This is a genomic window from Pseudomonas sp. RC3H12 (assembly GCF_018596375.1).
GTDB lineage: Bacteria > Pseudomonadota > Gammaproteobacteria > Pseudomonadales > Pseudomonadaceae > Aquipseudomonas.
The window spans coordinates 5080172-5195514 of record NZ_CP075595.1 but is presented as its reverse complement, the minus strand read 5'-3'; the positions used below and the strand labels follow the sequence as shown (position 1 = coordinate 5195514).

Annotated in this window: 99 protein-coding genes and 1 pseudogene (2 of these 100 running past the window's edge); 53 read left to right on the top strand and 47 right to left on the bottom strand. The window is 64.7% G+C overall.

The genetic code is table 11. The annotated features are described in order from the left end of the window. Nucleotides 1-1048 carry the 3' portion of a DUF2868 domain-containing protein gene (locus tag KHO27_RS23670; protein ID WP_214500867.1) on the top strand. It extends 344 nt beyond the left edge of the window, so 1048 of the gene's 1392 nt are visible here — the last part of the coding sequence; the start codon falls outside the window, past its left edge; its stop codon occupies nucleotides 1046-1048. Further along, nucleotides 1041-2405: a GTPase/DUF3482 domain-containing protein gene (locus tag KHO27_RS23665; protein WP_110700254.1), complete on the top strand. Its 1365-nt coding sequence runs from the start codon at nucleotides 1041-1043 to the stop codon at nucleotides 2403-2405. Before KHO27_RS23670 ends, KHO27_RS23665 begins: the two co-directional genes overlap by 8 nt. Nucleotides 2406-2436: 31 nt before the next feature. On the opposite strand, the gene KHO27_RS23660 is transcribed toward KHO27_RS23665, so the two are convergent. The 15 genes from KHO27_RS23660 to tagH form a co-directional block, all read right to left on the bottom strand. Next, entirely contained in the window at nucleotides 2437-2850 is a 414-nt protein-coding gene (locus KHO27_RS23660) for a hypothetical protein (protein ID WP_110700253.1), read from the bottom strand. A 4-nt stretch (nucleotides 2851-2854) separates the two neighbouring features. After that, nucleotides 2855-3271 carry a hypothetical protein gene (locus tag KHO27_RS23655; protein WP_110700251.1) on the bottom strand — a complete coding sequence of 139 codons (417 nt, stop codon included), beginning with the start codon at nucleotides 3269-3271 and terminating at the stop codon, nucleotides 2855-2857. Then, nucleotides 3271-4173, bottom strand: a complete 903-nt coding sequence (gene ssp4 / locus KHO27_RS23650) for an Ssp4 family T6SS effector (protein WP_046857471.1) — start codon at nucleotides 4171-4173, stop codon at nucleotides 3271-3273. Before ssp4 ends, KHO27_RS23655 begins: the two co-directional genes overlap by 1 nt. 95 nt (nucleotides 4174-4268) lie before the next feature. Then, entirely contained in the window at nucleotides 4269-5195 is a 927-nt protein-coding gene (gene tagQ / locus KHO27_RS23645) for a type VI secretion system-associated lipoprotein TagQ (RefSeq protein WP_102681842.1), read from the bottom strand. 78 nt (nucleotides 5196-5273) lie between these two features. After that, nucleotides 5274-7040 (bottom strand): formylglycine-generating enzyme family protein, encoded by a 1767-nt coding sequence (locus KHO27_RS23640; RefSeq protein WP_214500866.1) that lies wholly within the window; start codon nucleotides 7038-7040, stop codon nucleotides 5274-5276. Further along, nucleotides 7033-8235 carry an FtsX-like permease family protein gene (locus tag KHO27_RS23635; RefSeq protein WP_110700246.1) on the bottom strand — a complete coding sequence of 401 codons (1203 nt, stop codon included), beginning with the start codon at nucleotides 8233-8235 and terminating at the stop codon, nucleotides 7033-7035. The genes KHO27_RS23640 and KHO27_RS23635 overlap by 8 nt, the downstream gene beginning before the upstream one ends. Beyond that, nucleotides 8235-8939: an ABC transporter ATP-binding protein gene (locus tag KHO27_RS23630; RefSeq protein WP_214500865.1), complete on the bottom strand. Its 705-nt coding sequence runs from the start codon at nucleotides 8937-8939 to the stop codon at nucleotides 8235-8237. Before KHO27_RS23630 ends, KHO27_RS23635 begins: the two co-directional genes overlap by 1 nt. Beyond that, the gene (locus KHO27_RS23625; protein WP_214500864.1) at nucleotides 8939-11935 is read right to left on the bottom strand and encodes a serine/threonine-protein kinase; all 2997 of its coding nucleotides are present in this window, start codon (nucleotides 11933-11935) and stop codon (nucleotides 8939-8941) included. Before KHO27_RS23625 ends, KHO27_RS23630 begins: the two co-directional genes overlap by 1 nt. Before the next feature lie 7 nt (nucleotides 11936-11942). Continuing rightward, nucleotides 11943-12662 carry a PP2C family protein-serine/threonine phosphatase gene (locus tag KHO27_RS23620; protein WP_110700240.1) on the bottom strand — a complete coding sequence of 240 codons (720 nt, stop codon included), beginning with the start codon at nucleotides 12660-12662 and terminating at the stop codon, nucleotides 11943-11945. Next, on the bottom strand, nucleotides 12659-13315 hold the full coding sequence (gene tagF, locus KHO27_RS23615; RefSeq protein WP_214500863.1) for a type VI secretion system-associated protein TagF: 657 nt from the start codon (nucleotides 13313-13315) through the stop codon (nucleotides 12659-12661). Before tagF ends, KHO27_RS23620 begins: the two co-directional genes overlap by 4 nt. Next, entirely contained in the window at nucleotides 13312-16818 is a 3507-nt protein-coding gene (gene tssM, locus KHO27_RS23610; RefSeq protein WP_214500862.1) for a type VI secretion system membrane subunit TssM, read from the bottom strand. Before tssM ends, tagF begins: the two co-directional genes overlap by 4 nt. Beyond that, complete coding sequence (locus tag KHO27_RS23605; protein ID WP_038707182.1) at nucleotides 16815-18131, bottom strand: DotU family type VI secretion system protein; 1317 nt, start codon at nucleotides 18129-18131, stop codon at nucleotides 16815-16817. The genes tssM and KHO27_RS23605 overlap by 4 nt, the downstream gene beginning before the upstream one ends. A gap of 6 nt (nucleotides 18132-18137) precedes the next feature. Further along, nucleotides 18138-19472, bottom strand: coding sequence for a type VI secretion system baseplate subunit TssK (gene tssK, locus KHO27_RS23600; protein ID WP_102683421.1), 1335 nt, complete (start codon nucleotides 19470-19472; stop codon nucleotides 18138-18140). A gap of 15 nt (nucleotides 19473-19487) precedes the next feature. After that, nucleotides 19488-19982, bottom strand: a complete 495-nt coding sequence (tssJ, locus tag KHO27_RS23595; RefSeq protein ID WP_214500861.1) for a type VI secretion system lipoprotein TssJ — start codon at nucleotides 19980-19982, stop codon at nucleotides 19488-19490. A 49-nt stretch (nucleotides 19983-20031) separates the two neighbouring features. Continuing rightward, on the bottom strand, nucleotides 20032-21399 hold the full coding sequence (tagH, locus tag KHO27_RS23590) for a type VI secretion system-associated FHA domain protein TagH (protein WP_214502015.1): 1368 nt from the start codon (nucleotides 21397-21399) through the stop codon (nucleotides 20032-20034). Nucleotides 21400-21795: 396 nt separating this feature from the next. Here tagH and tssA point away from each other — a divergent pair, with 396 nt between their 5' ends. From tssA to KHO27_RS23500, 18 genes are all read left to right on the top strand, one after another. After that, nucleotides 21796-22833: a type VI secretion system protein TssA gene (gene tssA / locus KHO27_RS23585; protein WP_111532505.1), complete on the top strand. Its 1038-nt coding sequence runs from the start codon at nucleotides 21796-21798 to the stop codon at nucleotides 22831-22833. 72 nt (nucleotides 22834-22905) lie between these two features. After that, nucleotides 22906-23421 (top strand): type VI secretion system contractile sheath small subunit, encoded by a 516-nt coding sequence (gene tssB / locus KHO27_RS23580; protein WP_214500860.1) that lies wholly within the window; start codon nucleotides 22906-22908, stop codon nucleotides 23419-23421. Between the two features lie 11 nt (nucleotides 23422-23432). Next, the gene (gene tssC, locus KHO27_RS23575) at nucleotides 23433-24926 is read left to right on the top strand and encodes a type VI secretion system contractile sheath large subunit (RefSeq protein ID WP_023632507.1); all 1494 of its coding nucleotides are present in this window, start codon (nucleotides 23433-23435) and stop codon (nucleotides 24924-24926) included. Nucleotides 24927-25015: 89 nt separating this feature from the next. Beyond that, nucleotides 25016-25504, top strand: coding sequence for an Hcp family type VI secretion system effector (locus tag KHO27_RS23570; protein WP_023632508.1), 489 nt, complete (start codon nucleotides 25016-25018; stop codon nucleotides 25502-25504). A 75-nt stretch (nucleotides 25505-25579) separates the two neighbouring features. Further along, entirely contained in the window at nucleotides 25580-26014 is a 435-nt protein-coding gene (locus tag KHO27_RS23565; protein ID WP_214500859.1) for a type VI secretion system amidase effector protein Tae4, read from the top strand. Further along, nucleotides 26011-26421, top strand: coding sequence for a hypothetical protein (locus KHO27_RS23560; RefSeq protein ID WP_110700227.1), 411 nt, complete (start codon nucleotides 26011-26013; stop codon nucleotides 26419-26421). The genes KHO27_RS23565 and KHO27_RS23560 overlap by 4 nt, the downstream gene beginning before the upstream one ends. Further along, the gene (tssE, locus tag KHO27_RS23555) at nucleotides 26415-26930 is read left to right on the top strand and encodes a type VI secretion system baseplate subunit TssE (protein WP_038707176.1); all 516 of its coding nucleotides are present in this window, start codon (nucleotides 26415-26417) and stop codon (nucleotides 26928-26930) included. The genes KHO27_RS23560 and tssE overlap by 7 nt, the downstream gene beginning before the upstream one ends. Beyond that, complete coding sequence (gene tssF, locus KHO27_RS23550) at nucleotides 26927-28789, top strand: type VI secretion system baseplate subunit TssF (protein ID WP_110700225.1); 1863 nt, start codon at nucleotides 26927-26929, stop codon at nucleotides 28787-28789. Before tssE ends, tssF begins: the two co-directional genes overlap by 4 nt. Continuing rightward, entirely contained in the window at nucleotides 28753-29802 is a 1050-nt protein-coding gene (tssG, locus tag KHO27_RS23545) for a type VI secretion system baseplate subunit TssG (RefSeq protein WP_214502014.1), read from the top strand. The genes tssF and tssG overlap by 37 nt, the downstream gene beginning before the upstream one ends. Beyond that, nucleotides 29795-32470 (top strand): type VI secretion system ATPase TssH, encoded by a 2676-nt coding sequence (gene tssH / locus KHO27_RS23540; protein ID WP_214500858.1) that lies wholly within the window; start codon nucleotides 29795-29797, stop codon nucleotides 32468-32470. The genes tssG and tssH overlap by 8 nt, the downstream gene beginning before the upstream one ends. A gap of 11 nt (nucleotides 32471-32481) precedes the next feature. Beyond that, nucleotides 32482-34419: a type VI secretion system Vgr family protein gene (locus KHO27_RS23535; RefSeq protein ID WP_198753753.1), complete on the top strand. Its 1938-nt coding sequence runs from the start codon at nucleotides 32482-32484 to the stop codon at nucleotides 34417-34419. Nucleotides 34420-34431: 12 nt separating this feature from the next. Further along, complete coding sequence (locus KHO27_RS23530) at nucleotides 34432-34866, top strand: DcrB-related protein (RefSeq protein ID WP_111532501.1); 435 nt, start codon at nucleotides 34432-34434, stop codon at nucleotides 34864-34866. 9 nt (nucleotides 34867-34875) lie between these two features. After that, complete coding sequence (locus KHO27_RS23525) at nucleotides 34876-39282, top strand: RHS repeat-associated core domain-containing protein (protein WP_214500857.1); 4407 nt, start codon at nucleotides 34876-34878, stop codon at nucleotides 39280-39282. A gap of 2 nt (nucleotides 39283-39284) precedes the next feature. Beyond that, entirely contained in the window at nucleotides 39285-40070 is a 786-nt protein-coding gene (locus KHO27_RS23520) for a hypothetical protein (protein ID WP_110700215.1), read from the top strand. A 124-nt stretch (nucleotides 40071-40194) separates the two neighbouring features. Continuing rightward, the gene (locus KHO27_RS23515; RefSeq protein ID WP_178082019.1) at nucleotides 40195-40797 is read left to right on the top strand and encodes a hypothetical protein; all 603 of its coding nucleotides are present in this window, start codon (nucleotides 40195-40197) and stop codon (nucleotides 40795-40797) included. A 69-nt stretch (nucleotides 40798-40866) separates the two neighbouring features. After that, nucleotides 40867-42009: an ankyrin repeat domain-containing protein gene (locus tag KHO27_RS23510; RefSeq protein ID WP_214500856.1), complete on the top strand. Its 1143-nt coding sequence runs from the start codon at nucleotides 40867-40869 to the stop codon at nucleotides 42007-42009. Between the two features lie 155 nt (nucleotides 42010-42164). Beyond that, the gene (locus KHO27_RS23505; RefSeq protein ID WP_214500855.1) at nucleotides 42165-42950 is read left to right on the top strand and encodes a hypothetical protein; all 786 of its coding nucleotides are present in this window, start codon (nucleotides 42165-42167) and stop codon (nucleotides 42948-42950) included. Nucleotides 42951-43194: 244 nt separating this feature from the next. Next, nucleotides 43195-44865, top strand: a complete 1671-nt coding sequence (locus tag KHO27_RS23500; protein ID WP_214500854.1) for an FMN-binding glutamate synthase family protein — start codon at nucleotides 43195-43197, stop codon at nucleotides 44863-44865. Nucleotides 44866-44895: 30 nt separating this feature from the next. Here KHO27_RS23500 and KHO27_RS23495 read toward each other — a convergent pair whose 3' ends face one another. After that, nucleotides 44896-46215: an OprD family porin gene (locus KHO27_RS23495; protein ID WP_110700207.1), complete on the bottom strand. Its 1320-nt coding sequence runs from the start codon at nucleotides 46213-46215 to the stop codon at nucleotides 44896-44898. A 609-nt stretch (nucleotides 46216-46824) separates the two neighbouring features. Between KHO27_RS23495 and KHO27_RS23490 the strand changes: the two genes are divergently transcribed. After that, nucleotides 46825-48915: a TonB-dependent receptor gene (locus KHO27_RS23490; protein WP_110700206.1), complete on the top strand. Its 2091-nt coding sequence runs from the start codon at nucleotides 46825-46827 to the stop codon at nucleotides 48913-48915. Nucleotides 48916-49393: 478 nt separating this feature from the next. Here KHO27_RS23490 and aguA read toward each other — a convergent pair whose 3' ends face one another. Further along, on the bottom strand, nucleotides 49394-50500 hold the full coding sequence (aguA, locus tag KHO27_RS23485; protein ID WP_023630147.1) for an agmatine deiminase: 1107 nt from the start codon (nucleotides 50498-50500) through the stop codon (nucleotides 49394-49396). A gap of 204 nt (nucleotides 50501-50704) precedes the next feature. Then, entirely contained in the window at nucleotides 50705-53605 is a 2901-nt protein-coding gene (locus KHO27_RS23480; RefSeq protein ID WP_214500853.1) for an aminotransferase, read from the bottom strand. Between the two features lie 169 nt (nucleotides 53606-53774). Here KHO27_RS23480 and rfbB point away from each other — a divergent pair, with 169 nt between their 5' ends. From rfbB to KHO27_RS23445, 7 genes are read left to right on the top strand one after another with little or no spacing between them, the layout of a single operon-like run. Then, nucleotides 53775-54857 (top strand): dTDP-glucose 4,6-dehydratase, encoded by a 1083-nt coding sequence (rfbB, locus tag KHO27_RS23475; protein WP_214500852.1) that lies wholly within the window; start codon nucleotides 53775-53777, stop codon nucleotides 54855-54857. Continuing rightward, nucleotides 54854-55729, top strand: coding sequence for a glucose-1-phosphate thymidylyltransferase RfbA (rfbA, locus tag KHO27_RS23470; RefSeq protein WP_110700200.1), 876 nt, complete (start codon nucleotides 54854-54856; stop codon nucleotides 55727-55729). Before rfbB ends, rfbA begins: the two co-directional genes overlap by 4 nt. Next, nucleotides 55726-56274, top strand: a complete 549-nt coding sequence (gene rfbC, locus KHO27_RS23465) for a dTDP-4-dehydrorhamnose 3,5-epimerase (protein WP_214500851.1) — start codon at nucleotides 55726-55728, stop codon at nucleotides 56272-56274. The genes rfbA and rfbC overlap by 4 nt, the downstream gene beginning before the upstream one ends. Further along, complete coding sequence (gene rfbD, locus KHO27_RS23460) at nucleotides 56271-57131, top strand: dTDP-4-dehydrorhamnose reductase (RefSeq protein ID WP_111532488.1); 861 nt, start codon at nucleotides 56271-56273, stop codon at nucleotides 57129-57131. Before rfbC ends, rfbD begins: the two co-directional genes overlap by 4 nt. 40 nt (nucleotides 57132-57171) lie before the next feature. Beyond that, complete coding sequence (locus KHO27_RS23455; protein WP_110700193.1) at nucleotides 57172-58986, top strand: sensor histidine kinase; 1815 nt, start codon at nucleotides 57172-57174, stop codon at nucleotides 58984-58986. Beyond that, on the top strand, nucleotides 58983-60383 hold the full coding sequence (locus tag KHO27_RS23450; RefSeq protein WP_102683446.1) for a sigma-54-dependent transcriptional regulator: 1401 nt from the start codon (nucleotides 58983-58985) through the stop codon (nucleotides 60381-60383). The genes KHO27_RS23455 and KHO27_RS23450 overlap by 4 nt, the downstream gene beginning before the upstream one ends. Further along, nucleotides 60380-60835, top strand: coding sequence for a thioesterase domain-containing protein (locus tag KHO27_RS23445; protein ID WP_110700188.1), 456 nt, complete (start codon nucleotides 60380-60382; stop codon nucleotides 60833-60835). The genes KHO27_RS23450 and KHO27_RS23445 overlap by 4 nt, the downstream gene beginning before the upstream one ends. A 125-nt stretch (nucleotides 60836-60960) precedes the next feature. On the opposite strand, the gene cysQ is transcribed toward KHO27_RS23445, so the two are convergent. Next, the gene (gene cysQ, locus KHO27_RS23440) at nucleotides 60961-61794 is read right to left on the bottom strand and encodes a 3'(2'),5'-bisphosphate nucleotidase CysQ (RefSeq protein ID WP_214500850.1); all 834 of its coding nucleotides are present in this window, start codon (nucleotides 61792-61794) and stop codon (nucleotides 60961-60963) included. Further along, nucleotides 61791-62357, bottom strand: coding sequence for an ADP compounds hydrolase NudE (gene nudE / locus KHO27_RS23435; RefSeq protein ID WP_023630347.1), 567 nt, complete (start codon nucleotides 62355-62357; stop codon nucleotides 61791-61793). Before nudE ends, cysQ begins: the two co-directional genes overlap by 4 nt. Nucleotides 62358-62421: 64 nt before the next feature. Here nudE and yrfG point away from each other — a divergent pair, with 64 nt between their 5' ends. Beyond that, complete coding sequence (gene yrfG / locus KHO27_RS23430; RefSeq protein WP_111532486.1) at nucleotides 62422-63084, top strand: GMP/IMP nucleotidase; 663 nt, start codon at nucleotides 62422-62424, stop codon at nucleotides 63082-63084. Between the two features lie 95 nt (nucleotides 63085-63179). On the opposite strand, the gene lysM is transcribed toward yrfG, so the two are convergent. Then, a complete protein-coding gene (gene lysM, locus KHO27_RS23425) occupies nucleotides 63180-63620 on the bottom strand; it encodes a peptidoglycan-binding protein LysM (RefSeq protein WP_111532485.1) in 441 nt (146 codons plus the stop codon). A 175-nt stretch (nucleotides 63621-63795) separates the two neighbouring features. On the opposite strand from lysM, the gene fdhD reads away from it, so the two are divergent. From fdhD to KHO27_RS23400, 5 genes are all read left to right on the top strand, one after another. Next, nucleotides 63796-64623 (top strand): formate dehydrogenase accessory sulfurtransferase FdhD, encoded by an 828-nt coding sequence (gene fdhD, locus KHO27_RS23420; RefSeq protein WP_102683452.1) that lies wholly within the window; start codon nucleotides 63796-63798, stop codon nucleotides 64621-64623. A gap of 8 nt (nucleotides 64624-64631) precedes the next feature. After that, on the top strand, nucleotides 64632-66977 hold the full coding sequence (locus KHO27_RS23415) for an FdhF/YdeP family oxidoreductase (RefSeq protein WP_214500849.1): 2346 nt from the start codon (nucleotides 64632-64634) through the stop codon (nucleotides 66975-66977). A gap of 223 nt (nucleotides 66978-67200) precedes the next feature. Beyond that, entirely contained in the window at nucleotides 67201-67683 is a 483-nt protein-coding gene (locus tag KHO27_RS23410; protein WP_046857505.1) for a glycine zipper domain-containing protein, read from the top strand. A gap of 209 nt (nucleotides 67684-67892) precedes the next feature. Then, nucleotides 67893-68702 carry a CheR family methyltransferase gene (locus KHO27_RS23405; protein ID WP_214500848.1) on the top strand — a complete coding sequence of 270 codons (810 nt, stop codon included), beginning with the start codon at nucleotides 67893-67895 and terminating at the stop codon, nucleotides 68700-68702. 117 nt (nucleotides 68703-68819) lie between these two features. Continuing rightward, complete coding sequence (locus tag KHO27_RS23400) at nucleotides 68820-69476, top strand: response regulator (RefSeq protein ID WP_102683455.1); 657 nt, start codon at nucleotides 68820-68822, stop codon at nucleotides 69474-69476. Here the strand turns inward: KHO27_RS23400 and KHO27_RS23395 are convergent. Next, nucleotides 69466-69900: an acyl-CoA thioesterase gene (locus tag KHO27_RS23395; protein WP_110700176.1), complete on the bottom strand. Its 435-nt coding sequence runs from the start codon at nucleotides 69898-69900 to the stop codon at nucleotides 69466-69468. The genes KHO27_RS23400 and KHO27_RS23395 overlap by 11 nt on opposite strands. A 126-nt stretch (nucleotides 69901-70026) precedes the next feature. Here KHO27_RS23395 and KHO27_RS23390 point away from each other — a divergent pair, with 126 nt between their 5' ends. Both KHO27_RS23390 and KHO27_RS23385 read left to right on the top strand, forming a co-directional pair. Beyond that, on the top strand, nucleotides 70027-70470 hold the full coding sequence (locus tag KHO27_RS23390) for a ParC-related protein (protein WP_214500847.1): 444 nt from the start codon (nucleotides 70027-70029) through the stop codon (nucleotides 70468-70470). Further along, the gene (locus tag KHO27_RS23385) at nucleotides 70470-70742 is read left to right on the top strand and encodes a type II toxin-antitoxin system RelE/ParE family toxin (RefSeq protein WP_214500846.1); all 273 of its coding nucleotides are present in this window, start codon (nucleotides 70470-70472) and stop codon (nucleotides 70740-70742) included. The genes KHO27_RS23390 and KHO27_RS23385 overlap by 1 nt, the downstream gene beginning before the upstream one ends. Nucleotides 70743-70800: 58 nt before the next feature. Here the strand turns inward: KHO27_RS23385 and KHO27_RS23380 are convergent, their stop codons facing one another. Both KHO27_RS23380 and hslO read right to left on the bottom strand, forming a co-directional pair. Continuing rightward, nucleotides 70801-72342 (bottom strand): phosphoenolpyruvate carboxykinase, encoded by a 1542-nt coding sequence (locus KHO27_RS23380; protein ID WP_102683456.1) that lies wholly within the window; start codon nucleotides 72340-72342, stop codon nucleotides 70801-70803. A 179-nt stretch (nucleotides 72343-72521) separates the two neighbouring features. Next, entirely contained in the window at nucleotides 72522-73424 is a 903-nt protein-coding gene (gene hslO, locus KHO27_RS23375; protein ID WP_110700172.1) for an Hsp33 family molecular chaperone HslO, read from the bottom strand. Nucleotides 73425-73532: 108 nt separating this feature from the next. Between hslO and KHO27_RS23370 the strand changes: the two genes are divergently transcribed. Then, a complete protein-coding gene (locus KHO27_RS23370; RefSeq protein ID WP_214500845.1) occupies nucleotides 73533-74333 on the top strand; it encodes a phosphatase PAP2 family protein in 801 nt (266 codons plus the stop codon). A 29-nt stretch (nucleotides 74334-74362) separates the two neighbouring features. On the opposite strand, the gene KHO27_RS23365 is transcribed toward KHO27_RS23370, so the two are convergent. Continuing rightward, on the bottom strand, nucleotides 74363-74764 hold the full coding sequence (locus KHO27_RS23365) for an RNA-binding S4 domain-containing protein (protein ID WP_214500844.1): 402 nt from the start codon (nucleotides 74762-74764) through the stop codon (nucleotides 74363-74365). 109 nt (nucleotides 74765-74873) lie between these two features. On the opposite strand from KHO27_RS23365, the gene rimB reads away from it, so the two are divergent. Together rimB and rimK are read left to right on the top strand one after the other, a co-directional pair. Further along, nucleotides 74874-75356, top strand: a complete 483-nt coding sequence (rimB, locus tag KHO27_RS23360; RefSeq protein WP_110700168.1) for a retropepsin-like aspartic endopeptidase RimB — start codon at nucleotides 74874-74876, stop codon at nucleotides 75354-75356. Then, nucleotides 75353-76258, top strand: coding sequence for a 30S ribosomal protein S6--L-glutamate ligase (gene rimK, locus KHO27_RS23355; RefSeq protein ID WP_046857513.1), 906 nt, complete (start codon nucleotides 75353-75355; stop codon nucleotides 76256-76258). The genes rimB and rimK overlap by 4 nt, the downstream gene beginning before the upstream one ends. Before the next feature lie 30 nt (nucleotides 76259-76288). Here the strand turns inward: rimK and KHO27_RS23350 are convergent, their stop codons facing one another. Both KHO27_RS23350 and ompR read right to left on the bottom strand, forming a co-directional pair. Continuing rightward, a complete protein-coding gene (locus KHO27_RS23350; RefSeq protein ID WP_214500843.1) occupies nucleotides 76289-77602 on the bottom strand; it encodes an ATP-binding protein in 1314 nt (437 codons plus the stop codon). A 94-nt stretch (nucleotides 77603-77696) separates the two neighbouring features. Further along, the gene (gene ompR, locus KHO27_RS23345; RefSeq protein WP_102683460.1) at nucleotides 77697-78437 is read right to left on the bottom strand and encodes an osmolarity response regulator transcription factor OmpR; all 741 of its coding nucleotides are present in this window, start codon (nucleotides 78435-78437) and stop codon (nucleotides 77697-77699) included. Nucleotides 78438-78666: 229 nt separating this feature from the next. Here ompR and KHO27_RS23340 point away from each other — a divergent pair, with 229 nt between their 5' ends. The 4 genes from KHO27_RS23340 (at nucleotide 78667) to KHO27_RS23325 (ending at nucleotide 83819) form a co-directional block, all read left to right on the top strand. Beyond that, the gene (locus KHO27_RS23340) at nucleotides 78667-80991 is read left to right on the top strand and encodes a Tex family protein (RefSeq protein WP_214500842.1); all 2325 of its coding nucleotides are present in this window, start codon (nucleotides 78667-78669) and stop codon (nucleotides 80989-80991) included. Continuing rightward, nucleotides 80991-81374 (top strand): PaaI family thioesterase, encoded by a 384-nt coding sequence (locus KHO27_RS23335; protein WP_214500841.1) that lies wholly within the window; start codon nucleotides 80991-80993, stop codon nucleotides 81372-81374. The genes KHO27_RS23340 and KHO27_RS23335 overlap by 1 nt, the downstream gene beginning before the upstream one ends. A gap of 241 nt (nucleotides 81375-81615) precedes the next feature. After that, a complete protein-coding gene (gene gshA, locus KHO27_RS23330) occupies nucleotides 81616-83193 on the top strand; it encodes a glutamate--cysteine ligase (protein ID WP_502937579.1) in 1578 nt (525 codons plus the stop codon). Next, the gene (locus KHO27_RS23325; protein ID WP_110700160.1) at nucleotides 83193-83819 is read left to right on the top strand and encodes a TetR/AcrR family transcriptional regulator; all 627 of its coding nucleotides are present in this window, start codon (nucleotides 83193-83195) and stop codon (nucleotides 83817-83819) included. The genes gshA and KHO27_RS23325 overlap by 1 nt, the downstream gene beginning before the upstream one ends. Nucleotides 83820-83947: 128 nt before the next feature. On the opposite strand, the gene KHO27_RS23320 is transcribed toward KHO27_RS23325, so the two are convergent. The 8 genes from KHO27_RS23320 to KHO27_RS23285 form a co-directional block, all read right to left on the bottom strand. After that, entirely contained in the window at nucleotides 83948-84163 is a 216-nt protein-coding gene (locus tag KHO27_RS23320) for a TOBE domain-containing protein (RefSeq protein WP_008095172.1), read from the bottom strand. 30 nt (nucleotides 84164-84193) lie between these two features. Then, on the bottom strand, nucleotides 84194-85006 hold the full coding sequence (gene ssuB / locus KHO27_RS23315; protein WP_038707158.1) for an aliphatic sulfonates ABC transporter ATP-binding protein: 813 nt from the start codon (nucleotides 85004-85006) through the stop codon (nucleotides 84194-84196). Further along, a complete protein-coding gene (gene ssuC / locus KHO27_RS23310; RefSeq protein ID WP_046857519.1) occupies nucleotides 85006-85803 on the bottom strand; it encodes an aliphatic sulfonate ABC transporter permease SsuC in 798 nt (265 codons plus the stop codon). Before ssuC ends, ssuB begins: the two co-directional genes overlap by 1 nt. Nucleotides 85804-85814: 11 nt before the next feature. Beyond that, entirely contained in the window at nucleotides 85815-86963 is a 1149-nt protein-coding gene (gene ssuD, locus KHO27_RS23305; protein WP_038707156.1) for an FMNH2-dependent alkanesulfonate monooxygenase, read from the bottom strand. 60 nt (nucleotides 86964-87023) lie between these two features. Beyond that, entirely contained in the window at nucleotides 87024-87989 is a 966-nt protein-coding gene (locus tag KHO27_RS23300) for a sulfonate ABC transporter substrate-binding protein (protein WP_102683466.1), read from the bottom strand. 95 nt (nucleotides 87990-88084) lie between these two features. Further along, nucleotides 88085-88678, bottom strand: a complete 594-nt coding sequence (ssuE, locus tag KHO27_RS23295) for an NADPH-dependent FMN reductase (protein ID WP_104444633.1) — start codon at nucleotides 88676-88678, stop codon at nucleotides 88085-88087. Nucleotides 88679-88897: 219 nt separating this feature from the next. Then, nucleotides 88898-89536, bottom strand: coding sequence for a peroxiredoxin (locus KHO27_RS23290; RefSeq protein WP_110700156.1), 639 nt, complete (start codon nucleotides 89534-89536; stop codon nucleotides 88898-88900). A gap of 165 nt (nucleotides 89537-89701) precedes the next feature. Further along, entirely contained in the window at nucleotides 89702-91042 is a 1341-nt protein-coding gene (locus KHO27_RS23285; protein ID WP_214500839.1) for an OprD family porin, read from the bottom strand. Between the two features lie 502 nt (nucleotides 91043-91544). Between KHO27_RS23285 and tauA the strand changes: the two genes are divergently transcribed. From tauA to tauD, 4 genes are read left to right on the top strand one after another with little or no spacing between them, the layout of a single operon-like run. Beyond that, nucleotides 91545-92516, top strand: coding sequence for a taurine ABC transporter substrate-binding protein (gene tauA / locus KHO27_RS23280; RefSeq protein WP_139667833.1), 972 nt, complete (start codon nucleotides 91545-91547; stop codon nucleotides 92514-92516). 13 nt (nucleotides 92517-92529) lie between these two features. Then, a complete protein-coding gene (tauB, locus tag KHO27_RS23275; protein WP_214500838.1) occupies nucleotides 92530-93309 on the top strand; it encodes a taurine ABC transporter ATP-binding subunit in 780 nt (259 codons plus the stop codon). Next, on the top strand, nucleotides 93306-94145 hold the full coding sequence (gene tauC, locus KHO27_RS23270; protein ID WP_214500837.1) for a taurine ABC transporter permease TauC: 840 nt from the start codon (nucleotides 93306-93308) through the stop codon (nucleotides 94143-94145). The genes tauB and tauC overlap by 4 nt, the downstream gene beginning before the upstream one ends. Before the next feature lie 48 nt (nucleotides 94146-94193). Further along, complete coding sequence (gene tauD / locus KHO27_RS23265) at nucleotides 94194-95027, top strand: taurine dioxygenase (protein WP_214500836.1); 834 nt, start codon at nucleotides 94194-94196, stop codon at nucleotides 95025-95027. Nucleotides 95028-95115: 88 nt separating this feature from the next. Here tauD and betT read toward each other — a convergent pair whose 3' ends face one another. Together betT and epsC are read right to left on the bottom strand one after the other, a co-directional pair. After that, nucleotides 95116-97077, bottom strand: a complete 1962-nt coding sequence (gene betT, locus KHO27_RS23260; RefSeq protein ID WP_173862440.1) for a choline transporter BetT — start codon at nucleotides 97075-97077, stop codon at nucleotides 95116-95118. 256 nt (nucleotides 97078-97333) lie between these two features. Next, the gene (gene epsC / locus KHO27_RS23255) at nucleotides 97334-98272 is read right to left on the bottom strand and encodes a serine O-acetyltransferase EpsC (RefSeq protein WP_046857529.1); all 939 of its coding nucleotides are present in this window, start codon (nucleotides 98270-98272) and stop codon (nucleotides 97334-97336) included. 246 nt (nucleotides 98273-98518) lie between these two features. Between epsC and tcyJ the strand changes: the two genes are divergently transcribed. The 3 genes from tcyJ to tcyN are packed head-to-tail and all read left to right on the top strand — an operon-like array spanning nucleotide 98519 to nucleotide 100753. After that, nucleotides 98519-99325, top strand: coding sequence for a cystine ABC transporter substrate-binding protein (gene tcyJ / locus KHO27_RS23250; RefSeq protein ID WP_023630289.1), 807 nt, complete (start codon nucleotides 98519-98521; stop codon nucleotides 99323-99325). Next, nucleotides 99322-99990 (top strand): cystine ABC transporter permease, encoded by a 669-nt coding sequence (gene tcyL, locus KHO27_RS23245; protein WP_046857530.1) that lies wholly within the window; start codon nucleotides 99322-99324, stop codon nucleotides 99988-99990. The genes tcyJ and tcyL overlap by 4 nt, the downstream gene beginning before the upstream one ends. A 1-nt stretch (nucleotide 99991) precedes the next feature. Further along, nucleotides 99992-100753 (top strand): L-cystine ABC transporter ATP-binding protein TcyN, encoded by a 762-nt coding sequence (gene tcyN, locus KHO27_RS23240; protein WP_214500835.1) that lies wholly within the window; start codon nucleotides 99992-99994, stop codon nucleotides 100751-100753. Between the two features lie 16 nt (nucleotides 100754-100769). Here the strand turns inward: tcyN and KHO27_RS23235 are convergent, their stop codons facing one another. The 5 genes from KHO27_RS23235 to trxA form a co-directional block, all read right to left on the bottom strand. Further along, nucleotides 100770-101420, bottom strand: a complete 651-nt coding sequence (locus KHO27_RS23235) for a gamma-glutamylcyclotransferase (protein ID WP_046857532.1) — start codon at nucleotides 101418-101420, stop codon at nucleotides 100770-100772. 336 nt (nucleotides 101421-101756) lie between these two features. Next, nucleotides 101757-102725: a CDP-6-deoxy-delta-3,4-glucoseen reductase gene (locus KHO27_RS23230; RefSeq protein WP_214500834.1), complete on the bottom strand. Its 969-nt coding sequence runs from the start codon at nucleotides 102723-102725 to the stop codon at nucleotides 101757-101759. After that, nucleotides 102725-104191 carry a 4-hydroxy-3-polyprenylbenzoate decarboxylase gene (ubiD, locus tag KHO27_RS23225; RefSeq protein WP_046857534.1) on the bottom strand — a complete coding sequence of 489 codons (1467 nt, stop codon included), beginning with the start codon at nucleotides 104189-104191 and terminating at the stop codon, nucleotides 102725-102727. The genes KHO27_RS23230 and ubiD overlap by 1 nt, the downstream gene beginning before the upstream one ends. Before the next feature lie 196 nt (nucleotides 104192-104387). After that, nucleotides 104388-105647, bottom strand: a complete 1260-nt coding sequence (rho, locus tag KHO27_RS23220) for a transcription termination factor Rho (protein ID WP_011536308.1) — start codon at nucleotides 105645-105647, stop codon at nucleotides 104388-104390. Nucleotides 105648-105957: 310 nt separating this feature from the next. Continuing rightward, on the bottom strand, nucleotides 105958-106287 hold the full coding sequence (trxA, locus tag KHO27_RS23215) for a thioredoxin TrxA (RefSeq protein ID WP_110700138.1): 330 nt from the start codon (nucleotides 106285-106287) through the stop codon (nucleotides 105958-105960). 244 nt (nucleotides 106288-106531) lie between these two features. On the opposite strand from trxA, the gene ppx reads away from it, so the two are divergent. Continuing rightward, on the top strand, nucleotides 106532-108034 hold the full coding sequence (gene ppx, locus KHO27_RS23210) for an exopolyphosphatase (protein WP_102684972.1): 1503 nt from the start codon (nucleotides 106532-106534) through the stop codon (nucleotides 108032-108034). Here the strand turns inward: ppx and ppk1 are convergent. Further along, nucleotides 108021-110201, bottom strand: a complete 2181-nt coding sequence (gene ppk1, locus KHO27_RS23205; protein WP_371918078.1) for a polyphosphate kinase 1 — start codon at nucleotides 110199-110201, stop codon at nucleotides 108021-108023. The two genes, ppx and ppk1, sit on opposite strands and share 14 nt — an antisense overlap. A gap of 79 nt (nucleotides 110202-110280) precedes the next feature. Further along, nucleotides 110281-111291: a porphobilinogen synthase gene (hemB, locus tag KHO27_RS23200; protein ID WP_023631873.1), complete on the bottom strand. Its 1011-nt coding sequence runs from the start codon at nucleotides 111289-111291 to the stop codon at nucleotides 110281-110283. A gap of 208 nt (nucleotides 111292-111499) precedes the next feature. Between hemB and KHO27_RS23195 the strand changes: the two genes are divergently transcribed. Then, nucleotides 111500-112144 (top strand): DedA family protein, encoded by a 645-nt coding sequence (locus tag KHO27_RS23195; protein WP_214500833.1) that lies wholly within the window; start codon nucleotides 111500-111502, stop codon nucleotides 112142-112144. A 501-nt stretch (nucleotides 112145-112645) separates the two neighbouring features. On the opposite strand, the pseudogene KHO27_RS26290 reads toward KHO27_RS23195, so the two are convergent. Continuing rightward, nucleotides 112646-113272: pseudogene (locus KHO27_RS26290) on the bottom strand (sterol desaturase family protein); the annotation flags it as partial. A gap of 113 nt (nucleotides 113273-113385) precedes the next feature. On the opposite strand from KHO27_RS26290, the gene elbB reads away from it, so the two are divergent. Further along, nucleotides 113386-114051, top strand: coding sequence for an isoprenoid biosynthesis glyoxalase ElbB (gene elbB / locus KHO27_RS23185; protein WP_214500832.1), 666 nt, complete (start codon nucleotides 113386-113388; stop codon nucleotides 114049-114051). 12 nt (nucleotides 114052-114063) lie between these two features. Here elbB and KHO27_RS23180 read toward each other — a convergent pair whose 3' ends face one another. Next, nucleotides 114064-114516: a YaiI/YqxD family protein gene (locus KHO27_RS23180; RefSeq protein WP_102684976.1), complete on the bottom strand. Its 453-nt coding sequence runs from the start codon at nucleotides 114514-114516 to the stop codon at nucleotides 114064-114066. A 137-nt stretch (nucleotides 114517-114653) separates the two neighbouring features. Beyond that, nucleotides 114654-115343 carry the 3' end of an FTR1 family protein gene (locus KHO27_RS23175; protein ID WP_214500831.1) on the bottom strand. Its footprint extends 1254 nt past the window's final position, so 690 of the gene's 1944 nt are visible here — the last part of the coding sequence; its start codon lies off the right edge, out of view; the stop codon is at nucleotides 114654-114656.

Sequence of the window (115343 nt, the reverse complement as noted above, 5' to 3'; positions counted from 1 at the left end):
GCTGAATCTCGTGCTGCTGCTTGGCTGGGCCGTGGGTTTCTTCTTCGCCGGTGAGCATGGCGCGGCGCTGGGCCGCCTGTGGCTGTGGCTAAGCGAGCGTTTTGCCCGTGACGCCAAGGCCGCGCAATTGGCTCCCGCGCTGCTGGTGCTGTTGCAGCGCCAGCGCCTGAACCGCTGGCTGCTCGGCCTGCTGGTGCATGGCCTGTGGTCGCTGGCAATGCTCGCGGCGCTGGGCATGCTCCTGGCGCTGCTGGCGACGCGACGCTACGGCTTCGTCTGGGAAACCACGCTGCTTGCCGCCGAACCTTTCATCACGCTGACCCAGGCCCTTGGCGCCCTGCCCTCGCTGCTCGGTTTCGCCGTCCCCGACGAGGCGATGATTCGCGCCAGCGGCGACACCCTGCCTGCACTCGATCTGGCGCGCCAGGCCTGGGCCAGCTGGCTGCTCGGCGTGGTGCTGGTCTATGGCCTGCTGCCCCGCATGCTGCTGGCCGCGCTGTGCCTGTGGCGCTGGCGCCAGGGCCGCGAGCGCCTGGCGCTGGACCTCAATCTGCCAGGCTACGCGCAACTGCGCGAAGCCCTGATGCCGCGCAGCGAACGCCTCGGCGTGCAGGATGCAGCCCCCGACACCCTGCCCCGCTTCGAGGCCAGCCAACTGGAACGCGACGGTGGCGGTGCCCTGCTGGTCGGCCTGGAGCTGGACGACCAGCGCCCCTGGCCACCCGCACTGCCTCGTTCGGTCACCCATGCGGGCGTGCTCGACAGCCGCGAGTCGCGCAACAAACTGCTCGAGCAACTCAGCCGTTTCCCCCCGGCGCGCCTGGCCATTGCCTGCGATCCTCGCCGCTCACCCGACCGTGGCAGCCTGGCCTTGCTCGCTGAGCTGGCGCGCAACGCCGGCGCCACGCGTATCTGGCTGCTGCAGGCGCAGCCCGGCCAGGCACTGGACGCCGCACGCCTGGGCGATTGGCACGAGGCCCTCGACCGCCTGGGCCTGCCCCATGCCGACACCTCGCCCCTGACCTGGCTGGAGCATGGCCATGACTGAGCCGCTGAAACTGGCCGTGGTCGGCCACACCAACGTCGGCAAGACCTCGCTGCTGCGCACCCTCACCCGCGACGTCGGCTTCGGCGAGGTCTCGCACCGCCCCAGCACCACCCGCCATGTCGAAGGCGCCCGCCTGTCGGTGGACGGCGAACCGTTGCTCGAGCTCTACGACACCCCCGGCCTGGAGGACGCCATTGCCCTGCTCGACTACCTGGAGCGCCTCGAACGCCCGGGCGAGCGCCTGGACGGCCCCGCTCGCCTTGAGCGTTTCCTCCAGGGCAGCGAGGCGCGCCAGCGTTTCGAGCAGGAAGCCAAGGTGCTGCGCCAGCTGCTGGCGAGCCATGCCGGTCTGTATGTGATCGACGCCCGCGAACCGGTGCTGGCCAAGTACCGCGACGAGCTTGAGGTGCTGGCCAGCTGCGGCAAACCGCTGTTGCCGGTGCTCAACTTCGTTGCCAGCAACCAGCACCGCGAGCCCGAATGGCGCGAGGCCTTGGCGCGCCTGGGCCTGCATGCGCTGGTGCGTTTCGACAGCGTGGCCCCGCCCGAGGATGGCGAGCGCCGCCTCTACGAAAGCCTGGCGCTGCTGCTGGAAGAGGCCCGCCCTGCCCTGCAACGGCTGATCGATGACCAGCAGGCCCAGCGCGAAGCCCGTCGCCACAGCGGCAAGCGTTTGGTCGCCGAGCTGCTGCTCGACTGCGCTGCCTGCCGGCGCAGCGTAGAGGCCGAGCCCGCCGCCGAGGCGCAGGCCATCGAAGCGCTACGCCAGGCGGTGCGTCAGCGCGAGCAACGCTGTGTCGAGGCGCTGCTCAAGCTGTATGCGTTCCGTCGCGAGGACGCCAATGCCGGCGACTTGCCGCTGCTCGATGGGCGCTGGGGCGACGACCTGTTCAATCCGGAGACCCTGAAGCTGCTCGGTGTGCGCCTGGGCAGCGGCGTGGCGGCGGGCGCGGCGGCAGGTGCCGGCGTCGACCTGCTGGTTGGCGGCCTGACCCTGGGCGCCGCCGCGCTTGCCGGGGCCATTGCTGGCGGCGCGCTGCAGACCGCGCGCAACTATGGCTCGCGCCTGATGGGCAAGCTCAAGGGCCAGCGCGAGCTGACGGTGGATGACGCCGTGCTGCGCCTGCTGGCGCTGCGTCAGCAACAGTTGATACTGGCCCTGGAGGCACGCGGGCACGCGGCGCAGGACAGCATCCGCCTCGCGGCGCCGGAGGACAAAGGCTGGCGCGAAGGCAAGCTGCCCGAGGCCTTGCGCAAGGCGCGGGCGCATCCACAGTGGTCGACGCTCAATCCCGGGGCACGGGTCAACCAGGCCGAGCGGCAGGAGCAACTGGAAGCCCTGGTGGCGGAACTGTAGCTCCGTGCGCGGCGCCAACCCGCGATGATGGCTAGGGCTTTGCCTTGCGCCTTTGCTCCCGGTACTGCGCCAGGAGAACGCGCATTTCTCTGTACCTGTTGCTATTGATCAACAGCAACGCTACCAGCGCTGCCAGCAGGCAGCTCGCGTAGATGAACATGTTGGGACGATATCCATAGGCCGGCAACGCGATCACCATGCTGGCCAGGCACATCCCGGCCACGAGCCAGGCCCCCCACGTCCGCCCTCGAACCACAGCGCCATGGCCCAACATGAAGACTGCCAACGTCAGGAGCAGACTCGAAGCAAAGGCGCCATCCTTCAGGCAGTTCCGGCAATACGTGCTCCACACCAGCGCAAATGTCCAGGACACGGCAATGATCGACGAGAAGTAGGCGCCGATGAATACGCCGAAGTAACGCTTCAGAAAAGGCTTGAGCGTCATTGCGCTAGCGCCGCACCTTGCGCAGCTCCACCAACCGCCGCCGCATCTCTCGATGCCGCTGGCTGTTGAATACCAGCAGCGCGAGCAATGGCAGCGCCAGCAGGATTGCCAGCAACACGGCATTCACTCCACTACCGAGCAGGCTCAACGCCATCAGCAAGGCCACAGTCGGTACAGGGAGCACCACCCATACTGCCCATGTGAAGCCTCGGACCATCGCGAAATGCCCGGAACACAGCAGCAAGACCAGCACCGCGCTGGACATCATGGTGAACAAGGGGTTATCCGGGTGATTGCGCCAGTGACTGTCGATCCACAGAGTCGCTGACAACGCCGCCGACAGGAGGCAAATGAAAAACCCCAGCAAGAACGTCGGGAAGTAACGGCGCATGAAAGTCTGGAATTGCGCAGGCTTCATCATCACTCGATCTCTTCGTATAGCCCTACGGCTATGCTCTGCACCGTGGCACTCCCGGCCAACCCGAAGGTGGCGCCGAGCGAGTCGCGCATCAGGGTCTGCGTGGCGTGGCTTATCTCGGTCGGGGTGTAGCGCTTGGTCATGGTCCCTGCCGCCTGCTGCAACTTGATCTGCCTGGCCGTCAGGCTCGGGTGCTTGATCGACAGCAGCTCGTCGGTCAGCGCCTTGCGCTGCTGGCGGCTGAGGCTCTTGGACAACTCCAGCCAGCTGCGACCCGTGGCGGCCTTGTGTACTTGCAGGTACTTCAACGTGCTCAGGCCCGACGCGCCGACACCCAGCAACGAGACGCCATCGAGCACCATCGAGGCGGCCTGGTACCACTGGTTCTCATCGAGGGCATCGTTAGCCGCTGGGTTGGTCACTTCACGCACCGTGCGCATTACACCGATGCCGCACTGGATGCTGCTGGCGGTGGCGGCGGCGCCACCGACATAGGTCAGTACCAGGCTGGTACCACCGGAAAAGGGCGCGGCAATGGTGCCACTGAACACCACGAACCAGCCGATCACAGCGCCCGCACAGGAAAGGGTCGTGTTGACCGCCTCCTTGACCACCCGCGACTCGCGCGGATTGTGCTGCAACTGCTGGGTGTACTGGTCAGGTGTCTGGTACTTCTTGATCTCGCGCAGGATCACGCGCTTGGGGCGGATGCTGCAGATCGGCTGAAACTCACGCAGGGTGACAATGTTGTATTCGGCGTCGATGTAAACCACACCGGCACCGACGATACGCGGGTCGGCGTCGATGGCGGCGAACATCTGCGGCAGGTTGATCCGCGCCTGGATACGCTGACGGGCAAGAAACTGGGAGTTGTTGGCCAGGGAATTGACCAGAAGATCTGTCACGAATAGGTTTCCTTGCACAAAGCCTGGCCAAGTCGCATGACCTGCAGGCGTGGGCTTGCCCCGCGCCTACAGGTCATGCAAGCAGCCTCAACGGATCACACGTTCGGGCACGGCACCGGCGCCCAATCACCCATGTCCGGGTTGCGGCACATGGCGTTGACCTGGTCGGCGCCCGCCTTGGCCACCTGCTGGGCCTCGGCTTTCTTGCCGTTGGCGTTCTGCAGGGTCTTCTCGGTGGCCACCGCTTCCTGTGGCACCTTGGTGTTGGTCTTGGCCGGCTGGACCTTCTTCACATCCTTCTTCTTGCCGGTGGTCGCCACCTTCGGCGGCTCGGCCACGGCGACCACTTCGGTGCGCTGCACGCCCACCTGCTTGAGGTCCTGCTCGTAGGCCTGGGTGTAGTTGTTCAGGTTCTCACCCAAACGCCCGTTCACGGTGGTCAGCAGGTTGTTCGACTCCTGCAGGCCGGCGACGATCTCGGCCAGGCGCTTGCGGCCCTCGGTGTCGTTGATGCGGCCAGCCTTGCGGTTCTGGATCAGGCTGGCGAACTCGCGCTGGTAGCAGCTCTGCGACGACTTGGCGTAGGCCGTGGTGCGGTCCATGTCGGCCGCGCTCTTGTCGATGTCGGTGGCGTACGAGGCGATGCGCTGCTTGTCGTCGCTGATCTGTTTCTGGCGCTCGGTGTAGTAACCGGCCGCGCCGCCAACCAACGCGCCGCCAGCGGCACCGATGGCGGCATTGCGGCCGCGGTTTTCCTTGTCGACCAGGGCACCGGTGAGGGCACCGCCGACCGCGCCGAGCAGCGCGCCGGTGGCGACCGAGCGGGTCATGTCACCGTCGGTGGAGCGCAAGTGCTGCACCGGCTCGTAGCAGTTGGGGTAGTACTCGACCTTGGTCGTGGCGCCAACCTTGGACGCCGGCGAGCTGGCGCAACCGCTCAACAGCACGGTGCTGAAACCGGCTGCCAGCAGCAGTGCGGTACGGGCCTGGGATGCGGTGATCAGGGGTTTGCGGGTGAACATGGTCTGGTTTCTCTTCTTGGGTTTCTGGGTGACCGGGGGCTTCGTGCCACCCGGGAGTCCTTTCTATGGGAACTGTCCTTAGGGTCGCGGGGCGGCCGATGCCAGCAGCTCCTTGAGGATCGTCGCCGGATCGGCCCGCCGGTTCTGGCGGTACTCCCCGACGTGGCGGACGAACAGGGTGGCGCGGGTGACCAGGCTGTTGCCCAGCACCGGCTTGCGATTGAGCTCTTCCTTGACCCGCTGGAACTGCGCCTGGATCACCGCGTCGGTGTAGCGCGTGCCACTGGCCAGGTTGTCGATGTAGATCGCCACGGCGCCGTCGAGGGCGGCGCGGCCATTGGCGATGGCGGCGCCGTACATGCGCGCGCTGGTCTGGTCGCCGGCAGCCTCGGCCTTGGCCTGGGTGTTCTGCAGGTTGGTCAGGCGGATGTTGTAGTTGTTGACGGTCTCGGCCACCAGGGCGGCGGACTGGATCAGGTTGCCGGCCGCTTCCTCGCGCTGGCGGGCGATCAACGACACGTTGCGCTTGAGCTCTTCGTTGACCAGCCCCAGCTCGGCCTGCTGGCGCGGGTCGGTGGCGGCGGCGATGATGCTGTCCAGGCGCTTGGTCGGGTCCTGGGCGGCGTCGATGTCGTCGGTCAGGCCGGCCAGGCGCCCCTCCTTCTGCCACTGCTCGAACAGTTCCTGGTAGCGCGAGCGCGGCGCCGACAAGGCGCCGATGGCCACGCGGAAACCGGTGGTCTCGTTGCGTTGCTCGGTACCGTCGGCGCCGAACAGCGGATACTCGCGGCGCATGCCGGTGAACAAGGTGCCCTCGCCTTCGAGGTAGTTGCCGCCCTTGACCACGAAGCCGCCGTAGGCACCCTGCAGGCGCCCGGCGTTGACCAGCTGGAACGACTCCTGGACCATCTCGGCGGCGTTGCCGATCACGTCGAACAAGCCCAGCGGGTTAGGCTGTTTGCTGCCGATCGGCATCAGCCGCGCCGCCTGCCCGGTGCCACCGGCGACCTGGTTGAATACCGCGAAGTCAGCCAGCGGCCCCTCGCTGTCGGCGCCTTCGACCTTGCGCGGGAACAACCGCCCTTCCAGCTCCTGGCGGCTGACCGCCGAACCGCCACGGGCGGCAAACTCCCATTCCACCTCGGTGGGCAGGCGCACGAAGCCCACGCCACCCTCCTCGGCCTTGCTGCCTCGGCCGCTGACCGGCAGCAGGTCGCGGTGGTGCTTCATCAGCCAGGCGCTGTAGACGGCGGCGAAGCGTTCGGCCTCGAAGCGCGACAGTTTTACCTTGGGCAGGCGCCCCGCCGCGTCGTTGTTCGCCTCGCAGGCCGGTGCCGCGTCGCCGCCGGCCAGCGACGGCGCCTGGGCCATCACCTGGGCGTATTGGCGGGCGGTCACTTCGTACTTGCCGATGAAGTACATCATCGGCGTGAGCGGGCTGCCTTTCTCGACCTTGGGCAGGCTCGGGCCGACGGCCTTCTGCCACTGTGGCGCCAGGTCCTGCAGGCTGAACTGGCCGTTGATGAAGTCGCGCCGGTAACCGGAGATGAACGACTGCTTGTAGCCGGCCTCGCCTTCGCTGAACGGGTAGCCGAGGTTGACCTCGCGGTCGTCGAGGCTGCCCTGGGCCAGCACATAGACACTGCGCAGCACCAGCTCACCGCCACAGGGCAGCGGCAGGCTGACATCGCCCGGCAACGGTTTGGGGTTGTCGAACTTGCTTTCAGTCCCCGGCTGCGCCTGGGCAACTGGCTTGGCCTTGTCGTCGCCATCGGCCGGGGAACAGGCGCCCAGGCTCAAAGCGGTCAGGAGCAGGGCGGCAGCCCCGAGGCGGCGATCAGACATCACGTATTCCTTGGCAAGCCTCGATGCGCGCCACCCGCCAGCCGCCCAGGGCGGCGGCGGCGGTGCTGGCCAGCAGCACGGCACACAACGCAACGAGGTAGTGCATGGGCAGCAGGTGGCTGGCGAACTCGCCGGGCACCTGCATGAAAAGTCGGTTCAGGCCGTGTTCGGCGAGCAGGTACAACAGACCTGCCACGGCGGCGGCCAGCAGCCCGCTGTAGAGTGCCTGGAGCACCACGAACAACAGCAGCGCAGCAGTGCCGAAGCCCAGCAGACGCAGCACTGCCAGCTCACGCTGCTTGCGCTCGACCGCCGCCACTGCGCCTGCGGCGATGGCCGCTACGGCGCCGGCCACAGCCAGGCTGGCGATGATCCAGAACACCAGGTCAAGATTGCGGCTGAGCGATTGCACCTGGGCGATCTGCGCGGCCTGGGTCGAGACCAGCAGCTTGCGTTCGGCGAAAAACTGGCGCAGCGGCTCGACATCGCTCAGTTCGCGGGCATACAGGCGGAAGGCCGGGTACACCCGCTGTGCCCCGCTGCCTTGCGCCTCCCCCTGCCAGCCCAGCGCAGCCACGGCGCGGCCATCGCGGTAATCCTCGACGGCTTCGAGCAGTTGCAGCGAGGCAAACAGGCCATCGCGCTCGAACGCTGCCAAGGGCAGCACGCTGCTGACCTGCAGGCTTGTGCGTCGCCATTGCATCTGCCCGGCCTGCTGGCGACTGAAGCTGGCCTGCAGTTCGTCCCCGGCCTTGGCACCGAGTTTTTCCGCAGCGGTAAAGCTCAGCACCACCTGTTGCAGACCGTCCGGGGGAGCGACCTGCGCCAGCAAGGGATCGCCCTCGGCAGTGGGCAGCATCTCGACCGTCAGGCCACGTCCATGAGCCGGCAGCAACAGCTCGGCGGTGGCAGCGATCTGCCGGGTCCGCGGGATGGCGAAGGCCACTCGTGGGTGCTGGGCCAGTTCCGCGATGAATTCGGCACGCAAGCGCCCACCGCCCAGCGGGATGATCTCGCGCACACCAGGATCGCGCTGCAGGCGCTCGGTCAGGCTGCCGACCAGGCCGAACTTGAGGCCGAACAGCACCAGCAGCGGCGCGATCACCGCCACCAGCGCGAGCACGGCGCACGCCGACAGCCGCGCATCGTTGCGGTAGTCCTGCCAGGCCAGCCCGGCGATCAGCAGCGGGCGCATCAGGCCGCCCGCTCCAGGCACGCCGTGACGCCGCCATCGGCTTCGCGCCGGCAGGCCATGCGCAGCACTGTCAACCCGGCGTGGCGGGCCAGGGCCTCGTCGTGGGTGGCGACCACACAGGTCACCTGCCGCGCTTCGGCCTCGCACAGCAACAGCTGCATCACCCGCTCGGCGTTGACCGGGTCGAGCGAGGCAGTCGGTTCATCAGCCAGAAGCAGCGTCGGGGCATGGGCCAGGGCACGGGCACAGCTGACCCGCTGGCGCTGGCCGAGAGACAGGGTGGCGGGTTTCTTGCCCAGCTGGTCGTGTACATCCAGCGCTTCGGCCAGGCGCTCGACACTGCCGTCATCGCCGAGCCCCAGCAACTGGCGCGGCAGAGAGATATTGCCGCGCACATCGAGAAAACCCAGCAGCCCACCCGCCTGCAGCACGTAGCCGAGGTGGTGGCTGCGCCAGTTGGCCAAACGGTCGAGCTGCCGGCCGCGCCACAGCCCGGCGACATCCTCGCCGCCGAGGACGAAGCCCTCTGCCGCATCCGGCGCCAGCACCAGCGCCAGAAGGTCGAGCAAGGTGCTCTTGCCGCAGCCGCTGGGGCCGACCAGCGCCACCCGCTCGCCCACGGCCAGGTGCAGCCGGTCGATCTGCAGGCTGTAGCGCTGGGCACCCTGCCCGCGTGTCTTGCGCACTCCGTCCAGGCGGATCATCACGGCAGCGTCGACAGCGGGACACGGTACAGGGCGTCGCCTGGTTCGGCCTTGCCGAAGCGCACCCAGTTGGCCATGTCGTTGTGGAAGGTCTCGTACAGGCGGATCTTCGAGTCCAGTTCGTCGATGAAGTCTTCCTGCTCGGCCACCGACAGCGACAGCCACAGGTCCTGGGTCATGCTCAGGGACTTGCTGCGGTACGGCAGGCCGTCGAGGTATTCGCCGAGCACACCGCCCTGGGCCAGGTTGGCGCCCTTGCGCAACGCGCCGGGGTCGCGGCTCATGTAGGCACTGGCGCTGGCGATCTCGTTGAAGAAGTCGCCTGGCGAGCTGCGGGTCTTGCGCGCGGCATCGACGATCAGCTTGAGCGACTGCTGCAAGTCGTTGAGCTGCAGCTTGGTCAGCATCACGCACACCTGCAGGGTCGGCAGCATCGGGTTGGTCAGGTCGCGGTCGGCGGTCCAGGCGCTGACCAGTTGCGGCGCCTGGCTGGCGCCGTGGCGGCCAAGGAAGTCCATGTGCATGGCGTAGCCGATGGCCTGCGACTTGGCCGCCAGGCTCGAGGCCGAGGTCAGCAGCGGCACGGGTTGCGGTTGCTGGTTGCGCACCTGGTGCACCAGGTCGGCAAAGGTCGAGCCGATCTCGCGCACGCGGTCGCCGAAGGCACCGACTTCACCGCCCGGCACGCTGACGTAGAGGTCGCCGATCTGCGGGTTGCTGTCGGCGGTGAGCACACGGTACTGGGTCTCGGCCGCGCCGTGGTTCTTGAGCCCGGCGGGGGTGCGCAGGTGCAGGGCGTAGATCTTGATCTGCTTGCTCAGGGCGGCCTGGCGCACTTCGGCTTCGTTCATCTGGGTGCTGCTGAACGGGTCGTTCTTGCGCAGCGCGCCGGCATCGCTGACCAGCAGGATCAGGCGCCCGCCGTAGCCGGACCAGTCCATGCCCTCGACCGCCTGCATCACGCCGGCGAAGGCGTCCTCGTTGAACGAGTGGCTGGAGACGCTGGTGGCCTTGACCTGCGAGGCGGCCTTGAGGAAACGCGCCGGATCGCGGCCCTGCTCGAGGCTGACCAGGGTTTTGCTCAGGTACTCCAGGCCCGGGGTACGCTTGACACTGTTGCGAAAGCCGACCAAGCCGAAGCTGACGCTGTCCAGCTCGCCACGGGCCGCCAGTTGCTGCTGCAGCTCGCTGACCACCTGGCGCACCCGATCGATGTACGGCTGCATGGACACCGAAGTGTCCACCACCAGGACGATGCCGGTACGGAAGCTGTTGTCGCCGACCGCCGCGACGCCGGCCGCCTTGGGCGCGCTGTCGCGGGCGCTGGCACCGGGGTCGATGGAGGCGATGTTGAGCAATTGCACCGGCTGGCCGCCGGCGTCGAAGCTTTCGCGGTAGTCGAAGATCGGCATCAGGTAGAACTGGTTCTGCGGCACGGCGCTGGCCGCCGGTTCCAGGGCCATGACCTGGGGCACCTGGTCGGGGTTGTTCTGCGCCTTGAGCAGGCTGTCGCGGGCTTGGGCGGTGTCGTCGAGCAGATGCTGCACATCGTCCACCTGGCGCATGAACATCACCGGCGAGCGCCCCGAGCGTTCGGTGAACTTGAGCACCAGGCTCTGTTTCCAGTCACTGGTCTGCGCCGCCGGCAGCCAACCCTCGCGCTGGCCGTCGCTGGCGGCACCGACCTGGACCCAGGCCTGGCCGCCGACGTCCTTGCGCTGGTAGACATAGAGCACGGAGAAAGCTGGCAGTGCCTCGCCCGCGGCATCGCCAGGCTGAGCCACCAGCTGGGCGTTGGGCTTGGTCAGCACACGCTGGAACAGGGTCTTCTTGCCGGGCATCAGCAGTGGACGGCCGTCGTCCGAGGCGGCCACCGGCGTGACTTTGGGTTCGGTGGGGGCCACGCTGTCGGCGGGCGCCTGCACCACCGGCGTTTCAGGCGCGGGCGCGTCACTGCCGCCGAGCAACCAGAAGAACGCGCCCCCCAGACCCAGCGCCGCCGCGATCGCCACCGCCAGCACGGCCTTGGCCGGCTTGTTCGAGGCAGGCTTCACAGCGGGCGCTGGCTTGGGTTCGGACCGCCGGGCAGGCTCGGCCACAGGGCGGGCCTGCGGAATGTCGATGGACACCGGTTGCGGGGTGGCTGGTGGCGGGATCGGCAGCGGACGGACCAGGGTGCTGTCGTTTTCCTCGACCGGCGCCTGGACCGTCAAGCGATCCAGCGCGGCCAGCAACGCCGCCGCGTCGGCGAAGCGCTCGCTGGGATCCTTGGCCAGCAGACCGCGCAGGATGTCCTGGTAGCGGCCATGTTCGATGGGCAGTTCCGGCAGCGGCTCGGTCAGGTGCGCCAGCGCCGTGGACAGCGCATCGGTGCCGTTGTACGGCAGCTTGCCGACGAGGATTTCGTACAGCACCACACCCAGTGCATACAGGTCGGCGCGCCCGTCGATGTCCATGCCGCGCGCCTGTTCCGGGCTCATGTAGCTCGGCGTGCCGACGGCGAAACCGGCCTGGGTGAACTGGGTGCGGTCATCCAGCGACTTGGCGATGCCGAAGTCCGATAGCACCGCGGTGCCATCGGCGCGGAACAGGATGTTGGCGGGCTTGACGTCGCGGTGCACCAGGCCCTGGGCGTGGGCATAACCCAACGCCTGGGCGATCTGGCGCACGTAGACGAGGCCCTGCTCGGGCGTCAGCCCCTCGGCTATCCGCTCCTTCAGCGTGCCGCTGGGCAGGTACTCCATGGCCATGTAGTACAACTCGCCGACATTGCCGATGTCATGGATGGTGGCGATGTTCGGGTGCGCCAGCCGCGCCAGGGTGCGACCCTCGCGCAGGAAGCGCTCGCAGAAGGTCGGGTCGGCGGCCAGGCTCGCCGCCATGATCTTCAGCGCCACCTTGCGCTCCAGGGAGCGCTGGGTGGCGAGGTACACGCTGGCCATGGCGCCTTGGCCAAGCTCGCTGTCGATGTCGAATCCGGGAATCTGCATGTCCATGGTGTCTTCAGCTGGCCTTCACGACGACGGCGGTGATGTTGTCGGGGGCGCCGCGGGTCAGCCCCAGGTGTACGAGGCTGCGCACCACCTCATAAGGATCGGCATGGCCGAGCACCTCGGCGATCTCGTGGTCGTCGGCGGTCTTGTTCAGGCCGTCGCTGCACAGCAGGTAGGTGTCGCCGGGCTGCACCTGCAAGGCGACGGCCTGCAGCTCGAGGTGGTCCTCGACGCCGATGGCGCGGGTGACGATGTTGCCGCGAGGATGCACACGGGCTTCGGCTTCGTTGAGCAGGCCACTGTCCTGCAGCTCCTGGACGTAGCTGTGGTCGTGGCTCAGGCGCTCGATACGGCCGTCGCGCAGGCGGTACAGGCGGCTGTCGCCGGCCCACAGGCCGATGGCCTGGTCGCCTCGGGCGGCCAGCACCACCACGGTACTGCCCATCATCGCCACGCCCCGGCGCGCGGTTTCCTCGCGCACGATGCCATTGACCCAGGCGAGGCCGTCGCGCACTTCGCCGGCAAAATCGTCCAGTGAATCGAGCATCGGCAGGCTGCGCAGGCTATCGACCGCCAGGCTGCTGACATAATCGCCGGCCGCATGGCCGCCCATGCCGTCGGCCACCGCCCACAGGCCTGCCCAGGTCAATTCCAGGCAGGCGTCCTCGTTGATCTTGCGCACCATGCCGACATGGCTGTAGCTGGCCGCTGTGTACTGCATGCCGGTCATCCGATCCGCGCCTCGCTACCCAATAGAAAACCGGCGAAATCCTCGCTGCGCGGCAAGCCCGCGCAGCGCATCAACCCCGGGGCGATCCGTTCGGAACCCCTGCCCCACCAAAGGCTCATGCCTTCGCAGGCGCATTCGGCCAAGGCCAGTGCGCGCCCCTGCGGCGTGGTCGCATCCAACCGCTGCAGCCCGCCCACCGTCGCACGCGGCTCTTGCACAAGTGGCCTCGCGCCGCGAAATGGCTGCAAGGCAGCCTCGAAATCCTCAAAGGCAGCACCTGGCTCAAGCGTCGCCAGCAAGGTCTCCTCGACCACCTCGAACCATTCCTCGGCCCCGGCCACCACAGGCGCCAGCGGCTCCCCCGGCTCCAGCACCTGGGCCACGGTCAGCGGGAAGTACCGCCCCACCCGGTCGATGCTCGGCATCATCACCCCGACCACCGCCTCGGGCCCGCAAAGCCCCGGCGCCAGGGCGAAACGCCACAAGGGGCTCACCAGATAGGCTTCGAGCCAGTGCTCGCCCAGGGCCTGCTGGCTCGCCTGGATCCCCGCCGCCAGCCACTGGTCCCAGGGCTGGATGAAACCGTGCGGCAGGCCGCGGCTGACAAAGTCGCCGCGGCAGGCCAGCTTTCCGTAGAAACCCACGTCGTTCACAGATGCTCCGGCAGGCTGAAACCGCTGAGCACTCGGCTGCGGAACGGGTTGAAGGCGCTGCTGGCACGCAGCTCGTAGGACACGCTGGCGCCGTCGACGCGCAGGCGCAGGTTGAAGCGCTCCGGCGAGCCGCCGGCCACCAGGTCGGACTGGTCAAGCAGGCGGAACCAGGCCCACGGCCCTTCCACGGTCAGCCCCGAACGGCCGGAGGCCGACGGTGGCGAGATCGACAGGCGCACCACGCCGATGCTGTTGGGGTTCGGCCACTGCAACGCCACCGGCCGGCTCGGGCCGTGGTCGTAGCTCACCTGCTGGCCGTCGAGGTCGAGCAGGAACTGGGTGATGGTCGCGTCCATCGCCACCGGCTTGAGCTCGAAGCGCACCCCCGGCTGCACGCCGTTGCTGTTGCGGAAGAAGGCGTCGCGGATGCTCGCCGCGCGCTGGAAGGTGTACAGCACGTTGCTGTTGATTCCCAGCTTCTGCGCCGCGCCGGGCTGCCAGCTCCAGGGCGTGCTCGACGTGTTGACGTAGGGTTGCAGGTACTTGCGGAAGTAGTTGTCCATGACCCCGCCGACGCCGAAGAACAGGCCGAAGTCTTCCAGGGTCGCATCCCGCGAACTGCCGGCCACCAACGGATAGCGACCGCTGAGGGACTGGCGATAGATGTTCACCACCTCGCTGGTCCAGGCGGCGTTGAGCTGGTTGCGCACCCCGCCCATGACCAGGTTGTGCGTCGAGCCGAGCACCGAGCTCACCAGGTTCTGCACCACCTTCGGCTGACGCGCGGCCCCCAGGGCAACCCGCTGCGCCGCGGCCTGGGCCTGGTTCTTGGCCTCGCCCAGCAGCGCGTCGCCGCTGGCGCCGACCATGGCGCTGACCTGCACGTACAGGGCGTTGAGGTCGGTAAGCAGGCCATCGATGGCCGCAGGCTGGCCTTCGCCGGTTTCCACCAGGCCGGCCAGCTCGGCGAAGTGCGCGGTGACCGGGTCCACCTCGCGGGCAGCCGGGTTGTCACTGGGCAACGGGGCATCGCCGAGCAGGCCGCCCAGGCGTTGTCGCAACTGATCGACGCCGGCCTGCTCGGCCTTGGCCTGGACCTTGTCGAGGGTGGTCGGCTGAGCCAGGTTGGTCTCCTTGGCGACCGCCTGCAGCAGCTTCTTCATCGGCGATGTCGGCCCGGACAGTACCCGCAGCACATCGGCGGCCTGGCCGACACTGGTGATCGGCACGAAGTCCAGGTCGGCCAGCAAGGCATCCCAATGGCGGATGTAGTCCTGGTAGTACAGCTGCAGCACATCGTCGGCCAGGCGCTTGGCATCGGCCGACTCGCTGGCCTCGCGGCCCAGCACCCAGCGCTCCTCGGCCAGGGTCTCGCTGTGGGCCAGGCTGGCGGCGAGGAAGGCCTTGCGGTAACCCTCGACGGTGAAGATACCCGGCAGCGGCTCGCTCAATGGCTTGCCGTCCTTGAAGCGGAACACCAGCGCGGCGTCACGCCCGGCGGCATCGCTGACCCGGAAATCGCTGACCCCGGCGGGCAGCTTCTGGCGCTTGACCCGGTCGTAGACCCGTTGGGCCACCGGCAGTTGCTGCAGCTGGCGACGGGTGTCGTCGATCAGGCGCTGGTCCAGGCGGGCGTTCGGCGGACGCTTGTCGAACAGCGCCGCCAGGTGCTGCTCCAGGACCTGGCGCAGGTCCGGCGCCAGGTCGCGCGGCAGGCTGCGCTCCCAGTCCAGGGTGACCCAGGCCTTGATGAACTCGGCATCGTAGTGTTCGCCGTCGGCCAGCATCAGGTAGGCCTTGAGCCCCTCGTAGAGGTAGTCGGACGGACCACCGCCGTACAGCTGCTCCTCGATGCGGGTGACCAGGCGCGGGGCGAAGATGGCGATCAGCAGCTTGCGGTAGACGCTGTCCGACTCGCCTTCGAGCATGTCGCCCTGGTACAACCCCAGGCCCTCGGCCCAGCCGGGCGGATCTTCGGCCAGGCGGCGCACGCCATTGAGCAGCGGCAGCACCTCGACCAGATTGCGCTGCGCCGGGCTCAGCTCCTGCACGCTCTTGCCCAGTGGTTTGAGGCGGCTGTCGACCTCGGCGATGTATTGCTGGTTGGCGCGGTAGCTCAGGGTCCACAGGGTACCGACCACCAGCACCAGGGCCACGCTCAGGGCCAGGGCGCCACGGGCGATCCACTTGCGCCGCTGCTCGACCTTCGGGTTGCTGCCGACCAGGCCGCGCTCGGCGAAGGCCACGGCGCTGAACAGCTTCTCGATGAAGTAGCTGCGCCCGGTGCCGTTCTGTCGCGCCAGGTGGGCACGGTCCAGGCCCATGCTCTGGGCCATGCTGCCGATCAGGCGGTCGATGGGGCTGCCTTCCTGGGTACCGCTGGTGAAGTACACACCGCGCAGCAGGGCGCGCTCTTCGAAGGCGTTGGGTTTGAAGATGCCGTCGAGGAAGGTTTTCAGGTTGCCGCGCAAGGCGGCGAACTGCTGGACGAAGCCGTAGACCAGGTCGCGCCGCGCCGGATCGCGCTCCTGCTGCAGGCGCTCGACCAGGCGTTGGTTCAGGCGCTGCTCCAGCAAGGCGAATTCATTGCCGAACTGCGCCAGCGGTCCGTCGCCCTGCTGGCCATCGTCGAGCGGGAAGGTCATGCCCCACACCTGGGCGCGCTCCTCCTTGCTAAGGGTGTCGAAGAACTCCATGAACCCCGGCACCAGGTCGAGCTTGGTCAGCATCAGGTAGATCGGGAAGCGCACGCCCAGCTGGCTGTACAGTTCCTGGATGCGGGTACGGATCGCCGCCGCATGGGCGGCGCGCTCGGCGTCGCTGCCCAGCAGCAGGTCGGACAGGCTGATGGCGATGAACGCGCCGTCGATGGGGCGGCGTGAGCGTTGGCTCTTGAGCAGGTCGAGGAAGCCCAGCCAGGCCGCCTTGTCCACCTGGGCATGGCTGTCCTGGGTGGTGTAGCGGCCGGCGGTGTCCAGCAGCACGGCCTGGTCGGTGAACCACCAGTCGCAGTTGCGCGTCCCGCCAACACCACGGATGGCGCCTTCGCCCAGCTGCGCCGCCAGCGGGAAGTGCAGGCCGGAATTGACCAACGCAGTGGTCTTGCCCGAGCCGGGCGGGCCGATGATCACGTACCACGGCAGTTCATACAGGTTGCGTCGCTCGTCGCCGCCCAGGCGTGCCCTCTTCAGCAGCACCAGGGCTTCGTCCATGCGCTGGCGCAGGGTCGCCAGTTCTTCGGCGGTGGCCACGCTGGCGGGGTCCGGCGCGGTCTCCGCAGCCAGGCTCTGCATGACCTTGGCCGCCTGACGGCGGGCCTGGACGATGCGCCACACGCGGTAGGCGATCCACACCGTGAACAACAGGCCGATCAGCACCAGGCGCGGAGCGGCCGGCACCAGCATGTCCAGCAACGGGCCGAGGAACCAGATGATCAGGCTCAGGGCCAGCAGGCCCAGCAGCGGAATCACCCAGCGAATGACAAAACTGAAAAACGCCTTCACTCGACGCCCTCCGCCAGAACGGTGATTTCAACCCGGCGATTCTTCGCCCGGCCTTGCGCGCTGTCGTTCGACGCCAGCGGTTCGGTGTCGCTCAGGCCCTGCGCGGTAAAGCGCTCGGGCTGGCCGGTGCGGGCGGCGAGGAGGTTCTTCACCTCTTCGGCGCGGGCCTGGGACAACGCCCAGTTGGACGGGAAGCGCAGCGTGGCGATGCGCTGGTTGTCGCTGTGGCCGGTGACTTTCACGTTGCCTTTCACTTTCGCCACGGCTTCGGCGATGCGCAGCATCAACGGCTCGAAGTCGCCCTTGATGCTGGCGCTGGCCGAGGCGAACAGTTCGTCGCCACGGATGGTCACCACCGAACGGTCCACCGCGTCCTGCACGGCGACCCGCCCGGCCTTGATGTCTTCGGCAAGGAAACCGGCCAGGCGCGGACGCTCCACGGGCTTGGGCTGCACCACCGGACGATCCATGGCCTGCACCGGGATCTCGCCCAGGGCATGAATGCCGCGGAACACCGGCTCGGCGTCGGCCGCCAGCTTCAGGCGCAGGCCGAACAGCACCAGCAGCAACAACGCCAGGGCCACTGCCAGGCCGACCCAGGGCGGCACGAACTGCGCCAGGCGATCGCGGGCCACGGTGACACCGCGCCAGTGCGGTGACAGCTCGCGCTCGAACTCGCCACGGGCGCTGCGGATAGTCGCGGCGGTGCGCTCGCGCAAGGCTTCGAGCTGGGCGCGGCCACCGTTCATCACCCGGTAACGGCCTTCGAAGCCGAGGCTGGTGCACAGGTACAGCAACTCCAGCAGATGCAGGCGTTCACGCGGGCTCTGCAGGCAATGCTCCATCAGCTGGAACACCTTCTCGCCGCCCCAGGCCTCGTTGTGCACGGTGATCAGCAGGCTCTGCTTGCCCCAGTCACTGGCGCTGCCCCAGGGCGTGCTCAGTACCGCCTCGTCGAGCGCGGTGCACAAGGCATAGCGCGCCAGCAGCACCTCGTTGCGCGGCACCCCGGCGGCCTCGGCGCGCTCTTCGAACTGGCGCAGGTAGGCCAGCAGTTGCGCACGCAGGCTGGCCGGGGCCGGATGGGCGATGGTGTTGCGCAGGCGCGTGAGCAGCGCCAGCAATGGACCGGCCGCTTGCTCCAGCGGGTTCAGGCCCGCCGCCTGCCCAGGCGCCAGTGGTTCGGCCGGCACGTTCAGGGGTGGCGGCGGCGCAGCTTGCGCAGGCCCCGGCGCGGCCGGTTGCGGGCCACGGCCACCGGGGCGCGGCATGAACTGGGTGCGGTCGTTGGCGAGCGGATCGTCCGATTGCATCGCGGCTTATCCTCGAATGGCCCAGAAGGCCAGGTTCAGGCCGGGGAACTCGCCGGCGACGTAGAAGGCAAAACCACCGGAATGCTGCAGCTGCTTCCAGTGTTCGCTGCCCCGGTCGAGCTCGAAGTAGGTGGAACCGGCATGGAACGGAATCTGCCGTGGCGCCACCGGCAGCGGCAGCAGGCCGATGCCCGGCAGTTGCAGGTTGACCAGGTCGCGGATGTGCTCCACCGCGCCGATCTTGCTCTGTTGGCCAAAGCGGCTGCGCAGGGTTTCGCTGGGCACGTCGGCCCGCACCACCAGGATGAAGCTGGCGCTGTCGAGCAGGCTGCGGTCGGCGAGCATGCCGACGTGGATGCCGTAGGCCTTCTCGACCAGTGGGATGGCCACGGCCTTGCTGTCGATCAGCATCGACAGCGCCTCGCGCAGCGCGGCCATTACCGGGGCAAAGGTCGCCGCCAGGTCGTCGTGCTGGTACACCGGGTAGCTGTCCGGACGGCGGCCATCGCGGGTGAAGGTGGCGAACTCGCCGGCCAAAGCCACCAGCTCGCTGTACAGCCGCTCGGGGTGCAGCGGCGTCAGCTGGTTGAGGTGCTCGACCAGTGGCTGGGCGCGGTTGACCAATTGCAGCAGCATGAAGTCGGCGATCTCCGAGGCGCCGCCATTGGCCGAGGCGACCACGCGCCCGGCCAGGGCTTCGCCGCGCTGGTGCAGCAAGCCCAGCAGCTCACCACGAAAACCTGAGAGCGGGTTGCTGGCGGCCACGTCAAGCAGTGGCGGGATGTAGCTGTCATCCAGCACCAGTGCGCGGTCGGCACGTTTCTCGCGGATACGCACCACGCCCAGCGCGGCATAGTCGCTCAAGCCATCTTCGGCGCGCAGCAGGCGCAATGCACGGCTGCCCAGGGCAAGCGGCGCGCGGTTCTCGAACGGGGCGTTGTCGTCGCGCACTTCGCTGACACGGCTGACGTAGCGCGCGCCGTCAGGCACCTCGCCGTCGTCGACGGTATCGCGGGCGCCGGCACGCTTGAGCGGCAGGCCGAGGTGGATCACACCGTTGCGCAGGTCGTCGGGAATCTCCAGCGGTGCGGGCGGCAGGTCGTCACGGGGAATATCGAACGGTGTGCCATCCGGCAGCAGGCCACGGGCGCTGAGGATCGCCAGCTTGCCCTGGGCCAGCAGGCCCTGATCGATCAGCAGTTCGGAAAACCCCCAGGCGGCGGCGCTGAGCGGCCGGCTGCGGGCATCGACGAAGTTTTCCAGGTAGCGGTCGTGCTGCTGGAAGTGCTGGGTGGTGATGAACATCCCTTCCGACCAGACCACGCGATTGTTCCAGGACATGCTTTCTCCGATTGCCTAGCGGGCAGGCTCAGGTTGTGGGGCGGCCACGGCGCTGCGCACGGCGCGCACATCGAGGCTGATCTGATAGTCACGGGGCGGTACCGGCAGCACGCTGCGCCACTGGGCGCGGTCGACCTCGCGGTAACCGACCACCAGGCCGATCTGGCGCGTGGCCGGGTCGAGCGGGCGCTCCAGGCGCAGCTGCTCGCCGGGCTGGAGCAGGACTTCGTCCTGGTCGATCAGGTCGGCGCCCAAGGTGGCCTGGGCGCGTTCGGCCAGGGCGAAATAGTCGGCGCGGGCGAAGGCGGCGCTGTTCTTCAGCTCGTAGATGCGCACCCGTACCGGCGCGGGCATGCCGCTGGCACCGGGGTTGAGCCCGGCGGCGGCGCTGAAGTACAGGGTGACCCCCGTGGCGGGCGCCGCCTCGGGGGCTGGCTCGCTCGGCGTGTCCTTGCTGCAGGCACTGAGCAGCACCATGGCCAGGGCTGCGATCAGTCTTGTTGCACTCATCCTCGTCCTCATGACGTCTTGTGTTCTTCCTGTGTCCCGGGCATTGGCCTCAGGAACGTTGAATGCGTTGGCTGTGGGCCTCGTAGGCGCGGCTGAACTCGCGGCCGAACAGGTCCTGGAAGTCGTCTTCGGCTTCCCGGGAAATCTGGCTGTAGAGCTCGGTGAATTGCTGCCAGCAATGGGCCTGGCGTGAACCGCCGAACAGCTTGGCCAGCCCGGCCGCTGGCGCCAGGCGTTCCTCCAGGCGGGCGGGTTCGAAGCGTTTGAGCAGGTGCTTGAGCGCCGCCTCGATACCCGCCATCACCGCCAGTTGGTGGGCGCGCAGGTCGTCGAAACTGTCGCGTACCGCCTGGTCGGGGGCCATGAACGCCTGGTTGCCCTCGCGCAGCAGCAACAACAGCGCTTCGTCGGCATTGGGGGCGAACTTCAGCGGGTTGTTCTGTACCGGGGCGATGGTGGTCTGCTGCATGCGGAACTCGCCTTTGAGGCTGCTGCGCGCGCGCAACACATCGATCAGGCCCTCGACCATGAGCCGGTAGCTGCGGCCAATGGCCTCCATCTGCGCGGCGGCATCGACGGCGTCGATGCGCAGGTGCTCGATGCCTGCGCCACGCAGGAAAGCCTGGAGCAGCGCATCGCTGTCAGCAGGCGCGGCAACCGTCACGACGGGTTGCGGCCGAACAACAGGCTCGCTCGGGGTCAGTGGCTCCGGCAGCGGCGGTGGCGGTGCTGGCGCCAGTACAGGGGCGGGCTGGATAACAGGTGCCGGGGTTTCATCGAACAGGTTCCAGTCATCCGGGATCACGCCCGGCGCGCCGGGCATGGCTACCGGTAAAGGCGCGGGCGGCGGCGCCACCGGAGCGGGCGGTCGAAAATCATGCTGCTGCGCAGGGACATGATCCGGCTGGCTGACAGGCGGCACGCTGGAAGGGCCGAGAAAATCGAACAGATCCGGCAAGGTGTCGTGGCTCGACGCCCCCTGCAGGAAGGCGGCGGGTGCACCGGCGATGGGCGCGCTCGGAGTGGCCACCTGGTTGGCCATCAAGGCCTCGAAACTATGGGCCTCGGACTGCCCGGCAATCGGGATCGACAAGCCGGAATCAATACGTGCCTGGATCTCGTAATCGCCAATTCGAATAACTTCGCCGTCCATCAACGGCTCACTGTTACCGCGACGCAGGCGAATGCCAGCATGCACCAATTCCACGCCATTGGTGCTGTTATCGGTCAAATAGTAGCGACCATCCTTGAACTGGATCACACAATGTTTCGAAGAAACAAGGCGTTCCGGATCGGGAAGTACCCAATCATTATCCGCGGCCCGACCGACGCTGATGGCACCGTTTTCCAGCAACTTCTCCGGGCACTGCCCCGGGGTGATCTTGTGATAACTGGTAATGGTCAGGCAAAGTGCCATCATGCCTCCTTGCATATATATGAAACACTCATCCATCCATTTGAGTGGATAAACGAGCCCGACCTGGCATTTCGACCAAGCCCTTTGAAATCAAGGGCTGGATGCCAAAACACGCTTCCCGGAAGGCCGTATTAAACCCTATCGGCAAGGCACTTTGATGGCACCTGACCAATGGACGCCAAGGGTTGCCAACTGGTTCACAGTCGCCTTGCGCGGCGCGTAGCTTACCTTGACAGCAATTTGGAAATAAACCATAAATGCGCAACTTAAGAGTGCCAAAGTGATATCACCTTGATATCAAGTTCGCATTCTTTGACAAGTTTGTGCGCCAATTCACATTTGCAACTTGGCGCATACGAAGCCCTCGCCAAGGGCCGATATGGAGATCGATTTCTGGTGAACTCACCGCAGCTGCTCGCCGCTGTTTCCGCAGACTTCCCGTGCGGCGACGACCTCGAATACGACGCCGATTTCCTGCAACTGGAACGCGATGCCCAGGGCCGCCCCGAGCGCGTGATGGGCGATGCCGTGCAAGCAGCCGAACCGCCGCAGTGGCGCGCCATCGAACAGTCCTGCACCGACCTGCTGCAACGCAGCAAGGACCTGCGCATCACCCACTTTTTGGTCCAGGCCAACCTGGCCCTGCACGGCCTGCCGGGCCTGGCCGCCAGTCTCGAGCTGATCCGCGACTTGCTCGGCGAATACTGGCTGCACCTGCACCCGCAGCTGGATGCCGCCGACGACAACGACCCTACCGTACGCATCAACGCCCTGGCCGGCCTTACCTGCGACACCAACATCGGCCTGCTGCGCGACGCCGTGCTGGTGCGCTCCCGGGCGTTCGGCCCGGTGACCCTGCGCGCCGCCCTGCATGCAGCTGGTGTGCAGCACTTCGCCAGCGAGCAGCTGAGCGCAGAGGAACTGGCCGCCGCCCTGCGCGATGCCGACCCCGAGCAGCTCGAACAGTGCCGCCAGGCGCTGCATCTGGCCCGCGACGCCCTTGACGTCATCGAGAGCCGGGTCAATGACCAGGTCGGCTCGTCCAGCGGCGTCGATCTGTCCGCGTTGCGCCAGCCGCTGCGCCAGGTCCAGCAGGTGCTGGCCGACTACAGCCCGGAAGGCGCAGCGCCGCCTTCGAGCAGCAGCGAAGACCAACCCGCCAGCAGCAGCCATGACGACCGGCAACCCGTTGCCAGCGCCGCCGCGCCACGCCCGACGGCGCGGCCCGGCGAAGTGAACAGCCGCGACGACGTGCTGCAGAGCCTTGAACGCCTGCTGCAGTACTACGCCCGCCACGAGCCCTCGAGCCCGTTGCCGGTGCTGCTGCGCCGGGCGAAGAACCTGGTCAACGCCGATTTCGCGACCATCGTCCGCGACCTGATCCCCGAGGGTCTGTCGCAATTCGAGAACCTGCGCGGCCCCGAAGGCGACTGACGCCTCGACACCGCATCAACACCGACGCCTGCAACAAGCAACGCCGCCTTACCGGCGACCAGGAGGAACAACGTGGCGAAAGACAGCTCCCAGAAGTTCATCGCGCGCAACCGTGCGCCGCGGGTGCAGATCGAATATGACGTCGAGCTGTACGGCGCCGAGAAGAAGGTCCAGCTGCCCTTCGTCATGGGCGTGCTCTCGGACCTCGCCGGCAAGCCCGCCGAACCACTGCCGGCGGTGGCCGACCGCAAGTTCCTGGAGATCGACGTCGACAATTTCGACTCGCGCCTCAAGGCCATGAAGCCCCGCGTGGCGTTCAACGTGCCCAACGAGCTGACCGGTGAAGGCAACCTGAGCCTGGACATCACCTTCGAGAGCATGGACGACTTCAGCCCAGCCGCCGTGGCACGCAAGGTCGACGCGCTGAACCAGCTGCTCGAGGCCCGCACCCAGCTGGCCAACCTGCTGACCTACATGGACGGCAAGACCGGTGCCGAGGACATCATCCTCAAGGCCATCCAGGACCCGGCCCTGCTGCAGGCCCTGGCCAGCGCGCCGAAACCCGCCGACACCGAGCCGAAGGCCTGAGGAGACCGACCATGAACGATCCGTTGCGCGACAGCCAGGCCCCGCAGGCGGCCACCCAGGACCCGAGCGAGTTCGCCAGCCTCCTGCTGCAGGAATTCAAGCCCAAGACCGAGCGGGCCAAGGAAGCCGTCGAGAGCGCCGTGCGCACCCTCGCCGAGCAGGCCCTGGCGCAGACCAGCCTGGTGTCCAACGATGCCATCGGCTCGATCGAGCAGATCATCGCCGCCATCGACGCCAAGCTCACCGCCCAGGTCAACCAGATCATCCACCACGATGACTTCCAGAAACTGGAAAGCGCCTGGCGTGGCCTGCACTACCTGGTCAACAACACCGAGAGCGACGAGCAGCTGAAGATCCGCGTGCTCAACATCTCGAAGACCGACCTGCACAAGACCCTGAAGAAGTTCAAGGGCACCGCCTGGGACCAGAGCCCGGTGTTCAAGAAGCTCTACGAAGAGGAATACGGCCAGTTCGGCGGCGAGCCGTACGGCTGCCTGGTGGGCGACTACTACTTTGACCAGTCGCCGCCCGACGTCGAGCTGCTCGGCGAGGTGTCGAAGGTTTGCGCCTCTATGCACGCGCCGTTCATCTCCGCCGCCTCGCCGACGGTGATGGGCATGGGCTCGTGGCAGGAGCTGAGCAACCCCCGTGACCTGACCAAGATCTTCACCACTCCGGAATACGCCGGCTGGCGCTCGCTGCGCGAATCGGAAGACTCGCGCTACATCGGCCTGACCATGCCGCGCTTCCTGGCGCGCCTGCCCTACGGCGCCAAGACCGATCCGGTGGAGGCCTTCGCCTTCGAGGAAGACACCGACGGCGCCGACAGCAGCAAGTACACCTGGGCCAACGCCGCCTACGCCATGGCGGTGAACATCAACCGCTCGTTCAAGCACTACGGCTGGTGCTCGCGCATCCGCGGCGTGGAGTCGGGTGGCGAAGTCGAAGGCCTGCCAGCGCACACCTTCCCCACCGACGACGGTGGCGTGGACATGAAGTGCCCGACCGAGATCGCCATTTCCGACCGCCGCGAAGCGGAGCTGGCCAAGAACGGCTTCATGCCGCTGCTGCACAAGAAGAACACCGACTTCGCCGCCTTCATCGGCGCCCAGTCGCTGCAGAAACCGGCCGAGTACGACGACCCGGACGCCACCGCCAACGCCAACCTGGCCGCGCGTCTGCCGTACCTGTTCGCCACCTGCCGCTTCGCCCACTACCTGAAGTGCATCGTTCGCGACAAGATCGGCTCGTTCAAGGAAAAGGACGAGATGCAGCGCTGGCTGCAGGACTGGATCCTCAACTACGTCGACGGCGACCCGGCGCACTCCACCGAGACCACCAAGGCCCAGCACCCGCTGGCGGCCGCCGAAGTGGTGGTCGAGGAAGTCGAAGGCAACCCGGGTTACTACAACTCGCGCTTCTACCTGCGCCCGCACTACCAGCTCGAAGGGCTGACCGTGTCGCTGCGCCTGGTGTCGAAGCTGCCTTCGGCCAAAGGGGCCTGATCATCGCGGGCCAGCCCGCTCCCACGCTGGGGGCGGGCTGCCCGCGATTAGCCACTCAACGCTAACCGACGCGAAATCCCGAGGACATCATGGCTGTAGATATTTTCATCAAGATCGGCGACATCAAGGGCGAGTCCCATGACAAGGCCCACAAGGACGAAATCGACGTGCTGAACTGGAGCTGGGGCATGTCCCAGTCCGGCAACATGCACCTGGGCAGCGGTGGCGGCTCGGGCAAGGTCAACATCCAGGACCTGTCCATCACCAAGTACATCGACAAGTCCAGCCCCAACCTGATGGCCCACTGCTCCAGCGGCAAGCACATCGACAAGGTCAAGCTGACGGTGCGCAAGGCCGGCGGTGAAAGCCAGGTCGAGTACCTGATCATCAACCTCGAAGAGGTGATCATCAGCTCGCTGAGCACCGGCGGTTCGGGCAGCGACGACCGCCTGACCGAGAACGTGACCCTGAACTTCGCCAAGGTCACCGTCGACTACCAGCCGCAGAAAGCCGACGGCACCAAGGAAGGCGGCCCTATCAAGTACGGCTGGAACATCCGCTCGAACGTCAAGATCTGATCGACCGCGCCCGTGCCGCGCCACCGTGCGGCGCGGGTGCACCTCCCCACGCGTCACCCGCTCACGGTGAACATCATGGCCAAGCCTTCTTTCATCAACCTGTGGAATGCCTACCCCAGCGTGTCATCGCCCTGCGACGGCGGGTGGGACAACCAGTGCGCCATCCGCATGAGCATCGCGCTCAACGGCGAGATGAGCCTCAAGGTCAACAAATCGACCTATACCGAACCCAAGTGCGCCCACGACCATGCCCGTGGCGCCGAATCCCTGGCCAACTGGCTGGAGACACGATTGTTCTACCCGCTGAAGATTGCCGGTACCGCCAAGGCCCGCGACGCGCTCAAGGCCAAGACCGGGATCATCTTCTACAAGGACTGCTTCGCCCGCAACGGACAAAGCCAGGAGAACCGCACGGGCGACCATATCGACCTGTGGAACCGCGGCCTGACCAAAGGTTTCTCCGACCACAACTACCAGTCGAAGCAAGTCTGGTTCTGGGAGCTCACATGACCCGCGCTGTCCTGGCCGGCGCCCTGCTGCTGGCCCTGAGCGCCTGCGCCGACGCCGAACTGCTGAACCAGGCCAACCTGGATGGGCAGACCGTGACGTTGAGCGAGAATGCCGGCCAGTGTGTGCTCGATCGCGGCGAACAGCGCCTGGCGCTGGGCATGCAATGGCCCTGCGGCCTGAGCCCGGACCACGCCGGCAAGGCGCGGGTCGAGCAGTTCAATGGCACGCCGATCGTGCTGGTGACCCATGTGCAGCCGCACCCGACGCTCAAGGGTGAATGCCTGAAGACCTCGCGCGCCGTGCGCCTGACCCAGGCCGGCCTGGAAGCCTCCACGCCCGCGCCGAGCGCCTCGTGCGACACCGGCTTCGAAGACCAGAAAATGTTCACAGGGATGTTCCAGTGGTAGCCGAAATCGCCACCCGCGACCGCCTGCAGCCTTCGCTGCTGGATCGCCTGACCGACGATGACCCGGGCAACCCGCAGGAGGCCCCCGACAAGCGCGTGCTCAGCCTGCAGCAGCTCAAGGCCTCGGTACTGCGCGACCTGGCCTGGCTGCTCAACACCACGTCGCTGCTCGACACCGGCGCCACGCTGAACTCCCCGGCCGGCGCCTCGGTGATCAACTACGGGTTGCCGGCATTGGCCGGCAACAGCGCGTCGAACATCGACCTCAACGCGCTCGAACGCATCATCCACCAGGCCATCGCCACCTACGAGCCGCGCATCCTCGCCCATACCCTGAAAGTACGCGCCCAGGCCGCGCCCGGCGAGATGAACGCCAACGCCCTGAGCTTCGAGATCGAAGGCGACCTGTGGGCCCAGCCGGCGGCCCTGCCGCTGCTGCTGCAGACCGACGTCGACCTGGAATCCGGGCACGTGCGTGTGGCCCCCGCCGACCGCCGGAGGCGCGCATGAACCCGCGCCTGCTCGAGCTGTACAACCAGGAACTGCAGCACATCCGCGAGGGTGCCGCGGAGTTCGCCAAGGAATACCCGAAGATCGCCGGGCGCCTGACGCTGTCCGGGATCGAGTGCGCCGACCCTTACGTCGAGCGCCTGCTCGAAGGTTTCGCCTACCTCACCGCGCGGGTGCAGCTCAAGCTCGACGCCGAATACCCGACCTTCACCCACAACCTGCTGGAAATCGCCTACCCGCACTACCTGGCGCCGACGCCGTCGATGACCGTGGTGCAACTGCAGACCGATCCCGACGAAGGCTCGCTGGCCGCCGGGTTCCAGCTACCCCGCGACAGCGTCCTGCGCGCCAATCTCGGGCGCAATTCGCAGACGCCCTGCGAATTTCGCAGCACCCAGGACGTCACCCTGTGGCCGTTGCAGGTGGCCCGGGCCGAGTACTTCGGCAACCCCGGCGCCGTGCTCGGGCGCCTGGCCGCCAGCGAACCGAAAGCCCGCGCCGGGTTGCGCCTGACCCTGCGCAGCGGCGCCGAGATTCCGTTCTCCAGCCTGCCGCTGACGCACTTGCCGCTGTACCTCAACGGTGCCGACGAAGCCCCGTTCCGCCTGTACGAACAACTGCTGGGCAGCGCCTGCGCGGTGTTCGCGCGCCAGCCGGGCGCCGACTGGGTCGAACGCATCCCGGTCGAGGACGCCTTGCTGCCCTGTGGCTTCGATGACCGCGAAGCGGCGTTGCCGGTGGTGCCGCAGGCCTTCCAGGGCTACCGCCTGCTGCAGGAGTACTTCGCCCTGCCCCAGCGCTACCTGTTCGTCGACTTCGCCGGGCTCGAGCGCGCGGTCAAGCGCTGCGACGGCCAGGAGCTGGAGCTGCTGGTGCTGTTCGACCGCATCGACGCCGCGCTGGAAAGCAGCGTGGGACCTGCCCAGTTCGTGCCGTTCTGCACCCCGGCGATCAACCTGTTCCCGCGCCGGGTGGATCGCATCCACCTGACCGACCGGGTCCACGAGCACCATGTGATCGCCGACCGTACCCGGCCCACCGATTTCGAGATCCACTCATTGCAGCGGGTCACCGGCCACGGTACCGGGCCGGACCAGGAGTTCCTGCCGTTCTACGCGGTGCGCGACCCGTCGCGCTATGGCCGTGACCAGGCGTACTACCTGGTGCGCCGCGAACCGCGCGTGCTCTCCAGCGAGCAGCGGCGCAACGGCACGCGCTCCAGCTACATGGGCAGCGAGACCTTCGTCAGCCTGGTCGATGGCAACCAGGCGCCGTACCGTCATGACCTGCGCCAGCTGGGCATCAGCGCGCTGTGCAGCAACCGCGACCTGCCGCTGTTCATGAATGTCGGCGACGGGCGCAGCGACTTCAGCCTGGCCGACAGCGCACCGGTATCCGCCGTGCGCTGCCTGGCCGGCCCCAGTCGACCGAAGGCCAGCCATGCCCACGACAACAGGGCCTGGCGCCTGATCAGCCAACTGTCGCTGAACTACCTTTCGCTGGCCGAACAGGGCCAGGGCGCCGCCGCCCTGCGCGAACTGCTGCGCCTGTACGGTGACCAGCAGGACAGCGCCCTGCAGCTGCAGATCGACGGCCTGCGCGAAGTCAGCTGCAAACCCTGCACGCGGCGCCTGCCGATGCCCGGGCCGATCGTCTTCGGCCGTGGCCTGGAGATCACCCTGACGTTCGACGAGAACGCCTTCCGCGGTACCGGCGTGTTCCTGCTGGGCGCGGTGTTCGAGCGCTTCCTGACCCGTTACGTGTCGATCAACAGCTTCACCGAAACCGTGCTGCGCACCAGCGAACGAGGCGAGATCATGCGCTGGAAAGCCAAGCCCGGGCGCAGGCCGAACCTGTGAACACGCTACAGGCCATGCAGGCTGAGCCCTGGGAGTACGACTTCTTCCAGGCGCTGCGCCGTCTCGAGGCGGAGAACCCCGAGCTGCCCCGCTTCGGCCACTCGCTGCGCCTGGCTGACGAACCGGTGCGCCTAGGCCAGCGCCTGGACTGCGGCTTCGCCCCGGCGACGCTGGCCTCGGTCACGGCCAACGACGACCAGCCAGCGCGCCTGGAGCAGTTTTTCTTCGGCCTCGGCGGCCCCAACGGCCCCCTGCCGCTGCACCTGACCGAGTACATGCGCGAGCGCCAGCGCAACCACGCCGACCCAACCAGCAAGCGCTTTCTCGATGTCTTCCACCACCGCTTGCTGAGCCTGTTTTATCGCGCCTGGGCCGAGGCCCGTCCAACCGTCAGCCATGACCGCCCGGGCGACGATTACTGGGCCGCGCGCTTGGCGGCCCTCAGCGGTCGTGGTCAACCGGAGCTGCAAGGCCAGGGGCCGCTGGCCGATACCGCCAAGCTGCACTGGTCCGGTCACCTGGCCGCGCAGACCCGCTACCCGGATGGCCTGTGCAGCATCCTGGCCAACTACTTCGGCGTGCCGGTGAAGCTGGAGGAATACGTCGGCCAGTGGCTGGAGCTGCCTGAACGCAGCCAGCTCGGCGTGCGCGCCAACCGCCTGGGCGTCGACCTGTGCCTGGGCCGCTACGTCTGGGACCGCCAGCACAAGTTCCGCCTGTGCCTGGGCCCGCTCACCCTTGACCAGTACCACGCCCTGCTCCCCGGCGGTCAGGCGTTCGTCGAGCTGGCTGCGTGGGTCGCCGAGTACCTGGGCCAGGAGCTGGACTGGGACCTCAACCTCATCCTCGTGCAGGGCCAGGTGCCCGCGCTGCAACTCAATGCCGACCAACGCCTGGGGTTCGACACCTGGCTCGGCCGGCCGTCGCACGATGCCAACGACCTGAAGCTCGCCCGGTACTACGCCGAGCGGCCGGTCAACGCCCCGCCAACAAGGAGTCAGGACCATGGGTGAAATCAGCCGCGCCGCGCTGTTCGGCAAACTCAACAGCGTCGCCTACAAGGCCATCGAGGCCGCCACGGTGTTCTGCAAGCTGCGGGGCAACCCCTATGTCGAGCTGGCGCACTGGCTGCACCAGTTGCTTCAGCTGCAGGACAGCGACCTGCATCGCATCATCCGTCAGTTCAACATCGAGCCGGCGCGCCTGGCCCGCGACCTGACGGACGCCCTGGACCGCCTGCCGCGGGGCTCGACGTCGATCACCGACCTATCCTCCCAGGTCGAGGAAGCCGTTGAGCGCGGCTGGGTGTACGGCAGCCTGATGTTCGGTGAAAGCCAAGTGCGCACCGGCTACCTGCTGGTTGGCATCCTCAAGACCCCGAGCCTGCGCAACGCCCTGCTGGGGCTGTCCAGCGAGTTCGCCAAGCTGAAGGTCGAGGCCCTGAGCGAACGCTTCGACGAGTACGTGGGCGATTCGCCGGAAAACAACCTGGCCGCCAGCGATGGTTTCAGCGCCGCCGCCCCCGGCGAGGCCAGCGGCGCGGTGGCGCCGGCGGCGATGGGCAAGCAGGAGGCGCTCAAGCGCTTCACCGTCGATCTCACCGAGCAGGCGCGCAGCGGCAAGCTCGACCCCATCGTCGGCCGTGACGAGGAAATCCGCCAGCTGGTGGACATCCTCATGCGCCGCCGCCAGAACAACCCGATCCTTACCGGCGAGGCCGGCGTCGGCAAGACCGCCGTGGTCGAAGGCTTCGCCCTGCGCATCGTCGCCGGCGACGTGCCGCCGGCCCTGAAAAACGTCGAACTGCGCAGCCTGGACGTCGGCCTGCTGCAGGCCGGCGCCAGCATGAAGGGCGAGTTCGAGCAGCGCCTGCGCCAGGTCATCGAAGACGTGCAGGCCTCGCCCAAGCCGATCATCCTGTTCATCGACGAAGCCCACACCCTGGTCGGCGCCGGTGGCGCGGCCGGCACGGGCGATGCCGCCAACCTGCTAAAACCGGCCCTTGCCCGTGGCAGCCTGCGCACCGTGGCGGCGACTACCTGGGCCGAGTACAAGAAGCACATCGAGAAGGACCCGGCGCTGACCCGGCGCTTCCAAGTGGTCCAAGTGGACGAGCCGAGCGAGGCCAAGGCGCTGCTGATGATGCGCGGCGTAGCCTCGACCATGGAGAAGCACCACAAGGTGCAGATCCTCGACGAAGCGCTGGAAGCCGCCGTGAAGCTGTCGCACCGCTACATTCCGGCGCGCCAGTTGCCCGACAAGTCGGTGAGCCTGCTCGACACCGCCTGCGCCCGCGTGGCCATCAGCCTGCACGCGGTGCCGGCCGAGGTGGACGACAGCCGTCGGCGCATCGAGGCGCTGGGAGTCGAGCTGCAGATCATCGCCCGCGAGGCCGCCATCGGTGTGAACACCGGGCAACGTCAGCCCCAGGCCGACAGCCTGCTGGCCGAAGAGCGCGAGCGCCTGGCCGCCCTGGAAAGCCGTTGGGCCGAGGAGAAAGCCCTGGTCGACGAGCTGCTGGCCACCCGCGCGCAACTGCGTGAACAGGTCGGTGTGGTAGATCAGGAAGTGGACGTGCAGGGCAGCCATGAGCTGCGCGAAAAACTCATCGACCTGCAGCAGCGCCTGAGCCAGCTGCAAGGCGAGAGCCCGCTGATCCTGCCAACCGTGGATTACCAGGCGGTGGCCTCGGTGGTCGCCGACTGGACCGGTATCCCGGTGGGGCGCATGGCGCGCAACGAGATCGAGACCGTGCTCAACCTCGACTCGCATTTGGCCAAGCGCATCATCGGCCAGGATCACGCGCTGAAGATGATCGCCAAGCGCATCCAGACCTCCCGCGCAGGCCTCGACAACCCGAACAAGCCGATCGGCGTGTTCATGCTCGCCGGCACCTCCGGCGTGGGCAAGACCGAGACCGCCCTGGCCCTGGCCGAGGCCATGTATGGCGGTGAACAGAACCTGATCACCATCAACATGAGCGAATTCCAGGAAGCCCATACCGTCTCGACCCTCAAGGGCGCGCCACCCGGCTACGTCGGCTACGGCGAAGGCGGCGTGCTGACCGAGGCCGTGCGCCGTCGCCCGTACAGCGTGGTGTTGCTGGACGAGGTGGAAAAAGCCCACCCCGACGTGCACGAAATTTTCTTCCAGGTGTTCGACAAGGGCGTGATGGAAGACGGCGAAGGCCGCCAGATCGACTTCCGCAATACCCTGATCCTGCTCACCACCAACGCCGGTACCGAGCTGATCGCCAACACCTGCAAGGACCCGCAGGCCCTGCCCGACCCCGAGGCCGTGGCCACTTCGCTGCGCAAGCCGCTGCTGGAGATCTTCCCACCAGCGCTGCTTGGCCGCCTGGTGACCATCCCCTACTACCCGCTCAGCGACACCATGCTCAAGGCCATCACCCGCCTGCAGCTGGAGCGCATTCGCAAGCGTGTGGAAGGTACCCACAAGGTCGGCTTCGCCTACGACGACGACGTGGTCGAGCTGATTGTCTCGCGCTGCACCGAGACCGAAAGCGGTGGCCGCATGATCGACGCCATCCTCACCAACGGCCTGCTGCCGGACATGAGCCGCGAGTTCCTGACCCGCCTGCTCGAGGGCAAGCCGCTGGCCAGCGTCAGCATCAGCCGTCGCGACAGCGACTTGCACTATGACTTCGGCGCCGCCGACTGACAGGACCGACCATGCTGTTCAAGCAGTTCACGCGCCTGGCGCAAATCAACAGCCCCCTGGGGCCGGACAAGCTGATCCTTGCCGAGATGGGCGGCAGCGAGGAGCTTGGCCGCCTGTTCGACTATGAGCTGCAGCTGACCAGCGACGACCCGGCCATCGACCTCAACCAGCTGCTGGGCAAGCCCATGAGCCTGAGCGTGCAGCAGAGCGTCGGCACATCGCGGCACTTCCACGGCATCGTCGCCCGCTGCAGCCAGTCGGTGGATCAGGGCCAGTTCGCCAGCTACCGCGTCACCCTGCGCCCCTGGCTTTGGTTGCTGACGCGCACCAGCGACTGCCGGATCTTCCAGCACCTGAGCGCGCCGCAGATCATCAAGCAAGTGTTCCGCGACCTGGGTTTCTCGGATTTCGAGGACCTGCTCAGCCGCAACTACCGCGAGCGCGAGTACTGCGTGCAGTACCGCGAGACCAGCTTCGACTTCGTCAGCCGCCTGATGGAGGAAGAAGGCATCTACTACTTCTTCCGCCACGAGCAGGAGCGCCACGTGCTGGTGCTCGCCGACGCCTACGGCGCGCACCAGAAAGCCCCCGGCTACGAGACCGTGCCCTACTACCCGCCGGACGGCCAGCACCGCGAGCGCGACCATATCAACGACTGGCACCTGGCCCAGGAAGTCCAGCCGGGCTCGCTGGAGCTCAACGACTACGACTTCCAGCGCCCCAGCGCGCGCATCGACGTGCGCTCGGCCATGCCCCGGCCGCACCAGGCCGGCGACTACCCGCTGTACGACTACCCCGGTGCCTATGAGCAGACCCAAGATGGCGAGCACTACGCCCGCACCCGCCTGGAATCGCTGCAAAGCCTGCACGAGCGCGTCGAGCTGCGCGGCAACGCCCGGGGCCTGGGCAGCGGCCATCTGTTCAGCCTGAGCAACTTCAGCCGCCAGGACCAGAACCGCGAGTACCTGATCGTCGCCGCCCGCTACTACGTGCACCAGGAACGCCTGGAAAGCGGTGGCGGCAGCGGCGCGGCGCAGTTCGAGAGCAACCTGAGCTGCATCGACGCGCAGCAGAGCTACCGCCCGGTGAGCAGTTCGCTGCGCCCGATCGTCAAGGGGCCGCAGACCGCCGTGGTGGTCGGCCCGGCTGGCGAGGAGATCTGGACCGACCAGTATGGCCGGGTGAAGGTGCACTTCCACTGGGACCGCCACGACCAGTCCAACGAGAACAGCTCGTGCTGGATCCGCGTATCCCAGGCCACGGCCGGCAAGAACTGGGGCTCGATCCAGGTCCCGCGCATCGGCCAGGAAGTCATCGTCAGCTTCCTCGAAGGCGACCCCGATCGGCCGATCATCACCGGACGGGTGTACAACGCCGAACAGACCGTGCCCTACGACCTGCCCGGCGGCGCCACCCAGAGCGGCATGAAGAGCCGTTCCAGCAAGGGCGGCAGCCCGGCCAACTTCAATGAAATCCGCATGGAGGACAAGAAGGGCGCCGAGCAGCTGTACATGCATGCCGAACGCAACATGGACACCGTGGTCGAGCAGAGCGAGACCCTGTCGGTGGGCGTCAACCGCACCCAGACCGTCGGCATGCTCGAGACCATCACCATCGGCCAGGACCGCATCCGCGCCGTGCGCCGCGACGACATGCTGCTGGTCGGCGCGAGCAAGACCGACAGTGTCAGCACCAGCTACCTGATCGAAGTCGGCGAGAACCTGCGCCTGGTCTGCGGCAAGAGCGTGATCGAGCTCAACGCCAGCGGGCAGATCAACATCAGCTGCGAGCAGTTCAGCTTCCACGCCAACGCCGACGCCGAGATCAACACCGGCGGCACCCTTGACCTGAACGTGGGCAGCGGCGCGCAGACCGACCCGAACAACCAGGGCGTGAAAACGGCCATCGACGGCGCGGTGAAGGCCCTCTTCCCCGGCGCCGGCAAGTAACGAGACCAAACCATGAGCTACCGCGTCAACGAATTCCGCTTCGCCCTGCCCGATGCGCAGGTGCGCGACACCAGCATCAACATCCTGCGCTTCGAAGCCCTGGGCACCTCGCTGATCGTCAGCCGCAGCCTGCTCGAAGAGGGCGAGACCCTGCAGAGCAACTTCGACGGCCAGTTGCAGCGCCTGCAGCAGCAGGTCAAGGACCTGCAGTTCCAGCCGGCCCGCGCCACCCAGGTGGGCGCGGCGCAGCCGATCCAGGCGATCGAGCTGAGCAGCCAGTTCAGCAAGGGCCAGGAAAAGGTCTACCAGTACCAGCTGGCGCTGGTGCTGCCGGGCACGCGCAAGATGTTCGCCCTGAGCTACGTCAAACCCACCCCCCTGGGTGAGGCCGAGGCGACGCACTGGGCGGCGCTCAAGCAGTCCCTCGACTTCGACAACCTGGGCTGACCCCGCACCATGTCCGACGCACTCTGGGCCGCACGCGAAGGCGATGCGCTGCTGCACACCTCGGTGATGGCCGACATCATCGGCGGCGTGCTGGAAGTGGCCGCCAACGTCGCCATCGGCGCCCTGGCCACCGCCGCGGTGGCCGCGGCATTGGGCATTACCGTGGTCACCGGCGGCCTGGGCTGCTTCGTGCTGGGCGCGGTGGTGGGCCTGGTGGTCGGTGTGGTCATGGCCAAGACCGGCGCGGACACCGGGCTCAGTCGATTATGCGAGGGCATCGGCAACGCCCTGTTCCCGCCGACCGTGCAGGCCACCATCGTCAGTGGCTCGCCCAACACCAAGACCAACGGCAAGCGCGCCGCGCGCGCGGCCGGCGTGGTGACCGCTCCCTCCGCCCCGGCCAGTGGCGGGGGCGGTGGCGCGCAGGCCGAGGAACAGGAAGAGACCTTCCTCGACATGGCCAAGGGCTTCTTCTCACAGATGTGGCGGCCGACCGTCGCCAGCCCTGCGGCCAACACCCAGGAAGCCCCCGACGACAAGGTGCTGTGCACCAAGCACCCGCCGATGCCACCGCAGTACCTGGCCGAGGGTTCGAGCAAGGTGCTGATCAACGGCCACCCGGCCTGCCGCAGCGGCGATCGCAGCACCTGCGAGGCGGTGATCGTCGATGGCGGGCTGGTGTCGGACAACGTGCGCATCGGCGGCGGGCCGATCGTGGTGCGCGAGATCCGCAGCGGCAAGACACCGGGGATCGGCCTGGCGATCACGGCGTTGATGATGTTGCGGGGGCGGGGGGGGAAGTTTTATAGCAAGTTTGGGTGCATGCTCGTCGGAGGCGTGGTCAGTTTTGCCAGCAGTCAGGTGACCGCCGCCCTGACTTCGGCCATCGTCGGCTCGCCAAACCCTGTCCACGCGCCTACTGGTGCGAAGATTCTGAGCGACGAACACGACCTCGACTTCACCCTCCAGGCCATGATCCCGCTGGACTGGCAACGCTACTACAACAGTCGCGATGAACGCCGCGAGGGTCTGTTCGGTGCCGGTTGGAGCGTCCCCTATGAAGTGTCTGTAAGGGTCGAGCACGACCGTCTGCTGTATACAGACGAGCAAGCTCGTGTCATCGACATGGGAATGATCGCCCTCGGCGACGCCGTCTTCAGCGCTGGCGAAGGCATTAGCGTGCGACGCGCCCTTGATGGCGAGCTGCTGATCGAAGACATCAGCAGCGGCCTCTATCGATTGTTCGAACCCAGTCCACAGGACGCCAACCACCTGCGTCTGGCGAAACTGGGGGATCGCAACGACAACCGCATCCACCTGGACTATGACGATCTCGGGCGCCTGATGTGGCTACGCGACACCTTTGACCGCGTGCGGATCAAGCTGCACTACAGCGGCGCTTGGCCACGTCGAGTCAGCCATATCGAACGGGTGTTCGTCGATGACGATGCTGAAACGCTCGCCAGCTATCGCTACGACGCCGCTGGCGATCTGGCCGAGGTCCACGATGCACTGGGGCAATTGCAGCGTCGATTCATGTATGACGAAGGTCGGCGCATGGTCGGGCATCAAACAGCCAATGGCCTGCTTTGCCATTACCAGTGGCAGAAACTGGACGACTGGCGGGTGATCCGGCACTGGACCAACGCCGGCGACGAGTATCACTTCGAATACGATATCGAGGCTGGCATCACCTGCATCACCGACCCGCTGCTACGCACCAGTGTGCGGCGCTGGAACGCGCAGTTCCAGATCATCGAGTCGAGTAACGCGCTGGGCCAGACCTGGCGCTTCCACTGGAACGATGAACGTCAGCTGCTTGCCGCCACCGATCCTGAAGGCGGTAAATGGCGCTTCAGCTACGACGAATCCGGCAACCTATGCGAAACCATCGATCCGTTGGGACGCAGTGAATCGACCCAGTGGCTTGAGCATTGGGCGTTGCCTCGCAGTGAAACCAATGCCGCCGGGGCAACCTGGACCTATCGCTACGACCAGCACGGCAACTGTATTCGCGAAACCGACCCCTTGGGCGAGGTGACGCGCTACCGCCATGACGAACATGGCCTACCGCTGGAAACCATCGACGCCACGGGCAAGCGCCAACGTCAGCGCTGGAACGAACAAGGTCTGCTGATCGAGCAGGTGGACTGCTCAGGCTACGCTACACGGTTGCGCTACGACCGGCGCGGCCATTTGCAGAGTCTGACCAACGCCCTCGGCCAGACCAGCCACTTCCAACACGATGCCTTGGGACATCGGATACGCCAGGAGCTGGCGGATGGGCGCATTGTCCAGTACAGGTACACCGCCTCGGGCCTGCTCGAATGCTTCATCGATCCGCTCGGCAACGTCGAGCATTTTCGCTATGACCTGAATGGCCAGCTCATCGAGCAGCGGGACAACCTCGGCCGTCCGACACTGTTTACCTATGACCGTTGCACACGGCTGGTGGCACTGACCAACAGCAACGGTGAGTCCTATCGTTTCACCTGGGATGAGGCGAACCGCCTAGCCGTGCATGAAAATCTGGATGGCAGTCGCAAGGCCTACCAGTACGATGGACTCGGCCAGATCATCGCCATGGACTTCATTCCGGCGCCGGGCGCCGGAGAGGCGCCGATCCATCACCGCCTTCGACGTGACGCCGCCGGCAGGCTGGTTGCGTTGCTTACCGAGGACGACAGCACTACCTACAGTCTCGATCCGATGGACCGGTTGATGGAGGTGATCAGCGAGGATCGTCAGGGGAATGTGCAACGCGTCGCGTTCGAGCATGATGCCTGCGGACGCCGCACTGCCGAAAGCAACAGTGCCGGAAGTCTGGAGCACACCTACGACGCACTGGACAATCGCTTGCAGACGCGGCTGCCCGATGGCCGCCAACTGAACCGCCTGGTGTATGGCTCGGGACACCTCCATCAGATCAACATCGACGGGCAGGTGATCTGCGATTTCGAGCGCGATCGCCTGCACCGTGAGGTCTCGCGAACCCAGGGACGGCTGCTTACCCGTAGCCAATATGACCTCAGTGGCCGGCCGAGCGCCCGTCTGCGCTGGGGCGCCGACCACAACGAACACCTGCCCGCGCCCTGGCAGCAGCGCTTCGACTTCGATGATCGCGACAATCTGGTGCGCTACCTGCGCCAGCAACCCGATCATCAGCATCAGTTGCTGATGCATTACGACGCAACGGATCGCCTGCTCGCCAACCAGGGATCGTTGCCAGGCCAAAACGAACAGTACCTCTATGACGCTGCGGCAAACCGTGTGCCCGGCGCTGGGCAAGTCGCCCGCCATGACCAGTTGCTCCAACTGGAAGATCGCCACTACCGCTATGACGGTTTCGGACGCCTTTCGGAAAAACGCAGCACGCTGTATGGCGAACAGCATATGAGCTACGACCAGCATCATCGCCTTGTTCAAGTGCGCTCTATACGCGGCGGACGCGAGCGCATCGTCAAGCTGCACTACGACCCTCTCGGACGCCGCATCGGCAAGACCGAACACGACGATCAGGGCAATCTGCTGGGCAGCACCGACTTTGGCTGGGACGGTCTCAAATTGCTGCAAGAGCGCTGCAACGGCCACCTCACCCTATATGTCTATGAACCGGGCTACAGAGTCCTGGCACGTGTCGACGGTCAAGGTGCGCATCAACGCACGTTCCATTACCACAACGCCCTCAACGGTCTGCCCGAGCAACTGACCGACAGTGACGGTACGTTGGCCTGGGAGGGCGAATGCTCCGCCTGGGGCATGACCTTACGCGAGTGGCGGGCTGACGACTTCATCGAACAGCAAAACCTGCGCTTTCAAGGTCAGTACCTGGACCGTGAGACAGGCCTGCACTACAACCTGTTCCGCTACTATGACCCACAGAGCGGCCGCTTCACTCAGCCCGACCCTATCGGCCTGGAAGGCGGCATCAACCTGTACCGCTATGCACCGAACCCTATCGGCGGGATAGATCCGCACGGGTTGGACTGGAGCTATTTCCTTTCCGACGAGAAAGGCAACCCGTATTACAACGGGCGAGCCTCGGACAACGATACGCTCGAAGGCGTGGTACGCCGACATATGGAAACCAAAGGCGCAGACGGCCCACGCCTCAAGGAAGGTGACCGCATCAACCGCGTGACACCGATTGGTACCGACTACGACACGATACGCGGCATCGAAGATTCAGGGATCCGCGAGCGAGAAGTGCTCGGCAGGAAGAACCCGAACGTGCGAGGCAACAAGATCTATGGCATCTCCGACGCCAAGGCGAAAAAAGACCCTGGCCTCGAGCGGATAGCGCTCGCCAACGACTTCCTGAAGGCACGCGGTGTCAGCAAAGTCACGCAACTGCCCGTGCTCGACAGCCGTGGCGCCCTGCCCCCCAAGGCCAACAAAAGCTCCTGCGGGAAATGAACATGACTGCAACTCCGGAACAACTTTGCAAGATCCTCAAGGCCCAGCATCCCAGCGAGCCACCAAGCTCGGCGCTGGTAGCCACAGGCCTGGCGACCGAGACCCGCAGGATGAGCCATGACCAGGTGCTTACCTGGCTGTTCAAGGAGCGAGAGACCGTGGTGAAGAAAGAGGTGGTCGCCAACTTTCTCACCGGTGTCGAGCGCAACCAGGCCTACCTGCGCGCGGCTCTGTCGGCCTATGCTTGCGCGACACACCTGCCGCAACACGCCTTCACGGCGCAGGACCAACTGAACTGTCAGGTCTGCAGTTTCTTCAAGGAGCGCGAAGTCAACTTCATTGCCCTCAACAGGGTGCGTTTTCTGATCGGCGCAGCGCTTTTCGGCAGCCCCTCCCACATCGCGTTCCAGTTGCAGGAACATAACGCCGGGCCGAGAGAACGGCCGGGTAACCTGGACCTGATGGTGTCGATTCTGGACCTGATCCGTAACGTGCCTGCCGTGACCAAACCCAAGGACCTGCTCAAGCTGCTGCGTAAACTACCCGGCATCAAGATGAGCGAAGAAGAAGGCCGGGGTTTCCTCGACCTGCTTGGACACTGCGGGATACTGCAGACCCCGGAGCACCCTGGCCTGCTGTACCGCTACACCAACCTCGGCCTGGCGCCACGCAGCGCGCGATCGTCGGACTGGAGCTACCCGATGGACTTCTGGCGCGGAGAGCATGGTCTCAACCAGGATGCCCTGGACTATTGGTTCAGTGACTATCCCGAGCTGCTCAAGGTTTAAGTCCTTGGCAGCCAATCTGCTCGCTGGGCGTCGCATGGGCAGTACAACTGTTGCACGGCCCCCTCATGGCAATGGCTCCATGAAAGATGTTGCGACCAGAACAGCAAGAGCCGTGAAGCCTAATATGAACATCTATTTTGTCAGCAACGCACAAACACCCTGGGGCGATTGGGGTGAAGTGCTAGCCTACGGCATGATCGCCTGGGACGAAGATACCGACATTGACAGCATCGAGCGTACCGGTCCCTACACACCGCCCGCCTACATCCGCTCTGGCCTGCTGGTACTGACCGAGCCGACAAAGGAGGCGTTGGAGAACTCTGGCCTGAAAGGTATCAGCCGCTTCGAGCATCTGGAAAAGTCCCATATTGTCGAACTCGACTGGCAGCAATGGGACGCGGCCAAGGGCATCAGCGTCTACCTGGAGCTGGATGGCGAGCCCGAATCGATCATCGAGTCACGCCCCCATGACCCACAACTGGCGGCACGCATGCCGGCGTTCTGGTGCGCCTACGTCGCTGGCAAGGTCGCCTTGCGCATGGACGAGAGTGTAAAGAGCAATGATCCCTCTCATTACCTGGAGGTAGTCCGTGCTGATGAGCACGCCGACTTCTTCAAGGCCGATGTGCACGGCGGCTATCTCGTCAGTGAACGGGCAAAGAACTGGCTCGAGCAGCACTGCCCGGAAGCATTCCAGTTTGCCTTGATCCCCCGCCCGGGCAAGTGATATTTCCGTGGGGCTGACAAGGGCCTTACTTAACCTGAACCAGACCCTCGGACGGGGAACCGCTATTTGATGATCGGTTGGCAACAACTCTACGAAAAGCATGAGACCAAGCTCGACCGCCTCTATGACGATGTAGAAGAGGGCAAGCTGGAGCGGCTACGTGCGTTCGCACAGAAATACCCCGAGCTGCTGGTGCTGCCCCGCTATGGCGAGGCCGACGAGGAAGGGCTGCTGCATATGGCTGCCCGGGCCGGACAGACTGCGAACTGTGGCCTGCTCCTGGAGCTGGGCCTGGCGCCTAACCAGCCGTATGTAGACGAGGGCCATGCCAGCGCTCTCGAACTGGCAGCCAGTGAAGGGCACCTTGAAACCTGCGTTTGCCTGCTCGATGCCGGTGCTCTGGTCGACGGCTTGCCGCTCAGCGTCTGCCCACCGCTATACGCAGCGGCCCAATCGGGCCACAACGAGGTCGTTGCACTGCTGCTGACGCGAGGCGCACAGGTCAATCGCCTGCACCGACGCGCCAATGACAGCGCACTGGACGCTGCACGCGAATGGGGGCATCAGCGCACGGTCGATCTGCTGCTCGAACACGGGGCACGCAGCATCAACGATGTCGAGGGCGCTGATGCCGAAGGCGCCGGACAGGCCATTGTCACCTTCGTGCACAATACCGCTGGGTGGATCCTGCCCACCGCGTTCTGTCCTCCCAGTGAAGACCCACACAGCACGCTGCATGTCAGCCTGATCGATGGCAAGACCGACTACAAGCTGCTGTTCACCTCCGGTCTGTACCAAGTTGCCCCGATGACCGAGTTGTTTCTCTGCCTGCCAGGTGACTGGGCACTGCCCCAGATCGGATTGCCGGTGCCTGACGCCTGGAGTTTTCCGGTAGGAATGCTGGCACGCCTCGCCGCCAGAACCTTCGAGCACGGCCCTGTGGCCGAGGGCATGCTGTTCCAGCGTGACGATGCACAGTTTGCCGACCTGCACTGGCCTGGCGAGGTGGATGCGCTGTTGGCGGTGGACAAGCCCTGGAACAAGCATGGTGATGGCGAGCGGATTCCCGAAAACGAGAAGGTCACACTGCTGACCCTGGCACCGGTGAAGTTCACCGGCAAGGGTGCTCCGACCGCCAAGGCCCTGGCCGCACTCATCGAGCGTAAACGCAAGGCGAGCTGGAAGGTCCTGGCACTGGAGACGCCGACTTGAAGCAGCACTGCTCGCCCACGATAGCAGCAGGTGCCAGCAGTTAGCACGTAACGTCGCGCGCGCCTGGAAGTGACCTGATGGAAACCATCGCATTCAATGGCTCTCCAGCAAGCGTCATCGATAAAGACCAAGGCAAGTAGCTGCGGAGGATGAACATGTATGAGAACACTGCCGAACTACGCAAGGCCCTGAAGGCCCAGAACCCTCTGGAACCACCCAGCGAGAGATTACTTGCAACAGGCCTGGCGACCGGGCGCTGCCATCAAGGACACGATCAGGTTCTTGACTGTTTGTTCACCGAGCAAGCCAAGGCACGTAAGAGCGAGATCGTTGGCAACTTTCTTGTAGGTGTCGAACGTAATGAAGCGAGTCTGCGCGCGGCAATGTCGGCCTTGGCGTGCGCTACACACCTGCCCAAACATCCCTTCACGGTGCACGATCAACTGACTTGCCAGGTTTGCAGCGCGTTCGAGCAGATCGATGTCAACTTCATGCAACTCAACCGGGTTCGTTTTTTCGTCGGAGCCGTATTAGGTGGCGATATCCTGCACATCGCGTTCATGCTGCAAGAGCACAACGCTGCGGCGAAGCTGCGACCGGAAAATTTCGAATTGATGGTCTCTGTCATTGATCTTATCCGTAATGTTCCGGCCCCGACCAAGCCCAAGGAACTGCTCAAGCTGCTGCGCAAACTGCCAGGTATCAAGATGAGCGAGGAAGAAGGCCGAGGTTTCCTCGATCTACTTGGGCACTGCGGGATACTGCAGACGCCGGAACATCCAGGCCTGCTGTACCGCTACACCAACCTCGGTCTGGCGCCACGCAGCGCGCGATCATCTGACTGGAGCTACCCGATGGACTTCTGGCGCGGAGAGCATGGCCTCAACCAGGACGCCCTGCACTATTGGTTCAGCGACTATCCCGAGTTGCTCAAGGCGTAGGCCATTGGCAGGCAGATCACACAGCAACAGCCACGACCATTGCGGCAAGCAAGGTGATGAAGCCGGCTTCTTCTTCATCCAGTTCACCTGATCGGATACCGCGACCTGGGCTCCCATCGAAACTGGCCGTAGCTACCGCCCCAGGCAATTCCGCGTCGAGTAACAGTCTTTTACCGAAACCCCAGGTTTTCCCTGCGCAGCCTTTGCCTATCCTAGGCCGGGTCATCCCGCCTGCGATGGACCCATGAAAGACTCGCTCCCCAGCCGCTATGCCTGCCTGTTCCTGTGTCTGGTCTTCACGATTGCCAGTGCCCCTTTCCTGCTTGCCCACACCTGGCTCTGGCCCTTCACCGTCGTCAGCGCCCTGCTCAGCCTGGTCGGCCTCAACGACCTGCGCCAACGCCACCACGCCGTGCGCCGCAACTACCCGATCCTGGGCAATATTCGCTACCTGATCGAAACCATCCGCCCGGAGATCCGCCAGTACCTGATCGAGGGCGACGACGACAAGCTGCCGTTCTCCCGCGCCCAGCGTTCGCTGGTCTACGCCAGGGCCAAGAACGAGAGTGCCGAGAAAGCCTTCGGCACGCTCAACGATGCCTACAAACCGGGCTTCGAGTTCATCAGCCACTCGATGCTGCCGGTGCCGATGCCCGACCCTGCGTCGTTCCGCATTCGCATCGGCGGCCCACAGTGCCGCCAACCGTACTCGGCGTCGATCTTCAATATCTCGGCCATGAGCTTCGGCGCCCTCAGTGCCAACGCCATCGCCGCGCTGAACAAGGGCGCGCGCCTGGGCCGTTTCGCCCATGACACCGGCGAGGGCAGCATCAGCCCCTCCCACCGCGAGCACGGCGGCGACCTGATCTGGGAAATCGGCAGCGGCTACTTCGGCTGCCGCAGCGAAGACGGCCAGTTCGACCCCGAGCGCTTCGCCGAGCAGGCCCGCGCCGCCCAGGTGAAGATGATCGAGATCAAGCTCAGCCAAGGCGCCAAGCCGGGCCATGGCGGGATCCTGCCGGGGCACAAGGTCAGCGCCGAGATCGCCGCCACCCGAGGCGTGCGCGAGGGCGAGGACTGCATCTCGCCGGCCGCTCACAGTGCCTTCGCCACACCGCGGGAGCTGCTGCAGTTCGTCGCCCGGCTGCGCGAGCTGTCCGGCGGCAAGCCGGTGGGCTTCAAGTTCTGCCTGGGCCACCCGTGGGAGTTCATGGGCATCGCCAAGGCCATGCTGGCCACCGGCATCACCCCGGACTTCATCGTCGTCGACGGCAAGGAAGGCGGCACTGGCGCGGCGCCCCGGGAGTTCTCCGACAACATGGGCGTGCCGCTGCGCGAGGGCCTGATGTTCGTGCACAACACCTTGGTGGGGCTGAACCTGCGCGAGCGCATCCGCATCGGCGCGGCGGGCAAGCTGGTCAGCGCCTTTGACATCGCCAGCGTGCTGGCCATCGGCGCGGACTGGGTCAACTCCGCCCGGGGCTTCATGTTCGCCATCGGCTGCATCCAGTCGCAAAGCTGCCACACCAACAAGTGCCCGACCGGCGTGGCGACCCAGGATGCGTTGCGCCAGCGCGCGCTGGTGGTGCCGGAGAAGGCCGAGCGGGTCGCAAGCTTTCACCGCAATACCCTGCACGCCCTGGCCGAGATGCTTGCCGCCGCCGGTCTGGACAATCCTTCTGAACTCAAGCCCAAGCACCTGGCGCGGCGTATCAGCGCCAGCGAGATCGGCCTGTTCTCGCAGCTGCACACCTTCCTCAAGCCGGGCGAATTGCTCAGCGGTGCGATCGACAGCGAGTTCTATGCACGGATGTGGCGGATGGCGCGCAGTGACAGCTTTGCGCCGGAGACGGGGGAAATCGAGGTGGCGCCGCTGGCGGTCAGCGTGCAGCGGAAAGAAACAGCCCCGGCATAGGCCGGGGCTGCGGGTGACGCAAGATCAGGATCAGAAGATGCTGATCGGGTACTCGACGAATACGCGGACTTCGTTGCCGTCGTCGTTGTAACCGTTCTGCTGGACAGCATTGTTGGTCCGCAGGAAGGAGCTACGCAGTTTGACGGACAGGTCCTTGGCCGGGCCTTCCTGAACCACGTAACGGATCTGGTTGAAGATCTCGCGCTCTTTACCTTCACCGAAGCCTTGTGGGGCGCCGACTTTACGGGTGTTGATGTTATCACCCACGACATAGGCAAACTTGTAGGTCAGCCCCGGAACGCCGAAGGCACCGAAGTCCAGGCCGTAGCCCAGCTGCCAGGAGCGCTCGTCTTCTGCGTTGAAGTCGGACCAGTAGGAGTTGGCCAGGTAGATGGTCGAGCCACCGTCACCCACGCCACCATCGTTCTGGTACCAGCCGTAGTTGTAGCCGGTGCTGCCGGTGCTGCGCTGGTGCGCCAGGGTGAACGAGTGCGGGCCGTAGGCGTAGGTGGCGGCCAGGCTCCAGATGGTGTTGGAGTCGCCGTTGAGCTTGGCGGCACGCACGTACTTGTTGTCGATGTCCGACTTGTAGCCGTTGAAGTCCAGGGTCAGGGACTGGTCGCTGGCAATCGGGAAGACGTAGTTCAGGCCCAGGTAGTGCTTCTTCATCACGTCTTCGTTGTCGGCGGTGTACAGCGACGCGGTGAAGTTGTCGGTGAACTTGTAGCTGCCGCCGAGCACGTTGATCGACTTCAGCCCGCCGCCATCACGACGCTCGGCGCTCTTGCGCGCTTCCTGGGTGAAGCGGCCGGCGTTGATTTCCAGGCCCTTGATCTCCTTGGAGGTGATCATGGTGCCGGTGAAGCTTTCTGGCAGCAGGCGACCGTCGTCGTACTGCAGAACCGGCAAGGCCGGCATCTGGTCACCGTACTTGAGCACAGTGTTGGACACACGGAACTTCACCGCAGCGCCACCACGGGCCAGGTTATGCGAAGCGTTGGTTTTTTCGTCAGGAAGGGTGGGGTCCGAACGCTTGAAGAAGTCGACACCGCCACCCTGGTTACGGCCCTTGCCGCCATCCAGGCGCAGGGCGTACAGGCCGAACGCGTCGACACCTACACCGACGGTACCCTGGGTGAAACCGGAGGAGAAGTTGGCGATGACGCCCTGGCCCCACTGGGACTGGTCGTTGGTGTGATGCTTCTTGTCACGGTTGATGAAGGCGTTGCGCAGAAGGACGTTGGCGTGGCTGTCCTCGATGAAGCCCTTGCTCTCGGCCTGGTCATTGGCCTGTGCCTGGGTCGCGGCGATCATCGCCAGGGCGACCAGGCTGATCCTGGTTTTCAACATGTTATTTTCCTTATTTCGTATTCAAAAACGCTCTGCATCAGAACGCCAGGAACCAACGCCCCTTCGTAGGTTCGACGCTATGCGGATCCAAGCCGAAGGCCCGCCAATTGTCTGCAACGGGCCTTGCAGCCGCATGGCCAGAGAATGGCCAGCAGGCGTAGAGCCCGAATCCTAGCCCTGCCTGCTTATACATGTCAAAAAAACGTGAAATGCAGGTTGATATAACCAAAAACAAGGTCAGCGCTGGTGCATTTCCATGCATATCTGCCGTGGGTCAGCGCAAATTTGTCTCTTTTGTGCAAAGCAGCCGAAATCCATAAAACCGTCATACGGCCATGCTTCCGCAGGCCTTCCGAAAGCCTGTTGGAAAGTGCCCTGCCCTTCCGGCTGCGCTGTCACGCGCAGAGCAGCATTGCACGCACCGCCGCTCCCACAAGCCATTCCGGAAATGCACCCCCATGAATGCCAAGATAATTTCAAATCAATCCAAATGAATAGCAACATCTTGAAACATTTGTAAAGACAACCCTTTACAAATGTCGATGCAACAGCAAATAGCAAGCATTACCATTCGCGCCCAATTTCTCACTCCTCCCTTGGACGCCTTCGATGCCTGCCCCCTGCCGCCTTTCACCCTTGACCCTGGGCCTGTCGCTGCTGTTCAGCGCCGGCCTGGCCAGTGCTGCCACCACGACCCTGCCGGAAACCTCGGTGACAGCCGACAGCACCCGCGAAGAGGACAACCCGCGAGTCAAGGACGTGACCACCGCGACCCGCACCTCGACCCCCGCGCGCTACGTGCCACAGGCCATCGATTCGGTGAAGACCCGCAACGTGCTGGACTACGGCAGCAGCAACCTGGGCAAGGCACTGGAAGGCATCCCCAACGTCAGCAGCGGCGCCGACACCCGCTTCGACAGCCTGCGCATTCGCGGCTTCGACGCCAGCAACGACTTCTACCTGGACGGTGTCCGCGACGACAGCCAGTACACCCGTGATCTGCACAACATCGAGCGGGTCGAGGTGCTCAAGGGCCCGGCCGCGGTGCTTTATGGCCGTGGCAGCCAGGGCGGTATCGTCAACCGGGTGAGCAAGGCGCCGGAGCACGGCCGTCGCTCGACCATCGAGGCACAAGGTGGCAGCCAGGACCTGCGCAGCCTGTACGCCGACCTCAGCGCCGACCCCAGCGACACCCTCAGCCTGCGCCTGAACCTGGGCAACGAGGACAAGAACAGCTTCCGCGACGGCATCGATGGCAACCACCGCCAACTGTTCGCCCCGTCCATGAGCTGGCAGATCACCCCCGAGCTGAACTGGCTGGTGCAGTACGAGTACAGCCGCTACGACCGCACGCCCGACCGTGGCATCCCCGGCAACCCGCTCACCGGGCGCCCGGCCGATGTCAGCCGCAAGACCACCTACGGCGACACCCAGCGCGACTACATCAACGACCGCGCCGAGTCGCTGCGTTCGCGCCTGAACTACGAGCTGAACGATCAGTGGCAACTGCGCCACACCTTCAGCCTGTTCACCCTGGAGAGCGACTTCGACAACACCTATCTGACCGCCTACCGCCCCGCTGCCGGTCTGGTGGACCGCCAGCGCTGGCAGCAGGACCTGAGCACCCGCAACCTCTACAACACTATCGAACTCGAAGGTCATGTAGAAACCTTCGGTCTAGAGCATACGCTGCTGGTGGGCCTGGAAATGGGCGAACAACGTCGCAACTCGCTGCTGAGCCAAGGCGTAGGCGTTCCCTCGGTACCGCTGCAGGGGGCCACGGCCAGCCAACAGCACAACGGCATCATGCGGGTGTCCAGCAACAACCACACTGACGTCGAGAGCCGAGGGATCTACCTGCAGGACCAGATCCGCCTCAACGACCAGTGGCAGCTGCTGGCCGGCGTGCGCTTCGACCAGTTCGAGGTGGACACCACCAACAAACTCCGAGACATCTCGGAAAAGCAGAAGGACAACAGTTTCAGTCCACGTATCGGCGTGGTGTACACCCCCTGGCAGGACCACTCCTTCTATGCCTCCTGGAGCAAGACCTACTCTCCGGTCGGTGGCGGCCTGATCGGCATCACCCCCGGCGCGGCCGGCAACGCCAACCAGACCGACCCGGAACAGACCCGGCAGAAGGAGATCGGGGTCAAGAGCGAATGGTTCGACGAGCGCCTGAGCACCACCCTGGCGATCTACGAACTGGAACTGTACAACCGCCGTACCCGCGACCCGATCAACCCGGAACTGATCCAGCTTAGCGGCCTGCAGCGTTCACGCGGCATCGAGCTGACCGCCACCGGCAACGTGGTGGGCAACTGGTACGTGCGCGGCGGCATCGGTCTGCAGGACGCGACCATCGTCAAGGACAACAACGGCCAGCAGGGCAACCGCATCAATGATGTGGCCAAACGTAACGCCAGCCTGTTCGTGACCTGGAAGCCGGAGCTGGGCTGGTACGCCGAAACCGGTTTGACCCTGGTCGGCGACCGCTACGCCGACAACCAGAACACCGTGATCCTGCCGGGCTACGGCCGCTGGGACGCGCTGGCCGGTTATCGCACCCACGACTGGGATGTTCGCGCGGCGTTGAGCAACATCACCGACAAGACCTACTACAGCTCGGCCACCAGCGCGGCGCAGATCCAGGTGGGCGATCCGCGCAGCCTGGTGGTGACCGGGACCTACAGCTTCTGAGTTGCAATCCGGAGCGGACGTCAAGGACGGGTCGCCCAAACGAAAACGCCACCGCAATTGCGGTGGCGTTTTTTTCTGCGGCGGGATCCTTCCCGGTCAATGCCAGACAGCCAGCAGAGCTTCGAGCTCTTCCTCGCTGATCAGGCCTTGGGGGTATCGCCCATCCAGCAGGCGTCGTGGGTCGGTCGTCCTGACCCGATCGTCTCCATGACGTTTCAACCACTGAGCCAGGATTCTGAGCGATTGGTGACTGGCCGCCGTTGAGGGCAAAGCCGACTCACTTGCTGCGTTCATTTCCTCACGTACTCCCTGGGCCGAGTGAGCGGCTAAGTTACTTCAGGCACGTTACAGAACGGCGTAGGCCGATTCCCCTGAAGTACGAGGAAAAATCAATACAATTGCTGTGCCATTCCAAGTGTCCGACTATCGCCAGCAAAAAAAAGCCCGTCTTGCGACGGGCTTTTCTCTCAGCGGCCGATCAGCGTTTGACCGGTGCCGGCTGCTGCTGGGTCAGGCAGTGAATGTTGCCACCGCCAAGCAGCAGTTCACGCCCCGGGATCATCACGACTTCGTGGTCCGGGAAGACCTTGGCCAGGATCGCTCTGGCTTGCGCATCAGCCGGGTCGTCGAAGCTCGGGGCGATGATGCCGCCGTTGACGATCAGGAAGTTCACGTAGGAACCGGCCAGACGTACCGAAGGGTCGCGCTCCTGGCTGCCCGCCACGTGATCCACGCCGTCACATTCTGCCTGGGTGGCGTACAGCGGCCCCGGGATCGGCATCTTGTGCACCACGAACTCGCGCCCTTTGGCGTCGCGGGTGTTTTTCAGCACCTCATAGGCGGCGTGGCAGCGTGCATAGTTGGGGTCATTGGAATCATCGGTCCAGGCCAGTAACACTTCGCCTGGGCTGACGTAACAGCAGAAGTTGTCAACGTGGCCATCGGTCTCGTCGTTGTACAGGCCGTCCGGCAGCCAGACGATGGTCTCGACCGCCAGGTGCTCGCGCAGGATCTCCTCGATCTGTTCGCGGTCCAGGTGCGGGTTGCGGTTGCGGTTGAGCAGGCATTCTTCGGTGGTGATCAGGGTGCCTTCGCCATCGACGTGGATCGAACCGCCTTCGAGCACGAAGCCTTCGGTGTGGTAACGCTGCACGCGCTCCATCTCCATGACCTTGGCGGCCAGCTCCTCGTCACGGTTCCAGGGCGCGTACAGGCCGCCGTCGAAACCGCCCCAGGCGTTGAAGCCCCAGTCCACGCCGCGTACCTCGCCGTGGTCGTTGATGACGAAGGTCGGGCCGGTGTCGCGCACCCAGGCATCGTCGTTGCTGATCTCGACCACGCGGATGTTGGGCAGGTCGAGCTGGCGACGGGCGTTCTCGTACTGGCCGGCGGACACCGCCACGGTGACCGGCTCGAAGCGGGCGATGGCCTTGGCCAGGGTCACGTGCGCGGCCTGCGCCGGCTTGCCGCCCAAGCGCCAGTTGTCCGGGCGCTCCGGCCAGACCATCCATACCTGGGTCTGCGGGGCCCACTCGGCGGGCATGTGGAAACCGTCGGCGCGGGGGGTCGAGTTGAGGGTCTTCATGGGTAACCTCTGCGAAGGCCCGGGGCCAGGGGCGCCAGGTCGGTGATCGGAAAAGATGCAGGCCCGCCAGTATAGGCAGCGTAATGATCAGACGATATTACAACCGATAAATATCGACTTTAAATAGATAATCACAAAATATTTAGGCATAAAAAAGCCTGGCGAACCGATAACAATCGACTTGCCAGGCCTGCATGCCTTGAATCAGAGCCCTTCGCCGAGGACCCGCTCCACGCTGTCGACGAAGTAATCCACGCTGGCCCGCGTGGTGCACATCGGTGGTTTGATCTTGAGGATGTTCAGGTAGTCGCCGGTCGGTTGCATGAAGATCCCCAGGTCACGCAGGCGATCGCACAGGATCATGGTCTCCTCGGTCGCCGGTTCCAGCGTCTGGCGATCGCGTACCAGCTCCAGCCCCAGGTAGAACCCGGAACCATGGGCGGCGCCAGCAAGCGGATATTTATCGACCAATGCCTGCAGCCGAGCCTTGAAGTAACGGCCCACGTCTCGGGCGTTGTCCCACAACCCTTCATCACGCATTACGTCCAGCACCGCCATGCCGATGCGGCAACTGACCGGGCTGCCACCGGCCGACGAGAAGAAGTAGCCCTCGGCCTCCAGCGCCTCGGCGATCTCGCGCCGGGTGATCACCGCACCCAGCGGCTGGCCGTTGCCCATGCCCTTGGCCATGGTGATGATGTCCGGCACCACGTCCTGCTCCTCGAAACCCCAGAAATACTCGCCCAGGCGCCCGTAACCGACCTGCACCTCGTCGGCGATGCACACCCCGCCGCGCTGGCGCACCTTGGCGTAGGCCTCGCGCAGGTAGCCCGGCGGCAACGAGATGCCCCCGGCGTTTCCGTACACCGGTTCGCAGATCATCCCGGCCAGCTGGCGACCACGGGCGTCGAGGTCGGCCAGCTTGGCATCGACATCGCGCAGGTAGTCGGCGGCGCTGTCGGCGCCCCGGTAGCGCCCGCGGAAGGTATTCGGCGCCTCCACCGGATGCACCCAGTCCGGCCGGGTCTCCAGGGCCTGGGGGTTGTCGGCGATGGAGGTGGAGATCGCGTCAGTAGCCACCGACCAGCCGTGGTAGGCCTCCAGCACGCTGAGCAGATCGCGCCCGCCGCTATAGGCCCAGGCCAGACGGATCGCCAGGTCATTGGCCTCGGTGCCGCTGTTGACCAGGAACACCCGGTCGAAGCCCTCCGGGGCCACTTCCAGCAAGCGCTCGGAAAACTCGGCAATGGCCGCATAGTGGAAGCGCGAGTTGGTGTTGACCAGCGACCACTGGCGCGCCGACTCGGCGGCCATGCGCGGATGACCATGGCCAAGCACCGCGACATTGTTGAGCATGTCCAGATAGGAACGGCCCTGCATGTCGATCAGGTAGTTGCGCCAGCCACGCTCGATATGCGGAGGCTGGGCGTAGTAATGCTTCTGCGAGCGGGCGAAGCTGGCATCGCGACGGGCCAGCAGGGCTTGCGCGTCGGCCAGCGGCTCGGCATCGCAGTCGAAGCCCAGCAGGGTGCGCGGTGACGGGCACAGGGCCAGCCAGGCGGCAGCGTGAGAAGGCGTGGCGAAAAACGGTGGACAGGTATCGGTATCCACGCACAGTTGCACGCGGATAAACCCACAGGTCGCGCCGATGACCTGGCCCTTGAGCAGCGCTTGGCCATCGGTCGGCGCCTCTTCCAGGCCTTCGAGCCACAGGTTCCAGTGCGCGGTGCGCAAGCAGCCACGACCATCGCCGATGCATTGCCATACCCCGCCCTCGGGCGCTTGTAACGCGGTGCCGGGCGACAGGTTCAGCTCCACGCCCAGGGCGCAGGTGGCCGGTTCTTCAGGTCGGTCAATGTGCGTTTGCGACAGGCGGTACTGCCCATGCAGGCTGCACGCCGGCCCCGGCTGGGCAGCAAGCAGACTCTGGTCAAAGCCCGGTTGCTCCCAGTTGCCCGCCTCGCAGCAGGGGCTGAGCACGCCCAGGTCGACCCGGGTCACCGCCTCACTGTTCAGCGTCGGCAGCAACACGGCGCAATCGCCAAGATCGATGCTGGCCGGTTTGCGCCCAGCCGCCTGGAGGATCGCCGCCTCCATCAAAGCCGCGGGCACGGAGCAAGCGGTATCGAAGATTTCCCATTCATGGGCGATGTTGTCGCGGGTGTATCGGTTGTCCGGATCGATGGCCAGTTGCTGCTCGCTGCTGAGCACCAGCACGGCCGCGCGGTTGAGTACCAGCGGCCAGAGGGCACGCAACTCGGCATCATGCAGGGGATTCACGGCATGATAGGCGCTGACCGCCGGCAGGATCCGCAGCGGGTCACCCTCGGCGTGATGCAGCAAGGCCGCGCAGGTCACCGACAGATCGGCGATTCGCCAGGTACGCACCAGGTCACCGAAGTCGATGACACCCTGCACCTGCCACTGCCGCTCGGCATCGCGGGCCCAGACCACGTTGTCGTCAGTGATGTCCAGGTGCACGGCCTGGGTCGGTAGCAGGTCAATTAACGGTTGCAGACGTGCGGATGCCGCCTGGGCGACCTGCTCCACCTGCGCCCGGCGCTGGGCATCCTGCAACACGGGCGACAAATGCTGGATCAGTACCTGGGCATGGCGTGGATCCCACTGCAAGGTGCGCTCGAGGCCTGGATGGTCGAAGTCGGCCAGCGCCTTATCGACACGGGCGCAAAGCGTGCCGAGCTCAGCCATCACCCGCGCTGGCAGATGGCCCAGGCGGGTCAGTGGCTGCCCGTCGATGTAATCGAGCAGGCGGGCCCGAAGCGGCTGGCCATCGACCTCGAGGTCCAGCAATAGCTCGCCGGTACTGGCTGTGCGCACTACCGGCACTGGTACGTCTTGCCCATGCAGGAATGCCAGCGCCGCATGCTGGGCCTGCAGTTCGACTTGCGCATAGCTGCCATGGCAGACCTTGAGCACGAAGCGGCCCTGGTCGCTGTCCACGCGGAAGTTGAGGTCCTGCTGGCTGCCCAGCACCTGCAACGTGCCCTGCAAGTCGTAGTACGACCTCAGCAGGGCATGGGCATGGGCCTCGCCAAGTGAAGGACTGGGCTGGCTCGAACGCTGGATCAGGGTGCTCAGGGGCATGAACGGGGAACCTCGTTTTTTTGTCGCTTATATCGCCACCACCGAGGGTGATAAGCAAGTGGCAGCCTTGCACAGACGACAGGCCGTCGTGCATTCACGACTTGCCACGAGCGGCCCCAGCCAACAAGCTAGGCATCTGGCAATACACTTTCCGCACAGGCACCCGCACATGCGCATTCTCGTCACCGGCGGCGCCGGATTCATCGGCTCGGCCCTGGTCCGCTATCTGATCGAACACACCGATCATGAAGTGCTCAATCTCGACAAGTTGACCTACGCGGGCAACCTGCAGTCCCTGCAGCGGATCGCCGACAACCCCCGCTATGAATTTGTCCAGGCTGATATCGCCGACCAGGTCAGTGTCAGCGCCATGCTTGCCAGGTTCCAGCCACACGCCATCATGCACCTGGCCGCAGAGTCGCACGTCGACCGCTCCATCGATGGCCCGGCGGACTTCATTCACACCAATATCGTCGGCACCTACAGCCTGCTGGAGGCCGCTCGCGGTTACTGGAGCTCGCTGGAAAAGCCTGCCCGCGACACGTTCCGCTTCCACCACGTTTCCACCGACAAAGTGTTCGGCGACCTGCACGGCCCCGACGGACTGTTCGATGAAAACACCCCGTACGCCCCCAGCTCTCCCTACTCGGCCAGCAAGGCGGCAGCCGATCATCTGGTCCGCGCCTGGCAACGTACCTACGGCCTGCCGACAGTGATCAGCAACTGCTCCAACAATTACGGCCCGTATCACTTCCCAGAAAAGCTGATCCCGTTGATGATCCTCAACGCCCTGGCCGGCAAGCCGCTTGCGGTGTACGGCGATGGCCAGCAAGTCCGCGACTGGCTGTACGTCGAGGATCACGTCCGAGCCCTGCTCCGGATCGTTACCGCTGGAGAGGTCGGCCAGACCTACACCATCGGCGGCCACAACGAGCAGCGGAACATCGACGTGGTGCAGGCCGTGTGTGCGCTGCTGGAAGAGCTGGCCCCTGCGCACCCCGCCGGGGTGACCCGCTACACCGACCTGATCACCCACGTCCAGGACCGCCCGGGGCATGACCTGCGCTACGCTATCGATGCCGGCAGGATCGAGCGTGAGCTCGGTTGGGTACCGCAGGAAACCTTCGCCTCGGGCTTGCGCAAGACCGTGCAGTGGTACCTGAACAATCTCGAGTGGTGCCGCCAGGTCCAGGACGGCAGCTATCAAGGACAGCGCCTGGGCAATTCGGACTTCAAGGACCTGATCGCATGACTAAAGGAATCGTCCTGGCCGGCGGCACGGGCACCCGCCTGCACCCCATCACCCTCGGTGTCTCCAAGCAGTTGCTGCCGATCTACGACAAACCGATGATCTACTACCCGATATCGGTGCTGATGCTCGCCGGCATCCGCGACATCCTGCTGATCTCCACGCCACAAGACCTGCCGCAGTACCGCCAGTTGTTCGGTGACGGCAGCCCGTTCGGCATTCACATAAGCTATGCCGAACAGCCGTCCCCCGACGGGCTGGCACAGGCGTTCCTGATCGGAGAGTCGTTCATCGGTGACGATGCCGTCTGCCTGATTCTTGGCGACAATATCTTCCACGGCCAGAGCTTCAGCGAACAGTTGCAGCGTGCAGTGAAGCACACCTCGGGCGCCACCGTGTTCGGCTACTGGGTAAAGGACCCGGAGCGATTTGGCGTGATCGAGTTCGACGCCGATGGCCGGGCGTTGTCGATCGAGGAGAAGCCCCGGCAACCCAAGTCCAGCTTTGCCGTGACCGGCCTGTACTTCTACGACAACGATGTGGTGAACATCGCCAAGAGCATCCGCCCGTCAGCCCGCGGCGAACTGGAGATCACCGACATCAACAACGCCTACCTGGCACGCGGCGACCTGCGCGTGGAACGCTTCGGCCGCGGCTTCGCCTGGCTCGACACCGGCACCCACGACAGCCTGCTGGAAGCCTCGCAGTACGTGCAGACCCTCGAACATCGCCAGGGGCTGAAGGTAGCCTGCCTGGAAGAGATCGCCTTCCAGAACGGTTGGATCAGCCGTGAGCAACTACTGGCCAAGGCCTGCGAACTGCAAAAGACCGGCTACGGCCAATACCTGAGCCAACTGGCCGAAGAACAGTCATGAATATCATCGCCACCGCACTCCCGGAGGTCCTGATCATCGAACCCAAGGTGTTCGGGGACAGCCGAGGGTTCTTCTACGAAAGCTACAACGCCCGCGACTTCACCCTGCGCACCGGTGTTGACACGCCGTTCGTCCAGGACAACCACTCTCGCTCCCGGCACGGCGTGCTACGTGGGCTGCACTACCAGTTGCAGAATGCCCAGGGCAAGCTGGTCCGCGTGCTGCAGGGGGAGATACTCGACGTGGCGGTGGACATCCGTCGCAGCTCGCCAACCCTGGGCCAGTGGGTGGCGGTGCGACTGTCTGTCAACAACCACCGCCAGCTGTGGCTGCCACCCGGTTTCGCCCATGGTTTCCGGGTGTTGAGCGAATCGGCCGAGGTGCTCTACAAGACCACCGACTACTACAACCCCGACGCCGAGCACAGCATACGCTGGGACGACCCGCAGTTGGCCATCGACTGGCAGCTGAACGGCCTGCAACCGTTGCTGTCGGCCAAAGACCAGGCCGCCATGTCATTTGCCGATGCGCAGCTGCTCCCATGAAGATCCTCGTCTGCGGCCGCCACGGCCAGGTTGCACTGGCACTCAAGGAATCATTGCACGGCCTGGGCGATGTACAGCGGCTCGGTCGTGACGGGTTCGACATGGCCCAACCGGAGCAACTGCGCGCCTCGCTGCGTCAGATGGCGCCCGACCTGATCATCAATGCCGCCGCCTACACGGCAGTCGACCAGGCCGAAAGCGAAATACAGCAGGCCCACGCCATCAACGCCGAAGCGCCCCGGGTACTGGCCGAAGAAGCCGCACGGCTCGGCGCACCGCTGATCCACTACTCCACCGACTATGTCTTCGACGGCAGCAAACCAGCCCCCTACAACGAGGATGACGCCCCCAATCCACTGGGCGTCTATGGCCGAAGCAAGCTGGCGGGCGAACAGGCCATCACCGCAGTCGCCGGTGAACATCTGATACTGCGCACGAGCTGGGTCTATTCGCTGCATGGACGCAACTTCCTGCTGACCATGCAGCGCCTGCTTCAGGAACGTCCACAGCTGAAAGTCGTCAACGACCAGATCGGCGCCCCAACCTGGGCGGGCACCCTCGCCGCCAGCACCCGCGCGCTGATCGAGCGCTGGTGCAACGGCCAGGCAGGCGCCTGGGGCACCTACCACCTGACCGCCCAGGGTGAAACTTCCTGGTTCGGCTTCGCCCAGGCAATCGCTGACCAGCTCAAGGCCCAGGGGCGGTCTTGCGCCGAGCTGCTGCCGATCCCTTCCAGCGAGTACCCGACACCGGCAAGACGACCGCTCAACTCACGCCTGGATTGTTCGCGCCTGGCCCGTGAATGGCACGTCTGCCAACCGCACTGGCACGATGCACTCATCGACTGCCTCAAGTAGCGCATAATTGCGCCAGACCTTTCTGGCGCAATCAACCGCGATGATCCCAAGACCCACGCCTCCCCGCCGCCCCCGCTGGCGCAGCCTGGCCCTGCTGGCGCTGTGCCTGGCCCCGCTGCTGTGGCCGCTGCACCACCTGGCCGAGCGCTACTACCAGGATGAACTGGCCTCGCAGAACCGCCAGACCCTCGACCTCTACGTCGCCAACCTGCTGGGCACCCTGCACCGCTACGAAACCCTGCCAAAGATCCTCGGCGACCTGCCGGCGCTGCGCGGCGTGCTGGCCGACCCGTTGCGCCTCGAGGCGGTGACCAACGCCAACCGGTTGCTCAAGGGCATCACCCAGCAGACCGGTGCCGAGGTGATGTACCTGATGGATATCAGCGGCAACACTCTGGCCGCGTCCAACTGGGACAAGCAGGACAGCTTCGTCGGCCGCAACTTCTCGTTCCGCCCGTACTTCATCGAGGCGATGGAGGGGCGGCTGGGGCGGTTCTTCGGCCAGGGCACCACTTCGGCCAAGCGCGGCTACTTCTTCGCTGCCGCCGTCCATGATCGCGACAAGGTAATCGGCGTGCTGGTGGTCAAAGTCGACCTCGACCACACCGAAACCCTGTGGGGCCGCACGCCGGAACAACTGCTGCTGACCGACCAGAACGGCGTGGTGGTGCTCACCTCGCGCCCGGACTGGCGTTTCCGCGCCACCCGCGAATTGACCGCGGCCGAGCGCCAGGCCATCGTCGCCATCCAGCCCTACCCGACCCAGGCCCCGCAGCCGTTGAGCCTCAACCGCGACGCCTGGCTGGTCCAGACCCGCGACATCAAGGAAACCGGCTGGCAAGTGAACATCCTCGCCCCGCGCCTGCTGGTCGATCGCTCAGTGCAGACGGTCATGGCCATCGGTGGCGGTGCGCTGCTGGTGACCATGCTCCTGGCTGGCCTGGTGATGCAGCGCCGACGCCACTATATCGACCGCATCGACTTCGAGGCCCTTGCCCGGCAAGAGCTGGAAAAGCGCGTGATCGAGCGCACCGCCGACCTGGAAGGCCTCAATACCCGCCTCAAGAGCGCGGTGCTGGAGCGCGAAAGCGCCCAGCAGGAGCTGGTGCGCGCCCAGGACGAACTGGTCCAGGCCGGTAAACTGTCGGTACTGGGCACCATGTCGGCGAGCATCAGCCATGAGCTCAATCAACCGCTGGCGGCGATTCGCAGTTATGCCGAGAACGCCGAGATTCTCCTCGACCATCAGCGCACCGAAGATGTGCGCGGCAACCTCAAGCTGATTGGCGAACTGACCGGGCGCATGGCTTCGATCATCGCCCACCTGCGCGCCTTCGCCCGCCGCGACCAGCACGCCCCGGAGAGCGTTGCCCTGCAACCGGCCCTGGATGATGCCCTGGCGCTGCTGGCCAAGCGTCGCCGAGCCATGGCCGTGGAACTGGTGCGCGACCTGCCCGAGGCCACGCTGTGGGTACAGGCCGGCGAGACCCGCCTGCGCCAAGTGCTGGGCAACCTGCTGGCCAACGCCCTCGATGCCCTGACCGAAAAAGCCAACCCGCGCAGGCTGTGGCTGAGTGCCGAGCGCCAAGACGGCTGCGTCTACCTGTACATTCGCGACAATGGCCCAGGCTTCAGCCGCCAGGCGCTGGAGCACGCCAAGGAGCCGTTCTTCACCACCAAGACCCGCACCCAGGGCCTCGGCTTGGGGCTGGCCATCTGCGAAAGCCTGATGCACGCGCTCGGCGGCGAGCTACTGCTGGGCAACCACCCGGAAGGCGGCGCCCTGCTGACCCTGAAACTGCGCGTGGCCAAGCCCGGCGCCAACCTGCAATCTTCGGAGGATACCTCGGCATGAGCACCGAGACACCGATCGACAGCCGTGCCCAGGTGATCCTGGTCGATGATGACCCGCACCTGCGCCAAGCCCTGAGCCAGACCCTGGACCTGGCCGGGCTCAAGGTGGTGGCCTTGGCCGACGCCCAGGGCCTGGCCGAACGCCTGGAGGAGGACTGGCCGGGCGTGGTGGTCAGCGATATCCGCATGCCCGGCATCGATGGCCTGCAACTGCTGGAGCAACTGCACGCCCGTGACAGCGAACTGCCGGTGCTGCTGATTACCGGCCACGGCGATGTGCCACTGGCAGTGCAGGCCATGCGCGCCGGGGCATATGACTTCCTGGAGAAACCCTTCGCCAGCGACGCCCTGCTCGACAGCGTGCGCCGCGCCCTGGCCCTGCGCCGCCTGGTGCTGGACAATCGTAGCCTGCGCCTGGCCCTGAGCGATCGCCAGCAGTTGGCCACGCGCCTGGTCGGGCAATCCCCCGGCATGCAGCGCCTGCGCGAGCAGATCGGCGCCCTGGCCGGCACTCGCGCCGACGTGCTGATCCTTGGCGAGACCGGCGCCGGCAAGGAAGTGGTGGCGCGTGCCCTGCACGACCTGTCGAGCCGACGCGACGGCCCGTTCGTGGCGATCAATGCCGGCGCCCTGGCCGAGTCGGTGGTCGAGAGCGAACTGTTCGGCCATGAGCCGGGCGCTTTCACCGGTGCGCAGAAGCGCCGCATCGGCAAGTTCGAATTCGCCAATGGCGGCACGCTGTTCCTCGACGAAATCGAAAGCATGAGCCTGGATGTTCAGGTCAAGCTGCTGCGCCTGCTGCAGGAGCGGGTGGTCGAGCGCCTGGGCGGCAACCAGCTGATCCCGCTGGATATCCGTATCATCGCCGCCACCAAGGAAGACCTGCGCCAAGCCGCCGACCAAGGGCGTTTCCGTGCAGACCTGTACTACCGCCTGAACGTCGCACCGCTGCGTATCCCCGCGCTGCGTGAGCGCGGCGACGACATCCTGGTGCTGTTCCAGCACTTCGCCGACGCCGCCAGCGAACGCCATGGCCTGCCGCCCCACAACCTGCAACCGGCGCAGCGTGCCCTGCTGCTGCGCCACGACTGGCCGGGCAATGTACGCGAGCTACAGAATGCCGCCGAACGCTTCGCCCTTGGCCTGGAGCTGGCCCTTGATGGCCAGGCGCCTGCGGCGGCCAACGATATCCATGTCCCGGTGCCGGCCGGTAACCTCAGCGAGCAGGTCGAGCAGTTCGAGCGCTCGCTGATCGCCGCCGAGCTGATGCAGCCGCACAGCTCCATGCGCAGCCTCGCCGAGGCCCTTGGCATCCCGCGCAAGACCCTGCACGACAAACTGCGCAAGCACAGCCTGAGCTTTGGCGGGCACGACGACCAGGAGGACAACCGTCAATGAGCAACGACAGCCAGTACCTGCAGTCCGTACTGCACAGCGATATTCCGCTGACCCGCGAGATGGGCATGGAAGTCATCGATTGGCAGGCGCACACCTTGCGCCTGAAGCTGCCATTGGCGCCCAACGTCAACCACAAGAGCACCATGTTCGGCGGCAGCCTGTATTGCGGCGCGGTGCTGGTGGGCTGGGGCTGGCTGCACCTGCGTCTGCGCGAGCTGGGGATCGATGACGGGCATATCGTCATCCAGGAAGGGCAGATCAGCTACCCGCTGCCAGTCACCGGGGCTGCCGTGGCGCGTTGCCCGGCGCCGGACGAGAAGACCTGGGAGCGGTTCCTGACGATGTACCAGCGTCGCGGGCGGGCGCGGCTGACGCTGGAGACGATGGTGAGCAACGAGGGTAGTGACGAGACTGCGGTGACGTTCAGCGGGCAGTACGTGCTGCATCGCTGAAAGGATCGTTCTCAAAAAATCCCCTCAAGACAGTTGCTCCCACAAAGATAACGGTGACTCCTGTGGGAGCCGGCTTGTCGTGGCGACGAACCGCGGCGATGGGGCGCGTAGCGGCCCCGACGAGCTCAAGCTTTGATCGCACTCGCCAGTTCGACGAGCGCCTGACGCCATTCAGCCGCGCGGGGCAACGCCAGGAAGAACGGATTGAGCAGCGACTCACGCGGTGGGTAGCGGAACGGCAACCCGTCCAGCCCGATCACTTCGCCCCCGGCTCCCTCCAGCACGCCCTGGGCAGCCGCAGTATCCCACTGCGAGGTCGGCGCCAGCCGCGGATAAAAGTCGGCACTGCCTTCGGCCAGCAGGCAGAACTTCAGCGAGCTGCCGATGTTGGCCAGTTCCAGCTCCCCCACCGCACTCCCAAGCCCCGCCAGCAGCGCTTCCTGCTCCGGACTCGAATGCCGACGGCTGGCGACAACGGTAAACCGCTCCTGTGCCGGTGGGGCATTACGCACCTGGATCGTTTGAGCCTCTTCGTTACGCTCGGCCCTCCAGGCACCGAACTCGCGCCCACCGAAGTAACAGCGGCCATTGGTTGGCATCGCCACCACACCGAACACCACCTCGCCGTTTTCGATCAGCGCGATGTTGACGGTGAACTCCTCGCTACCGGCGATGAACTCCTTGGTGCCATCCAAAGGATCGACCAGCCACCAGCGCTGCCAGCCTGCGCGGGTTGCCAGCGGGATGTCGCAGTCCTCTTCGGAGAGCACCGGAATCTGCGGCGCCAACGCCTGCAAGCCATCGGCGATAACCCGATGGGCCGCCAGGTCGGCAGCGGTCACCGGTGAATCGTCGGCCTTGTTGCTTACCGCCACGTCAGCGCGCCAGAACGGCAAGGTCGCCTCGCCGGCCAACAAGGCGAGCTTGGCGACGTCCTGCATCAGTTGCCGATCATTCATACGCTCAACACCCCACGCTGGATCAGCAGGTCACGGGCCAGGTACAGCGCCGCCAGCGCCCGGCCTTCGCTGAACTGCGGGTGCATGGCCAGGGCCGAGAGCTCGCGCAGGTTGACCTTGTCGACGCGCATCGGCTCGGGTTCGTCGCCCTCCAGACGCTCTTCGTACAGATCGGTGGCCAGGACCACCTGGATCTTCTGGCTCATGTAACCGGGCGACAACGACAGCTCTGTCAGGTGTTCCAGCTGACGCGCGCCGAAACCGGCCTCTTCCTTGAGCTCCCGGTCGGCGGCGGCGAGCACGTCCTCGCCCGGTTCGATCAGGCCCTTGGGCAACGACAGCTCGTATTCGTCGGTACCGCCGCAATATTCCTCGACCAGCACGGCATGCTCGGCATCGAGCATGGCCACGATCATCACTGCGCCATAGCCGTTGCCACGGCCGACCAGTCGCTCATAGGTGCGCTCGGTACCGTTGGAGAAGCGCAACTGCACGGCTTCGACGCGGAACAGGCGGCTGCTGGCGACGATCTCGCGGCTGAGGACGGTGGGTTTCTGGCGCATGGGGCGGCTCCTTGGCGTGAACGGGTTACTATACCGTGGCTTGCCGACTGATCGAGAATTTCCCATGCCCGTTCTTCCCTGGTCCGCCATCGATACCGTCCTGCTGGACATGGACGGCACCCTGCTCGACCTGCATTACGACAACCGCTTCTGGCTGGAGCACTTGCCCCAGCGCTACGCCGAGCTGCATGGCGTGAGCCGGGCCATGGCCGAGCTCGAGCTGCGCCCGCTGTTCGAACAGCATGCCGGCACGCTCAACTGGTACTGCCTGGACTTCTGGAGCCGTGAACTGCGCCTGCCAATCCGCGAGCTCAAGCTGGAGATCGCCGACCTGATCGCCTTGAAGCCGGATGCCGATACCTTCCTCGCCGCCATTCGCAAGGCCGGCAAGCGGGTGGTGATGATCACCAACGCGCACCGTGACTCGCTGTCGTTGAAGCTGGAGCGGGTTGAACTGGCGCCTTACTTCGAACGGCTGATCAGCTCGCACGACTATGGCTATCCAAAGGAGAGCCCGCAGTTCTGGGATGCGTTGCAGGCAGACATCGGCTTCGAGCCGACGCGCAGCCTGTTCATCGATGACACCCTGGCGATTCTGCGCAGTGCCCGGCAATTTGGCGTGGGGCACCTGCTGGCTGTGCGCCAGCCGGATAGTCGGGCCGAGCCACGCGATACCCAGGAGTTCGGGGCAGTAGAGGATTATCGGGCGTTGCTGGCAGGGTTGTAACTGCGCATTCGCCCCGTAGGGGCGGCTTCAGCCGCGATCACCCGCGACGCGGGTGCCAGGCACCGCGGGCTAAAGCCGCTCCTACAAGCGCCCCCTCAGTCAGGAATACGCAGCACTTGCCCCGGATAGATCTTGTCCGGATGTTTGAGCATCGGCTTGTTAGCCTCGAAGATCTTGTTGTACTTGTTGGCGTCGCCATAGACACGCTTGGAGATGGCACTCAAGGTGTCACCCTTCTCGACCTCGATGAACCGGGCCGCCTGGGCCACCGGCCCGGTGACGGTGATCTGGTCATCCACCGAGGCCACGCCAGCGATATTGCCGGCCGCCAGGATGATCTTCTCTTTCTCTTCCTGGCTGCTTACCTCGCCCTTGAGGATGACCTTGTCACCCTCTACAGTGGCCGAGATGTTCGGGTTGCCCAAACCAACGTCCTGGACGTGTTTCTTCAACTGTTCCTCGGCATTGGCATTGCCGGGGGTCAGCAGGTCGATCAACTTCTCGCCGGCTTCCTTCACGAAACTGAACAGGCTCATGTGGCGCTCCTTTGATGGTGAATCCATGGAAGCAGGAGTCTAGGCCAGGATCGGCCATCCCGCCCCGCTGCGACCAATCGACGCGCTCTATCACGACATAGACGCTAGCGATTAGACGCCACCGGTACAGGGGCCTAGGCTTGTGGGGTCAAACTGCCAGCCGGTATTCGCCCCGATGAACAGCAAGCCACCGGTCTGCGCGGCGTCCACGCCCTTTGCCCTGCCCGCCGCCAGCAACACCTACGACTATGTCCAGCTTTCCGATGCCGCCCGCGACAATACCCCGCTGGCCGAGGAAGTGGCGCTGGCGATCGTCTACAACGGCCTGAACCAGGCGGTGATGCTGGTCAGCCCGACCGACCTGGAAGACTTCGCCGTCGGCTTCAGCGTGGGCAGCGGCATCGTCGCCGGTACCGAGGAAATCTACGATGTGAAGCTCTCCGGCAGCGGTTCGGCGCTGTATGCCGACCTGGAGATCTCCAGCCGCGCTTTCTGGAACCTGAAGAATCAGCGCCGTCAGCTGGCCGGCACCAGCGGCTGCGGCCTATGCGGCGTCGAGGCCCTGGAGCAGGCATTGCCCGAACTGAAGGTGCTGCCCGGGGCGCCGTTGCCGCCCGCGCACTGGCTGAAAGACCTGCGCCAGCGCATCGATGCCTTCCAGCCACTGGGCCAGCACTGCGGCGCGGTGCACGCGGCACTGTTCATGGACCGCGACGGCCAGCTGCTGCTGGGCCGCGAGGACATTGGCCGGCACAACGCCCTGGACAAGCTGATCGGCGCCCTGCTGCGCCAGCGCATCGACACCCAAGGGGGGCTGGCCATCGTCACCAGCCGCTGCAGCCTGGAACTGATCCAGAAGGTCCTGCGCGCCGGCATCCAGACCCTGGTGAGCCTTTCCGCGCCCACCGGCCTGGCCCTGCAATGGGCCCGCAAGCACAACCTCAACCTCATTCATCTGCCCAAACACAGCGCACCGCGGGTGTTCAGCCCAGCGGCGGAGTAGCAACAGCCGTGACCTCCTACGAAAAACTGCCAGACAACGCCCCCGCCTCCACCCCTCGCTACAAACCTTATCCCGGCCCCGCCGGAGGCTGGGGTGCGCTGCGCAGCGTGGCCAAGGCCTGGGTGGGCAGCGACAACGCCCTGAAGAACATCCGCGCCCTGCTCAAGACCAACCAGAACGGCGGCTTCGACTGCCCCGGCTGCGCCTGGGGCGACTCGCCCGAAAGCGGCATGGTCAAGTTCTGCGAGAACGGCGCCAAGGCGGTCAACTGGGAAGCCACCAAGCGCCGGGTGGACGCCGCGTTCTTCGCCCGCTACAGCGTGAGCGCGCTGCTGGGGCAGAGCGACTACTGGCTCGAGTATCAGGGCCGACTGACCGAGCCGATGGTCTATGACCCGCTCACCGACCGTTACCGGCCGATCGACTGGGACGCCGCCTTCGCCCTGATCGCCCGGCACCTGAACAACCTGGCAAGCCCCGACCAGGCCGAGTTCTATACCTCCGGCCGGGCCAGCAACGAGGCGGCCTATCTCTATCAGCTGTTCGTGCGCGCCTACGGCACCAACAATTTCCCCGACTGCTCGAACATGTGCCACGAGGCCAGCGGCGTGGCCCTGGGCCAGAGCGTCGGCGTGGGCAAGGGCACGGTCACCTACGACGATTTCGAGCACGCCGACACGATCTTCGTCTGGGGCCAGAATCCCGGCACCAACCACCCCCGCATGCTCGACCCGCTGCGCGACGCGGTGAAGCGCGGCGCCCAGGTGGTGTGCGTCAACCCGCTCAAGGAGCGTGGCCTGGAGCGTTTCCAGCACCCGCAGAACCCGTTGGAGATGCTGACAAACAGCGACCGTCCGACCAACACGGCATTCTTCCGCCCGGCGCTGGGCGGCGACATGGCGCTGCTGCGCGGCATGGCCAAGTTCCTGCTGCAATGGGAGCGTGAGGCCCAGGCCAGCGGGGCGCCGGCGATCTTCGACCATGCCTTCATCGCCGAACACGGCCATGGCGTGGACGACTACCTGGCGTTGGTCCACGCCACCCCATGGGAACAGATCCAGGCCCAGTCCGGGCTGACCCTGGCCGATATCGAGCTGTCGGCACGCATGTACTGCAAAGGCAAACGCGTGATCATGTGCTGGGCCATGGGCATCACCCAGCACCGCCATTCGGTGCCGACCATCCAGGAAATCGTCAACCTGATGCTGCTGCGCGGCAACCTCGGGGTACCGGGCGCCGGCCTGTGCCCGGTGCGCGGCCACAGCAACGTGCAGGGCGACCGCACCATGGGCATCAACGAACGCCCACCGGTGTTCCTGCTCGATGCCATCGAAAAACGCTTCGGCTTCCCGGTGCCACGCCACAACGGTCACAACACCGTCGAGGCCATCCACGCCATGCTGGAAGGCCGGGCCAAGGTGTTCATCGGCTTGGGCGGCAACTTCGCCCAGGCCACACCGGACACCGAGCGCACCGCCCAGGCGCTGCGCAACTGCGAGTTGACCGTGCACATCAGCACCAAGCTCAACCGCAGCCACCTGATTCACGGCAAACAGGCGTTGATCCTGCCATGCCTGGGCCGCACCGATATCGACCTGCAGGGCGAAGGCCCGCAGGCGGTGACGGTGGAGGACTCCTTCAGCATGGTCCACGCCTCCAACGGCCAGCTCAAGCCGCTGTCTCGACAGATGCGCTCGGAGCCAGCCGTGGTTGCCGGCATCGCCGCCGCCACCCTGGGCAAGCAGCCAGTGGACTGGCACTGGCTGGTGGCCGACTACGACCGCATCCGCGACCTGATCGCCGACACCATACCGGGCTTCACCGACTTCAACGAGCGTCTGCGACTGCCCGGCGGCTTCTATCTCGGCAACAGCGCCGGCAGCCGCCAGTGGAAGACCGCCAGCGGCCGCGCCAACTTCAAGGCCAACCTCCTACCGGACAGCCTGCTCGACGAACGCGTGCGCGCCAGCGGCCAGCTCCCGGACCTGATCATGCAGTCGATGCGCTCGCACGATCAGTACAACACCACCATCTATGGCATGGATGATCGCTACCGCGGCGTGCGCGGCCAACGCGACGTGCTGTTCGCCAACGAAGCCGACATCGTCCGTCTGGGCTTCCAGCCGGGGCAGAAGGTCGACATCGTGTCACTGTGGGGTGATGAGCACGTACGCCGGGTGCATGGCTTCACCCTTCTGGCGTTCGACATCCCCGCCGGCCAGGCGGCGGCGTACTACCCAGAGGTGAACCCGCTGGTGCCGCTGGAGAGCATCGGTGACGGCAGCCACACGCCGACGTCGAAGTTCATCGCCATCAAGCTGGAGCGCGCGCGGGACGACGGGCGCATCATCTGATTCGCGCCCGGCAATGCTGAACGCCGCCCACAAAAAAGCCCTGTTCCACAACGGTTCAGGGCTTTGTCATAAGTACCTCAGACAAGCAAAAATCGAGAAAGTTTCATACATAATTCAATAACTTAGAGAATTGTGTACAACTCGTGCTACTCGTCGGATTCCGATTGCCAGCCGCTTCGCCGAGCTTCAAATTCCGCTTCGTCATCCCTCTGAGGCTCTCTTGATGAAGAAGTACTCCTCGATTCTGTTGTTGTCTTTCGGTCTGCTCAGCGGCGTTGCCATGGCAGGCGGCACCACCGAGGCCGGCATTGGCGGCGCATTGGGTGGGGTACTGGGCTCCGTGGTGGGCAACTCCATCGGTGGTAGCACCGGCGGCGCCATTGGTGCCGGCCTGGGCGGCGCGGCCGGCGGTGCCCTGGGTGCCGACAAGCGCCAGCGCGGCGAAGCGGCCATCGGTGGCGCACTGGGCGCGGCCGGCGGCAACGTGGTTGGTCGCTCGGTGGGCGGTACCACCGGTAGCTACATCGGTGCGGCGGCCGGCGGTGGCGCCGGGGGCGCACTGGGTAACTACATGGGCAACAAGGCCGACGAAGACGAGCGCCATGAATCGCGCCGCTACCGTCGTGACTACGATGACCGCCGCCATTACGACCGCGGCCATCACTACGGCCACCGCAAGCACAAACGCCACTGGCGCCATGACTGATCGCCAGGCTTAAGCCTGACGCCTAAGGCCCTGCCCTCACCGGCAGGGCCTTTTCGTTTGCAGACAAGCCAGGGGATTAAGGGCCACCCCGATATGGAGGCCACTAGCCACTAGTTATCATCGCTGTTTCGACCACGTACAGGACGCAGGGAATGCGCGCGACCTTCACCGATCTCATCTGTCTGCCCCGAGCCAGGAGAGGCTGAAGGATGCCCAGCCGCCGCCCGCCACTGCTCAGCGAAGCCGGCTTTGCTTCGATACGCCAGCGCGTGATGCAGGCTACCGGCGTGCAACTGGCCGATGATCGCCGGGCCGTGGTCGCGGCACGTCTGCACAAGCGCCTGAAAGCGCTGGGCCTGGCTAGCTTCGAGCATTACCTCAGCTTGCTCGAAAGCCCACAGGGCACAAACGAGCACGAGCACCTGCTGCGCCTGCTGGTCGCCCGCGACAGCTACTTCTTTCGCGAACATCGCCATTTCGAATGCCTAGCCCGCTGGCTGGCCGAGCTCGACCACCCCGCTCGCCTGTGGAGCGCAGCCTGCGCCACCGGCGAGGAGGCCTGGAGCCTGGCCATGGTCGCCGCAGAAAAAGCCCGCCACCCAGGCTGGCAGCTGCTGGCCAGCGATTTCGACCCGCAACTGCTGGAAACCGCAGGCGCCGGGATCTACGACATCGCCCAGGCCCGCTACTTCCCCGAGGGCTGGCTGACCCAGCACTGCCTGTGCGGTGTCGGCGAGATGGCCGGGCGACTACGCATCGCACCCGCCCTGCGCGAACAGGTACGCTTCGAGGCCATCAACCTGATCCGGCCCCTGCCTGCCCACCTCGGCAGCTTCGACGTCATCTTGTTGCGCAACCTGCTGTCGAGCCTGGCGCCACGCTACAAGAGCGAGATGCTCCAGCAGCTGCTGGCGCACCTGCGCCCCGGTGGCCTGCTGATCATCGGCCACAGCGAAAGCGTCCACGCGCTGGGCCTGCCACTGCGCCCGCTACTGCCGTCGGTGTTTGAACGCCTATGATAATAGGCACTGCCGCGCCAATCGGCAGACAAGGACTGATCGCGCAGTTGCGCGGCAGTGCGCTTTCGGATCGAGCAGGCCTGCCGCCCCCTTCCCTTGCGAAACAGGCCCTAATCCATGCCTTGCCGAATCCTGCTTGCCGATCATTCGCCCCTCTTCCGCGCCGGCCTGCGTGCCTTGCTGGAGCAGAAGAAAGATTTCGTCGTGGTGGGCGACACCGGTGATGCCATGAATGCCGTGAGCCTGGCCGAAAAGCTCAAGCCGGACATCGTGGTGCTCGACATGAGCGGCGAACTGGACGGCCAACAGGCCCTGCAGGAACTGTTCATCCGCGCTCCCGCCAGCCGGGTGCTGATGTTCTCGCCACGCTCGGAGCTTGAGCATGTAATGAGCTGCCTGCAGCTCGGCGCCCATGGTTTCCTACTCAAGAACGCCACGGTGACCGAGCTGGAGCAGGCCCTGCAGACCCTGCGCGGCGGTGGCCAGTACCTGTCTTCGGCGGTGCTGCCGATGGTCATCGGCCAGGCCCTCAAGCACAGCCGCAAGCGCGTTGCCAATCAGGTCCAGCCGCCGCCCCTGACCACCCGCCAGCTGGAGATCCTGCGCCTGATCGCCCGGGGCGAGACCACTCGCTCCATCGCCGACGGCCTGGGGTTGAGCATCAAGACCGTAGAGGCGCACCGCTCGCAGATCATGCACCGCCTGCAGATCCACGACGTGCCCGGCCTGGTGCTGTTCGCCGTGCGCGAAGGGATCATTCGCCTCAACGATTGAGTGACAGCCCGGCGAGGATCAGTTGCAGCGTTTCCGGAAGTGCCGCCGGGCGGCCCGACACGCGTTCGATGAACACCTGCACCACCCCACCCGCCGCGCAGGCTTCGGTCTCGCCCGGGCGGAACAGCGCCAGGCTGAACTCAACGGTGCTGCCCGCCAGACGGGTCACCCCCAGGCCCACCTCAAGCACGTCGGGAAAGCCAGGCAAGGCGAAGAAGTCTGCCGCAGAACTCACGACGAAAGCGGCCAGCTCACCGTCGCGCAGGTCCAGCTCGGCCTGTTCGACCAGGAAAGCCTGGATCGCGGTTTCGAAGAAGGCATGCACGGTGGAACCGGCAAGGTGGCCATTGTGGTCGTTGTCCTGGGGACGGGTGAGGATGGGGTGGAAATGGGAGAAGGCGGAGCGTTGGGGGGATTCTGTCATGAGAACAACCTTATTTCCTTTGCATGTCAGCGAAGCTTCCCACATAGGCTTGGGAACGCCTATAGTCGCAATCAACAATAGATTGCATAAGATAGTACGCGTCCCATGAAACCGAGACATACCCCCGTGCCGACTCTGCAACTGAATCATGCCAACCTCAGCCGCCTGGCTGAAAGACGTCGAATCAACGCCACCCATATCGTTGGGCAACCCGGAGGCTGGGCTGTTCAGGTGGATGTCGACGATCAGGAGCATGTACTCACCGCACAGCGTAGCGGCAACGTGCGGCTGTTCAAGAAGCTAGAGACGCTGGTCAGCTACCTGCATGACTTGGGTATCGACCATTTCGAAGTCGATAGCTCGATATGGGATGCGCGACAGACCGCCACCTATCAGCGGCCGGATCGCGCCCAGGCACTCAAAAGAGCACATGAGGCGGCGGCCTACGACGCCTGGTTCAGCGAACAGGTCGAAGCAAGCCGTCGCGATTCATCACCCGCGCTGGATGACGAAGAGGTCGAGAAGTTCTTTGCCGCCCGCAGAGCCGAGCTGAGAGCCAAAAACCGCTGATGCGCCTTGTCTGGTCGACAATGGCTCGCAATGATCGTCTGCGCATCATGACTCTCGTTGCACAAGACAATCCGGCAGCGGCCGAGGCACTGGATGAAGCCTTCAGGGAAAAGGCCAGACGCGCCGCTCGCAATCCGCGTCTGTACAAGCCCGGCAGATGCGTTGATACACACGAAATTGTGGTAACGCCCAATTACGTGATGATCTATCAGGTACAGGATGACGAAGTCGACATCCTCCGAATCCTGCATGCACGGCAACAGTGGCCATGATTTCAACCACGAAAAAGCCGCCCCGAGGGGCGGCTTCCTTATCCGAACCGGCAGCAGCTTACAGCTGCGGACCAGCGGCCTTGATGGCGTCGGAAACGTCGAACTTCTTGAAGTTCTCGGTGAACAGTGTGGCCAGGCCCTTGGCAGCTTCGTCGTAGGCAGCCTTGTCAGCCCAAGTGTTGCGCGGGTTGAGCAGCTCGGTCTCGACGCCCGGAACGACCTTCGGCACGTCCAGGTTGATGATGTCCAGGTGCTCGGTTTCTGCACCGACCAGCGCGCCGCTCTGGATGGCAGCGATCACGCCACGGGTGGTGGGGATGCTGAAACGCTTGCCAACGCCGTAGCCACCACCGGTCCAGCCAGTGTTGACCAGGTAGACCTTGGAGCCGAACGCCTTGATGCGCTTGATCAGCAGCTCGGCGTAGACGCCGGCTGGGCGCGGGAAGAACGGTGCGCCGAAGCAGGTGGAGAAGGTCGACTTGATGCCGCTCCCCGAACCCATTTCGGTGGAACCGACCAGCGCGGTGTAGCCGGACAGGAAGTGGTAGGCCGCCTGCTCGTTGTTCAGGATCGACACTGGAGGCAGCACGCCGGTCAGGTCGCAGGTCAGGAAGATGACCGCATTCGGCTCACCGCCCAGGTTCTTCTCGGAGACCTTGGCTACGTGGGTCAGCGGGTAGGCTGCACGGCTGTTCTGGGTCAGGCTCACGTCGGCGTAGTCGGCGTGCTTGGCATCGTCGATGACGACGTTTTCCAGCACGGCGCCGTGCTTGATGGCTTTCCAGATGACCGGCTCGTTTTTCTCGGACAGGTCGATGCACTTGGCATAGCAACCGCCTTCGATGTTGAAGACCACGCCTTCGCCCCAACCGTGCTCGTCGTCACCGATCAGGTAACGGCTTTCGTCGGCCGACAGGGTGGTCTTGCCGGTGCCGGACAGGCCGAAGAACAGGGTGACGTCACCCGCTTCGCCGATGTTGGCGGCGCAGTGCATCGGCAGCACGTCGGCGGCCGGCAGCAGGAAGTTCTGCACAGAGAACATGGCTTTCTTCATTTCACCGGCGTAACGCATGCCGGCGATCAGCACTTTCTTCTGGGCGAAGTTGATGATCACGCAGCCGTCGGAGTTGGTGCCGTCACGCTCTGGCACGCACTCGAAGTTGGCGACGTTGAGAACCTGCCACTCATCGCGGCCAGCCGGGTTGTACTGGGCCGGGTTGATGAACAGGCAACGGCCGAACAGGTTCTGCCAGGCAGTCTGGGTGGTCATCTTGACCGGCAGGTAGTGATCGGCGGCAGCGCCTACGTGAACGTAGGAAACGAAGTGATCCTGGGCGTTGTTGAACGCCTCGACGCGGTCCCACAGGGCATCGAACTTGTCGGCCGGGAACTTGCGGTTGATCGGGCCCCAGCCAATTTGGTCCTGGGTGGAAGGTTCTTCGACGATGAAACGGTCAGCCGGCGAACGGCCGGTGCGGTGACCGGTTTCCACCACCAGCGCGCCGGTATCGGCCAGCACGCCTTCACCGCGGGACAGCGCTTCTTTTACCAGCTCATCGACGCTCAGGTCGGTGTACACGGTGTTGTTGGCTTGCGTCATGAGATACCCCATCCGGCCCGAGGCCGAGTGCTCCAAACGTTTTGTAGTTGTCTCGAAAAAACTACTACAGCGAAAAAAGTGGCCGGATTATGCCAGAAAAGCCCAAAAAAAGTAGGCCCCTCCTGTCAGAACTGCGCTTTTGCGCAATTCGACAGGAGTATTTCCTGTAGTGAACCGTTTCAGTGCTGAGTTTCTGATGGCGCCTCGGTGCCACCGCCAGCAAACAATTGCGCAACATCGCTCGCGTCGAACACATAACGCTCGTTGCAGAACTGGCAATCGATCTCGACCTGGCCGCCACATTCGGCCACCAGCGCATTGGCATCCTGCTCGCCGAGGCTGACCAAGGCGTTGCCGGAGCGCTCGCGCGAGCAGCTGCAGCGGAAGCGTAGCGGCTGGATATCGAACAGGCGAACCGCGTCCTCGTGGTACAGGCGGTGCAGCACGGTTTCGTTGTCCAGGCCGAGCAGTTCCTCGATCTTCACGGTGTTGGCCAGAGCCTTGACGTGAGCCCAGCTTTCCTCGCGCTCCTCGCTGTCCTTGTGGATCTCGGCCGGCAGCTGCTGCACCAGCAGGCCACGGGCGCGGGCGCCATCGGCGGCCAGGGAGATGCAGGTGTTCACCTGCTGCGACATGACGAAGTAGTTGGTGAAGCACTCCGACAGGTCCTTGCCGTCCAGCTCGACGGTGCCCTGGTAACGCTGGCCGTTGACCGGAATGATGGTCAGCACCAGGTGACCACCCGGCATCAGATCGGCAAGGCTGGCATCCGCCTTGATCTGCTCGGCCTCGTAGCGCGCCAGGCCACGGATGTCGTGCTCGCTGGTGTACTCGATGGCTAGCAGCGGAACCGGGCCCTGGGACTGCGCCTGGAGCACCAGCAACCCGTCGAACTTCAGGGTGCCGACCAGCAGCGCGGCGGCGGCCATCAGTTCACCGAGCAGATGCTTTACCGGCTGCGGGTAGTCGTGCTTGGCCAGCACCTCGGCGTAGCTGCTTTCGAGCACGACCATCTCGCCGCGCACATCGCGGTCGTCGAACAGGAAGCGTTGGGTGAAATCGGTATCTGGCAAGTCGCTCATGGTTGTCTGGCTTTCTGAAAATGGTTACAAAATAATTACAGGAGACTGAAAGGTCTGTCGCAGAGCGCTCACAAGGCGCTCATTTCCTGCTGGATATCGAGGTATTTTATGGACAATCGACCACTGTTCCAAGCAAGGTGGTCCTGGGGACCTTTGGCAGCCTGCACCCTGCTGCCCATCGCACTACTGTGTTTCTGGTTGTGGCCCGTTGGCCAGATCCTTTGCCTGACATTCGACGAGTGGCTGTTCCACAGCCTCAATGCGCCACTGGCCGACAGCACCACCTGGCGCTACATCTGGACCGTTGGCAGCCTGCGCCCGTTCGACATCGTCGTCGGCCTGATCCTTCTGGCAGTGCTTATCCGTGGTGACTGGGTGTTCAAGGCAGTCCAGGTCCGCCAGGCCTTTTTCGGTTTTCTGATCACGCTACTCCTCTTAGTGGTGATTCGCGCGCTGTTTTCCAAGTGGGTCGATGCAGCCGGGTGGCAACACAAGAGCCCGTCGATGATGTTCGACGACGTGGTGCACCTCAGTGACTACTACCCGAACCTGGAGGCGGCCTGGGAGCTCAAGGACCGCTCGAGCAAGAGTTTCCCCGGGGATCACGCCTCGGTGCTGCTGGTCTGGGCACTGTTCATGAGCCTGTTCAGCCGCCGCCCGCTGCAGTACCTGCTGGTGTGGGGGCTGGCCCTGCTGTTCATGCTGCCGCGTCTGGTCGCCGGTGCCCACTGGGGGCAGGATGACTACATCGGTGGTTTGCTGATGGCGGTGCTGGCGTTGGGCTGGAGCTGCTACACGCCGCTGGCGGCCAAAGGCAGCGCAGCGGTGCTGCGCTGGACGGCACCGCTGTTCGACCTGCTGGGCAGGTTGCCGTTGATCGGGCGGATGAGCGTGATTCGCGCCGCCTGATTGTTCACGGGGCCGCTACGCGGCCCTCGTCACTCGAAACTGCCGTGCAGCTGGTGAATCTGCCGGCGCTGCTTCTTGGTCGGCCGCCCGTCGGTGGTCACGCCCATCGCCCCTGCCTTGCGCATTTCAGCGGCCTGCTCGCGGCGCTTCACACTCTCGGTGGTTTCCTCGTACAACGTCTGTGCTTCGGGCGCGCCACGGCGCACCACCGACAATGCCCTGACCACCACGGTGCGCTCGTCGAAACCGGTGCGTAGCACGAACTCATCGCCCACCCGTGGCTCCTTGCCCGGCTTGCAGCGCTCGCCCCGGCAGTGCACCTTGCCACTTTCAATGGCCGCCTTGGCCAATGCGCGGGTCTTGTAGAAGCGCGCTGCCCACAGCCATTTGTCCAGGCGTACCTTGTCGTCGTCTTCAGGCTTTTGTGCCATGGTTTTTCCTCGAATTCTGTCTTTCACGGAACTGTACTACCGTGACTGACAGATGCAAAAAGTCCGTGCCGTCATTACAGTTCACCTCCTTATCCGCAGGGCACGCTTAGTGAAGACATTTGACCACCTGACTGTGATCGGCCTGCGCGAGTGGGTCGCCCTGCCCGGCCTCGGCGTCGCCGGCCTGCGCGCCAAGATCGACACCGGCGCCAGTACCTCCAGCCTGCACGCCACGGAGGTCGAGCCGTTCGAGCGCGATGGCCAGCAATGGGTACGCTTCACCGCTCACCTGGGCTCGGTGGTGCAACTGCGCCGCCGGCGCTGCGAAGCGCCCATGGTCACCATGAAGACGATCAAGAGCTCCAACGGCCATGCCCAGACCCGCTACGTGATCCGCACGCCCCTGGCGCTCGGTGACCGGGTCTGGGAGGTCGAGTTCACCCTGGCCTGCCGCAAGAGCATGCGCTATCGCCTGCTGCTCGGCTCGAAGGCGCTCATCCACGGCCAACTGGTAGTCAACCCCGGCCTCAAGTACGTTCAGGACAAACCGGCCTTCGCGGCCACCCTTTCCCCTGTCACAGGTGCTGCATGAAGATCGCTGTGCTGTCGCGCAATCCGCGTCTGTATTCCACCCGCCGCCTGGTCGAGGCCGGTACCCAGCGGGGCCACGAAGTGGTGGTGATCGACACGCTCCGGGCCTATATGAACATTGCCAGCCACAAGCCGCAGATCCACTACCGCGGCAAACCCCTGGAAGGCTTCGACGCGGTCATTCCGCGCATCGGCGCCTCGGTCACCTTCTATGGCTGCGCGGTGCTGCGCCAGTTCGAGATGATGGGCGTCTACCCGCTCAACGAATCGGTGGCCATCGCCCGCTCGCGGGACAAGCTGCGCTCGCTGCAATTGCTGTCGCGGCGCGGTATTGGCCTGCCGGTCACCGGCTTCGCCCACTCGCCGGACGACATCCCCGACCTGATCCAGATGGTCAACGGCGCGCCGCTGGTAATCAAGGTGCTCGAAGGCACACAGGGCATCGGGGTGGTGCTGTGCGAGACCACCAAGGCCGCCGAGTCGGTGATCGAGGCGTTCATGGGCCTGAAGCAGAACATCATGGTCCAGGAGTACATCAAGGAGGCCGGTGGCGCCGATATCCGCTGCTTCGTGGTCGGCGACAAGGTGATCGCCTCGATGAAGCGCCAGGCCAAGCCGGGCGAGTTCCGCTCCAACCTGCATCGCGGGGGCGTGGCCAGCCTGATCAAGATCACCCCTGAAGAACGCATGACCGCGATTCGCGCAGCAAAGGTGATGGGGCTGAGCGTGGCGGGTGTGGATATCCTGCGTTCGAATCATGGGCCGCTGGTGATGGAAGTGAACTCGTCGCCGGGCCTGGAGGGGATCGAGGTGACTACCGGCAAGGACGTGGCCGGGATGATCATCGAGCACCTGGAAAAGAACAGCGGGCCGAATCAGACGCGGACCAAGGGCAAGGGTTGATATTCCGGGGCCGCTTTGCGGCCCCGGCAATCACACGGCGTTACGCGGCAGCAACAACCCCAACGGTAACCGCACCCGCGCCTCGATCCCGCCACCAGAGCGGTTGCGCAACTCGACATTGCCGCCATGCTGCGCGGCGATACGCTTGACGATGGCCAGCCCCAGCCCGGTACCCTTGCCGCCCCGCGCCCGGTCGCCACGGATGAACGGGTTGAAGATGGTCTCCAGCTCCGACTCGTCGATGCCCGTCCCCCGATCCAGCACGCTGAGCACCACATAAGGCGCGCTCTGGTCACCCGACACATAGGCCGCTACCTCGACCCCCTTGCCGGCGTGATGCAGGGCGTTGCCGATCAGGTTGCCCAGCATGCGCTTGAGCGAGACACGGCGCAGCGGGAACGGTGGAATCGGCTCCAGGCACAGGCGCACCTGCTCCTCGTGCTGGTTATAGGGGGCTACCACCTCGTAGATCAGGTCGTTTAGGTCGACTTCCTCCACCGGTTCGTCACGCCCGTCACGAATGAACGCCAGGAACTGGTCGAGGATCGCGTCCATGTCCTCGATATCGCGGACCATGTCTTCGCTGAGGTCGCTTTCGTTGCCCATCAGCGACAGCGACAGCCGCAGCCGGGTCAGCGGCGTGCGCAAGTCGTGGGAAACGCCCGCCAGCATCAGCTCGCGTTCGCGCCCAGCCTGCTCGACATCTTCGGCCATCTGGTTGAACGCCCGATACACTTCGGTCATTTCGCTGGGTGTATCACTGATCGGCAAGCGCACGCTGCGCCCCTGGCCCAGCTGGCGGGCGGCGAACACCAGACGCTTGAGCGGCTGGTTGAGCTGGCGCACGAAGATCCAGGCCGAAGCCGTGGACAGCAAGCCGATGGCCAGGAACCAGCCAAGCACGTTCCAGATCTTCTGCCCGCGCAGCGGATGCGGATACAGCGGCACCTTGAGCCAGCCCGGGCCCAGGCTCGGGGCGTTCACCCACAGTGCGGGCGGCGCGTGGATACGCAACCGCACTTCGGTGTCCTCGCCCAGCTCGGCCTGCATCTGGCGCTGGTAGATCTCGCTGTAGGGCCAGTGCTGCTCGCCCTCCGGCACGCCGGCGCCGGTCACGCGGATCAGGCCGGCGGCCTCGGCAATCTGGTCGCGGTTCTCTTCATCCGCTGCCCAATAGGCACGCAGCGTCAGGGCCACGCCGTGGCTGTACTGGCGGTCGACCAGCACGTCCTCGTTCATCAGCAGGTACACGAGCGTCAGCGCCTTGGAGAACAGCACGACGATCAGCACCAGCCAGAGGGTGCGGGCGAAGAAGCTTTGCGGGAACCAGAGAGGCGTTTTCATCGATCAACTACTGTGCTGAAAAGGCCGGTCGCCGTAGACGAAAACAGGGCGACCCGCATGGGTCGCCCTGCTGCACCCTGACGAGCCGGCAGGCTCATTTGCCGGCGTTTCCGTCCGGCACGAAGACGTAGCCCACACCCCATACGGTCTGGATGTAACGCGGCTTGGAAGGATCGGGCTCGATCATCCGGCGCAGGCGCGAGATCTGCACGTCGATGGAACGCTCCAGGGCATCCCACTCACGGCCACGGGCCAGGTTCATCAGTTTGTCGCGGGTCAGCGGCTCGCGAGCATGCATCACCAGGGCCTTGAGCACGGCGAACTCGCCGGTGGTGAGCATGTGCGTTTCTTCACCGCGCTTGAGCTCGCGGGTGGCCAGCGACAATTCGTAGTCGCCAAAGGTGACGGTCTCTTCCTCGCTGCCCGGCGCGCCTGGCACAGCCGGGGCCTGGCGGCGCAGCACGGCCTTGACCCGGGCCACCAGCTCATCCGGGTTGAACGGCTTGGCCAGGTAGTCATCGGCACCAAGCTCCAGCCCCTTGATACGACTGAGCTCATCGCCCTTGGCGGTGAGCATGATGATCGGAATCTGGTTGTTCGAGGCGCGCAGGCGCTTGCACGCGGACAGGCCGTCCTCGCCAGGCAACATCAGGTCGAGCACCACCAGGTTGAACACTTCACGGGCCAGCAGGCGATCCATCTGTTCGACGTTGGGCACGCTGCGGACACGGAAGCCCTTGCTGGTGAAGAAACGGTCCAGCAGGCTGCTCAGGCCCGGATCGTCGTCGACGATGAGAATCTTGTCGCCTTCTACGGCGTTTGCGGTGCTGGTCATGAATTACTCCTCTGATATCGCCGCGCATTATGGCGTAGCCATTGCCGCGCGTGCCGTGTGCATTGTTAGCAGATTTTTCCCGCCGTGCCACTGTCGCCCCATCGACGACTGGCGCCGCGCCATCACCGCAAGCCCGGCCCGATGGGTATAATGCGCGGCTTTCACCCAGTGTCGCCGGGGCTGAACGCCCACCCGCGGCCTTGCATTCACTATTTGTCAGGTGGTTTTCATGGACAGCATCAACAGCCGTATCGCCGAGGAACTGGGCGTGCGCCCACAACAGGTCGAAGCGGCCGTGGGCCTGTTGGACGAAGGATCGACCGTGCCCTTCATCGCCCGTTACCGCAAGGAAGTGACCGGCAGCCTGGACGACACCCAATTGCGCCACCTGGAAGAGCGCCTGCGCTACCTGCGCGAGCTCGACGAGCGCCGTGCCAGCATCCTGGCCAGCATCGAGGAGCAGGGCAAGCTGACTCCGGAGCTGGCCCGCGAGATCAAGCTCGCCGACACCAAGACCCGCCTCGAAGACCTTTACCTGCCGTACAAGCAGAAGCGCCGCACCAAGGGCCAGATCGCCCTGGAAGCAGGCCTGGGGGAGCTGGCCGACGGTCTATTCAACGATCCGCAGTTGAACCCGGAAAGCGAAGCGGCACGTTTCGTCGACGCCGAAAAAGGCGTGGCCGACGTGAAGGCCGCCCTGGAAGGCGCCAAGTACATCCTGATGGAGCGCTTCGCCGAAGATGCCGCCTTGCTCGACAAGCTGCGCAGCTTCCTCAAGCAGGAAGCGGTACTGACCGCCCGCGTGGTCGCTGGCAAGGAAGAGGAAGGCGCCAAGTTCCGCGACTACTTCGCCCACGACGAACTGCTGCGCACCGCGCCGTCGCACCGTGCCCTGGCGATCTTCCGCGGGCGCAACGAAGGCGTGCTGAGCGCCTCGCTGAAGGTCGGCGAAGAACTGCCGGGCACCCTGCACCCGTGCGAGGTGATGATCGGCAACCATGTCGGCATCGAAAACCGCAACCGCCCCGCCGACAAGTGGCTGGGCGAGGTGGTGCGCTGGACCTGGAAGGTCAAGCTCTACACCCACCTGGAAACCGACCTGTTCGGCGAGCTGCGCGACAACGCCGAAGGCGAGGCGATCAACGTCTTCGCCCACAACCTGCACGACCTGCTGCTGGCCGCCCCGGCCGGCCCGCGCGCCACCCTGGGCTTCGACCCGGGCCTGCGCACCGGCTGCAAGATTGCCGTGGTCGACGCCACCGGCAAGCTGCTGGACTACACCACGGTCTACCCGCACGCGCCCAAGAATGACTGGGACCGCACCATCTCCATCATGGCCGCGCTGTGCGCCAAGCACTCGGTGGAGCTGATCGCCATCGGCAACGGCACCGCCAGCCGCGAGAGCGACAAGCTGGTGGCGGAGCTGGTGAAGAAGTACCCGGCACTGAAGATCACCAAGATTATGGTTTCCGAGGCTGGCGCTTCGGTGTACTCGGCCTCTGAACTGGCCGCCCGCGAGTTCCCGGACCTGGACGTGTCGATCCGCGGCGCGGTGTCCATCGCCCGCCGTCTGCAGGACCCGCTGGCCGAACTGGTGAAGATCGACCCGAAATCCATCGGTGTCGGCCAGTACCAGCACGACGTGTCGCAGGTGAAACTGGCCCGTGGCCTGGACGCCGTGGTCGAGGACTGCGTGAACGCCGTGGGCGTGGACGTCAACACCGCCTCGGTGGCGCTGCTGACGCGCATTTCCGGCCTCAATGCCACCCTGGCGCAGAATATCGTCGCCCACCGCGACGCCAACGGCCCGTTCGCCACCCGCGCCGCGCTGAAAAAGGTCAGCCGCCTGGGCGAGAAAACCTTCGAGCAGGCCGCCGGCTTCCTGCGTGTGATGAACGGCGACAACCCGCTGGACGCCTCGGCGGTGCACCCGGAAGCCTACCCACTGGTGCAGCGCATCGCCGCCGACACCGACCGCGACATCCGCTCGCTGATCGGCGACAGCAGCTTCCTCAAGCGCCTGGATCCGAAGAAATTCACCGACGAGTCCTTCGGCCTGCCGACCGTCACCGACATCCTCCAGGAACTCGACAAACCAGGTCGCGACCCGCGTCCGGAGTTCAAGACTGCCACCTTCCAGGACGGCGTCGAGGACCTGAAGGACCTGGAACCCGGCATGATCCTCGAAGGCGTGGTGACCAACGTCACCAACTTCGGTGCTTTCGTCGACATCGGCGTGCACCAGGATGGCCTGGTACACATCTCGGCGCTGTCGGAGAAGTTCGTCAAGGATCCGCGTGAAGCGGTCAAGGCCGGCGACGTGGTCAAGGTCAAGGTCATGGAAGTGGACATCCCGCGCAAGCGCGTCGGCCTGTCCATGCGCATGAGCGACACCCCGGGCGAGAAGGTCGAGGGCAACCGTGGCGGCAGCCGCGGCAATGGCGGCAACCGCCAGCAGCAGGCGCCTCGCCAGCGCGAGACCGCCACCGCCGCGCCGGCCAACAACGCCATGGCGGCGCTGTTCGCCAACGCCAAGCAACTGAAGAAGAAGTGATGGAAGTACCGAAGGAGTACGTCGAAAGCGCCTTCAGCCAGCTCCTCGGCTGCCGCCTGCAACGCCTGGATACGGGTGTTGCAGAGGTGGCCCTGGCACTTGAGCCGCACCTGCGCAATCGTGGCCAGAAGCTGCACGGCGGGGCGATCTTCAGCCTGGTCGACATCGCCATGGGCCTGGCCTGCTCGGCCAGCCATGGCTTCGACCAGCAGAGCGTGACCATCGAATGCAAGATCAACTACATGCGCGCCGTCAGCGAGGGCGAGGTCGTGTGCACCGCCCGGGTGCTGCATGCGGGACGGCGCACCCTCGTGGTCGACGCCGACGTGCTCCAGGACGACAAGCTGGTGGCCAAGGCGCAGGGAACCTTCGCGGTTCTCTAGCTGACAAGCCCCGATCTGCGGTATTTTCGGCGTAATGCTGTACACCTGATCGCGGGGCAAGCCCGCTCCCACGAATGCTTCTACGTTTCGTGGGAGTGGGCTTGCCCCGCGATCAGACGCATACAGGCCAGCGACGGAACCGCGTAAACCAGGCGACAACGCCAGTTCCTTTCCCAACTACCCTTGTAGACCGTCATCTCTACCCCCATATTGGGGCGACTGACGCGTGAAGGAATCCATCTTGAGCGACCTCCTCAACCGCCGCCTGAGTCTGCTCGGCGACAATATCGACCTGCTCACGCAGTGCCTGCACGGCATTGAGCGCGAATGCCTGCGCGTGACCAAAGAAGGTCGCCTGGCCCAGACCCCACACCCCGAAGCACTGGGTTCGGCGCTGACCAACGAGCAGATCACCACCGACTATTCCGAGTCGCTGCTGGAGTTCATCACCCCAGCCCTGGCGGACCCTGCCAAAGTGCTCGAAAGCCTCGAACAGACCCACCGCTTCGTCTACAGCAAGCTGGGCGACGAACTGCTGTGGAGCCCGTCGATGCCCTGCGCACTGCCGGCCGAAGAAGACATCCCGATCGCCGAGTACGGCAGCTCGAACATCGGCAAGCTCAAGCACGTGTACCGCAAGGGCCTGGCCCTGCGTTACGGCCGCACCATGCAATGCATCGCCGGCATCCATTACAACTTCTCGCTGCCCGAGGCGCTGTGGCCGCTGTTGCGCGATGCCGAAGGCGGCGAGCAGGACGACCGCGACTACCAGTCCTCGGCCTATATCGCGCTGATCCGCAACTTCCGCCGCTACAGCTGGCTGCTGATGTACCTGTTCGGCGCGTCCCCGGCCCTGGACAAAGGCTTCCTGCGCGGCCGCCCGCACCAGCTCGAAGAGCTTGACGCCGAAACACTGTACCTGCCCTATGCCACCAGCCTGCGCATGAGCGACCTGGGCTACCAGAGCAACGCCCAGGCGGGCCTGACGCCCTGCTACAACAACCTGGCCAGCTACACCGATAGCCTGCGCAAGGCCGTCGGCACGCCCTACCCGCCCTATGTCGAGGTCGGCACGCACGTCGATGGCGAGTGGGTGCAGTTGAACACCAACATCCTGCAGATCGAGAACGAGTACTACTCGAACATCCGCCCCAAGCGCGTGACCTACACCGGCGAGCGGCCGATCCAGGCCCTGACCTCGCGTGGCGTGCAATACGTGGAAGTGCGCTGCCTGGACATCAACCCGTTCCTGCCAGTGGGCATCGACCTGACCGAAGCCCGTTTCCTCGACGCCTTCCTGCTGTTCTGCGCCCTCGAAGAAAGCCCGCAACTGGACAACGGCGAGTGCGGCCAGTGCACCGACAACTTCCTCACCGTGGTCAAGGAAGGTCGGCGCCCGGGCCTGGAGCTGCGCCGTGACGGCCAACCGGTCGCATTGAAGGAATGGGCAAGCGAACTGATCGAACGGATCGGCCAGCTGGCCGGGCTGCTCGACCGTGCCCAGGGTGGCAATGACCACGCCAAGGCCCTGGAGGTACAGCAGGCCAAGGTCGAAGACCCCGAGTTGACGCCATCGGCCCAGGTGCTGGCGCGCATGACCGAACACGACGAAACTTTCGTCCAGTTCTCCCTGCGCCAGAGCCGCCTGCACGCCGAGAGCTTCCGCGAGCAACCACTGAGCAGCGCGCAGCAACAGGCCTTCGAAACCCTTGCACGCGAATCGATCGCCAAGCAGTCCGAGCTGGAACAGGAAGAGGTCGGTGACTTCGACCTGTTCGTTGGCGCCTACCAGGCCAGCATCCTGGCAATCAGCAACTGATGAACCGCACCGCCACCCCGCGCAAGCCACGCGCCAGCAGCCAGGCCAGGATCGAAGCGATCCTGGCCGCGGCGCGCGAGCTGCTGGCAGGCCAAGGTGTGGCGGGGTTGTCGATCTACAGCGTGGCCGAACGGGCGCAGATCCCGCCATCGTCGGTGTATCACTTCTTCGCCAGCGTGCCGGCCTTGCTGGAGGCGCTGACCGCCGACGTGCATCGGGCTTTTCGCGAAGCCTTGAGCGCACCGATCGACAGCGCGGCGTTCAGCACCTGGCATGGCCTGTCGCGGCTGATCGAGCAGCGCATGCTCGACATCTACAACGAGGACGCCGCGGCGCGGCAGCTGATCCTCGCCCAGCATGGTTTGAGCGAAGTGGTCCAGGCTGATCGCCAGCATGATCTGGAACTGGGCGAGTTGATGCACCAACTGTTCGACCGGCATTTTCAGTTGCCAGCGATGCCAGGAGATGTGCACGTGTTCGCCCTGGCGATGGAACTGAGCGATCGGGTGTATGCCCGCTCGATGCAGCTGCATGAGGCGATCACACCACGCATGGCGGAGGAAGGGATGCGCGTGTTCGAGGCGTATCTGGGTTTGTACCTGCCGCCCTACTTGGCCAAACGCTGATTCGGCGTGGGAGCGGGCTTGCCCCGCGATGGCGCCAAGTCAGGCCACGTAGATGTGTCGACTGACGCCATCGCGGGGCAAGTCGCAACGGCGCACCGCCGCTCCCACAGGTCCGGCGGTGCAAACCATCACAACTTGGCGATGGACACCTCGGTCGATTTCACGAAGGCGATCACCTCGCTGCCCACCTGCAACTCGAGCTCCTTCACGGAACGGGTGGTAATCACCGAAGTGACGATGCCAGAGGCGGTCTGCACGTCGATTTCCGAGAGTACCGGGCCTTCGAGAATTTCCTTCACGGTGCCTTTGAACTGGTTGCGAACGTTGATGGCTTTGATGGTCATGGCGTCATTCCTTTTTGCGGTTTCGGGGATTCAATGAGCCCAACGCAACTGCGTGGGCAACGGGGCGACAGGTTCCGGATCGGGCGGCGTGCCCGGGACGGAGAGAACACGGTTGAGCACTTCGCTTTCCAGCGCCGCCAAGCGGTGCGAACCCCGCACCCGGGGTCGCGGCAGGTCGATGACCAGGTCCAGGCCGACGGCGCCGTCTTCGATCAGGATCACCCGGTCGGCCACGGCGACGGCTTCGCTGACGTCGTGGGTGACCAGCAGCACGGTGAAACCGTGCTGGCGCCAAAGGCGCTCGATCAGTTGCTGCATCTCGATACGGGTCAGGGCGTCCAGCGCGCCCAAGGGCTCATCCAGCAGCAGCAGGCGCGGCTGATGAATGAGCGCCCGGGCCAGGGCCACCCGCTGTTTCTGGCCACCGGACAAGGCCGCCGGCCACTCATTGGCGCGATCGACCAGGCCGACCGCCTCCAGGGCTTCCAGGGCGCGTGGCCGCCAGTTGCCGGACAACCCCAGGCCGACGTTGTCGATCACCTTCTTCCAGGGCAGCAGGCGCGCGTCCTGGAACATCAGCCGGGTATCCTCGCGGGCCTCGGCAAGCGCTGCGGCGCCCGCCAGCAATTGGCCGCCGCTGGGCTGGTCGAGCCCGGCCAGCAGGCGCAGCAAAGTGCTTTTACCGCAACCACTGCGACCAACGATGGCGACGAACTGGCCAGCCGGAATGTGCAGATCAATCCCGCGCAGCACTTCACGCTGGCCGAACGTACGACGCAGGTCCCGGGCCGCCAGGGGGATGCCACGCAGCAGGCGTGGCGGTTGTGCCTTGAGCACCGTCATCACGCGCCCTCCTTCTTCGCCACCTGGTAGGCCGGGTGCCAACGCAGCCACACACGCTCCAGGCCACGGGCGGCCAGGTCGGCCAGCTTGCCGAGTACCGCGTACAGGACGATGGCCAGCACCACCACGTCGGTCTGCAGGAATTCGCGGGCGTTCATCGCCAGATAGCCGATACCGGCATTGGCCGAGATGGTCTCGGCGACGATCAACGTCAGCCACATGAAACCCAGGGCGAAACGCACGCCGACCAGGATCGAAGGCAGCGCCCCCGGCAGGATCACCTGACGGAACAGCGCGAAGCCCGACAGCCCGTAGCTGCGCGCCATCTCCACCAGCGCCGGATCGACATTGCGGATCCCGTGATAGGTGTTCAGGTAGATGGGGAACAGCGTCCCCAGGGCCACCAGGAAAATCTTTGCCGACTCGTCGATGCCGAACCACAGGATCACCAGCGGGATCAGCGCCAGGTGCGGCACGTTGCGGATCATCTGCACCGAACTGTCGAGCAGGCGCTCGCCCCAGTTCGACAGGCCGGTGATGAAGCCGAGCAACAGGCCTAGACTGCCGCCGATCACGAAGCCCAGGCCGGCACGCCAGCCGCTGATGGCCAGGTGGGTCCAGATCTGGCCACTGCGCACCAGCTCGACGCCGGCGCTGACCACCGCGCTCGGCGCCGGCAGGATGCGGGTCGACAGCCAGCCTGCGCTGACCGCCAACTGCCATACCGCCAGCAGCAGGATCGGCAGGGCCCACGGCGCCAGGCGCTTGGACCAGGTGGTGGTGGATGCACGACTCATGGCCCCGGCCCTCAGCTCTGCGACACGGACTTGGGCAGGATGTCGTTGGCGACCATTTCACCGAACGGGCTTACGTAGCCGCCGGTTTTCGGCTGCTCCGGGCGCTGCACGTCCAGATGCGGGAACAGCAGCTCGGCGACCCGGTACGACTCTTCGAGGTGTGGATAACCCGAGAAGATGAAGGTATCGATGCCAAGATCGGCGTATTCCTTGACCCGCGCCGCGACGGTCGGGCCATCGCCCACCAGCGCGGTGCCGGCGCCACCCCGTACCAGGCCGACGCCGGCCCACAGGTTCGGCGCCACTTCGAGCTTGTCGCGCTTGCCACCGTGCAGCGCGGCCATGCGCTGCTGGCCGACCGAGTCGAAGCGCGCCAGCGACGCCTGTGCGCGGGCGATGGTGTCGTCGTCCAGGTGCGAGATCAGCCTGTCGGCGGCAGCCCAGGCCTCCTCGTTGGTTTCCCGCACAATCACGTGCAAGCGAATGCCGAAGCGCACCTCACGGCCCTGGGCGGCCGCTTTCTCACGTACCGCAGCAATCTTCTCGGCCACCGCGGCCGGCGGCTCGCCCCAGGTCAGGTACAGCTCGACCTGCTCGGCGGCCAGGTCCTGGGCAGCGTCAGACGAGCCACCGAAGTACAGCGGTGGGCGCGGCTGCTGGATCGGCGGGTAGAGCAGCTTGGCGCCTTTGACCTGGATGTGCTTGCCGTCGTAGTCGACCGTTTCGCCTTCGAGCACCTTGCGCCAGATACGGGTGAATTCCACCGACGCCTCATAGCGTTCCTGGTGGTTCAGGTGCAGGCCATCACCGGCCAGTTCGTCCGGATCGCCACCGGTCACCAGGTTGAACAATGCACGGCCGTTGGACAGACGATCCAGGGTGGCGGCCTGGCGTGCAGCCACGGTCGGCGAGATGATCCCCGGGCGCAGGGCCACCAGGAACTTCAGGCGCTCGGTCACCGGGATCAGCGACGCCGCCACCAGCCAGGAGTCCTCGCAGGAACGTCCAGTGGGGATCAGCACGCCGCCGAAGCCCAGGCGGTCGGCGGCCTGGGCGATCTGGCTCAGGTAGCCGTGATCGACGGCGCGGGCGCCTTCGCTGGTGCCCAGGTACTTGCCGTCACCATGGGTAGGGAGGAACCAGAAAATGTTAAGGCTCATTGGAGTTGTCTCCTCAAGGGTGGCTCATGCCGGGGCGACGCCCCGGCGCAGGCGAAACGTTCAAGGCGCACTGGCGACCTTGGCCGGGGGTGTCCAGATCACGTCCTTGATGCTCAAGGGCTTGGGAATCAGCTTCAGGGCCTGGAAGGTGTCGGCAATCTTCTGCTGTGCGGCGATCACTTCCGGGGTCAGCGGCGCGGCTCCGTAGCCTTGGCGCTTGACCGACGTCAGGGTGATGTCGGCGGGCAGGCCGAGCAGCGGCGCAACCTGGTCGGTGACCTGCTGCGGATTGGCCTGGGACCATTCGCCCACGGCGCGCACTTCTTCGACCAGGGTGTTGATCACCGCCGGGTGCTGGGTGGCATAGCTGCGGGTGGCGAGATAGAACTGATGGTTGTCGACCAGGTCCTTGCCGTCACGCAGGGTGCGTGCCTGCAGCTGTTGCTCGGCGGCGGCCTGGTACGGATCCCAGATCACCCAGGCATCGACACTGCCGCGCTCGAAGGCGGCGCGGGCATCGGCCGGGGGCAGGTAGACGGGCTGGATATCGGTGTACTTGAGACCGGCGTCTTCAAGGGCACGGACCAGCAGGTAATGCACGTTGGAACCCTTGTTGAGGGCCACTTTCCTGCCCTTGAGTTCCTTCACAGACTGGATCGTCGACCCCTTCGGCACCAGGATCGCCTCGCTGTGCGGGGCTGGCGGCTCATAGGCGACGTAGAGCAGGTCGGCGCCCGCGGCCTGGGCGAACACCGGCGGCGTTTCGCCGGTCACGCCAAAGTCGATGGAGCCGACGTTGAGCCCCTCGAGCAGCTGTGGACCGCCGGGGAACTCGGTCCATTGCACGTCGATGCCCTGTTCCTTCAGGCGCTTTTCCAGCGAGCCCTTGGCCTTGAGCAGCACCAGGGTGCCGTATTTCTGGTAACCGATACGCAGGCTCTCGGCCTGGGCTTGGCTGATGGCGCCGAAGGACACAGCCGCCGCGAACAGGGCGACCAGACCACGACGCAAGAAGACTGTGCGCATGGCGCTCTCCTGTGCGAGTTGGGTTCGGGTAGCACCTGCTTGCCTCGTTGGCGGGCGAGTAAGGTGGGGACAGCGATGGAGCGGTCAAGCCTGGTTCAGATACTCCAGCGGGCACTGATCAGGCGTTCGTTGAGCACGCCGGGGGCGACAGGTTGGGGCCGGCGCGCCATGGCGCTGTGGAATGTTTCCAGCGAATCCTGCAGGCGCTGCTCCAGGGCAGCGGCCAGTTGTGCGGGCCTGGCGCCCTCACCGTAGGCAATCTGGCTGTCGTCGGCGAAGATCCCTTGCAGGGTCTCCTGCGCCTTGAGGGCCGACAGCACGGGCTTGAGCGCGTAGTCCACGGCCAACATGTGGGCGATGCTGCCACCGGTTGCGATCGGCAACACCACCTTGTGTTCCAGGGCCCGCTCGGGCAGCAGGTCGAGCAAGGTCTTCAAGGCCCCGGCGAAGGACGCCTTGTACACCGGGGTGGCCACCACCAGGCCGTCGGCCTGGGCTACAAGTTCGTTGAAGTGGCGCACCTGCGGGCTGTCGAAACGGGCATGCAGCAGATCTTCGGCGGGAAACTCACGCACCTGGAAGGTCACCACTTCGACGCCACGCTCTTGCAGCCAGTCGCGCGAGCGTTCTAGCAGCACGCCGGAGCGTGAACGAAGACTGGGGCTACCACCGACAGAGACAACCAGCATTGAAAGCGCTTCCTTCGATTCGATTGCAGGGCCGCGAGGGGTTGTCCCCGCTGGATGTAACGACATTAACAGCTCGTCACATATACCTATAAATCATATTTTTTCATTTGTTTATTCCATTTGTGAATTTCTGATTCGTTGTAGCCACGCAATAAAAAAGGGCCGTCGAAACGGCCCGAAGATCCCTGCTTGGCTAAGAGCAATGCAACGAGGAATGCTTCAACGATTGGGTTGCGGGGTCAGCCGCAGATAGGGTTTCACCGCCCGATACCCTTTCGGGAAACGACGTTTGATTTCATCTTCGTCCTTGAGCGAAGGCACGATCACTACCTCATCGCCGTCCTGCCAGTTGCCCGGCGTGGCGACCTTGTAGTTGTCGGTCAGCTGCAGCGAGTCGATCACCCGCAGGATCTCGTTGAAGTTGCGCCCGGTACTGGCCGGATAGGTAATGGTCAGGCGCACCTTCTTGTTCGGATCGATGACGAACAGCGAGCGCACGGTCAGGGTGTCGTTGGCGTTGGGGTGGATCAGGTCGTACAGGTCGGACACCTTGCGGTCGGCATCGGCGATGATCGGGAAGTTGACCACGGTGTTCTGGGTCTCGTTGATATCGTCGATCCACTTGTGGTGCGAGTCCACCGGGTCCACCGACAGGGCGATGGCCTTGACCCCGCGCCTGGCGAAGTCATCCTTGAGCTTGGCGGTCAGGCCCAGTTCGGTGGTGCACACCGGGGTGAAGTCGGCCGGATGGGAGAACAGCACACCCCAGCTGTCGCCCAGCCATTCGTGGAAACGGATCTTGCCGGCGCTGGAATCCTGTTCGAAATCGGGGGCGATATCGCCAAGTTTGAGGCTCATGGAAGCGGCTCCTGTGCTGTGTCTGGCCTTGTGGGTTCAATGTGCCTGCTTCCAGATAAAAATAAAAAGAATAAATATCGATTTATTTATAACTAGAAAGAATACAAATACGCAGGCACAAAAAAGCCTCGCATCAGGCGAGGCTTTTTTGCGTAGCGCTACGACTTACAGGAAGTTGTAAGTGTAGTTCACGATGAAGCGGGTCTGATCCGTGTCCTTGGTGAACTCGTTGGTGTCGCCGTTGGTACCACGGTAGACACCTTGACGCAGGCTGAAGCCCAGCCCCTTGAGCGTGCCTTCCTGGATGACGTAGTCGATACGCGCGTCTCGTTCCCACTCGCTGTAGGTGCCATGGCCGGATGCGTAACGCACATCGGTACCGCGCAGGTACGAAACAGACGCCTTCAAGCCCGGCACCCCGAGGCGTGCGAAATCATAGGAATACTGGCCGAAGGTGGTGTTCTCGCCCGCACGCGCGAACTGGTTGATCATGCTGTCGGTGAACAGGTAGAAGCTCGACCCTGCCGCACCTTCCGAACGACCATTACCGTCAACGACGCCACCCTGGTTCAGCCAGACGAACGCGCCGTCATCGCTCACACGCTGATGGCCGAGCAGGAACGCGTGGCCGCCCAGGGTGTAAGTGAACATGGCCGACCAAGTCTTGTTGTCGACCTCGCCTTTGTTCTTGGCGTAACCCTTGTTGTTGTCGAAGGCATAGTTGGCATCGTGACCGTTCTTGCCATCGCTGCTGCTGTCAAAGTAGCGCAGGTCAGTCTTGAAGGACTGATCGTCGGCGATCTTGAAGACATGAGTGGCGCCGAGGAAATGCTGCTTGTAGAAGTCTTCCAGGTTCGAGTAGTAGTACTGCAGCGTCAGGTCTGGAGTGAGCTTGTAGTCCAGACCGCCGTAGCGGAACTTGTTGCTGTCAGCAGGCGCACCGGAAACCGACAAGCCTGTGCGGTTGCTCGAAGCGCGGCCCATGGCGTGCGTCAGCTGACCAGCGTTGATGGTCAGATTGTCGATTTCCTTCGAGGTGACGGTAGCACCTTCAAAGGTTTGCGGCAGCAGACGGCCATCATTGGAGACCAGAATCGGAAGCATCGGTGCGAGGGCACTACCGAAGTGAGCTTCGGTCTTGGAGAAGCGCGCCTTGGCATTGGCACCGAAACGGGTCCATTGGTCCACCGCCGAGCCGTTGGTCTCGCTAGGGAAGAACGAGCTGCTGTTCGGGTGTTTGCCACGACCACCATCCAGGTGGATACCCCACAGGGCCTGAGCGTCAACGCCGAAACCTACGGTGCCTTCGGTGAAACCGGAGATATAGTCGAGCTTGAAGCCCTGACCCGACTCGCGGTTGTCGGCACCTTTGGCACGGTTGTCGTTGTTGAAGTACATGGTGCGCGAGCTCAGGGACAGCTTGCTGTCCTCGATGAAACCTGCAGCGCCTGCTTGTTGGGCGAGAACCCCCAGTGCCACGGCCAGGGCCAGGCTGGACTTGTACATGTTTTGCTCCTCTACGTTCTAATTTTTGTGCGTCTCAAGCGGCGGAGTCTGCTGCCCCACTCACCCGGATTGGCGATTTAGCACCAAAGCGTGACCGCCTAGTCAATCGCTAACGATCGATTCGCGACTTTGGTCTAACCCGCCGACCTGCGCTACAGGATAATGACAATCCTATAAATCCAAAATGACCGTTTTGTGAATCTGTAAGATTTTTACGGAATAACATCGGAACCATTCCTGCAAATCGTTGTATCGACGCCGTCAATCATACCTTTAGGTTATGTGCAAACGTTTGCAGGGGTGGCGACCAACGGCCTCCCGTCGGAACCGATCAAGCGTAGCTAGCTTGGGGGATTCCGCCACCGGCACCGCCGCCCCACACGGCTGGGGGGTCAGAGCGATTGGCTTTTAAGCTAATTCTAAAAAGTTATTTATTTCATATTTCTTAGATCATCTAGTCTTCTCGCCATCTATCCCCGAATGCCTGACGAGAGGTTCAACCATGATCCCGCATGCTCCGCTGCGCCTGTTCGCCGCCCTGACCCTCGCCAGTGCCAGCTGGCTGGCCCAGGCCGCCGACCTGACCGTCGCCTACCAGACCACCGTCGACCCGGCCAAGGTGGCCCAGGTCGATGGCACCTATGAAAAGGACAGCAAGGCCAGCATCGACTGGCGCAAGTTCGACAACGGCGCCGACGTGATCACCGCCGTCGCCTCGGGCGACGTGCAGATCGGCTACCTCGGCTCCAGCCCGCTGGCCGCCGCCGCCACCCGCAAATTGCCTGTGGAAACCTTCCTGATCGCCACCCAGATCGGCGCCGGTGAAGCCCTGGTCGCCCGCGACAGCATCAAGACCCCGCAGGACCTGGTGGGCAAGAAAGTCGCCGTGCCGTTCGTTTCCACCGGCCACTACAGCCTGTTGGCCGCGCTGAAGAGCTGGAACATCGACCCGTCGAAAGTGCAGATCCTCAACCTCGCGCCACCGGCGATCATCGCCGCCTGGAAACGCGGCGACATCGACGCCACCTACGTCTGGGACCCGGCCCTGGGCGTGGCCAAGGAGAACGGCAAGGTGCTGATTACCTCCGGCGAGCTGGCCGAGAAAGGCGCGCCGACCTTCGATGCCTGGATCGTGCGCAAGGACTTCGCCGCCAAGCACCCGGAGATCGTCAAGTCGTTCGCCAAGGTCACCCTCGACGCCTATGCCGACTACCGCAAGGACCCGAAAGCCTGGCTAGCCGACAAGGACAACGTCGCCAAGCTGGTCAAGCTGTCTGGCGCCAAGCCCGCCGATATTCCGGTACTGCTGCAGGGCAACGTCTACCCACTGGCCGCCGACCAGGCCAGCGCACTCGGCGCACCGACCACCCAGGCGCTGACCGACACCGCCACCTTCCTCAAGCAGCAGGGCAAGGTCGATGCCGTGCTGCCGGACTACGCGCCCTACGTCAGCGCCCAGTACCTGCCCAACTGATCCGGAGCCCGTCATGGCCTTGCTCGAGCTGGAGCGCATCAGTGCACAGTACCCCGGCGCCACCACCCCGGTGCTGGCCGACATCAACCTGAGCCTGGGTCCGCGCCAGCTGCTGGTGGCCCTCGGGCCTTCCGGCAGCGGCAAGACCTCGCTACTCAACCTGATCGCAGGCTTCGTCGCCCCCAGTGGCGGGCACATCACCCTCGATGGCGCACCGGTGCAAGGCCCGGGCGCCGAGCGCGGCGTGGTGTTCCAGGACGATGCCCTGCTGCCCTGGCAGGACGTGCTCGGCAACGTCGCTTTCGGCCTGGAGCTGGCTGGCGTGCCGCGTGCGCAGCGTGAAGCCAAGGCGCGAGAGATGCTCGCACTGGTCGACCTGGCCGGCTTCGGCGAGCGGCGTGTATGGCAATTGTCCGGCGGGCAGAAACAACGTGTCGGCCTGGCCCGGGCGCTGGCCGCCGACCCACGGGTGCTGTTGATGGATGAACCGTTCGGCGCCCTCGATGCCTTTACCCGCGAACAGATGCAGGAGCTGCTGCTGCAGGTCTGGCAGCGCACCGCCAAGCCAGTGTTCCTGATCACCCACGACATTGAAGAAGCGGTGTTCCTCGCCACCGAGCTGGTGCTCCTGGCGCCCAATCCGGGGCGCGTGGTCGAACGCCTGCAACTGGACTTCGGCCAGCGCTACGCCGCTGGTGAGTCGGCCCGGGCGATCAAATCCGATCCACGCTTCATCGAAACCCGCGAGCACGTGCTGGCGCGGGTGTTCTCGCAACGCCAGGAGTCCGCATGAGCAGCATCGAATTGCCGGCCGCCGCCAAGCAGGCCCCCCGGACGCCACCTGTCGTGAAAACCCGCAAGCCCTTGCCGACCCGCTGGATCAGCGCCCTCACCCTGGCATCGCTGCTGTTGGTGTGGTGGCTGGTTACCGCCGCCGGCTGGATCGAGCCGCTATTCCTGCCCTCGCCCGCCGATATCCTGGCCAAGGGCTGGACGCTGCTCACCCAGGGCTACATGGACGCCAGCCTGTGGCAGCACCTGGGCGCCAGCCTGGGGCGCATCGGCCTGGCGCTGCTGTTCGCCACCCTGACCGCCATCCCGGTGGGCATCGCCATCGGCTACAACCGCGTGGCCCGCGGCATCCTCGATCCGCTGATCGAATTCTACCGGCCGATTCCGCCGCTGGCCTACCTGCCACTGATCGTCATCTGGTGCGGCATTGGCGAGCTGTCGAAGGTGCTGCTGATCTACCTGGCCATCTTCGCCCCGATCGCCATCGCCACCGCCACTGGCGTGCGCACCGTGGACCCGGCCAAGCTGCGCGCGGCCCAATCGTTGGGAGCCAGCAAAGCCCAGTTGATACGCCACGTGATCCTGCCCAGCGCCCTGCCCGACATTCTCACCGGCATCCGCATCGGCCTCGGTGTGGGCTGGTCGACCCTGGTCGCTGCCGAGCTGATCGCAGCCACCAGTGGCCTGGGCTTCATGGTGCAGTCGGCGGCGCAGTTCCTGGTCACCGATGTAGTGGTGCTGGGGATCCTGCTGATCGCCCTGATCGCCTTCGCCCTGGAGATGGGCCTGCGCGCCCTGCAGCGCAAGCTGGTGCCCTGGCACGGCCAGAGCCATTGACCCCTGAATGACCACGCCGGCAACCCGGCACCTGGAACGAGAAACGACATGAGCCTGACCGTTACCCCCTTGAGCCCGGCACTGGGCGCGCAGATCAGCGGCGTGGACCTCAGCCGCGACATCACTGCCGAACAGCGTGACGCCATCGAGCAGGCGCTGCTCGAGCACCAGGTGCTGTTCTTCCGCGACCAACCGATCTCCCCCGAGCAGCAGGCGCGCTTCGCTGCCCGCTTCGGCGACCTGCATATCCACCCGATCTACCCCAATGTGCCGGACACACCGCAGGTGTTGATCCTCGACACCGCAGTCACCGACGTGCGCGACAACGCCGTGTGGCACACCGACGTAACCTTCCTGCCGACCCCGGCGCTGGGCGCGGTGCTCAGTGCCAAGCAGCTGCCGGCCTATGGTGGCGATACCCTGTGGGCCAGCGGCATAGCTGCGTTCGAGGCGCTGTCGGCGCCACTGCGCGAGATGCTCGACGGCCTGACCGCCACCCATGACTTCACCAAGTCGTTCCCGCTGGAGCGTTTCGGCACCACGCCCGAGGACCTGGCACGCTGGGAGGCGACCCGGCGCAACAACCCGCCGCTGTCGCACCCGGTGGTACGCACCCACCCGGTCAGTGGACGCAAGGCATTGTTCGTCAATGAAGGGTTCACCACGCGGATCAACGAACTGAACGAACTGGAGAGCGAGGCGCTGCTCAAGCTGCTGTTCGCCCATGCGACGCGGCCAGAGTTCAGCATTCGCTGGCGTTGGCAGGAAAATGACGTGGCGTTCTGGGACAACCGCGTGACGCAGCACTTTGCGGTGGATGACTACCGCCCCAGCCGGCGGGTGATGCATCGGGCGACCATCCTGGGGGATGCGCCGTTCTGAAAGATCCGGGGAGGCCGTTGGCCTCCTTTCGCTGGCAGGCCAGCTCCCACAGGTTTTGCCACAAACCTGCGGGAGCGTCCCCAGCGTTCTACCTGACCAGGTGCAGGTACTGCATGTGCCGCTCGTACTGGTCGAGGATGTCGTTGATGATCTGTTCCTTGCTGTAGCCCACCAGGTCGTAGTTCTGGCTGCCCTCGGACAGATGCACCTCCGCACGGTAGTAGCGGCGGTTCTTCAAGTCCTGGGTCCCCAGCCCGCCCAAGGCGAACGATGGCGTGAAGTAGCCGCGCATCTGCACCTGGTAGATGAACGGCTGCTCCTCGCCATGGCCGATCTTCAGGCTGACGTTGTCATGGCTCGGGTCGTCCTGGGTGATCAACACCAGGCCCTTCTGCTCGAACACCTCGCGCACCTCGGCGATGGCCGGGCGCACCACGTCGTCCATGAAGCGATACACCTCGTCCCGAGACGGGAAGTGCACCGCCTGGCTCAGGCGTTGGCGCCAGCCACCACGCCCGCGCCGGGATTGGGCGAACGGCGCCAGCGAATGCATCTGTGCGATCTGCCGCTGGCTTTCCAGGTAGAAGGCCTTGTGCAGCCCCCACATCATGCACAGCAGGATCAGCGAGAACGGCAACGAGGTCAGCACCACCGCCGACTTCAGCGAGTCGATGCTGCCGGCGAACAGCAGGCTGCTGGTAATCAGCGCAGTCATCGCACCCCAGAAGATCCGCAGCCAGTTCGGGCCGTCCTCGTCGGCGCCGCCGCCCTTGGCCGACAGCGTCGACAGCACCACGGTGCCGGAGTCGGCAGAAGTGACGAAGAACACGAAACTGATGAACACCGTCACGGCGATCACCGTCTTGCTCCACGGGTAGGTTTCCAGCAGCAGGTACAGGCTCATCGACGGGTTGTCGAGGGCTGACTGGCCGAGCGCGGTCATGCCGTGGTTGATCACCTGGTCCAGGGCGCTGTTGCCGAAGATCGACATCCACGCCAGGGTGAAGCCCAGCGGGATCAGCAGCACGCCGAAGACGAACTCGCGAATGGTCCGGCCCCGCGAGATACGGGCGATGAACAACCCCACGAACGGCGCCCAGGCAATCCACCAGGCCCAGTAGAACACCGTCCAACCGCCCAGCCAGTCGCGCTGCTCGCCGTAGGCGTACACATCGAAGCTCTTGCGCGGCAGGGCGCCAAGGTAGTCACCGAGGTTCTGGATCAGCGTATTGAACAGGTGCTGGGTGGGCCCGGCGAACAGCACGAACAGCAGCAGCGCGCAGGCCAGGAACAGGTTGATGTCGCTCATCACCCGCACGCCCTTCTCTACCCCGGCGACCGCCACGGCCACGGCCGCGCCCATCATCAGGGTGATGAGGATCACCTGCACCCATTGGCTGTGGCTGATGCCGAACAGGTAGTCCAGGCCTGCGTTCAGGTGCAGTACGCCGAAGCCCATGTCGGCGCCCAGGCCGAATACCGTGGCGATGATGCCGAAGCCATCCACTGCGTAGCCGATCGGCCCGTTGATGCGCTTGCCGATCAGCGGGTATAGCGCCGAGCGCAGGGCCAGTGGCAGGTTGTGACGGTAGGCGAAGTAGGCGAGTGCCATGCCGACGAAGGCGAACACACCCCAGCCGTGCAGGCCCCAGTGCAGGAACAGGATCTGCATCGCCTGGCGCCCGGCCTCGGCCGTGCCCGCCTCACCTTGTGGCGGCTGGAGCATGTGGGTCAGCGGTTCGGAGACGCAGAAGAAGAACAGCGTGATGCTGATGCCGGCGGCGAACAGCATGCCGGCCCAGGACAGGTAGCTGAACTCGGGCTCGTCATGGTCGGCGCCGAGCTTGATCTTGCCGTAGCCCGACAAGGCGGTGACCACCACGAAGACCAGGTACAGGGTCATGGCCAGCATGTAGTACCAGCCGACCGTGTTGGCCGCCCAGTTCTGCGCGGCCAGCAACCACTCGCCGGCAGCCTGGGGCTGGGCGATGACGATCAGGCCGAAAATGAGGATGAAGCTTGCCGCGAAATAGAACACGGGGGGGTTCATGCGGATCTTGCCGTTGGCAAGATCGGGGGTCGGTGCACTCATCGAACAGGCACCTCGTCACGGGACGTGAGGTTCGGATTGAACGGGTTCAGCAAAGGCGATTCCTCCTTTTGAACACCGGCAATGGACCAGCGTTTTTCGTTGAACAAGCGTTCAAGTTAAACATGGATTGGATTTCAATGCGACCCGATGCCGCTCCAGGGCGTGATCGAGGTGGGGGCGGGAACTCCCGCCGCCACGCCTCAAAAGCCTTGAGCTAGAGGGCTTTCTTGCCCTCGCAATCGAGCTGCAGGTTCGCCTGGGTAATGTTGCTGTCAGCCGGCACGCTGCGGGTCAGCCAGACGTTGCCGCCAATGGTAGAACCCTTGCCGATGGTGATCCGCCCGAGGATGGTCGCGCCGGCGTAGATCACCACGTCGTCCTCGACGATCGGGTGCCGCGCCAGGCCCTTGTGCAAGGTGCCGGACTCGTCGCTGGGGAAGCGCTTGGCGCCCAGGGTCACCGCCTGGTAGATGCGCACCCGCTCACCGATGATCGCGGTCTCGCCGATCACCACGCCGGTGCCGTGGTCGATGAAGAAGCTCGGGCCGATCTGCGCACCGGGGTGGATGTCGATGCCGGTGGCCGAGTGCGCCAGCTCCGAACTGATCCGCGCCAGCAGCGGCAGGCCGGCTCGATAGAGGTGGTGGGCCAGCCGGTGGTGGATGATCGCCAGGATGCCGGGGTAGCACAGCAGCACCTCGTCGACGCTGCGCGCCGCCGGGTCACCGTGGAAGGCGGCGAGTACGTCGGTGTCCAGCAGCACGCGCAGCGCCGGCAGGGCCGCGGCGAAATCCTGGATCAGGCGCAGGGCGTGGGTATCGACATCGACCACATCGGTCTTGCCATGGCGCGCCGCGTAGCGCAGTTCCAGACGGGCCTGGGCCAGCAGCGCGGTGAGGGCGGCGTCGAGGGTGTGGCCCACATAGAAGTCCTCGCTTTCCTCGCGCAGGTCCACCGGCCCCAGGCGCATGGGGAACAGCGCGCCGCACAGCTGTTCGAGAATCTGCCGCAGCGCCTCGCGCGACGGCAGTTCGCGCCCGCCCTGCTCGCCGCTGCTGCGGCCATTGCTGCTGCGCCACTGCTCGCGGGCGTTGCGCAGGCCACTGACGATACCCTGCAGTTGCCAGTGCCCGGTTGATGGTTGTTCGCTCACGGTGTTTCTCCTGCCAGGCGGCTTTCTCTATTTGCATACGCTCCTACAAGGAGGTGCAAAACACGATACGTCAAATCTGCCTCTTGGAAAAAACAACGCTTTATTCCATCCTGAGCTAAGTCGGGTATAAGCCGCTGCAATTTGCAGCTTTGGAATAACAACCTGATTTTTTATTATTTCCCGGCCTATGAAGCCCACCTCTATAGTCGCCACCTCACTACTTCCACAACAAGCGCGGGGCATGCCATGACCAAATTCGCCAAACCCCTTCTCAACGCCAGCCTGGCGCTCCTGCTCGGCGCCGGCCTGCTCGGCCAGGCCTTTGCCGGCGAACAGTTGAAGACCATCCAGGAAAAAGGCGTGATCAACGTCGGCCTGGAAGGCACCTACCCACCGTTCAGCTTCCAGGACGAAAACGGCAAGCTGACCGGCTTCGAGGTCGAGCTGTCCGAGTTGCTGGCCAAGGAGCTGGGGGTCAAGGCCAAGGTCCAGCCGACCAAGTGGGACGGCATCCTCGCCGCACTGGAATCCAAGCGCCTGGACGTGGTGATCAACCAGGTGACCATCTCCGAGGAACGCAAGAAGAAGTACGATTTCTCCGAGCCCTACACCGTTTCCGGCATTCAGGCCCTGGTACTCAAGGGCAGTGACAACGAGAAAAACATCAAGACTGCCGCCGATCTCGGTGGCAAGAAGGTCGGTGTCGGCCTGGGCACCAACTATGAGCAATGGGTGAAACAGGATGTGCCGACAGCCGATGTGCGCACCTACGAAGATGACCCGACCAAGTTCGCCGACCTGCGCAACGGTCGTATCGACGCCATCCTGATCGATCGCCTGGCTGCACTCGAGTACGTCCAGAAAACCGCCAAGGACAAGAAACCGACCGCACTCGCTGGCGAGAAATTCTCCAAGCTGGAATCGGGCGTGGCCTTGCGCAAAGGCGAACCTGAACTGCTCGATGCGCTGAACAAGGCCATCGACAAGCTCAAGGCCGACGGCTCGCTGGCCAAGCTGTCCGAGAAATACTTCGGTGCCGATGTCACCAAATGATCGCTGAAAGCCTGCAACTCGTTGTCGATTCCGCGCCCTTCCTGTTGAAGGGCGCGGGTTATACCGTGCTGCTCAGCGTCGGCGGCATGTTCTTTGGCCTGGTGCTGGGCTTTGCCCTGGCGCTGATGCGGCTGTCGAAGATCCTGCCGCTGGACTGGCTGGCGCGCATCTATGTGTCGTTCTTCCGCGGCACGCCGCTGCTGGTGCAGCTGTTCGTGATCTACTTCGGCCTGCCGCAGATCGGCATCGAGCTCGATCCGATCCCGGCCTCGCTGATTGGTCTGTCGCTGAACATGGCGGCGTATATCTGCGAGATCCTCCGCGCGGCAATCTCCTCGATCGACCGTGGCCAGTGGGAAGCCGCCGCCAGCATCGGCATGACCCGCACCCAGGCCATGCGCCGGGCGATCCTGCCGCAGGCCCTGCGCACTGCCCTGCCTCCGCTGGGCAACAGCTTCATCTCGCTGGTCAAGGACACCGCCCTGGCGGCGACCATCCAGGTGCCCGAGCTGTTCCGCCAGGCGCAGCTGATCACCGCACGGACCTTCGAGGTCTTCACCATGTACCTGGCTGTCGCGGTGGTCTACTGGATCCTCTGCAGCATCCTGGCGCACTTCCAGAACCGCATGGAAGCGCGGGTCAACCAGCACGACCAGGAGCATTGAGATGATCGTAGTAGAAGGCCTGACCAAGCAGTTCAAGGGCCAGACCGTGCTCAACGGCATCGACCTGAGCGTGCAGCCCGGCGAAGTGGTGGCCATCATCGGCCCCAGCGGCTCGGGCAAGACCACCTTCCTGCGCTGCCTGAACCTGCTGGAAACCCCCGACGCCGGGCGCATCCAGATCGGCGATATCAGCATCGATGCCAAGCGTCCGTTAGGTGGCCAGCAGAGTGCTATCCGCCGCCTGCGCCAACAGGCCGGGTTCGTGTTCCAGAACTTCAACCTGTTCCCTCACCGCACCGCCTTGGAGAACGTTATCGAAGGGCCGGTGATCGTCAAGAAGACGCCCCGTGACAAGGCCATCGAGCTGGCCAGGCGCCTGTTGGCCAAGGTCGGCCTGGCAGGCAAGGAGGACGCCTACCCCCGGCGCCTGTCCGGCGGCCAGCAACAACGGGTGGCCATCGCCCGCGCCCTGGCCATGGAGCCGGAAGTGATCCTGTTCGACGAGCCCACCTCGGCGCTCGACCCCGAACTGGTCGGCGAAGTGCTGGAAACCATCCGCGGCTTGGCCGAGGAGAAGCGCACCATGATCATCGTCACCCACGAGATGAGCTTCGCCCGCGATGTCGCCAACCGGGTGATCTTCTTCGACAAGGGCGTGATCGTCGAGCAGGGCGAGGCCAAGGCGCTGTTCGCCAACCCGAAGGAAGAGCGCACACGTCAGTTCCTGCGCAAGTTCCTCGGCACCGCCGCCGGCCAGGAATGAACCCGATGCGCGGGGCTCACACCTCGCGCAGGTTGTGGCAACGCCTGAAGCGCGCTTCCAGGTTGCGATCGGGCATCTGGTGGCTGCGCAGGGCGTTGAGGGTCTGCTCCACGTAATCGCGCGTGGTGCCGTAACGCCCCTTGGCGCTGGCGAGGATCTGGCTGAGCAGGGTGTCCGGCAGATTGCCCGCGTAGCACGGCAGGTGCCGCTCAAGTACGAAACCCAGCGCCTGCACCTTGCTACCATCGTCCAGGCGGCAGCTCAACCAATGCGGACGATAAGCCGGGAACGGCATCTCACGCTGCCACAGGGCCATCAGCGAGTCGTGCAGGTTGGTTTCGTCCAGACGGAAGGCGAAGCCGCTGCAGGAGCCGCCACGGTCCAGGCCGAACACCAGGCCCGGGCACTCCGGGGTGCCACGGTGTTCGTGGGACCACAGGTAGAGGCCGCGGTGATAACCATGCACCCGCGCCCGCTGGCGCTCGACCGAGTTGCATTCGGGGCGCCAGATCAGCGAACCATAGGCAAACAGCCAGACCGGGCCGCCCTCATGTTGCGACATCGTGTCCTGCATCGAGCGATGCAATTGTTCGGCGGTGAGTTGTTGGCCGAAGTCGAGCGACGGCGGATAGGAGACTTGCCAGGATGAACTTTCAAGTGTCGACATGAGCTGCCGCCATTAATTCCTGAGAACTACCAAAGTGCAGGTATTGCCGTGCCTGTTCGGATGCTATCGCGGGGCAAGCCCGCTTCCACAAAGGCCTACCAGGATCGCGTGGGAACGGGTTTGCCCGGCGACTTACCTGGCACCTAACGTAAGGCAGAACGCACTTTGCACTCAACCCCGAAAACAGGATTTCATTAAAGCATCCGCTGAACGGAAACTAATAGTCCGAGTATAGCGAAACTTATTACCCGCACCGGTAACAATCTCCGCCATATAATCAACAGGAAAACACTTGGTTATTAAACCCGACACGCCCTTGCAGCGTGCCGGGTTACTTCACCCGCGTGGCGCGTAGGCGAACACGTCAGCCCGCATGCGGTGGGCATCCATGCCTGCCTCGACCAATGCATCGAGGGTGGCGTAGACCATGTTCGGCGAGCCACTGGCATAGACATGCACCTGGTTGAGGTCGCAGATGTCCTCGCATACCGCTTCGTGGAGCAGGCCACACCGCCCTTCCCAACCGCACAGATCGCTGACCACCTTGTGCAGGAACAGGTTCGGCAGGCGCTCCCACTCGGCCCAGTGCTCGATCTGGTAGAAGTCTTCAGGCCGGCGCACCCCCCAGTACAAGTGCACCGGGTGCTTGAAGCCCTGCGCCCGGCAGTGCTCGATCAGGCTGTGCATCTGCCCCATACCGGTACCGGCGGCGATCAGTACCAGCGGGCCGTCGGGCAACTCTGCCAGGTGCGCATCACCAAATGGCAGTTCGATGCGGGCCAGGCCATTGCGCTGCAACTGCTGGATCAACTGCACGGCACTGCTTTCGCGGGCCAGCACATGTAGCTCCAGCTCACGCCCACCGTGGGGCGCCGAAGCGAGCGAAAAAGCTGCCTTGTCCATGCCCTCACGCTCGATCATCAGGTATTGCCCGGCGTGGTAGCGGGGCGGCTTGCCGGCCGGCGCGCGCAGGCGCACGCGCCAGACATCGCCACCGATCTCGACGCACTCGCTCACGGTACAAGCCAGCTTGCGCAGCGGCAGCTCGCCCAGGGCCAGCACACCATCCCACAGCAACACACAGTCCTCCAGCGGCTCGGCGATGCAGGTGAACAGCTCACCGTGATCGCGCACCTGGCCTTCCTGGCGAACACTGCCTTCCACCAGCAGCGCGGCACACACATGGCAGTTGCCATTGCGGCAGCTGTTCGGGCAGTCATAGCCCAGGCGCCGTGCCGCATCCAGAATCCTTTCACCCGGTTCGACCGCCAGTACCGCCCCGGAAGGCTGCAAGGTTACCTGCATCAATCTATTCCCAACTGGTCCCACAGCTCATCGATACGGCGGGTGACGGCCTCGTCCTTGACGATGACCCGGCCCCATTCGCGTGTAGTCTCGCCCGGCCATTTGTGCGTGGCGTCCAGGCCCATCTTCGACCCCAGCCCCGATACCGGCGACGCGAAGTCGAGGTAGTCGATCGGGGTGTTGTCGATCATCACCGTATCACGCTTGGGGTCCATGCGCGTGGTGATGGCCCAGATCACATCGTTCCAGTCGCGAGCGTTGATATCGTCGTCGGTGACGATAACGAACTTGGTGTACATGAACTGTCGCAGGAACGACCACACACCCAGCATCACGCGCTTGGCATGGCCAGGGTACTGCTTCTTCATGGTCACCACCGCCATGCGGTACGAGCAGCCTTCGGGCGGCAGGTAGAAGTCGGTGATCTCGGGGAACTGCTTCTGCAGGATCGGCACGAACACTTCGTTCAGCGCCACGCCGAGGATCGCCGGCTCATCCGGCGGCCTGCCGGTGTAGGTGCTGTGGTAGATCGGCTTTTGCCGGTGGGTGATGCGCTCGACGGTGAACACCGGGAAGCTGTCCACCTCGTTGTAGTAGCCGGTATGGTCGCCGTACGGGCCTTCCGGGGCCATCTCGCCGGGGTGGATCACGCCCTCGAGGATGATCTCGGCGGTGGCCGGTACCTGCAGGTCGTTACCACGGCACTTGACCAGTTCGGTGCGGTTGCCACGCAACAGGCCAGCGAAGGCGTACTCGGAAAGCGTGTCCGGGACCGGGGTCACGGCACCGAGGATGGTCGCCGGGTCCGCGCCCAACGCCACGGCTACCGGGAACGGCTGGCCAGGATGCTTCTCGCACCATTCGCGGTAGTCCAGCGCCCCGCCGCGGTGGCTCAGCCAGCGCATGATCACCTTGTTGCGGCCAATCACCTGCTGGCGATAGATACCCAGGTTCTGGCGGTCCTTGTTCGGCCCGCGAGTCACGGTCAGGCCCCAGGTGATCAGTGGCGCAACATCGCCCGGCCAGCAGTGCTGGATCGGCAGCTGGCCGAGGTCGACATCATCGCCTTCGACCACGATTTCCTGGCACACCGCGTCCTTGACCACCTTCGGCGCCATGGACACGACCTTCTTGAAGATCGGCAGCTTCGACCAGGCGTCCTTCAGGCCCTTCGGCGGCTCGGGCTCCTTGAGAAACGCCAGCAGCTTGCCGATCTCGCGCAGTTCTTCGGTCGACTCGGCGCCCATGCCCATGGCCACGCGCTCGGGGGTCCCGAACAGGTTGCCCAGCACCGGCATGTCGAAGCCGGTGGGTTTTTCGAAGAGCAAGGCCGGACCCTTGGCGCGCAGCGTGCGGTCGCAGACTTCGGTCATTTCCAGAACTGGGGAGATGGGAACCTGGATGCGCTTGAGTTCACCGCGCTGTTCCAGGCCACGAATGAAGTCGCGTAGATCGCGATACTGCATGCAAGGGCCTCGTGTTGGGCGTATCGGTCGGGGTGCAGAGTGTAGCGCCGTTCACGCCTTGTTTGGGGGCAAAAAATGAAAAGGGGCCGCTTTGCGATCCCATCGCGGGGCAAGCCCGCTCCCACAGATTCCGTGGGAGCGGGCTTGCCCCGCGATGGGCTGCAAGGCAGCCCCAATCAATGCCGGTCTGAAACGCTTACTTGCGCTTCATCGACAGGAAGAACTCATCGTTGGTCTTGGTCTGCTTGAGCTTGTCGACCAGGAACTCGATGGCGGCGATCTCGTCCATCGGGTGCAGCAGCTTGCGCAGGATCCACATGCGCTGCAGTTCGTCGTCGGCGGTCAGCAGCTCTTCGCGACGGGTACCGGACTTGTTGATGTTGATGGCCGGGAACACACGCTTCTCGGCGATGCGGCGGTCCAGGGGCAGCTCCATGTTGCCGGTACCCTTGAACTCTTCGTAGATCACCTCGTCCATCTTCGAGCCGGTTTCGACCAGCGCGGTGGCGATGATGGTCAGCGAACCGCCTTCCTCGATGTTACGGGCGGCACCGAAGAAGCGCTTCGGCTTCTCCAGGGCGTGGGCGTCGACACCACCGGTCAGCACCTTGCCGGAGCTCGGGATCACGGTGTTGTAGGCACGCGCCAGACGGGTGATGGAGTCGAGCAGGATGACCACGTCTTTCTTGTGCTCGACCAGGCGCTTGGCCTTCTCGATGACCATCTCGGCAACCTGCACGTGGCGGGTCGGCGGCTCGTCGAAGGTCGAAGCGACCACTTCGCCGCGCACGGTGCGCTGCATCTCGGTCACTTCTTCCGGGCGCTCGTCGATCAGCAGGACGATCAGGTGGCACTCGGGGTTGTTACGGGTAATGTTGGCCGCGATGTTCTGCAGCATGATGGTCTTACCGGCTTTCGGCGGTGCGACGATCAGGCCACGCTGGCCTTTGCCGATCGGGGCGCACAGGTCGATCACACGACCGGTGAGGTCTTCGGTGGAGCCGTTACCGGCTTCCATCTTCAGGCGCTTGTTGGGGAACAACGGCGTCAGGTTTTCGAAGAGGATCTTGTTCTTCGCGTTTTCCGGACGGTCGAAGTTGATGGTATCGACCTTCAGCAGCGCGAAGTAACGCTCGCCTTCCTTTGGTGGGCGGATCTTGCCGACGATGGTGTCGCCGGTGCGCAGGTTGAAGCGACGGATCTGGCTGGGCGAAACGTAGATGTCATCAGGGCCGGCCAGGTAAGAGGCATCCGCCGAACGCAGGAAACCGAAACCATCCTGGAGAATCTCCAGCACGCCGTCACCCGAGATCTCTTCGCCGCTTTTCGCATGCTTCTTCAGCAGGGCGAAAATCACGTCCTGTTTGCGCGAACGGGCCATGTTTTCGATGCCCATCTGTTCGGCCATTTCCAAAAGATCGGTAATCGGCTTTTGCTTGAGTTCTGTCAGGTTCATAAGGGGAGTGACGTAATCATGTAAGGAAGGGAAAAATTAAGCAGTTGGCTTAATGAGGCCGCGCCGCTAGATGGCGACAGGATCGCGTACTGATTCGAATTAGGGATGCTTCGGCGACGGCGTGCAGAGGGCACTGGAGAAGCAGTGCGAGGCCGAATGTAACACTTGCTTTTTTCGACGTCTAGTGGTTTTGGCCAGTGTTTTACGGGGCTATCCGACTGGATGGTCGCAAGGCCGGGGCTCGCCAGCCCTCAGGAAAACCACCTACAACAGATAAAGAAAAGCCCCGCATTTGCGGGGCTTCATCCAATCACAGGCTGGCGTCGAGGAACGCTTTGAGCTGCGACTTGGACAATGCGCCGACCTTGGTGGCCTCGACGTTGCCGTTCTTGAACAGCATCAGCGTCGGGATACCACGCACGCCGTGCTTGGCCGGGGTTTCCTGGTTTTCGTCGATGTTCAGCTTGGCGATGGTCACCTTGCCTTCATATTCCGAAGCGATGTCGTCCAGTACCGGCGCGATCATCTTGCATGGGCCGCACCATTCAGCCCAGTAGTCGACCAGCACCGCGCCTTCAGCCTTGAGTACGTCGGCTTCGAAGCTGGCGTCGGTGACATGTTTGATAAGATCGCTGCTCATGGATATCTCCAGGTCGTAAGCACAAAAAAACGTTGCCCATCATAGCCGCACCCAGGCGCGACAGGAAGCCACAGACGATTGAGTGTAACTATAGTTGTGCAAGACGCCACGAATCGAAACTGTCATATCACGGTCATAACATTGCTATGACATTGCCATGCATCAAGCCTTGCCGTGCCGCTCGTTGGCGTAGGACCACGATCGTGGCACGATTGCCGGGTTAACGACCGAGAACCTCCAGACCATGCCGCATACCACCGCGAAGAACCTGTCTCTGATCGCCGCCATCGACCTGGGCTCCAACAGCTTCCACATGGTCGTGGCCAAGGCCCATCACACGGAAATCCGCATCCTCGAAAGGCTTGGAGAAAAGGTTCAGCTCGCCGCCGGCATCGACGATGAGCGCAGGCTCAGCGAAGAAGCCATGCAACGCGGCCTGGAATGCCTCAAGCGCTTCGCCCAACTGATCAACGGCATGCCACAGGGCGCGGTGCGCATCGTCGGCACCAACGCCTTGCGCGAAGCACGCAACCGCAACGAATTCATCCTGCGCGCCGAAGCCATCCTCGGCCACCCGGTCGAGGTCATTTCCGGCCGTGAAGAGGCGCGCCTGATCTACCTGGGCGTGTCCCACACCCTGGCCGACACCCCGGGCAAGCGCCTGGTCGCCGACATCGGCGGCGGCAGCACCGAGTTCATCATCGGCCAGCGTTTCGAGCCGCTGCTGCGCGAAAGCCTGCAAATGGGCTGCGTCAGCTTCACCCAGCGTTATTTCCGCGACGGCAAGATCACCCCGGCGCGCTACGCACAGGCCTACACCGCTGCGCGCCTGGAGCTGATGAGCATCGAGAACGCCCTGCACCGCCTGACCTGGGACGAGGCGATCGGCTCGTCCGGGACCATCCGTGCCATCGGCGCCGCTATCAAGTCCGGCGGCCTGGGCAATGGCGAGGTCAACGCCGAGGGCCTGGCCTGGGTCAAGCGCAAGCTGTTCAAGCTGGGCGAGACCGACAAGATCGACTTCGAAGGGGTCAAACCCGATCGCCGCACCATCTTCCCGGCGGGGCTGGCCATCCTCGAGGCGATCTTCGACGCGCTGGAGCTGCAGCGCATGGAGCACTGCGACGGTGCCCTGCGTGAGGGCGTGCTGTTCGACCTGCTGGGCCGCCATCACCACGAGGACGTGCGCGAGCGCACCCTGAACTCGCTGATGGAGCGCTACCACGTCGATCAAGGCCAGGCCGCACGCGTGGAGCGCAAGGCGCTGCACGCCTTCGACCAGGTAGCCAAGGCATGGGACCTAGAAGAGGGCAACTGGCGCGATCTTCTGGGTTGGGCGGCGAAAGTGCATGAAGTGGGCTTGGATATCGCCCATTATCACTACCACAAGCACGGAGCCTACCTGATCGAGCACTCCGACCTGTCCGGCTTCTCCCGCGAAGACCAGCAGATGATGGCACTGCTGGTGCGCGGCCATCGCCGCAACATTCCCAAGGACAAGTTCGCCGAGTTCGGCGACGAAGGCATCAAGCTGATCCGCCTGTGCGTACTGCTGCGCTTCGCCATTCTCTTCCACCACATCCGCGGCACCCAGCAGATGCCGAAAGTGGTGCTGCACGCCGGCGACAACAGCCTGGAAGTGGTTTTCCCTGGCAACTGGCTGGAACAGAACCAGCTGACCCAGGCCGACTTCGCCAACGAGGCGGAGTGGCTGGCCCGGGTCGGCTTCGTCCTCAGCGTACGTTGAGCACCGGGTTGCTCAGGCGCTCCAGCAGGGTCGCCTGGGCACTGCGCGGGTTCTGGTTGCCGGTCGGGGTGCTGCGCACGTAGCGCCCGTCCGGCTGCAAGGTCCAGGCCTGGGTGTTGTCGGTCAGGTAGCCTTCCAGTTCCTTCTTGACCCGTAGCAACAGCTTCTTGCCTTCCACCGGGAAGCAGGTCTCGACGCGCTTGTCGAGGTTGCGCTCCATCCAGTCGGCACTGGACAGGTAGATCTGCTCCTCGCCGCCATTGAGGAAATAGAACACCCGGGTGTGCTCGAGGAAGCGGCCGATGATCGAGCGCACATGGATGTTGTGCGAAACGCCCGGGATGCCCGGACGCAGGCAGCACATGCCGCGCACCACCAGGTCGATGCGCACGCCCGACTGGCTGGCCTTGTACAGCGCCTTGATGATCTTGGCGTCGGTCAGCGAGTTGAACTTGGCGATGATGTGCGCAGGCTTGCCCTCCAGGGCGAACTGGGTCTCCCGGGCGATCATGTCGAGCATGCCCTTCTTCAGGGTGAAGGGCGCGTGCAGCAGCTTCTTCATGCGCAGGGTCTTGCCCATGCCGATCAACTGGCTGAACAGTTTGCCGACGTCTTCGGTGAGGGCGTCGTCGGAGGTCAGCAGGCTGTAGTCGGTGTACAGGCGGGCGTTGCCGGCGTGGTAGTTGCCGGTCCCCAAGTGCGCGTAACGCACGATCTCGCCCTGCTCGCGGCGCAGGATCAGCATCATCTTGGCGTGGGTCTTGAAACCGACCACCCCGTAGATCACCACCGCGCCAGCGGCCTGCAGGCGGCTGGCCATCTGCAGGTTGGACTCTTCGTCGAAGCGGGCGCGCAATTCGATCACCGCAGTGACCTCCTTGCCGTTACGCGCCGCGTCCACCAGGGCGTCGACGATCTCCGAGTTGGCGCCCGAGCGATAGAGCGTCTGGCGCACGGCAAGCACGTGCGGGTCCTTGGCGGCCTGGCGCAGCAGGTCGATCACCGGGGTGAACGACTCGAACGGGTGCATCAGCAACACGTCCTGCTTGCCGATCACGCTGAAGATGTTGTCGGCATTGACGAGCAGCTTGGGGATCGCCGGGGTGAACGGCGTGTACTGCAGCTCCGGGTGGCTGTCGAGCCCGGTGATACTGAACAGGCGGGTCAGGTTGACCGGGCCGTTGACCTGGTACAGCTCGCTCTCGCTCAGGCTGAACTGCTTGAGCAGGTAGTCGGAGAGGTGTTTCGGGCAAGTGTCGGCCACCTCGAGGCGCACCGCATCGCCGTAGCGGCGCGAGAACAGCTCGCCGCGCAGGGCCCGGGCCAGGTCGTCGACTTCTTCGGAGTCCAGCGCCAGGTCGGCGTTACGGGTCAGGCGGAACTGGTAGCAACCCTTGACCTTCATGCCCTGGAACAGGTCATCGGCATGGGCATGGATCATCGACGACAGGAACACATAGTTGTCGCCAGGCCCACCCACGTCTTCCGGCACGCGGATTACCCGCGGCAGCAGGCGCGGTGCCGGAATGATCGCCAGGCCCGAATCGCGGCCGAAGGCGTCGACACCCTCGAGCTCGACGATGAAGTTCAGGCTCTTGTTCACCAGCAGCGGGAACGGGTGGGTCGGGTCGAGGCCGATCGGGGTGATGATCGGCGCGATCTCGTCGCGGAAGAAGCGCCGTACCCAGGTCTTGAGCTTGGGCGTCCAGTAACGGCGGCGGATAAAGCGAATGGCGTGTTTTTCCAGCTCCGGCAGCAGCACGTCGTTGAGGATCGCGTACTGGCGATCCACTTCGAGATGCACCAGCTCGCTGATGCGCGCCAGCGCCTGGTGCGGCTGCAGGCCGTCGGCGCCGGCCTGTTCGCGGGCGAAGTTGATCTGCTTCTTCAGGCCGGCCACGCGGATTTCGAAGAACTCGTCCAGGTTGCTGGAGAAGATCAACAGGAACTTCAGGCGCTCGAGCAGCGGGTACGACTCGTCCAGCGCCTGCTCCAGCACGCGGATATTGAACTGCAGCTGCGAAAGCTCGCGATGAATGTACAGGCTGCTGTCGTCCAGGCTCGGCACGGCGATCGCCGGAGCCGGCGCAGGCGCTGGAGCAGGGGCGGCTTCAGCGACAGGTTCCGGCTGCGCTACCGCCGGCAGGTCGGGCGGCGTCTGCACCATCTCTTCGGGCACGGCCTGGGCATCCTTGATCGCGACAGGGTTGAGCACTTCGTTATTCATCTGACGTTCCTGGAGAGCGTTACTGCCCTCTCATCATTTGAGCGGCACGCACGGCGAAATAGGTCAGGATGCCGTCGGCGCCTGCCCGTTTGAATGCGGTGAGGGATTCAAGGATCACGGCTTCGCTGAGCCAGCCGTTCTGGATCGCAGCCATGTGCATGGCGTACTCGCCGCTGACCTGATAGACGAAGGTCGGCACCTTGAACTCGGTCTTCACCCGGTGAACGATGTCCAGGTACGGCATGCCCGGCTTGACCATGACCATGTCGGCGCCTTCGGCGAGGTCGGTGGCCACTTCGTGCAAGGCCTCGTCGCTGTTGGCCGGATCCATCTGGTAGGAGGCCTTGTTGGCCTTGCCCAGGTTCAGCGCCGAGCCGACCGCATCGCGGAACGGGCCGTAGTAGGCGCTGGCGTACTTGGCCGAGTAGGCCATGATGCGCACGTTGACGTGGCCGGCCACTTCGAGGGCTTCGCGGATCGCGCCAAGACGGCCGTCCATCATGTCCGATGGGGCGACGACCTGGGCGCCAGCCTCGGCATGGGACAGCGCCTGACGCACCAGCGCGTCGACGGTGATGTCGTTCTGCACGTAGCCTTCCTCGTCGAGGATGCCGTCCTGACCGTGGGTGGTGAACGGGTCAAGGGCCACGTCGGTGATCACCCCCAGCTCCGGGAAGCGGGCACGCAGGGCACGGGTGGCGCGCTGGGCGATGCCATCCGGGTTCCACGCTTCGGCGCCATCGAGGGATTTCTTTTCGGTCGGTGTCACCGGGAACAGCGCCAGCGCCGGAATGCCCAGCTCTACCCACCCCTGTGCGGCTTCCAGCAGGAGGTCGATCGACAGGCGCTCGACGCCCGGCATGGACGGCACTTCTTCACGGCGGCCTTCGCCGTCCAGCACGAATACCGGAAGAATCAGGTCATCGACGGTCAGGGTGTTTTCGCGCACCAGGCGACGGGAGAATTCGTCCCGACGATTGCGACGCAGACGGGTGGCAGGAAACAGACGATTGGCGGGGGTAAAGCTCACGGCAGACTCCTGAGCCCGCGCAGGCGGGCGAGCGCGACAGTTATAAGCGGCCATTATGACGCCTGTGTGACACCCGAGGGCAACCCTGCGACTTGTGGCCGCAGTCATTGTCCTTGTAGGAAATGTTCACGTCGAGACACATTTGGACACTTTCCCGATCGCGCCCGAAGGGGTAGGCTGCGCGTTCATTTCGCCAGCACGCCAGAAAATGCTTCAACAATTCCTGAACGATTTCGGCTATTTTGCCCTTTTTCTCGGCACGTTCTTCGAGGGCGAGACGATCCTCGTGCTCGCCGGGTTTCTTGCGTTCCGCGAATACATGGATATCAAGCTGGTAGTCCTGGTGGCCTTTTGTGGCAGCTACGCCGGTGACCAACTGTGGTACTTCATGGGCCGCCGCCATGGGCGCAAGATCCTCGCCCGCAAGCCTCGCTGGCAGGCCATGGGCGACCGCGCGCTGGAGCATATCCGCCGCCATCCGGACATCTGGGTGCTGAGCTTCCGCTTCGTCTACGGCCTGCGCACGGTCATGCCGGTGGCCATCGGCCTGTCCGGCTACCCGCCACGCCGCTACCTGCTGCTCAATGGCATCGGCGCCGCAGTCTGGGCCCTGGCCCTGGGCCTGGCCGCCTACCACTTCGGCGCCATCCTCGAAGGCATGCTGGGCAGCATCAAGAAATACGAGTTATGGGTGCTCGGCGGCCTGCTGGTGTTGGGCCTCACGCTCTGGCTGCGCCGGCGCTTTCGCAATAGCCGCGCCGAGCGTCGCGCGGCGGCAGAGGGCCAGGCCGCCGAGGCTGAGCAAGCTGTAGCCGAGCAGCAGCAGCCAGAACAACGGCGTGACCAGCACTAAGCCAAGCGCGCCGGCCAGATACAGCGCGGGCGCATTCGACAGCAGGCGCGCCAGTTCCAGGCGCCCTGCCCAGGCCCGGTCTTCCAGCGCCACGCCCAGCACGAACAGCCCGAACGCCATCACCATCCAGCCCAATGCCAGGGCCGCGGGCGTCACCTGCTCCGCCACCTCCATCAGATAACTGCCCAACGCCACGTAGACCGCGAACTGCGCCGTGACGTACAGCTGCTGCGCAGCGCTCAGCGGGATCGCGAACTTGCGAAACGCGGCGAGGTCCTGCTTGGCCTGTGGATAAGCGGCGGCCACGTCCGCCGGCCGCCAGCCGGTGGGCATGAACCAGATGCGCAGCTTGTCCCACCAACGGGCCGTTCGCCGGGCGTCGTCCCACAGCTGGGCATAGAACTGCACGTTGGCCCACAGCGGGTTCCAGCTCGCCAAAGGCGTGGTCACGCCAAAGATCACCGGCTCGCGCTCGTCCTCTTCCTGGAAGGTGCCGAACAGCCGGTCCCAGATTATGAACACGCCGCCGTAGTTGCGATCCAAGTACAGAGGATTCTGCGCATGGTGGACGCGATGGTTGGACGGCGTGATGAAAATCCACTCGAGCCACCCCAGCTTGGGCACATGGCGGGTGTGCACCCAGAACTGGTACAGCAGGTTCAGCGATGCCACGGTGATGAACACCAGGGGCGGCACGCCCAGCAGCGCCAGCGGCAGGTAGAAGATCCAGGAAAACAAGAACCCGCTGCTGGTCTGGCGCAAGGCGGTGGTGAGGTTGTACTCCTCGCTCTGGTGATGCACCGAGTGCGCTGCCCACAGGATGTTGCGCTCGTGGCCCAGGCGGTGCAGCCAGTAGTAACAGAGGTCGTAAAGCACGAAGGCGACCACCCACACCCACCAGGCATCCGCCGGCAGCCGCAACCAGGCCAGGTGCTCCCATGCCACGGCATAGGTGACCAGCCCCACCCCTTTGGTCAGCAGCCCGGTGCTGGTGGACAGCGCACCGGTGCTCAGGCTGTTGATCGAGTCGGCAAGCTGGTAGTTGCGACGCCCGCGCACGCGGTCGGCGATCAGCTCCACCGCGATCAGCACGAAGAAGAACGGCACGGCCAGCAGAATCAGGTCCATGAACGGCCACCTCCAAGGTTGTTCACGAAGATTAGGCCCGGCGAAGGGCAAATCCCATGGCTACATCTGCCAAACTAGAGGACATTTAGCGCCTCGACACTGGAGTATTGAGCATGACAAAAAAAGTTGCGGTGATTCTGTCCGGTTGCGGCGTGTACGACGGCGCCGAAATCCATGAGAGCGTGATTACCCTGCTGCGCCTGGACCAGCGCGGCGCGCAGGTGCAATGCTTCGCGCCGAACATCGCGCAGATGCATGTGATCGACCACCTGACCGGGGAAGAGATGCCGGAATCGCGCAATGTGCTGGTGGAGTCGGCGCGCATTGCCCGTGGCGAGGTGAAGGACATTCGCGAAGCCAGCGCTGAAGACTTCGACGCCCTGATCGTTCCCGGTGGCTTCGGTGCAGCCAAGAACCTGTCGAATTTTGCCGTCGAAGGTGCCGGCTGCACGGTGCAAGCGGAAGTGCTGGCCCTGGCCGAGGCCTTCGCCGAGGCGGGCAAGCCGGTCGGCCTGCTCTGCATTTCGCCAGCCCTGGCAGCCAAGATCTATGGCCCGGGCGTGGTCTGCACCATCGGCAAGGATGCAGATACCGCTGCTGCAGTGGTGAAGATGGGCGGCACCCATGAGGAGTGCGATGTGCACGACATCGTCGAGGATGTGCAACGCAAGTTGGTGACGACCCCAGCGTACATGGAAGCCAAGTCGATCAGCGAAGCGGCGGGAGGCATCTACAAGCTGGTGGACCGAGTGCTGGAGCTGACCCACGAAAACGACTGATTCCTACGGCCCCTAGCGTTTGGAAAGCCGTCCAAGAATCCGGTCCAGGGCATTGGCGAACGCTTGCTTCTCGCGCTCGCCATACGGTGCCTGCCCGCCGCCCACCTGCCCCTGCTCGCGCAGTTCGGTGAACAGGTTGCGCACCGCCAGGCGCTCACCCATGTTGCGCTCGTCGAACTCGCGGCCACGCGGGTCCAGCGCGGCCACGCCTTTCTTGATCAAGCGGTCGGCCAGTGGCACGTCGCTGCAGATCACCAACTCGCCCGGCACGGCGTTGTCCACCAGGTAATCGTCGGCCGCGTCCATGCCGCTGGGCACCACGATAAGCCGCACGCAGGCGAAGGCCGGCTTGATCTGTGGCTGACCGGCCACCATCACCACCTCCAGCTTGCGCTTGAGGGCGAACTTGACGATCAGGTCCTTGGCCGCCTTGGGGCAGGCGTCGGCATCGATCCATACACGCATGGGATTAATCCTGTACTCCGGGCAGTGACGTCGTGGGAGCGGGCTTGCCCCGCGATAGCGCCTGAACAGGCGGACATTATGCCAGCCCCAGCCTCATCGGGGGGCGGCGACGCACCACCCCTTCCCCCTGCACGGACTCAGCTGGCCGCCGCCCGGCGCTTCTCGGCCAAGCGGCTGCGTCCATAGAGGAACACGATAGCCAGCAACGCCACCGCCTGCGCACTCAGCGAGTAGAGATCGGCGTGGATCCCCAGCCAGTCGAACTCGAAGAACGCCACCGGCCGCGTACCCAGCACGCCGGCCTCCTGCAGCGCCTTGACGCCATGCCCGGCGAACACCACCGACAGCGCACAGAGCAAAGCCGCGTTGATGCTGAAGAACAGCGACAGCGGCAGCTTGGCCGAGCCGCGCAGAATCACCCAGGCCAGGCCCACCAGCAGCACCAGCGCCGTGGCACCGCCTGCCAGAACCGCCTGGTGGCCAGCCGGGCCGGCCTGCAGCCAAAGGGTCTCGTAGAACAGGATCACCTCGAACAGCTCGCGGTACACCGAGAAGAACGCCAGCACGGCAAAGCCGAAGCGCCCGCCGCCACTGACCAGGCTGCTCTTGATGTAGTCCTGCCAGGCGGCCGCGTGGCGGCGGTCGTGCATCCACACGCCTAGCCACAGCACCATCACCGCGGCGAACAACGCCGTGCAACCTTCGAGCAGTTCACGCTGCGCGCCACCGACATCGATCACATAGGCCGCCAGGGCCCAGGTGGCGAAACCGGCGACCAGCGCCAAGGCCCAGCCGACGTTGACGCTGCGCACCGCCGACTGCTGGCC

Bases quoted from the DNA above. Each gene is read 5' to 3' on its own strand.
- KHO27_RS23285 (WP_214500839.1), bottom strand. From the start codon at position 91,042: ATGTACAAGTCCAGCCTGGCCCTGGCCGTGGCACTGGGGGTTCTCGCC.
- ppk1 (WP_371918078.1), bottom strand. From the start codon at position 110,201: ATGGTGCAGACGCCGCCCGACCTGCCGGCGGTAGCGCAGCCGGAACCT.
- tauA (WP_139667833.1), top strand. From the start codon at position 91,545: ATGATCCCGCATGCTCCGCTGCGCCTGTTCGCCGCCCTGACCCTCGCC.
- tssC (WP_023632507.1), top strand. From the start codon at position 23,433: ATGAACGATCCGTTGCGCGACAGCCAGGCCCCGCAGGCGGCCACCCAG.
- KHO27_RS23605 (WP_038707182.1), bottom strand. From the start codon at position 18,131: ATGCAATCGGACGATCCGCTCGCCAACGACCGCACCCAGTTCATGCCG.
- KHO27_RS23400 (WP_102683455.1), top strand. From the start codon at position 68,820: ATGCCTTGCCGAATCCTGCTTGCCGATCATTCGCCCCTCTTCCGCGCC.
- KHO27_RS23340 (WP_214500842.1), top strand. From the start codon at position 78,667: ATGGACAGCATCAACAGCCGTATCGCCGAGGAACTGGGCGTGCGCCCA.
- tssK (WP_102683421.1), bottom strand. From the start codon at position 19,472: ATGTCCTGGAACAATCGCGTGGTCTGGTCGGAAGGGATGTTCATCACC.
- KHO27_RS23535 (WP_198753753.1), top strand. From the start codon at position 32,482: ATGCTGTTCAAGCAGTTCACGCGCCTGGCGCAAATCAACAGCCCCCTG.
- tcyL (WP_046857530.1), top strand. From the start codon at position 99,322: ATGATCGCTGAAAGCCTGCAACTCGTTGTCGATTCCGCGCCCTTCCTG.
- KHO27_RS23560 (WP_110700227.1), top strand. From the start codon at position 26,011: ATGACCCGCGCTGTCCTGGCCGGCGCCCTGCTGCTGGCCCTGAGCGCC.
- tauB (WP_214500838.1), top strand. From the start codon at position 92,530: ATGGCCTTGCTCGAGCTGGAGCGCATCAGTGCACAGTACCCCGGCGCC.
- KHO27_RS23235 (WP_046857532.1), bottom strand. From the start codon at position 101,420: ATGTCGACACTTGAAAGTTCATCCTGGCAAGTCTCCTATCCGCCGTCG.
- KHO27_RS23180 (WP_102684976.1), bottom strand. From the start codon at position 114,516: ATGCGTGTATGGATCGATGCCGACGCCTGCCCCAAGGCGGCCAAGGAC.
- KHO27_RS23655 (WP_110700251.1), bottom strand. From the start codon at position 3,271: ATGATGAAGCCTGCGCAATTCCAGACTTTCATGCGCCGTTACTTCCCG.
- aguA (WP_023630147.1), bottom strand. From the start codon at position 50,500: ATGAAGACCCTCAACTCGACCCCCCGCGCCGACGGTTTCCACATGCCC.
- KHO27_RS23525 (WP_214500857.1), top strand. From the start codon at position 34,876: ATGTCCGACGCACTCTGGGCCGCACGCGAAGGCGATGCGCTGCTGCAC.
- ssuE (WP_104444633.1), bottom strand. From the start codon at position 88,678: ATGCTGGTTGTCTCTGTCGGTGGTAGCCCCAGTCTTCGTTCACGCTCC.
- KHO27_RS23450 (WP_102683446.1), top strand. From the start codon at position 58,983: ATGAGCACCGAGACACCGATCGACAGCCGTGCCCAGGTGATCCTGGTC.
- KHO27_RS23520 (WP_110700215.1), top strand. From the start codon at position 39,285: ATGACTGCAACTCCGGAACAACTTTGCAAGATCCTCAAGGCCCAGCAT.
- ssuC (WP_046857519.1), bottom strand. From the start codon at position 85,803: ATGAGTCGTGCATCCACCACCACCTGGTCCAAGCGCCTGGCGCCGTGG.
- KHO27_RS23500 (WP_214500854.1), top strand. From the start codon at position 43,195: ATGAAAGACTCGCTCCCCAGCCGCTATGCCTGCCTGTTCCTGTGTCTG.
- KHO27_RS23350 (WP_214500843.1), bottom strand. From the start codon at position 77,602: ATGAAAACGCCTCTCTGGTTCCCGCAAAGCTTCTTCGCCCGCACCCTC.
- KHO27_RS23480 (WP_214500853.1), bottom strand. From the start codon at position 53,605: ATGCCCCTGAGCACCCTGATCCAGCGTTCGAGCCAGCCCAGTCCTTCA.
- tssH (WP_214500858.1), top strand. From the start codon at position 29,795: ATGGGTGAAATCAGCCGCGCCGCGCTGTTCGGCAAACTCAACAGCGTC.
- nudE (WP_023630347.1), bottom strand. From the start codon at position 62,357: ATGCGCCAGAAACCCACCGTCCTCAGCCGCGAGATCGTCGCCAGCAGC.
- lysM (WP_111532485.1), bottom strand. From the start codon at position 63,620: ATGAGCCTGTTCAGTTTCGTGAAGGAAGCCGGCGAGAAGTTGATCGAC.
- rfbA (WP_110700200.1), top strand. From the start codon at position 54,854: ATGACTAAAGGAATCGTCCTGGCCGGCGGCACGGGCACCCGCCTGCAC.
- tagH (WP_214502015.1), bottom strand. From the start codon at position 21,399: ATGGCACTTTGCCTGACCATTACCAGTTATCACAAGATCACCCCGGGG.
- tssF (WP_110700225.1), top strand. From the start codon at position 26,927: ATGAACCCGCGCCTGCTCGAGCTGTACAACCAGGAACTGCAGCACATC.
- KHO27_RS23495 (WP_110700207.1), bottom strand. From the start codon at position 46,215: ATGTTGAAAACCAGGATCAGCCTGGTCGCCCTGGCGATGATCGCCGCG.
- KHO27_RS23620 (WP_110700240.1), bottom strand. From the start codon at position 12,662: ATGACCGGCATGCAGTACACAGCGGCCAGCTACAGCCATGTCGGCATG.
- rfbC (WP_214500851.1), top strand. From the start codon at position 55,726: ATGAATATCATCGCCACCGCACTCCCGGAGGTCCTGATCATCGAACCC.
- betT (WP_173862440.1), bottom strand. From the start codon at position 97,077: ATGAACCCCCCCGTGTTCTATTTCGCGGCAAGCTTCATCCTCATTTTC.
- KHO27_RS23320 (WP_008095172.1), bottom strand. From the start codon at position 84,163: ATGACCATCAAAGCCATCAACGTTCGCAACCAGTTCAAAGGCACCGTG.
- KHO27_RS23300 (WP_102683466.1), bottom strand. From the start codon at position 87,989: ATGCGCACAGTCTTCTTGCGTCGTGGTCTGGTCGCCCTGTTCGCGGCG.
- hslO (WP_110700172.1), bottom strand. From the start codon at position 73,424: ATGAGCGACTTGCCAGATACCGATTTCACCCAACGCTTCCTGTTCGAC.
- rfbB (WP_214500852.1), top strand. From the start codon at position 53,775: ATGCGCATTCTCGTCACCGGCGGCGCCGGATTCATCGGCTCGGCCCTG.
- tauC (WP_214500837.1), top strand. From the start codon at position 93,306: ATGAGCAGCATCGAATTGCCGGCCGCCGCCAAGCAGGCCCCCCGGACG.
- rimK (WP_046857513.1), top strand. From the start codon at position 75,353: ATGAAGATCGCTGTGCTGTCGCGCAATCCGCGTCTGTATTCCACCCGC.
- KHO27_RS23635 (WP_110700246.1), bottom strand. From the start codon at position 8,235: ATGCGCCCGCTGCTGATCGCCGGGCTGGCCTGGCAGGACTACCGCAAC.
- ssuB (WP_038707158.1), bottom strand. From the start codon at position 85,006: ATGACGGTGCTCAAGGCACAACCGCCACGCCTGCTGCGTGGCATCCCC.
- KHO27_RS23625 (WP_214500864.1), bottom strand. From the start codon at position 11,935: ATGGACATGCAGATTCCCGGATTCGACATCGACAGCGAGCTTGGCCAA.
- KHO27_RS23370 (WP_214500845.1), top strand. From the start codon at position 73,533: ATGGACAATCGACCACTGTTCCAAGCAAGGTGGTCCTGGGGACCTTTG.
- KHO27_RS23195 (WP_214500833.1), top strand. From the start codon at position 111,500: ATGCTTCAACAATTCCTGAACGATTTCGGCTATTTTGCCCTTTTTCTC.
- KHO27_RS23405 (WP_214500848.1), top strand. From the start codon at position 67,893: ATGCCCAGCCGCCGCCCGCCACTGCTCAGCGAAGCCGGCTTTGCTTCG.
- KHO27_RS23630 (WP_214500865.1), bottom strand. From the start codon at position 8,939: ATGATCCGCCTGGACGGAGTGCGCAAGACACGCGGGCAGGGTGCCCAG.
- KHO27_RS23505 (WP_214500855.1), top strand. From the start codon at position 42,165: ATGTATGAGAACACTGCCGAACTACGCAAGGCCCTGAAGGCCCAGAAC.
- KHO27_RS23530 (WP_111532501.1), top strand. From the start codon at position 34,432: ATGAGCTACCGCGTCAACGAATTCCGCTTCGCCCTGCCCGATGCGCAG.
- tcyJ (WP_023630289.1), top strand. From the start codon at position 98,519: ATGACCAAATTCGCCAAACCCCTTCTCAACGCCAGCCTGGCGCTCCTG.
- ubiD (WP_046857534.1), bottom strand. From the start codon at position 104,191: ATGCAGTATCGCGATCTACGCGACTTCATTCGTGGCCTGGAACAGCGC.
- KHO27_RS23325 (WP_110700160.1), top strand. From the start codon at position 83,193: ATGAACCGCACCGCCACCCCGCGCAAGCCACGCGCCAGCAGCCAGGCC.
- KHO27_RS23395 (WP_110700176.1), bottom strand. From the start codon at position 69,900: ATGACAGAATCCCCCCAACGCTCCGCCTTCTCCCATTTCCACCCCATC.
- tauD (WP_214500836.1), top strand. From the start codon at position 94,194: ATGAGCCTGACCGTTACCCCCTTGAGCCCGGCACTGGGCGCGCAGATC.
- KHO27_RS23490 (WP_110700206.1), top strand. From the start codon at position 46,825: ATGCCTGCCCCCTGCCGCCTTTCACCCTTGACCCTGGGCCTGTCGCTG.
- KHO27_RS23510 (WP_214500856.1), top strand. From the start codon at position 40,867: ATGATCGGTTGGCAACAACTCTACGAAAAGCATGAGACCAAGCTCGAC.
- elbB (WP_214500832.1), top strand. From the start codon at position 113,386: ATGACAAAAAAAGTTGCGGTGATTCTGTCCGGTTGCGGCGTGTACGAC.
- tcyN (WP_214500835.1), top strand. From the start codon at position 99,992: ATGATCGTAGTAGAAGGCCTGACCAAGCAGTTCAAGGGCCAGACCGTG.
- rfbD (WP_111532488.1), top strand. From the start codon at position 56,271: ATGAAGATCCTCGTCTGCGGCCGCCACGGCCAGGTTGCACTGGCACTC.
- KHO27_RS23445 (WP_110700188.1), top strand. From the start codon at position 60,380: ATGAGCAACGACAGCCAGTACCTGCAGTCCGTACTGCACAGCGATATT.
- KHO27_RS23380 (WP_102683456.1), bottom strand. From the start codon at position 72,342: ATGACGCAAGCCAACAACACCGTGTACACCGACCTGAGCGTCGATGAG.
- KHO27_RS23365 (WP_214500844.1), bottom strand. From the start codon at position 74,764: ATGGCACAAAAGCCTGAAGACGACGACAAGGTACGCCTGGACAAATGG.
- ssuD (WP_038707156.1), bottom strand. From the start codon at position 86,963: ATGAGCCTTAACATTTTCTGGTTCCTCCCTACCCATGGTGACGGCAAG.
- KHO27_RS23515 (WP_178082019.1), top strand. From the start codon at position 40,195: ATGAACATCTATTTTGTCAGCAACGCACAAACACCCTGGGGCGATTGG.
- tssJ (WP_214500861.1), bottom strand. From the start codon at position 19,982: ATGAGTGCAACAAGACTGATCGCAGCCCTGGCCATGGTGCTGCTCAGT.
- KHO27_RS23230 (WP_214500834.1), bottom strand. From the start codon at position 102,725: ATGCAGGTAACCTTGCAGCCTTCCGGGGCGGTACTGGCGGTCGAACCG.
- KHO27_RS23640 (WP_214500866.1), bottom strand. From the start codon at position 7,040: ATGTCTGATCGCCGCCTCGGGGCTGCCGCCCTGCTCCTGACCGCTTTG.
- KHO27_RS23660 (WP_110700253.1), bottom strand. From the start codon at position 2,850: ATGACGCTCAAGCCTTTTCTGAAGCGTTACTTCGGCGTATTCATCGGC.
- ompR (WP_102683460.1), bottom strand. From the start codon at position 78,437: ATGACCAGCACCGCAAACGCCGTAGAAGGCGACAAGATTCTCATCGTC.
- ppx (WP_102684972.1), top strand. From the start codon at position 106,532: ATGCCGCATACCACCGCGAAGAACCTGTCTCTGATCGCCGCCATCGAC.
- KHO27_RS23385 (WP_214500846.1), top strand. From the start codon at position 70,470: ATGCGCCTTGTCTGGTCGACAATGGCTCGCAATGATCGTCTGCGCATC.
- fdhD (WP_102683452.1), top strand. From the start codon at position 63,796: ATGAACAGCAAGCCACCGGTCTGCGCGGCGTCCACGCCCTTTGCCCTG.
- rho (WP_011536308.1), bottom strand. From the start codon at position 105,647: ATGAACCTGACAGAACTCAAGCAAAAGCCGATTACCGATCTTTTGGAA.
- KHO27_RS23290 (WP_110700156.1), bottom strand. From the start codon at position 89,536: ATGAGCCTCAAACTTGGCGATATCGCCCCCGATTTCGAACAGGATTCC.
- KHO27_RS23570 (WP_023632508.1), top strand. From the start codon at position 25,016: ATGGCTGTAGATATTTTCATCAAGATCGGCGACATCAAGGGCGAGTCC.
- KHO27_RS23335 (WP_214500841.1), top strand. From the start codon at position 80,991: ATGGAAGTACCGAAGGAGTACGTCGAAAGCGCCTTCAGCCAGCTCCTC.
- KHO27_RS23565 (WP_214500859.1), top strand. From the start codon at position 25,580: ATGGCCAAGCCTTCTTTCATCAACCTGTGGAATGCCTACCCCAGCGTG.
- KHO27_RS23410 (WP_046857505.1), top strand. From the start codon at position 67,201: ATGAAGAAGTACTCCTCGATTCTGTTGTTGTCTTTCGGTCTGCTCAGC.
- trxA (WP_110700138.1), bottom strand. From the start codon at position 106,287: ATGAGCAGCGATCTTATCAAACATGTCACCGACGCCAGCTTCGAAGCC.
- KHO27_RS23455 (WP_110700193.1), top strand. From the start codon at position 57,172: ATGATCCCAAGACCCACGCCTCCCCGCCGCCCCCGCTGGCGCAGCCTG.
- tagQ (WP_102681842.1), bottom strand. From the start codon at position 5,195: ATGTTCACCCGCAAACCCCTGATCACCGCATCCCAGGCCCGTACCGCA.
- yrfG (WP_111532486.1), top strand. From the start codon at position 62,422: ATGCCCGTTCTTCCCTGGTCCGCCATCGATACCGTCCTGCTGGACATG.
- cysQ (WP_214500850.1), bottom strand. From the start codon at position 61,794: ATGAATGATCGGCAACTGATGCAGGACGTCGCCAAGCTCGCCTTGTTG.
- KHO27_RS23665 (WP_110700254.1), top strand. From the start codon at position 1,041: ATGACTGAGCCGCTGAAACTGGCCGTGGTCGGCCACACCAACGTCGGC.